The following is a 114,280-nucleotide window of genomic DNA, read 5'->3' on the forward strand; positions in this document are numbered from 1 at the left end:
AAATCAAGCCTCCATTTTTTGTATACTCAAGGAGCCGTCAAAACGACTGCGCCTTGAAACTTTGGGACAGGTGTGGCTTTCCTCACGATGTTTCCCGCCTCGGCTCCTCTGCGGCATCCGCCGCTGTCGCGCAAGCGGCTCAACACGCGGCTCAGCAAGCGGCTCAACACGCGGCTCTGCATGCGGCTCTGCATGTCGCTCAGCAAGCGGCTCAGCGGGCGTGTCAAGGCTCGGCGGCACGCGAAAGGCCGTGTGCGTCCCTAGTCTCCCAGCTCCACGCGGCATGCAGCGGCTCGGCGACTCTTCGCGCGCCGCAGCGCATTGAGGCGTCGGCAAATGCCCCAGCGCATGATGCGGCAAATGAAATGTTCCATGCGGCAGAAAAGACTCAACCATGCGGACCAGAATCCGCCCGTCATCGGTCGACGCTCCCGAATTTCCGGCAACCAGCAAATGAGTGAGGCAGCCGTGATGCGCGAATACCAATTGCACAAAGCCATTTCACGATAGAGCATACGAGCCTCGGGGCTGCAATCGGGCTCGGCGGCCAACTGCTGTTGCAGGCGCAGAGCATCGAGCCCGGGTGAGCCGTCGACGGCGTGCAAGAAGCGACCGTACTGCGCCGACGCTGAGCTGGCTCTCTCCAAGTATAACATCGTGACCGACTGCCGGAGCAACATCATCGGATGGCGGCGTCCGAGGCGCGAAAAGGCTATGTTGTCTTCGAACATTTTCACGCCGAGCGGAAAGAACTCGGGCTCATCCGCCATCAGGTCGCGCCTGACAACCAGCGACGAGCAGGGCAACACATGCCGGCTGCCGTCCACGTACCAGTTCACGGCCTGCAGGCGCCCCCGGGGAGCCGCCTCGCGATAGTCATCCTCGCACAGTCGCTCCGCTCTCACGCGGCGATACAGCGCACCGTACCAAAGGTATTCGGGGTGAGCCTCCAGCGCGGCTCGCGCCAGCTCCAGATGATTGGGCACCCAAGCGTCATCGCCGTCCAAGAAAGCCACCCAGCGTCCCCGAGCCTCGCGTATGCCGCGATTGCGGGCGGCACTGGCTCCGGCATTCTCCTGCCGGAACACACGCAGGCGCGGGTCGCTTTGCCGACTCAAAATCTCCGCCGTTTCATCGGGCGAACCGTCATCAATAACGACGATTTCAAAATCGGGCTCCGTTTGGCGATACAGGCTCTCGAGAGTCGTTTGAATATAGGGCGCCACCTTGTAAACGGGCATCACCACGCTGAAAAAAGGCTCCTGCATCTTAATAATCTTTATTTCATGAATTTCTCCGCCTGATTCTCCCCGCCGTATTGCAGCAGTCCCCCGACGATTCGGTCGCAGCCGCAGCTCTCATGTCGCGTGACCTGCACGCGCACTTCCTCGGGCAAAAATCCCCCGGGTACCAGCGGCAAACCATCGCCGGCGAGCACCGGCGCCACAACCTGCATCCATTCATCTACGAGGCGAGCTTCGAGAAAGCGCCTCAGCAGAGCTCCGCCGCACTCCAGCATCAACTGCACCACACCGCGCTCACGGTAAAGCTCATGCAGCAGAGCTGCCAAATCGTCGACCTGCTCGTACACCAGCGTGCGGGCCGCATGCGCGTCCGTGAAAACGCGGGCCGAGGCCGGCAAAGACGCTCGGTTGCGCGTCAGCACAACGCGCCAAGGCTGCTGCTTGACGGCCGGAACCGGAGAAATCGGGCAGCGGATCGTCAGGGAAGGATCATCGCTGCGCAGCGTTTGGCCGCCCACCAGAATCGCGTCGGAGTGCAGGCGCAGCTCATGCACCTCGCGCTGCGACTCGGGGCAGCTCACATAGCGGCTGTGCGGCCGCGCCAGACTCCCGTCCAGCGTGCAGGCCATCTTGGCCACCACCCAAGGGCGGCTGCGGCGCAGAGCCTGCATCCAGGGCCTCAGCAAAGCCTCGCAGGGCTCTTGAGCAAGGCCGGCGAGAACCTCGACGCCGGCGGCGCGCAGAAGCGCATCAGCGCGTCCGCGATGGCGTTCATCGGGATCGACCGCGCCGTAGACCACACGGGCGATGCCGGCCTCGAGAATCGCTTCGGTACAAGGCGGCGTGCGTCCGTAGCTGGAGCAGGGCTCCAAGGTCACGTACAGCGTCGCGCCGCGCAGTCGGTCCCCGAAGCCTCGGGCACGCGCATCCGCCAAGGCGCGGCGCTCGGCGTGAGCCTCGCCTGCCTTCTCGTGCCAACCCTCGCCGAGAATGCGTCCCTCGCGCACGACAAGAGCCCCGACGGGCGGGTTCGGACTCGTCGTGCCGAGTCCTCTCCGAGCGCAGAGCAGAGCCCTCTGCATCATGCTCAGATCCACTTGCCTCTGCTCCTCTGTACCGTCACACTGCCGCATGCCGCCTCATTTTACCCGCACCGCCCGATAAGTCAACTGCATTTCATCCTAGACCTCCGGCAAAGCGCCGACCAAAGCGCCGACCCATAAAGTACGCTCCTTCGACAAGGCACCGCGCAAAGCCCATTGTGAACAGCTCCTATGTGGAGAGAGAAGAAAGAGAGAATTTAAAATTCATCATCATCACCCCTGTGAATAAAGTGAATAAGCATTTGAATCGCTTGAAAATCAACATTTCAGCACACAAGCACACTTGTCGATAAATCGGTGAACAACGCCTCTCAAACGGTGAAGAAGACTTATTCACCATGTTACGCACAACTTATTCACAGCTTTATTAACTCTTTTCCCCTTCTCCGTCGCCGCAGTCGTGTTAAGGTCGCAAAACACAGTGCATCAACGATTTGTGTTGCTTTGAAGCCGACTCTTCATCTCCGACACATAGCGGCCGTCATCCTCCTCGGTGAAGAAGCGCTTGAAGAAGACAAAGGGCTCCATAACGGGTATTGCAACATTGTACAAAAGCGTCCCCGGCACATCGACAAAGACCAAATCCAGCTTGCTGAGCGCCTGCAAAGCCATCCCGGGCTTCGCGGGATTCCGCGTCGATTCAAAAGCGTGCAAAGAACGTTCGCCGTCCACCAAAGCGCGAACCGGCACCGCAACGGCGCCCGGCAGCGAAGTTTTGGCTTGATCCCTTCCGGCAATCAGCTCCTTCATGAGAACATCCATGCTGCTGTAGCCGTTTTCCCGGCGCAGAACATCCGCCGTCGAAGCGCTGAGCGGCAGGTAGAGATGACTCACTTTCTCTTCACTGTCAGCGCTTTGTAAAATACTGTAACTCGGTTCGCTCTTTTGCTCGGAGAAGAAAACCTTGTCTCTCAGAACGGGGTAGCGCTTTTCGAGGCGCCGCACATCGACCTTCACGTAGCTGCGCCCACCCTGCACGTAAAGAACGCGGGGCGGATCACAGACAATGCCCTCGTAGTCAGCACCCAGTTCCGTGACATTGCGCCGTGTTTGGAGCTGCGCGCAAGATGAGAGCATCAGGCAGGCGAGCGCGAAAGCGCTGAGCTTCAGAAGCGATTGCTTACTCATGAGAGAAATTCTACCATAGCCTGTGCGGAAGTCAAGATGTGCGTCAGGCTCGTGATGATGTTCTTCGGCTTCCGTGTTCCATGTGGAACAGTGATATCTCCCCTGCCCTCCCCTGCTCTCTCTTTCAGTGAGCGGACGATGCACTCTTCGTCGCTTGCGCCCGATGCTCGTTCAAGCCGGGCAGCAAGAGCGGCAGCTGGTAACGCCCCGTCCGGAGCAAGCGGCGCAACTCGGGCCGCCAGCCATCCGCCTGATCCGGGTAGACGGCCATGAGAGCCGCGTAGCGGGCCGCCTGACAGGTATTCAACAGGCGCTCGGCCAGCGGCAAAGCAGCAGGCCCTCTTTGGCGCAGCTCGTCGAGCGAAAGCTGATTCGTCATCGCTTCGAGCTCGCGCAGAGACTCTGCGGTGCTCGTGACGCTCTTATGGCGCACATCGAGCCGGATGCGGAGCGCCTTTTCCAGACAGTTTGCCGCCTGCACTAGGAAGCGGCTCTCCGCATTGTCGGCCGCCGTCGCCGGAGCCGCCGCCTCTCGAGCCGCCCGAATGAGCGAGAGATTGAGCCGCGCACCCGGCCGGAAAAGAACCCGCAGCGGAAGAAAGTGAGCCTCCCAGCGCAGAAGCAAATCAGCCGTGCGACCCCCGCCGGCAGGCAGAGGCAGCGCATTGAGACGACGACGCAGCGCGAGCGCCTCGCGATCGCGCCCGGCGGCACTGAGCTCGGCAGCCAAGCTCAACTGCATCATGAGGCAGAGCTCAAACTCCGTCTCCTGTTCGCGCTCGGGCATGTTCGGGTAGAGATGCTCGACCGCATCCTGCAACAAGCGCAGAGCCTCGCGGCCTCGCCCGAGACTCTGCAAAAGATGCGCCGCCATCAACTGAACCAGCGGATGCGAAGGAAAGGACGCCGCCAACAGCTCGGCATCCTCCGCGCGGCAGATCTCCCCGGCGTGATCCCCGGCCAATTGCAGCGCACAAAAAAGAGCCAGCGGATGCTGCGGAAAGAGGCGCCGCGCCTCTTCCAGACGCGCAGCGGCCGCCTCGCGATCCTGCTGCCCCGGGCGCTCATCCGCCAGCAAAATCTGATACCAGCACCACGCCGCCGCATCGCGGCGATAACGCGCCGCATAGGGAGCGTGAAGCTCGAGAGCCTGTTGCGCGTCCCCCTGCGCCAGCGCGAGGAGAAGACCCAGCATATGCTCCTCGGGCGGTGTCGTCATCACACCGGCCTGCATCAAAGCCTGCAAGCGGTCAGCCTGCTCAGAGGCTTCGGCCGGCGACAGGCGTTGCGTGCTCAGCAAACCCGCCAAGGCCGTCATCGCATCGGCATCGAGCGCGAGAGCCCGGCGAAAATACGCCTCAGCCCGCCCCTTGCAACCGAGCAGCAGCTCCTGAAGCCCCAGAGCATTCAGACGCTGAACCTCGGCGCTGCCCAGGGCCTGAGGCAAAACCAGAAAACAAGCCTCGGCCGCCGTACTCGCTGCGGAAGCCGCGGGAACTTCGGAAGCCCTCGCCTCGCTCGCCTCCTTCGCCTGCGCTCGGCGCGTCGGCAAGGCGGCACCGGGTGCCGCATCGGCGAGACAGGCCGCTGAGGCCAGCAGCAAGAGCGAACAGCGGGAAAAATCGGCAGTCAGGATCAAGGCCATCCCCCGCACTGTAACACCGCCGAGCCGTCGAGGTCAAGCCCGGACTCCGTCAGCGGGCAAAAGAAGCCCCGCGCAACACCGAAGCGCTGCGCGGGGGAAAGGCGCCGGACGTCCCCGGAGGGGCGCCTGATGAACGCGCGAACGGAACTCACATGCGCTCGGGCATCGTAATGCCGAAGAGACCCATGCCGCAGCGCAGCACCCGCGCCGTCAGCTCGCAGAGAGCCAGTCGACTCTCGCGCACCGCACCCTCGCTGCGCAGCACCGGGCAAGCCTCATAATAGCTGTGGAAAGCGCGAGCGAGATCATAGAGATAAGCCGCCAGCAGATTCGGGCGGCAGTCCTCGAGCGTCGCCGGCACCACCTCCGCAAAGCGCACCAGCAGACGCGCCAGATGAATCTCCGCCTCTTCGCTCAAAATCAACTCGGCCGGCGGGCAGAACTCCCCGTCGATCTTGCGGAAAATCGAACGCGTGCGCACGTAGCTGTTCTGGAGATAGGGAGCCGTGTCGCCCGTCAGCGCCAGCATCTTGTCCCAGTCGAAAATGTAGTCGCTCATGCGATTCTGCGACAACTCGGCAAACTTGATCGCGCCGATGCCCACCGCCTGCGCCACGGACGCCTTCTGCTCGGCCGGCATATCCGGGCTCTTCTCCTCAATCACCTTGGCCGCGCGAGCAACAGCCTCGTCAATCACATCCTGCAAACTCACCGTGTCGCCCGAACGCGTCTTGAAGGGGCGGCGATCCTTGCCGAGAATCGAGCCGAAGGCCACGAAGCGCAGATCCGCACCCTCGACACCGCGCATGCGCTCAATGTCGAAAATCTGGCGGAAATGCTTCTCCTGCGGAGCCCCGACCACGTACCAGATCGAATCCGCCTTGAAGTGAGCAAAGCGGTAATCCAGCGTCGCGAGATCCGTCGTCGCGTAGAGGAAGCCTCCGTCCGCCTTGCGAATGATCGCCGGCACCGGCACCCACTCGCCGTCCTTCTGCACCAGGAAGGGGTCATCCTGAGGCTTGTGGAAACCGTCCGAGAACACGCAAACCGCGCCGTCGCTCACGCGGGCAATGCCCTTGGCCAGCAAATCCTCGACCAGCGGACCGAGCGCATCATTGTAGGCGCTCTCGCCCAGCCAGTAGTCGAAGCGGATATCGAGCTGATCGTAAATCTTATTCAGTCCGCGCTTCGTCACCTCGATGCAGCGCTCCCAGATCGCGCGGTTCTCCGTGTCGCCGCCCTGCAACTTCACCAACTCCTCCTTGCAGAGAGCCAGCAGAGCCGGATCCTCCTTGCACTTGGCGTTCACCTGCTTGTATACATCCAGCAGGGCCTCGATCGGGTCGGCCTCCAGAGCCTCCTGATCCAGCAGGTTTTTCCAGCCCCAGAGAATCATCCCGAACTGCGTTCCCCAATCGCCGATATGATTGTCGGCAATCACGCGGTGCCCCATAAAGCGTGCGAGGCGCGCCAGCGTGTCACCGATAATCGTCGAGCGAATGTGACCCACGTGCATCGGCTTGGCCACATTCGGAGCCGAAAAGTCAATGACGATGGTCTTCGGCTCGGCAACCGTCGGTACACCCAGTCGCGGATCATCGAGCATCGCGTGCGTGCGGGCCGCGTAATAGCTCGGCTTGATGCGGAAGTTAATGAAGCCCGGGCCGGCAATCTCCGCCGTGGCTATTTCCGAATTACCGAGAGCCTCGATCACCTGAGTCGCCAAGGCGCGCGGATTCGTGCGAGCCTGCTTGGCGAGCATCATGGCGGCATTGCTTTGGTAGTCGCCGAAGCGCAGATCCTGAGAGGGCGTGACCGAAGCGCAGAAAGCTTCGGGCAGGGCGTCACCGAGCACCGCGGCCAGAGCCTGCGTGAGTTTGTCTGATAAGAGGGATGGAATCGTCATGTTCGTGCTCGCTCTTTATACACGCATCTGCGCTATTTGTCAAACATTCTCGCCTCATTGTTCCACGTGGAACACGGGCAGGCGCGGCGACTCGCAGGACGCGGAGCTGCGGGGGAGAGAAAGAGAGGAGTCGGAGAGACGTGGAGACCTCGGCACAAATCGGATCAGGAAGAGCCGATGAAAAACAATGAAGAAAGAGCTTGCGAAAATCAGGCCGCCGTGGTATACATAATGCAGCTGCCGTGTTCGTGACGCGTGGACATCAAGGCCCGGACCGTTGTAAACATACAAGGGGCTTCCGCCAGATGGATCACATGTTCCGTCCCTCAGAGGATACCTCAGAAGATCCAGGCTTCGCACCCACCTATACAGAAGGGAACGTGGCTCTTCTTCCACTGACGGCACGGCGGTGAACCTTTTGCAGATCAGCCGAACAGGCCGCGGTCAACCCGACCGCGGCCTGTTTTGCGTTGCGGCGCAGCACTTCGCTGAAGAGGTCAGCTCGTCTCGCTCTTGCTGCGCGCGGGCCAGGAGAAGCGAGGCGAGCGTTGCGGGCCTCAGGCATCCCGCGCCTCAAGAAAGGGGCGCCTCAGGCATCCGGCGTCTCGAGCCTTTGCAGCTCCGGCCATGAAGCGAGGATTTCATAATGCTCATCGTAGGGGCGTATGGTCTGAGGCAGGCGCCGCGCATGCTCGAGGAGGCGCGCCTTGAGCTTCTCCTCGGCAAAGAGGCGCAGGGTCTCCAAGCCGCAGCGTTGCACGCCCGGACAGTCGCGGTAGCAGCCGAGCAGGACCTGCTCGCGGCCGTCCGTTCCGCGGCGGCGCATCAGGCGCAGCGGCCAGAGGCGGCATTCCATCGGCCGCTCTTCGCGCGGCAATCGGCAGCCGCTGCGGCAATCGAGCAGGGGGCAGGGTGCGCTCTCGTCGGATGCCCTGCCTTCGAAGTTCAGCTCGAAGCTGACGGAGCCGTCGGGGCGTCGCCGGAGCGGAGGAGCCGGTTCGAGGCGGCGGTAGGCGTCGACGAGGGCGGGTTCGATAGCGGGTGTTTCCCACGCACTCTCGCGGTGAAAGTGGCAGCAGAGGCGGCACGCGGCGCAGTCTTCAGGGCTCAGGATGTCGGTCAGCATGGCGGTGAGATGTCGGGGGGCAGGGGAGTGAGAGAAGGGGGGAGTGTGAGGAGGACTGAAGAGGGTCGGGGAGGAAGGAGGGCAGCGAAGAGCGTCAGGCGTCTGTCTTGTCGCCGCCGGATGCTGCCGCTCCTTCTTCGCCGAGGTCCGGCGAGGCGCCGTTGATCGGGGAGGCGGAGCCGGCGCCGCTTGCAGGGTAAGCGCTCCACTTGACGAGCCGTTCGCAGGGGTGGTAGGACTGCTTGGCCTGCCGCAGGCCGGGTTCTCCGAGGTCCTCCTCACGGTTGATGAGCTCGGCTTCGGGAAGGCGCCGAGCCATTTCGCGGTTGATGAGCGCATAGGCGCCTCGGTAGTCGGGGTGGCATTTCTCGTAGTGGATGTCGGCCACCGTCGGGCTGATGAAACCCGCCAGCGCCATAGCGGCCGGCCGACCGTCGACGCGAAGCAGCACGCCGCGAAGGCCAAGTTCGCGGTAATCCTCGAGCGCGCAGGCGATGGCTCGCTGCTCGTGCAACAAGCCCTCCGCGGGCTGCCCGGCCGTCTGTTGCCCGGTCGCCAGCCAGGCGTGCGCCGGTTCGGCGAAATCCTCGCGGTTGTCGTCGCGAAGCTCCTCGAAGCTGATCTCGGCGTGCTCGCGCAGAAAGCGCGAGATATGGTTGCGCTTGGCGTGGTAGGCCGTGCCCGGCAATTCGGCGAGGTCGCTGCGGCGGTAGAGGTAGTCGCAGTCGGACTCCTTCCAAGAGTAGAGGAAGCGCCCGGGCATCAGTTTTTCGAGCAGCTCTTTTTGCTCGGCGGTGAGCAGGCAGAAGCTCAGCTCTCGTCCGTTGTCTTCCGCGTCTTGCTCCACGCGCGCCAGAGCGAGGCGGAGCGCGCCTTCATCGGGCGACGGCTCGAGGCTGAGGGGAAAGGTGTAGCCCTGCAGGCGCGTGCGCCCGTCGTAGCGGCGGTAGAGGAAGCCCTCGTCGATGGCGATGCGCGTGTTGTATTTTGCGCGCAGCAGGTAGACGTTGGCCCAAGCGAGGTCGCTGCCCCTTGCGCCGCAGGACGCGGTGATGCGGCGCAGCGGCGCAGCATCTTCGAGTCGGGGCTCGTGAAAGGGCAGGGAGGTCATAGTTCTGTTGTATCGCATGGGCTCGATTCTGTCAAGCTGTTTCCCGATTGTTCCACGTGGAACATCGGCGGGCTCCATCGCGTCAAAGCATACCAAGTATCATGACATGGATCGTGCTTGCAGAGGATTGACATGAGAAGCGCGAAGCTCTATCATATCTGACGCAGACGCCGACGGGGCGGAGCGCCGACGCAGATGAAGCAGTATTATTACAGAGACCTCGATGATGAGACGCGCGGGCCTGTCACGCTCGACCAACTCTCCGCCATGATGGTCGAGGGGCTGGTCGATCCGACGACGCTTGTCGCCGAGGCGGGCGGCAATACTTGGGTGGCCTTGGGCGGTTTGCTGAGCTTCGGGTTGAACCCCCATGAGTACATTCCGAATCGCATCATCGAGAATCAGGTTCTGTGTCCGAAATGCGGCGCGGCCTTGCCCATCGTCAACGGGAGTCCGAGCACGCGCTGCCTGAGCTGCGGTTTCAGGCTTGCGCCGAGCCACGGCGGTCTGATACCGAATTTCTTTTTCGTGCTGCGCAAGAGTTTTTGTCTGCGCGGACGGACGACGCGGCGCGAGTTTTTGTTTTTTCAAATTGTGTTTCTGGCGGTCTCGGCCTTGCTGGGTTACCTCAGTTACGTTTTTCTGAGTCTCGGCATTGAGTCTGCGGCGCGCGGCAATGAGGGTGACTGGCTGCTCTTCGGCGGTATTAGCCTCGGGGCTTTGGTGCTCTTTTGGCTGGTGGCGGCGCTGCCGCAGTTTTCGCTGACTGTTCGCCGCCTGCATGATGTGAATCGCGGCGCCGTTTGGGTATTCAGTCATGCGCTCACGAGTTTGTTTTTTGTGCTCAGCTTGGCGTATTTGGGGCTCTGTTTGCTCTTTTTAGTGGCGAAGGGGATGGAGAATCGCTCGTCACTCGTCGCATCCCACGCTTCGATGAAGCAGGGGCCGTATCATCTGAGTCTGACGCCTCCGGGCTGCTTTGAGACGCATGCTCACTACTGGTTTGACCACATTCGCTACCGGGAGCGGGCACAGTTTGCCAAGCGTCTGATGCAGGCTTTGGGCCCGCTGTATGACTTTGTGGATCGCACGAAGGGTTTGGAGTTTGACGTGACGAGCGAGCAGGCGCTGATAGGGAGCAAGGGAATCGAGATTATCAGCATGCTGGGTGAGTGGCGCAATGTGCCGCCCTACGGGATGAGGACGGCGATGATCGTGAATGTGTGCTGCATGGCGATGCTGCCCTTGCTCAGTCTAGCGCTGCTGGTGATGGTGGTTTCGGAGGGCCACCGGGGCGAGAATCGCTATGGCCCGGATTTGAATATCCCGCATCCCTGAGTGCGGGCCGCACGCTCGACGGGTGCGTTGGGGCATGCGGCATGTTGCAGAGAGTCATCATGAAGCCGATTTTTATTTTGGGGCCGACGGGCAGCGGCAAGACGGCGCTGGCGCTGGCGCTCGCGGAGCGCTTGGGCGCGGCGGAGATTGTGAGCGCTGACGCGTATCAGGTTTATCGCGGCATGGAGATTGTGACGGCGGCTCCGAGCGCGGAGGAGTTGGCGCGCGTGCCGCACCACCTCATCAGCTGTCTGGATCCCTCGGAGCCGAATGATGCGGCGACGCATGCGCGGCGGGCTCAGCGCTGCCTCGAAGAGATAGCGGCGCGCGGCAAGCGGGCGATTGTGACGGGGGGCTCGGGTCTGTACGTGCGCTTTATCTCGCACGGGATTTCTCCGGCTCCGCCGTCTGATCCGGCTCTGCGTGCCGAGCTGAGTGCGCTGCCGCTCGAGGAGCTGGTGCGCCGCCTGCGCGAGCTGGATCCGGAGGGGGCGGCGCTGACGCCCTTGGAGAATCCGCGCTACGTCTGCCGCAATCTCGAGATTGTGATTCTCGGCGGCAAGCCGCTGTCGTTTTGGCGACAAAACTGGGTGGACGCGCAGCCGGCGGGCCCGGGGTTTTGCGTGCAGCGCGAGACGGCGGAACTGGATGCGCGCTTGGCGCGGCGGGCTCGCGGGATGCTGGACGCGGGCGCTTTGGAGGAGCTGCGCGCGCTGGGGGATTTGCGATGCTTGTCGCAGACGGCGCAGAAGACGCTGGGGCTGTCGGAGCTGGCGGCCTTTCTCGCGGCGAGGGAACCGGAGTTGCGCGCGCAGCTGGAGCCCTGCCTCCCGGCCGACGCTGCGCGCGAGTTTCGCGATGAGGAGGAGCTGGCAGCGGCGCTGGCTCTGACGACGCGCCGCTACGCGAAGCGGCAGCGCACCTGGCTGCGGCGCGAGACTTGGCTGCACCCTCTGCCGCTGGATGAGCAATCCGATATGGCGGCGGTGGCGGATCGCCTGCCGGCGATGGTGGAGCCGGAGCTTGCCTGAGCAGTGCGACCCGCGCCGCCGCGATGCCTACTTTCTCTCTTCCCGATGAGGATGAGGGGCAGCGAGCGGCCGCGGTGTCGGTGCCCGATGACGGACGGCGTGCGGCCCGCCGCCAAAGGCGTCAGGGAAAAAGCAGGCGCCGGATGCGGTGGTGCATCCGGCGTCGGAGAGGGGAAGAGGCTGTGAGGCGAGGCAGGGGAGCGGCGAGGCGCTGACGAGTCTCTCGGGCTCTTGCGGGCTCATGCGGCTGCCTGCGGGCTCATGCGGCTGCCTGCGGGCTCATGCGGCTGCCTGCGGGCCTGGGCTCGGCACTGCCCGGGGGAGCTCAGCGCGAGGCGAAGAAATCGCGCAGCGATGAGACGTCGGATGCGGAAACGGCGTCCGCCCGGGCGATGGCCTCTTTCTGCGCTTCGGTGATGCGGGCGATGCCCTTGGAGGCGAGGGCGAGCATCTGCGCCATTTCATCGGCCGTGAAGACGGCTTCTTCGCCGCTGCCTTGCACTTCGACGTATTCGCCTTTTTCGGTCATGACGATGTTCATGTCGACCTCGGCGTCGCGGTCTTCGACGTAGCAGAGATCGAGAAGGGGGGTGCCGCTCAGCTTGCCGACGGAGACGGCCGAGACGAGCTGGCGAACGGGGTTGCGTTCGATTTCGCCCCGCGCGACCAGACGGTTCATGGCGATGACGAGGGCCACGGCGGCTCCCGTGATGCTGGCGGTGCGCGTGCCGCCGTCGGCTTGAAGGACGTCGCAGTCAATGCAGACGGTGCGCTCGCCGAGGGCTTCGAGGTCGGTCACGGCGCGCAGGGAGCGGCCGATGAGTCGCTGGATTTCGACGGAGCGGCCGTCTTGCTTGCCGAGGCTGTCGCGCTTTTTGCGGTCGAGAGTCGAGTAGGGCAGCATGGAGTACTCGGCGGTGAGCCAGCCGCCAGGGACGTGCTGGTTTTTCATCCAGCGGGGGACGTCGTTTTCGACGCTGACGGCGCAGATGACGCGCGTGTTGCCGAAGCAGCTCAGCACGGAGGCGGTGGCGTTGGGTGCGACGTTGAGGATGAATTCGAGGGGGCGCATTTCGTCGAGGGCGCGCTGGTTGGGGCGGTTCATGCCGGCACTGTAACACGTTCCGCCCGGACTTGCAAGCGCAAATGAAGCCGCGTTGTCTCTCCCATCGTTCGATGATTTGTTATTGAGTTATGATGCGACGCGGTGTTGACAGCTTCGCCTCGCTGTGGTAGAACGGGACTATGCAGCCGGTCGGTAGGGATCTGATGAGACAGTTTGTGTGGCTGGGCATCGCTATGGTGCCGCCGGCTCTCATTTTTTACTGGGTGGACAGCGCGTTTTTTGCGCCCGGGCGAATGCCGGTCTGTGTTCAGGAGAAGCTGCCCGAGGGGCGTGTTTGCCCGGATACCTTGCTGGCGATGAGGGATTCGGTCATTGTCTGGATCGATGCGCGCAGCGAGAGCGACTTCGAGGTGCGGCACATGGAGTTGCCCGAGAATAATATGTTTCCGATTCGTCCGGGCGAGCTGATGCAGGATCAGATGGATACGGCGATGAGCCGCCTGACGGAGATCGGCCCGAATGATGCCGTGGTGGTGTTTTGTACGGGCGGTTGCAGCACCGCTGAGGAGGTCGCTGCCGCGCTGCGCGAGACGGGCATTATCGAGGCGCCCGTCTACGTGCTGGAGGGCGGTTGGGATGCGATTAAGGACAACAAGAATCTGGTTCCCTGAGGGGGGGCGCTTTTCCGGGCGCTGCGTCTGTACGGCCCCTGCGTTGCTTGTACGCTGCTCCTGCGTGGCTCGTCTGCTGCCCCTGCGTGGCCCCTGCGGCGAAAGAATCGCCCTCACCCCGACAGCTGCGGGATGAGGGCTGATGATTTGTTCGCTTGCGCGGAGCTTAGGCTTCGGGTTCCTGAGGCGCGGGCGCGGCGGGCTGCTTCGCGGGCTGAGCGAGCACGAGGCGCAGCGGGGTGCTGGCGAGCACTTCGCCGTCGAGCGTGACGTCGATGCAGTAGTTGCCGGACTTCTCGAAGCGAAGGCCTTGGAAATTCATGATGAGGTTGCGGGTCAGGAAGCTGGCACCCTGCGGAAGGGCGACGGTCAGATCGCCGACGATGGGCATGCGTTCCTTGTCCAGCGGCGTGCCGTCTTCATCGACAATGGAGATGCCGAGCTTGTGGTTGCCGGCGTCCTCGGGCGTCAGGCAGAGGCGGAGAGCCAGAGAGCAGGCGGGGTGAATCACCGGGAACTGGTGAGCAAAAAGCGTATCAAAGGCGCCCTGAATGCAGAGCTTGCCCTGATAATCGGCGGCGTAGTCACAAAGGACTGCAACTTGAATATCCATGGTTCTGTGTAAGATAGAGTGATAGGTACCCGCAGTGCGGGCAATGCTTCGTCCTTTCTACCACATCTGCCGCGAAATGCAAGCTCAAAGTTGCGGAAAGTGCGGCATGCGTTGTTGAGGCGCAGCCGATTTGATTATTTGAGCACGCGGCCGATTTGCCGATTGGCGGCAATGAAAATCGGAATGGAGGAGACGATGATGCAGGCCAGCAGCGAGCAGCTGATGAGTTCGATTTCCGGCCTGATTTCAGCGAGGCTGAGCCCGTCGCTCTCAATCTTGAAAAACTGGCTGATGATGATGTGTTGCACGCGCAGGAACACGAGCAGGGCGGCTGCGAAGGCGCTGAGCACCAGCAGGGTGTTCTCGATGAGGTAGGCTCCGACCAGCATCAGGGGGTGGATGCCGAAGCTCTTCATGAGCGTGTAGACGTATTCGTTTTGCCGATACTCCATGCCGGCCAGCGCCGTCAGCAGGATGCCTACGATGACGGTGATGCCGGCGCAGAAGCCGAAGCGGCACTGCGCTTGGTTGCTCATGATGCGGTCGAGCCTCGCGATGATGGGGGCTGCCGAGATGATGTTGCCGTTGCCGCCTTCGAGCTTCATGTAGCGGTCGAGGAAGTGTTCGACGCGGGCGATGTCGGCGGCGCTCTTCAGATCGGGGATGATGACAATCATCGAGCTCATGCCGCCGTAGGAGGCGGCGTCCGGCATGCTGTCGGGCGGTACGATGACACCGCCGCCGGCAAGCAGGCGCAGCAGCGGGTGCTCATCCGGCAGGCAGCGCACCATGATGTCTCGCTGCACCGGCTCTCCGCCGATGTTGAAGGTGAGCGTGCAGGGGCCCGGCGGTACTTTGGGCTCTTGGGTGCCGGTGAGCAGCACGGGGCCGCCGTTCGGGCTGAGCAGGGGGGCAAACTGCGAGCTGCGGGAGAAGTCGTAGCTGTAGATGCCGCAGTTTCTGCGGTTGGGCAGCGTGGCGCTGCCTTGGCTGTTGATGCACCAGGAGTCGACGCCGAGTTTCTCGCGCATCTCGCGCCGCGAGGGCAGGGAGCAGGGGTGCTCGCGGTTGTGCACGAGGTTGGCGATGACGAGGTTGCCGCCCTGCTTGACGAGTTGCTCGTGCACGGTTTTGGTGATGATGACGTAGTTGCCCAAGAAGAACAGGGCACAGAGCGTCAGAAAAAAGACGACGAGAACGCGCGACAGCGGGCTGGAGATGCGCGTCAGCCAGCGATGCAGCGTGTCTTTAGCAAGATACAGGACTGTCAAAATCCAGGATATCATGGCCGAGGTCGAAGAGGCGGCTGTCGTGGGTGCTGATGATGCAGATGCGCTCGGCGGCATCCTGCATCACGAGTCGGCGGATGATGCGCGTGTTTTCATCGTCGAGCCCGGAGGTCGGTTCGTCGAGCAGCACGATGGGCGCATTTTTCATGAGGGTGCGGGCGAGGGCGGCGCGCTGCATTTGGCCGCCGGAGAGTTTGTCGGCGCGGCGCTTGCGGTATTCGCCGAGGCCGAGTTGCTCGATCAGGCTGCGGCAGCGCGGCTCCCATTCGCGGCGGGGGATCATGGCCATTTCGGCCGCGAGGTGCAGGTTGCGCTCGACGCTCATGAGCGGCAACAGATTGATGCCCTGGAACATGTAGGAGACCTCGCGCCGCCTGTACCGCCGGCTCGTGACGCGGCAGCCGCTCGGCGTGATGATGCGCCCGCTCTCGGGCTTCAGGTAGCCGGCCAGCAGCTTGAGCAGCGTCGTCTTGCCCGATCCCGAATAGCCTTTAAGGATGGTGATGCCCCGGGTGAAGCGGTAGTTGAAGTCATCGAAGACCGGCTGGCGGCGGTCGTACGAGAATCTCAGGTGCTCGCAGCGCAGTTCGGCCTCGCTGAGCTCATTCTGTCGGGCGGTCGGCGGCATGTCCGGTGGTCAGCGGCGGCGCAGAACGACTTCGCGCTCGGTGATGAGGATGATGCTGTAGTCGGGCATGGCTCGCTCGATGAGCTCTTCCCAGCTGTTGCACTGCTCGGCCTCAGGGTGTGTCGAGAGCTCGGTCTTGCTGACGCGCAGCGTCTCTTGTCCGGCGTCGTAGAACAGGCGTGCGCGCGCATTGCTGCCCAGCATGCGGAAAGCTTGCTCGTAGTCCTTCTCGGGCAGGCGGAAGTAATACACCAGCAAGTCGGAGCCGGACGGCGAGCGCTCGACGCGGCGGAAGCTGAAGTCGGCGGCCAGCTTGCGGTCGGCCGGCAGGCTGACTTCGGCCCTGAAAGCCTTTTCATCCAGCCCTGTCAGCTCGCTGCTGCTGATGGCAACGGTGATGTAAAAGGAGGAGTCGTCGCAGACCGTCGCGAAGCTCTGCACGTTGCCGCCCGTGTATTCGTAGGGTTTGTCGGGGTCATCGGGCAGGGTGACGTTGTATTGCAGGCGGCCGTCGAAGGGCATGCGGATGGTGAGCGGGTCATGCTTGCGGTCAAACTCGCTGTGTTTGCGGCGTTCGAGGCTCGAGAGCTCGCGGTTGAGCAGGGAGATGCGGTCGTCGATGTCCTTGAGGCTGTCGTGCGTGGGCTCCTCTTTGTTCTCGTCGAGGAGGTCGGTGGCGTATTTGCGCTCCTCTTTGTTCAGGTCGAGGTAGAAGCAGACGCGTTTGCGCTGCTGCTTCAGCTTGCGAATTTCATCGCGGTGGTTGAGCCGCTCGCGCTCGATGCTCAGCTCCAATTCCTCTTCGTCTTGCGCCGTCTCCTCTTTGTTGAGAATGGCGATGACGTCGCCCTTCTTGAGGTGAGAATCGTCCGCCGCGCGATCGGTCACCGTGCCGCGCTCGGGCAGGGTGACGAGCGCCACCTGTTCGGGCACGATTTTGGCGGGGAAGAGGCCGAGGTCGACCTCGTCGGCCGCCAGCGGAAAAGCGACCGCCGCAAGAAGGACCGCCGCTGATACTGTCGCCGAGCGAAGCATGATCGTGGTCACATCGGGAAGCCGAGGCCGCCCGTCACTTTGCGCATCTCGGCCTCGGCGAGGTCTTTGGCGCCGTTGAGTGCCTCTTGAACGGCTTTGAGCAGCAGGCTCTGGAGGAAGTCGGCGTCATCCGGGTCGATCACCGACGGGTCGATGCTCAGGGCGGTCACCATGCCGGTGCCGTTGGCGGTCACTTTGATCTTGCCGCCGGCGGCCTCAGCCGTGTAGCTCTTTTCGGCGAGTCGTGCCTGGGCGTTGGCCATGTTGGCTTGCATGGCCTGGGCTTGCTTCATGAGTTTTTGAAGGTTCATGGTGTGGTGATGGTGGGGGTTGCGGCGTTGTAGCTGCCGGGTGCGTGGGGAAAGCGGACGCGACGGGCGTCAGTTTTTGATGAGTCTGGCGTGAAATGCGTCGAGCGCTTTTTCGATGAGCGGGTCGTGATAAAACTCCTCCTCGCTCGGGCGCAGAGAGGGAGGGGCAGGGGGCGTCGTCGGCTCGGAGCCCTTCTTGGGTGCCGCCTTGGCTTTGGGGGCCGGCGGCGCATCGGGAGCCGGCTCCGGCTCGGGTTCCGGCTCCGGCTCGGGCAGGGGGATGGTGTCGTCTTTCTCGACGCGGATGCCGAAGCGGTGCCCGCAGAGAGGTTCGGCGATGTCGCAGAGCAGCTCTTGCACGTCTTCGCTCAGCAGCGCGTCGCGGCTGTCGGTGTCCTCCGGGTGTACGGCGATGATCAGCTGCCTGTCCTCTTCGCCGATGAAGAGCGTGTGGCCGATGGCTCCCGCTTTGAAGCGCGAGCGGTCGCGCGCCTCGCTGAGCACGCGTTCCCAGAGCTCGGGCGTCATCGGCGTCTCAGCTGCGGGCGGCGGAGCAAAATCCGCCTCGGGCATGTCGCCGAAGAGCGAGGGCCCCTGGTCGAAGAACGGCTCTTCGTCGTCAATCGGCTCGAGCCCCGCCGGCATGGGCGCATCGACGATCACCGGGCGTTCGGCGGACGGTGCCGCCGAGGGGAACAGAGAAGCCGTCGGTGCGCTTTCCGAAACGCCCGGCTCGGGCATCGACGGCGCGGGAGCCTCCTCAACAGGAGCGGGCGCGGGAGCCGAGGCAGGGGTAGGTGCGGGAGTCGCAGCGGCCGCGGGCGCAGGGGCCGCAGCGGGAGCAGGCGCAGGAGCCGCAGCGGGGGTAGCCGCGGGAGCCGCAACGGATGCGGGAGCTGCAACAGGAGCGGGCGGCAGGTCGCGGCTGAGCTCGGGCAGCAGCGTGGTGGCGATGGGCGTCTCGGGCAGGGGGGCACCGTTGAGGGCGCGGATGATGTCGCTGATGTTGGCCTCGGCCAGCGAATGCACCGCGCGGATGAGCCCCATTTCGAGGTGCAGGCGCTTGTTGGTGCTCCAGCGCATCTGCTCCTCGGCGGAAGAGAGCACCTCCATGAGGCGCACAATCTTGTCCGCCGGCGTGCGCGCCAGCAACTCGCCGAGCTTCGAGCGCCAAGGCTCGGGCAGACTCGCGGCGGCCGCCTCCTGCGGAGCCACCTTGCTGATGAGCAACTCGCGCACGGCACTCATGATCTCCGAGAGCAGCTGGCCCATATCGCGACCGGCCTCAGCCAGCTCGTGCACCAAGTGCAGCAGACTCGGCAGCTGGCGATCGAGAATGAAAGTCAGCGCCCGCGCCACCGTCTCGCGGCTCGTCACGCCGAAAATATCATTCACGTTCTGCCCCACAATGTGATTGCCGCAGAAGGACACCAACTGATCGAGCATCGACTGCGCGTCGCGCATGCCGCCCTCGGCCACGCGGGCAATCGAATAAGCGGCATCGGGCTCGAGCGTCACGCCCTCCTTGGCCGCGATCGCCACCAAGTGATTCGCGATGATCTCGTCGGGAATCGGGCGCAGATCAAAGCGCTGGCAGCGCGAGAGAATCGTCGGCAGAATCTTGTGCGGCTCCGTCGTCGCGAAAATGAACATCACGTGCGAGGGCGGCTCTTCGAGCGTCTTGAGCAGAGCGTTGAAGGACTCCTTGGTCAGCATGTGCACCTCGTCGATGTAGATGATGCGGTACTGGCCGCGCGCGGGCGCAAACTGCACGTTCTCGCGCAGGTCGCGGATGTTGTCGATACCGCGGTTGGAAGCGCCGTCAATCTCGAGCACATCGAGGCTGCGCCCCTCGGCAATCTCGACGCAGACGTCCTCATCGGGGTCGAAATCGACCCGGGGACCGCCCGTGCAGTTGAGAGCCTTGGCGAAAATGCGAGCCGTCGACGTCTTGCCCGTGCCGCGGGGACCGACAAAGAGGTAGGCGTGAGCCAGGCGCTTCTGCTCGATCGCGTTGCAGAGCGTGCGCACGACGTGATCCTGCCCCAATACGTCGCTGAAAGTGCGAGGGCGGTATTTTCTGGCAAAGACCTGATAACTCACAGGCGCATTCTACATGAAAGCCCCGCCCCCCGCAAGCAGAAAGTGCGTCCGCGCAGGGCGTGCCGAGCGCGGCCAATCAGAACTCAGCCAGGCGCATATCCCCCTTCTCGAGGTAGGCCGTGTGCATCTCGAAAGCCTTGCGGAGGCAGTGCGGCGTATGCCCCTTGGGCGTGAGGGCGAGGTAGCGGCGCAGCAGCGGGCGGTAATCGGGGTGAGCGCAGTTCTCGATGATGAGTTCGGCGCGTTCACGGGGCGAGCGGCCGCGCAAATCGGCCACGCCCTGCTCGGTCACCACGATGGCGACGTCGTGCTCCGTGTGGTCGGTGTGGCTCACCATCGGCACGATCGAAGAAATCGTGCCGCCCTTGGCCGTCGACGGGCACATGAAAATCGTGTAAGCCGCCGCGCGGGCAAAGTCGCCCGAGCCGCCGATGCCGTTCATGATGGTCGTGCCGAACAGATGGGACGAGTTCACATTGCCGAAAAGATCAACCTCGATCGCCGTATTCGTGCAAATCAGACCGATGTTGCGCGCCATCTCCGGGTTGTTCGTCACCTCCTGCGGGCGCAGCAGCAGCTTGTCCTTGTAAAAATCGAAATGGGCGTAAATCTCCTCCAGAACCTTGTCCGACACCGAAAGCGAGCAGCCGGAGGCGAACTTGCAGCGGCCCTGCCGCAGCAGCTCAATGGCCGAATCCTGAATCACCTCCGTATACATCTTGAAATCCGGAATCCCCTTGTTGCGCGCCAGCGCCGTCAGCACGGCATTGGCCACATTGCCCACGCCGCTCTGAATCGGCAAAAAGCCCTCGGGGATGCGGCCGAGGCGGTACTCCTCAGCCAAAAAGTTCGCGATGCGGTCGCCGATGATATCCGTCGCTCCCGTCGAAGGCTTGAACTCCGGGATGCCGTCGGGACGGTGCGTGTGAATCACCCCCGCGATCTTCGCCGGATCGACGCGCAGCGTCTTCGTGCCCACGTGCGAATCAGCCGCATAGACCGCAATCTCGCCGCGGTGGGGCGGGTCCTTCGGCACGTAAATATCGTGAATCTCGCGGATCTCGGGGCGGTGGTAGGTGTTGAGCTCCAAAATAATGCGATCGGCCAACATGCAGAAGGTCGGCGAATTGCCGCCGCTGGCCGTCAGCGTCAGCTCGCCCTCATCCGTCACGTCGCAGACCTCGATGATGGCCGTCGAGATGCGCGGCAGGTGGCCGTAGCGCATATCCTGCGCCATGAGCGACACGTGGCAGTCGATGTACTGCACCTCGCCCGCATTCACCGCTTGGCGCATCTCCTTGCTGGCCTGATAGGGCATGAAGCGCTCCACCGCGTGAGCCTCGGCCAGCACGCCGTCCACCAGATAGCTCGTGCTCGCCCCCGTCATCACCGTCAGGCGAAACGGGCGACCGGCTTCGTGCTCCGCCTGAGCGCGGCGCGCAATCGCCGTCGGCATCAACTTCGGCGCACCGGCATTCGTGAAGCCGCTCATCCCGATGCAATCACCGTGCTGAATCAAGGCAGCCGCCTCTTCCGGAGTGAGACTCTTGTAACGCATAGACGCAGGCAGAATAGCAGAATTCTTGAGTTAAGTCCAGCTTAATATGAACATCACCCCCTATCCGCAGGCGGGCAGCGGAGCGCCGGACGGCCGCCCGGCGGGTGCTTGGGCGGCCGTCCGGCGGGTGCTTGACGGGTGGCAGGGCAGCCGTCGGGAGGGTGGTAGGGCGGGTCGTCGGGCAACCGTTTGACGGGTCGCTGAGCGGGTGCTTGGGTGTCGGCTGACGGCTGCGAGCGGCGGCGGGCATCGCGAGGCGGTGCAGGGGATGAGTCTCTCTGATCGGCGGCGAAGCAGTCTTGATTTTTCCCGGTCAGCATATTTGACTTGATTTTTTCATCGGACTGTGGCATACATCTGCAAGTTTACACAGAACCATGCCCAAAGACACCTCCATCAAGAAGATTCTCGTCATCGGCTCGGGCCCCATCGTGATCGGCCAGGGCTGTGAGTTCGATTATTCCGGAAGTCAGGCCTGCAAAGCCCTGCGTGAGGAGGGTTACGAAGTTGTGCTCGTCAACTCCAATCCCGCCACCATCATGACGGATCCCGAGACGGCTCCCCGCACCTACATCGAGCCGATCACGCCGGAGTATGTCGAGAAAATCATCGCCCGCGAGAAGCCCGATGCCCTGCTGCCGACGCTGGGCGGCCAGACGGCTCTCAACTGCGCCATGGAGCTGCACCGCAAGGGCGTGCTCGCCCGCTACGGCGTCCGCATGATCGGCGCCAACGCCGATGCCATCGACAAGGGCGAAGACCGCCAGCGCTTCAAGGACGCCATGATCCGCATCGGGCTCGACGTGCCCGCCTCGGGCACCGCCCACAACATGACGGAGGCTTGGGAAGTGGCTCGCAACGTCATCGGCGGCTACCCGATGATCATCCGCCCGGCCTTCACGCTGGGCGGCACGGGCGGCGGCATCGCCTACAACAAAGCCGAGTTTGAGGAAATCGTGGCGCGCGGCCTCGATCTCTCTCCGGTGACCGAGGTGCTCATCGAAGAGTCGCTGCTGGGCTGGAAGGAGTTTGAGATGGAGGTGATGCGCGACCGCAAGGACAACTGCGTGGTGGTCTGCTCGATTGAAAACCTCGACCCCATGGGCGTGCACACCGGCGACTCCATCACCGTCGCACCCATTCAGACCCTCACCGATCGCGAATACCAGATCATGCGCGACGCCTCCTTCGCCGTCATCCGCGAAATCGGCGTCGAGACGGGTGGCAGCAACATTCAGTTCGCCCTCGACCCGAAGACCGGCCGCATGATCGTCATTGAGATGAACCCGCGCGTGAGCCGCTCCTCAGCCCTCGCCTCCAAGGCCACCGGCTTCCCGATCGCCAAGCTCGCCGCCAAACTCGCCGTCGGCTACACGCTCGACGAGCTCAAGAACGACATCACCCGCGAGACGCCCGCCTCCTTCGAGCCCTCGATCGACTACGTCGTCACGAAAGTGCCGCGCTTCACCTTCGAGAAGTTCAAGAAAGCCGACGAGCGCCTGACCACCTCGATGAAGTCGGTGGGAGAAGTCATGAGCATCGGCCGCACCTTCAAGGAGTCGCTCCAGAAGGCGCTCCGCTCGCTGGAGACCGGCCGCTGGGGCTTCGGCTTCGACGCCAAAGAGCCCAAGAACCCGACGCGCAACGAAATCTGCACCAAGCTCGCCGTGCCCAACGCCGAGCGCATCTTCTGGATTCAGACGGCATTCACCCACGGCTTCACGCTCGAAGAAGTGCAGGATCTCACCCAGATCGACCCCTGGTTCCTCGACCAGCTTCAGCAGCTCGCCGAGGCCGGCATGAAGCTCGCCGAGCTCGACCTGCGCGAGGCCAAGAAGCTGGGCTTCTCGGATCGCCAGATCGCTCTGGCTCGCGGCTGCAGCGAAGATGACGTGCGCGCCGAGCGCAAGGCCAAGGGCATCATCCCGACCTACCGCCTCGTCGACACCTGCGCGGCCGAGTTTGAAGCCTACACCCCCTACTACTACTCGACCTACGGCGACGAGAACGAAGCGCGCCCGAACGATCGCAAGAAGATCGTGATTCTCGGCGGAGGCCCGAACCGCATCGGCCAGGGCATCGAGTTCGACTACTGCTGCGTGCACGCCTCCTTCGCCCTCAAGGAGCTCGGCTACGAGACCATCATGGTCAACTCGAACCCCGAGACCGTTTCGACCGACTACGACACCTCGGACAAGCTCTACTTCGAGCCGCTGACGCTCGAGGACGTGCTCAACATCTGCGAGCAGGAGAAACCCGACGGCGTCATCGTGCAGTTCGGCGGCCAGACCCCGCTCAACCTCGCCGCCGCCCTGCAGGCGCACGGCGTGCCCATCATCGGCACCAGCCCGCGCTCGATCGAGCTGGCGGAAGACCGCAAATACTTCTCGGCCCTGCTGGATGAAATCGGCCTGAAACAGGCGGAAGCCGGCACCGCGACGAACGAGGAAGAGGCCGTGCAGGTCGCGCACCGCATCGGCTTCCCCGTGCTGGTGCGCCCGTCCTTCGTGCTCGGCGGCCGCGCCATGATGATCGTCTACGACGAGCAGGAGCTGCGCACCTACATGCGCGAAGCCGTCGACGCCTCGCCGGAGCGCCCCGTGCTCGTCGACCGCTTCCTGCAGCACGCGATGGAAATCGACGTCGACGTCATTGCCGACGGTGAAACCAGCGTCGTGGGCGCCATCATGCAGCACGTCGAACCCGCCGGCATTCACTCCGGCGACTCCGCCTGCATGATTCCGCCCAACCGCGTCTCGCCCGCGATGCACGCCGAAATGATGCGTGCCGCCAAAGAGCTCGCCGCGCGTCTCAACGTCAAGGGCCTCATGAACTGCCAGTTCGCCATCAAGGACGAGCAGCTCTACGTCATCGAAGTCAACCCGCGCGCCTCGCGCACCGTGCCCTTCGTCTCGAAGTCCATCGGCGTGCCGCTGGCCAAGCTCGCCGCCAAGGTCATGAGCGGCCTGACGCTCAAGCAGCTCGGCTTCACCAAAGAGGTCGTCCCGCCCTACTACACCGTCAAGGAAGCCGTCTTCCCCTGGAACCGCTTCCCGGGCATCGACGTCGTGCTCGGGCCGGAGATGCACTCGACGGGCGAAGTCATGGGCATTGATCGCGACCCGGAGATCGCCTACATGAAGAGCCAGATCTCGGCTTTCAACCCGCTGCCCGACAAGGGTCTCGTGTTCATCTCGGTCAACGACCGCGACAAGGAGATGGTCACGGAGATCGCGAGGGACATCGCCAGCGCCGGCTTCAGCATCTGCGCCACCAAGGGCACCATGCAGCACCTGCAGGCCCACGGCATCGGCTGCGAACGCGCCTACAAGGTGCTCGAAGGCCACCGCCCGCACATCGTCGACCGCATCAAAAACGGAGACATCGTCTTCGTCATCAACACCCCGGGCTCGCACGACGCGCGAGAGGACGAGGTGGCCATCCGCGCCGCCGCCGTCAACAACAACATCTCGTACTGCACCGACCTTTCGAGCGCGAAGGCCTGCGCCGCCGCCATCCTGCACAACAAGAACAAGGTGACGACGGTCTGCACCATCCAAGAATTCCACGCCACATCGGCCGCTGCGTCCTGCGGCTGACGCTGCGGCAGGGCTCGTCCTGCCGCGCGCGCCGCACAGGATTGGCACCGCGCCGCCGCCTGACAGGTTCAGGCGGCGGCGCCGTCGTTTCTCCGCGCGAGCGCCCGCAGGCACGCAGGCCGCAGTGAAGCCGCATGGGGCAGGGGGCTTGCGCGACTCTTTTGCCGCCTCCGCGCCCGATTCGGGAGAGAATCAGGAGCTGCGGCTTGACATGAAAAGCCGGATGCTTATAATACCCGCACTTTGTTTGTCCTGTCCAAGTGCTTTCGGCCCGTGCCGAGGCAGGGCGATGAGCTCAACAGCGCGATTTTCTCACCATGGCCTCTCCCTCCGTCCTACCCGATGCCTCCTACAGCACCAAAAACCGCATTGCCGCGGTGGACATCATGCGTATATTAGCGGCATTTGTCGTCATGTATGAGCATTTCATCAAGAGTGTTTTTTGGTTTCCGCACAAATGCGTCATGATGTCCATCGGGTTATGGGATGTGAGCAGTATTTTCTTTGTGCTTGCCGGCTTCTTTGCTTGCAGGCGCATTACCTGGCGCAAGGCGATCAACAATGCTTGGTGGTGTTTTGCGCCCTTCGTGTTGTGGAATCTCATCTATCTCGGGATCGACATCGTCGTCAACGGAGCTTACGTTGATTGGTCAAATCCGGCCCGCCTGTTCGGCGTCACCGGCATTCTGGCCCCGAGCGAATGGGGATGGGCCTCTTCTTCCGTTCCTGCCAACGGGCCGCTCTGGTTCATGAGAGATCTGGTATTGCTTTTCTTGTTATCACCCATACTTTGCAGGTATGCAACGTATCTGTTGCTGGCTATGGTGATGATCTCCCTCATGCCCGAAGCGGCGTACTGGTTTAGCCATGACTGCGGGGTCTTCTGTTCTCCCTACAGCCTGTCTCTGTTCTGCTTTGGTTGCTGGTTGGGAACGTTCGGCAAGGAGGAGCGGACGCGCATGTTGAAGTTTTATTCGCTGCCGCTCGTTGTGTTTTACATCATCTTGTGCATGGTCATCTTCTGGTATCGGGAGTATCTTCCCGCCATCACGAGAAAACCGCTGGTCGCTTCGATTATCGGCTTTGGTATTTTTTATCAGCTCTGCCGCATCATCGAAGTCCATCTGCCGCGCGTGGCCGATTTTGCGCTGCGCTATGCCCCGGTGACCTTCCTGACCTTCGCCACGCACATGATAGTTTACACCTCGCTGCCGGAGGTCCTGCGCCAATCCCTCATCTTCTGTCTCTGCCTGCCGCTGCTCATTTTTGCGGCGCTGGCGCTGCTCTTCACTTGGCTCAAGCCCGTGATGGTGCGCTCGGCGGCGGGGCGCTACCTGCTGCACCTCGTTGCCCACTACAAGGCTCGCCCCGACGACTTCGAGCAAGCATCCGGCGCCTCGGAACCCGCGGCCAAGCCGGGCATCTCAAAGCCGTAACACAAGTGTAACACAGCCGCTCTGCCCTCTCCGGCGTGCGCGGCGGATTGCGCCTCTCGACTGTCTGACACTCCGCCTGCGCCACGCCGTGCCGAATTTAACCCGGCTTGCGCTTTTAACCCCCTTTAAGCCCCGCTTGCGCTTTTAACCTCGGCTTGCGCTTGACAAAAGTGCCGCACTTTGTTACAAGCGCTCATCCCCGTTGCGGCCACTGTCGGCCTGACATCCGGACGGCGGGGAGCCAAGCGCAAGACGCCGCACACAGCCTGATTCACCCCCATCCTCGGCAGCATCATGAACAACCCGGTACCCATGCCCGACTTGTCCCACAGCACCAAAAACCGCATTGCCGCGGTGGACATCATGCGCATTCTGGCAGCCCTGGCGGTGATGTACGAACATCTGTACTTCTCGCTCGATTCACCCCTCATCGAAGAGCTGCGCTCCATTCCCGTTGAGATCTTCGGCCACATGAGCGGCATCTTCTTCGTGCTCGCAGGCTTCTTTGCCTGCCGGCGCATCAGCTGGCGCAAGGCGATCAACAACGCTTGGTGGTGCTTTGCGCCCTTTGTCCTCTGGAATCTCATCTTCATCGCCGTCGCTTGGTACAACGGCAACAGCTGCGTCATCGGCCACAGCCTTGCCGACCTCTTCGGCGTCACCCGCATCCTGCTGCCCGGCCTCTCTCTCGGCGATGCGCTCCCCTCGCACCCCGCCAACACGCCGCTGTGGTTCATGCGGGATCTCACGCTGCTCTTCCTGCTCTCGCCCCTGCTCTGCCGCGCCGCGAAGTATCTGGTGCCGCTCGCCGTCATGATGTCGCTGCTCCCCGTCTTTGAGCCCTACTTCCGCCCCGATTTCGAGGTCTTTTGTGCTCCCTACGCCATCACGCTCTTCTGCTTCGGCTGCTACTTGGGCTCCTTCGGCAAGGAAGCGCGTGCGCGCATGCTCAGCTTCAGCTCCCTGCCGCTGATTCTGCTCTACCTCGTCGTGACGGCCGTCGGTATCTATATCGGTTCGGAGTATTTGCCCCCGGAGGCGGCGGATCTCAAATCGAAACCCCTCATCGTGTCGCTCATCAGCTTCTGCATCTTCTACCAGCTCGCCCGCTACCTCGAACTGCGCCTCCCGGCGCTGGCTCGCTTCGCGCTGCTCTTTGCGCCCGTGACCTTCCTCACCTTCGCCACGCATGAAATCATCTACTGGTTCGGCGTGCCCGATTTGCTGGAGCAATCCGAGGTCTTTTTGCTCTGCCTGCCGCTGATTCTCTTCTCGCTGCTCGCCCTGCTCTTCGTCGGGCTGCGAAACCTTTGTGCCCCGCATGCTTGGGGGCGCTACCTGCTGCACCTCGTTGCCCACTACAAGGTGCGACCCGATGACCTCGGCATGCTCCCCCGACCGAGCGAAGCGCCCGGCGACGGCCTGCCCGTCGGCGCTGCCTGCCGCAGCCGCAGCAGCGCGGATTGAGGGAGCAGGCCGCCGCACCCGGCCGTTGCCGTCAGCCCGGCGGTGGCCCCTGAGGCGGCTCCCTCAGGCGGCTCAACCCCACTCTGAAGCGTCTCTTGAGGCGTACCCCTGCGGCGACCCGGCGGATGCGCCGGGAAGAAGCGCCGCCGCCCCGCGCCGTCCCGCGCGGGGCACCCGCCCCATCGGCTCGCGCGACCCTGTCCGCCCGCCCGGGGCGGCGTGATTCCGCCGCCGACTTTCGTCATCGCGGCGGTTGCGGCTTGCCAAAGCGGCGCAAGAGGACTATGCTGGCGGAGATGAAGCGTTTTCTTGCACTTGCACTAATCGTCTGCCTCTGCCTCGGGGCGCCGGCTCAAGCCTGGCAACAGGTCCATGAGAATGCACCCGAACCCGCGCGCGAATTCCGCGCCGCTTGGGTCGCCACCGTCTACAACCTCGACTGGCCCTCGCGCGCCGGACTTTCGGCGGCGCAGCAGAGGGCCGAACTGCTCAGCATCATCGAGCAGGCGCGCAAACTGCGGCTCAACGCCATCATCCTGCAAGTCCGCCCCAACGGCGACGCCCTTTACAACTCGCGCTACGAACCTTGGAGCGCCTGGCTCTCGGGCGCCGGCGTCAACCCCGGCTACGACCCGCTGGCCTTCGCCGTGGCTGAAGCGCACAAGCGCGGCATTGAAGTGCACGCCTGGTTTAACCCCTTCCGCGCGACCATCAGCGGGCGCCCCGTCGGGAAGGGCCACATCTCGCTCAAGCGGCGCGACCTGCTGCGCAAGGCCGGCAGCACCATGATTCTCGACCCCTCGTCCTCCGACGCCCGGCAGCACGTCCTGCGCGTCATCCTCGACGTCGTGCGCCGCTATGACATCGACGGCGTGCACCTCGACGACTACTTTTACCCCTACCCGCCCAACCACAACATCGCCGACGGCAAGACACCCGCCCAGCGCCGCGCCGCCATCAACAGCTTCGTCTCGACCCTCTACAGCGAAGTCAAAGACGCCAAACCCTGGGTGCGCGTCGGCATCAGCCCCTTCGGCATCTGGCAGCCCGGCTACCCGCGCGGCGTCGAAGCCCAAGTCAACGCCTACGAGCACCTCGCCTGCGACGCCCGTCTCTGGCTGCAAAAAGGCTGGGTCGACTACCTCTCGCCGCAGCTCTACTGGCGCATCTCGGGCAAGCAGAGCTTCACGGCGCTGATGCAGTGGTGGAGCAGCATCAACCCCGCCCGCCCCGTCTGGCCCGGCATCGCCTCCGTGCGCATCAAGAGCAAGGAGGACCCCGGCCGCACCGCTGCTGAAATCGGCGCACAGATCGCCGCCACGCGCAAACTGGCGCGGCAGAGCTCGGGCCAGCTCTTCTGGAGTTGGCGCTCTCTGGCCGGCAACCGCGGCGGCGTGCAGAGCGAGCTTGCGCGCTACTACACCGGCCTGGCCATACCGCCGGCCATGCCTTGGTGCGGCACGGCGCGCCCGGGTCGACCGTCCGTGGCGGCGCAGGACGCCCGCGGCGGCTGCCGCCTGAGCTGGCGCCCGGCTGACAGCAGCGCGCGCAAGTGGGTCATCCAGCTCGGCAGCCGCGGCCGCTGGTTCACTTACTGCGTGCTGCCCGGCAACGTCAAGAGCATCATGCTGCCGAGCGTCGTTTCCTCGCGCATCGACCGCATCGCCGTACGGCCCATGTCCGCCTGCGGCAACAGCGGCATCCCCGGCGTGCTCGCCCGCTGAAGCCGAAGCCCTCTCCAGCCCGCCCGAAGCGGCCGAAGGGCAGGGCCGCAGAGAAGCGCGGGCATCCGGCTCCGAGCGACAAGGACAGCCTCTCGGTAAAGACAGCCCCTCGGCACGAACAGCCCCTTGGTAAAGGCAGCCCCTCGGCGTCTCAGCGGCACCGAGGGGCTGTTCGTGTTGTCATCTGCCGTCTCCGGCTTGCGGGCACGAGCGGGACAGGGCTTCGCTCAGCCCTTCATACCGCTGATGCGGCCCTCGGCATCGACGCGGAAATCGCAGGCCGCCGGCTGCTTCGGCAAACCCGGCATACGCATGATATCGCCGCAGAGCGCCACGAGGAAACCCGCGCCGTTGGCAATCTCAAAATCGCGCACCGTCACCGTAAAGCCGCGCGGGCGCCCCATGAGCTTCGGGTTGTCCGAGAGCGAATTCTGCGTCTTGGCCATACAGACGGGCAGATGCGTCAGGCCGTTCTTCTCCAGCCGCGAGAGCGTCCTGAGCGCCTTGGGCGTCAGCACCACGTCATCGGCGCCGTACATGCAGCGCGCGATGCAGCGCATGCGCTCCTCGATGGGCATATCCAGCTCATAGAGGCAGCGGAAGGGCTCCGTCGGCTCCTCGAGACTCGCCAGCACCTCGCGCGCCAGCTCGCGAGAACCCTCGCCGCCGGCGCCGAACACATTGGCCACCGCGCAGCGCACACCCTGCTCGCGGCAGAACGCGCGCACCACGTCAAGCTCCTCCTCACTGTCGAAGGCCTCAAAGAGATTGATGGCCACCGTCACCGGGCGCCCGAAGAGGCGAGCCGCCTCGAGATGCGCCTCGAGATTCGGCAAACCGGCGCGCACCGCCTCCGGGTTCGCCGCAGCGAGATCCGCCGCCGCCACCCCGCCGTGCATCTTCAGCGCGCGGATCGTCGCGACAATCACCACCGCATCCGGCGCCAGACCGCTGCATCGGCACTTGATATCCAAAAACTTCTCCGCCCCCAAATCAAAGGCGAAGCCCGCCTCCGTCACCGCGTAATCGGCGCAGGCCAGCGCCATCTTCGTCGCGATAACCGAATTGCAACCGTGGGCGATATTGGCGAAAGGTCCGCCGTGCACAAAGGCCGGCACGCCCTCGAGGCTCTGCACGAGATTCGGGTTGATCGCCTCGCGCATGATGGCCAGCATCGCATCCGTCACGCCGAACTCGCGGGCGTAGACTGCCTCGTCATCGCGCGTGAAGCCCACCACGATATTGTCGAGGCGGCGGCGCAAATCCTCCGGATCCTCCGCCAAGCAGAAGCAGGCCATGATCTCAGAGGCCGGCGTGATATTGAATGCATCCTCGCGGGTGACTCCGTTGCGATCGAGCCCGATAATGATGTGGCGCAGCGAGCGATCATTCATATCCATCACGCGCTTCCAGGTCACCTTGTTCTGGTCGAGGCGCGTCGTGCCGTAAAACAGCGCATTGTCAATCACCGCCGCCAGCAGATTGTTCGCCGCCGTGATAGCCTGAAAATCACCGTTGAAACACAAATTGATGCTGTCGCCCGGCGTCAGACACGAGCGCCCGCCGCCCGACGCGCCGCCCTTGCGCCCGAAGACCGGACCCATCGACGGCTCGCGCAACGCGAGACACACGCTTTTGCCCTCAGCCTTCAGCCCCTGCGCCAAGCCGATCGACACCGTCGTCTTGCCCTCGCCGGCGGGCGTGGGCGTCAGCGCACTGACCAAAATCAAACGCCCCTTGAGCGGACGCTTGCGAAGAACCTTGAAACTCACCTTCGCCCTGTCGCGGCCGTAGGGAATCACATCCTGCTCATCCAGCCCGAGAGCTGCCGCCATCGTTGCGGTGAAACTGCGTACTGCCATGCGCCCCATGCTAGCACAGCCCGAGCCGCTTGGCAAACGCAAAGCGGCTCGGCCGTAGCCCGGCGTGACGCGTTTTTGAACTTGACAGAGGAAAAAACATTGTTATGATGGGCGACGTGCGGCGGCGTCGGCTCCTGCCCGCCTGCCTTCTTCGATACGACCACTCACCTCTCCATGGCCAAAACCGCCTCGACCTCCTTGATTTGCCGCGCCCTCATGCCCCTGCTGGGCAGTGTTCTGCTGCTCGGCTCCTGCAACCCGCCCCCGCCCGACTACCCGAGCACGAAGCTCGTGACGGAGCGGCGCAACACGCTCACCGACGACCTCATCGCCCTGTTGCCCGCCGATGAACAAAGCATCCCCGAGGCCCGCGCCGAGGCTCGCTGGCTGGCCGACACCGCCTACAAAGCCAGCGCCGGCATTGCTCGCGTCAACGACCTGTATCTTCCGGGGTGGATGGGCAACATCCTCGTCAACTGGGGCGTGAAAGAGCGCGGGCTCTGCTGGCACTACCAGCACGACCTCTTCCGCGAGTTGCGCCGCCGCCCGCTCCAATACTTCAAGCTCGGCTGCTGCGTGCGCGACCGCAGCGAAGGCTCCGAGCACAACTGCGTCTACATCGCCGCCAAGGGCAGCTTCTGGCCGGATGCCGTCATGCTCGATGCTTGGCGAAAAAACGGCCGCCTCACCGTCGACCATGCGAACACGCTCGATCTCACGCGCTGGAAGGACTTGCCCGAGACGACCGAACTGCTCACCTGGGCCTACCCCGAGGGGCACAAGGTGCCCACCGAATCTTGGCTGAGCGTGCGCATCAAGTACCAGAAGTACATGTACAACTTTGACCCGCGCGTCGTCTCGGCACCGCAGTACCTGCGCATGATTGAGAACATCCGGCGCGGGCAAATCGAGCACCCCGGCAAGCCGACCAATTACTGAACGCGCGCGCTCGGGCCGCACGAGCCGCACGAGCCGCACGAGCCGCTCGGAGCGCAAGGGCGCGGCGCGGCGCGGCGCGGTGAAAGCTGAGCCATGTCACTGATCCTCCCTCCTCTGTTGGCCTGCCTCTCGGTGCCGGCGAGTCTGGTGCCGCTGCAACAGCGAGTCGGCCCGCCCTCCGAACAATCACTTGAAAGCGACGAGAGCGTTGCCCGGCGCGAAGCCCTCGAAGCCGCCTTGCCGGCTCTGCTGCCGCCCGAAGAGCGCGAGCCGGAAGCCGCCCGCACCGAGGCCCGCCGACTGGCCGATACGGCCTTCCGCGCCTCGGCGGGCATCTCGCGCCTCAACGGCGTGTGCCTCTCCGGCTGGGCGGGCAATGTCCTCATCAACACCGGGCTGTATTCGCGCGGGCTCTGTTGGCACTATCAGCACGACCTCTTCCGCGAGCTTCGGCGCCTCAAACTCAGCTTTTATCGCCTCGGCTGCTGCGTGCGCGACAAGGGAAAATACAACGAGCACAACTGCGTCTACATTGCGGCAGCGGACACTCCGTGGCCACGGGCCGTCGTGCTTGACGCCCGGGCGCACAACGGGCGCCTCAGCTTCGAGCCCGATGCCCGCACCCTAGACGAAGAGCGCTGGCAGGATCAGCCGGAGCTCTGCAGCCTCTTGGGGGGAAGCTTTCCCGAAGAGCACGGCTACCCCTGCGAGTACTGGTTTTCCGTGCGAGGCCGAGACGGCGTTCAGGTTTCCTCTACCGATGAGAAGGCCGTCGGCAGCCGCCAGTACGAGCTCATGCAGAAGAACATCAAACGCGGGCGCCGCGAGCACCCCGGCAAGCTGACCAACTACTGAGGCGCTGCGCCGCCGCGCCGTGAAAAAGGAGTAAGGCGCGAATTTGGCTTGCCAAGAGCCGCTCGGTTTCTTAAAATCAGTACGTGCACCAGATTGTCTTCAATGATATCAGCGCGGCAGAAGTCTCTGCCATCCCCACCTTGGATCAGCTTGAGCTTATCTCGTCTTTCCAAGTTGACGAGAACACCCTCAGCCACATTACCGACGACGCACGCTTCGGCCTGGTCGAGCGCGACGGCCGCAAAATCTACCGATTCCGCTCCAAGGACTACCGCATCTATTTCACCGTGGAGGACGGCGACAAGGTCATCGTGCAGCGCGTCCTGCACGCCAATTCCCTCAAGGATTTCCTCTTCCGCTCGAGCATCGGCGGCTCCGAGGACCAGAAGCTCGGCGGTTCGCGTTCGTTCTGGAAGCTCATCGACGAAGGCGAGCACGCTCCGCGCCGCTGACGCTGCTCGGGCTGCGTGATTCTCCCCCTCCTTGTGAGTGATCGGCGCCGACGATGCGTACGGTGCGTGCGGGAGAAGGCGGAGCGGACGGGAGATGGCGAATCGAACGGAGCAGTCGGAGCGAAGGGAGAGAACCGGGCGGAAAAAAACCGAACGAAAAAACCGAACGAAAAAACCGAACGGAAAAACCGGGCGGCAAGATCGAACGGAAAAAAACCGGGCGGAGAAGAATCAGCGGAAAAGACATCGACGGAGAAAGGCGCATGGGCGGCATTCTGAGGCAGATGGCGGGCATTCCGGCGCGCGCGGCGGCCGTGGCGGGAGTCACGCTCGTGCAGCTGCTGCGCATGAGGATTTTTCTCGTCGTCGCGGCGCTGGCTCTGCTGATGCTGGGGCTGCAATTTCTGCCCTACCAAGAGGCCGTCTCCGTCGAGTACCAAGGCATCGACCAGCTGCAGCTGCTCAAGAGCACGGGGCTGGGTTGCATGCAGCTCTTCGGGCTCGTCTTCAGCGTCGCCGCCACCTCCCTGCTCATCCCGCGGGACAGCGAAGATCGCATCCTCTACACCATCCTCTGCAAGCCGGTGCCGCGCTTTGACTACCTGCTCGGCAAACTCGCGGGGGTGCTGCTGCTGCTCTTTCTCGTCTTTGCGCTGATGGACGGGCTGCTCTGCCTGCTCATCCACCTGCGCGAGGCTGCCTTCTGCGAGCGCATCAGCGCGGCGCTGACCGAGCGCGGCGCCGACCCGGCACAAATCAGCGACATCCTCGCCCGCGTGCACGAGGCCGCCGGCTACGGCGCCCTGCATCAGGGCATCATCGCCATGGCGCTGGGCACCGCCGTGCTCACCAGCCTCACCCTGCTCTTCTCCTGCTTCACCAGCGGCACCATCGTGAGCATGATTTTCGCCTTCGGAGCCTACTTCATCGGCTCCTTCCAGCAGCAGCTCTTCAGCCTCCTGCACGACGGCGGCACGGGCACGGGCCCTCTGCTGCGCTTGGCTCTCAACGCCTTGGTCGTCCTGCTGCCCGACTTCAGCATCTTCTGCCTCGGCGACGCCGCCGCGACGGGAAACGCCGCCGGCGCGGCGATGCTCGGACAGCTGGCCCTCATGGCCTGCGGCTACATGCTGCTGCATCTCTTCGTCGCCACCTGGATTTTCAACCGCAAAGAATTCTGACCCCGGCGGGCGGCGCGGCAAGACACCGCCGCTCCTGCCCGCTCCGCCCTTTCTGCCTTCATGGACTGGGAACTCATCCTCGCGCAAGCCCTCACGCTCGTCATCGTCTTTGACCCCCTCGGCAACGCCCCCTTCGTGCGCAGCCTGCTGCAGCAGGTGGAGCCCTCGCGGAGGCGTTTCGTGTTGTTGCGCGAGCTCTTCTTCGTGCTGCTGTTGCTGCTGGTCGTCTCCTGCGTCGGCAGCTACATCCTCGGCCTGCTGGGCATCAGCCTCAGTTCGCTGAACCTCACGGGCGGCATCATGCTCTTCCTCATCGCCATCGGGCTGGTCTTCCCCTCCGTCAACGTCATGGGCACGCACAGCGATGAGAGCGTGAGCTCCGAGCCCTTCATCGTGCCGCTCGTCGTGCCGCTCATCGTCGGGCCGGCGGCCATCTCCATCATCATGATGAAAGCCTCCATGTGCGTCACCGTCAACGACCACATCGAAGGCTTCATCTCGCTGGTGCTCGCCTGGCTGATCCAGAGCGTGATTCTCTACTTCTCGAACAGCATCCTCAACCGCATCGGCGACAAGGGCATCCTCTCGGTGACGCGCCTCATGGGCATGATCCTCGTGCTCATCGCCGTGCAAATGATTCTCAACGGCATCACCGATTACATCGAGCACCTCCGCGTGCCCGGTGCCGAACCCCTCGCCCCCGTGCCGACGGCCGCTCCCTTGCCCGATAACCCCGCAACCCCCGGCGCCGCATGAGTCCCGCACCCGACCGACCCGACTTTGCCGTCCCCTCGCCGGAGCTGCGGCCCGATGCGGCGGCCGAGACTGCCGTCCCCGCGCCGGAGAGCTGCCCTGTGGCGACCGAGCCCGCCCCGAGCGACACGGCCGCCTGCATGCGCCTCGCCCATCGCCTGATGCGCGGGAGGGGGCAAGCCCGCAACTACGAGCGCGCCGTCGAGCTCTTCGACGTCGCGGCGCGCGCGGGCGACACCGACGCGCTCTACCAGCTGGGCAAATGTTACCTCAAGGGCATCGGCTGCCTGCGCGACCCCGCCGGAGCCGTCGCCTGCTTCGAGCGAGCTGCCGAGCGCGGCCACGCCGCCGCCGCTCTGAAGCTCGGCGACTGCTTCGCCGAAGGACGCGGCGCGCCGCGCAGCAGCGAACTGGCCGCCTACTGGTACCGCCGCGCCGCCTACCTCGGCGAAAGCCGGGCGGGCGACGCCCTGCTGAAGCTCGGCCGCGCGCGTTGAAGCCGCTCGCGGCAAAGCCCTTCGGGCGCGGCCTCTCCCGCCCGAATAAAACTTGACAAGGGCAGGGTGCGCGAGTACGATTGCCGCGCCATGAAACTCATGCCCTGTCTTATTGCCCTTGTAAGCGGTGCCGCCGCCCTTTCGCTCAACTCCTGTCTGCTGGCCACGCAGGCCGCCGCCTCGGCCGGCAGCGCGGCTCTGGGAGAAATCGACCCCGCCCAGCTCTTTGAGAGCGACGCGCCGCGCAAGCTTTCGCGCGGGCAGGTCATCGAACTGAGCGGCAGCGAGCAAAACGAGGCCGACAGCAGCGTCAGCGCCTTCTCGCAGAGCATCACCTTCAACGGCAACATCGCCCAGACGCAGAACGGCGATCAGACCGTCCGCAGCACCTACAAGCGCTGCGATAAACAGCGCGCCACGCTCGAAGTGCTCACCATGCGCTACGGCAGGCGCGAGAGCAGCGCCGTCTATGAGCTCTATTTCGACGGCGCCGGCAAAGGCAGCTACACCATGAAGCGGCAGGATGCCTCCGGCAAGACGAGCGCCGCGGGCAGCGGCAGCTTCACCCTGCGCTGAGCCGCCGACCTGCCTGCGCCGCAACGCATGACTCCGGCTCTGCCCGACAACGCCACCGCGACCGCGTGACCCTCCGACAACTCATCACCGCTTGGCTGCAAAATCACATCCTCGGGGGCTGTACGAAGCTCGCCGTCGATGATGAGGCTCGCGCCCTGTTGCGCGGCTGGATGCTCGCCGAGCGCGGAGAAAAGCGGGGCGGCACCGCCGCTCGCGGCCGCGCGGAATCGCCACCGCCCGCCCCCGCCGCACAAGGGGAAGCGCAGGCGGGCGCACCCGGCACATTCGGCGCACCCGGAGCACCCGGCAGCGCCGCCACCCCGCCGCCTCCGGCAGCAGGCGGCGCCGTGCCGCCGGACGGCGCGATTGCCGCGCAGGCGCCGGACGACGAACTCACTCCCGCCGGGCTCCGTCGGCTCGCCATGCAAGACCCCGAGAGCCCGCCCGAGGTCGAGGAAGAGGACATCCCCTTCTTCCGCCCGGGCGGCAGCAGCGCCGAGGAGACTTGGGAGCTCACCGAGCGCCTCCTGCCCGTTTGGAAACCCCTGCAACAGCTCGGCACCCTGCGGCGCAAACCCGTCTTCGGCATCGGCAACCGCCGCGCGGACATCGTCTTCGTCGGCGATGCGCCGGGTTACGTCGACGAACAAAAGGGTGAACCCTTCGGCGGGGAAGCCGGTGAAAAACTCGACGGCATCCTGCGTGCCATGGGCCTGAGCCGCAGCGACGTCTACATCACCTACCTCGTCAAATTCCGCCCGGCCATGCCGCGGCAGACCATCAACACGCGCCCGCCCTCGACGCGTGAAATTCTCTATTCGCTCAGCGTCGTCGACCTCGAGCTCCGGCTCGTGCAGCCGAAAGTCATCGTGGCGCTGGGCGTCATTGCCGCGCGCGGGCTGTTGCAGCGCGGCAAACTGCCCTTGGCCGAATACCGAGAGCAGCCCGGCAGCTACCGAGGCATCCCCGTCATCGTCACGCACCACCCGAGTTACCTGCTGCGCACCGCCGACTTGGGCGAACGCCGCCACCTCTGGGAAGACATGCTGCGCGTCATGCAGATGGCGCAGCTGCCCATCAGCGACAAACAACGAGGATACTTTCTGCCCGCGCGGCGGGGGTGAAGCCCTCAGCCCTCCGGCTGCTGCGGAGGTTCCAATTGCTGCGACTCCGGCTGCTGCGACTCCGGCTGCTGCGAAGACTCCGGTCGCTTCTTGTAGCCGGTCAGCGGCACGCGCTTGCGCTTCTTGGTGAAGAAATCCGGATGCGCGGCAGCCCAAGCCTCGTAGAGATCGGGGCGGTTGGCTCGGGTGCGAGCCAGCGACTGCTCCAGCCTCCACTCGGCAATCGCGCGGTGATTGCCCGACAGGAAGACCGCCGGAACCTCCATACCGCGAAACACATTCGGCTTCGTGTAGGCCGGAGCCTCCAGCAAGCCGTCGGCGAAGGACTCATCCACCGAGCTGCGATCATCGCCGAGAGCGCCCGGCAGCAGGCGAGCCACCGCATCAATCACGACCACGGCGGCAATCGCCCCGTTGGTCAAAATATAATCGCCGATGGAGAGCTCGAGATCCACCAGCGTATCAATCACGCGCTGGTCGACCCCCTCGTAGTGGCCGCAGAGGATGATGTAGTGCGCGTCACCGCCCTCCATGCAGGGCGCGGCGAGCTCGCGGGCGACGGACTGGCGAAACACGCGCCCTTGGGGAGTCATCAGAATCACGCGCGTGTGCTCGCGGCGCAGTTGCTCAATGGCCTCAAAAATCGGCTCGCACTTCATCAGCATCCCCTGGCCGCCCCCGCAGAGGTAGTCATCGGTGCGGCGGTACTTATCGTGCGTCCAATCGCGCAGCTGGTGCGCGCGCACCGAAATCAAACCGTGATCGCTCGCCCGGCCCATAATGCTCTGCGAGAGCGGGCCGGTAATCATCTCGGGAAAAAGCGTCAAAACATCAATCTCAAGCATCAGCACCCTCCTTCGCCGTCATCAACAAGCTCATCATCAACCTCGCCCGGCCCGCGCACAGCTGCAGAGACCGCGCGCACGAGCCCACCCGCGCGCACCGCGCCGCGCATCGCCCCGCTCTCTGAAAGGGGTCGACGGCGGCGGTGCCGCGAGCGCAAGCATCAGGCGTTGGCGTTGTGGCGCAGCATACCCTCGATGTAAGCGTCGATGTTGCCGTCCATCACATCCTGGATATTGCCCGACTCCACACCCGTGCGAAGATCCTTCACCATCTGATAGGGCTGGAAGACGTAGGAGCGAATCTGGTTGCCCCAAGCAATATCGCCCTTCTCCGAGTACTGGCGGTCTGCCTCGGCGCGCTTGCGATCCTCCTCCAACTGAATGAGGCGCGCCTTGAGCATGCGCATAGCCTCCTCGCGGTTGCGGAGCTGCGAGCGCTGCGTCTGGCAGGCCACGATGATACCCGTGGGCAAGTGCGTCAGGCGCACGGCCGTCTCCACCTTGTTGACGTTCTGGCCGCCCTTGCCGCCCGAGCGGTAGGTGTCCATCTTCACATCGGCATCCTTCACCTCAATCTCGATATCGTCGGAAATATCGGGTGTCGCATCCAGCGAGCAGAACGACGTATGGCGCTTGCCGGCCGCATCAAAGGGACTCATGCGCACCAAGCGATGAATCCCGCGCTCATTCTTGAGGTAACCGTAGGCGTACTCACCCTCAATCTTGATGGTCACGGAGCGCACGCCGGCCTCATCGCCGTCGGTGCTCTCCATAATCTCGGTGGTGAAACCGTGGCGCTCGCAGTAGCGAAGATACATGCGCATGAGCATACTCGCCCAGTCGCAGGCCTCCGTACCGCCGGCGCCCGCGTGAATGGTGATGTAGCAACCGGCGCTGTCGTGCGGCCCGTTGAGCAGCGTGATGAGCTCAAACTCCTCGAGCTTCTTCACCCAAGCCTTGTACTCCGCATCGGCCTCGGGAGCCATCTCCGGCTCCTCGCGCGCCATCTCGATGGCGACGTCGACATCTTCAAGGCTCTTCTCCAGAGCGCGATACTGCTCCAAGCGGCGTTTGAGGGGGTTGATCTCATTCATCAGAGCGCGAGCCGCCGCCGGGTCATCCCAGAAATCGGGCGCGCTCATGCGCTCGTCGAGCTCGCGGACTTTCTTCTCAAGGCTTTCGAGGTCAAAGATAGCTCCCGAGCTCGGAAAGACGGCTGCGCATGGCGGCCGTGTCGAGCGCCGAGAGATCGATATTGGTCGTCTGGTTCTCCATACGGGAGAGGAGTATAGCGCCGGCGCGCCCCGCTGTCAACGTTATTTCGGTGCAGCGCACGGCGCCGTGCGTCTCGAGCCCCTCATCCCGTGCTCGTTCGGTGATTTTGTGCGGGTGGTGACGCCGTTTAGACTTCACGCGGGCGCAAAAAAACGCTATAGTTGCTGCGTGCCGATCTGTCCGAAATGTTTTGCCTCCATACACGTCGGAGCCTTGGATCAATGCCCTGCCTGCGGCTACAGTCTGCGGCGCGCGGATCGGCTCTTCGGGCGCGGGCGCGTCGAGTTTCCGCGCGTGCTCGACGCCGCCGGGGCTCTGACATGCGACCAGCGGCAAAACATGCTCGACTTCCTCGAGCGCATCGAGCGCAACATCAGCCCCGTCGCGCTCGGTATCTTCATCACGGACAAAGGGAGGCAGCAGGACTTCAGCTCGCTGGCCCACTGGATCCTCAACCACGCTCGCATTCACCAGCCCTCGTTCGGCAAGCGCGAGAAGATACACCCCGTTGAAAACGCCGAGATTCGCATGCGCGTGCCCGGCGAACCCGTCGGGCGCGAGCCCTCTCCCTTCCGGCAGATGCTGCGGGGCATCGGCAGCCTGTTTGCGGATCGCTTCAGCCCTCTGCCGCCGTCGGTGCGCCAGGAGTGGATGCTCTTGCTGGTGCTCGACGTGCAGCTTGAAGTCGCCTGCTTCAGCTGGGGCTACATGCTCGATCCCTACGTGGATCCCGACCGCATCAACACCTGCATCATCAAAGGGCAGCTGAGCTTCCGCGAGCGCGAGTTCGTCGTCGGCCTCAAGACCGTCATGCGCGCCGCCGTGAAGCAAATCGCGTCGCGCAGCCGCGGTATCACCCACAAGCTTCAGTGCAAATACGAGGCCTGGCCTCTGCTGCTCGGTGCCGGGCTGGCCTGTTGCCTCGCCGCCGAACCCGCGGCCGCCGCGCCCGCGCCTGCCCCCCGGACGCCGTCGTCGGCAGCGTCGGCGGGTGAAGACGTCGCCGTCGACCCGGAGAGTGAGGACGTGGCCGTCGATCCCGACAGCGAAGATATCGCCGTCGATCCCGACAGCGAAGACGTGGCCGTCGACCCCGACAGCGAGGATGTGGCGGTCGACCCCGACAGCGAAGACGTCGCTGTCGATCCCGACCTCGGTGAAAACACCCCCGCGCCCGATGCCTCCGCCTCACCGGGCGAGAAGGCGGCAACGGTAGATCCGCCCGCTGCCCCTCCGGCGGCTGCGGCGGGCGGCGATGACCTGCCGCCCGCATGGCGCGAAGAGGATTACCGCAGCCTCATGTCCGGCGAGCTGGCCGAGGGCTACACGACCCTGATTCCCGCGCGGCGCGTCGCCCCCGAGGCTCCGGAGCGCCGCCGACAGAGCGATGAGAGCGACCGCAGCGTGCCCGAGCGCTACGTGAGCGCCTACAACCGCCCCCCCGAGCACGGGCTCATTGACCCGCAGCAGCTCTTCAGCACCGTCGAGCAGGCCGACCTGCTCTACGTGCTCTCTCAAGTCAACACCCGGGCCAACTACCGCATCAACGTTGTCGTCTACAAGAGCGGGCAGAATCTCGGCCCGGGGCTCTCGGTCGCCAACCTCCTGCGAACCACCTCGCTGCCCTGCGAATACACCCTGTTGATCAGCTACCCGCTCGGCGCCCCCGCTGAGCTGGAGCTGGGCTTGCAGGAGTTGCGCGTCAGCGATGAAGAGAGACACCGCTGGCTGTTGGCCATGCGAGACGCGGCGGTGAACCGCGGCGGCGGTGTCGACGGGCTCATCGCCGCTATCCGCTCGCTGCAGCAATCCGTCGCGCCGATGGCTGCCGACCTCAAGCCCATCCGCGACGAACTCAACGAGAAGATGCCCATGATCGACCTGCCCATGAAGAACAAGGGCGAAGAAGAGCAGGCCGGAACCGGCAAGAAGTTCACCGCCTTTTTCACCGATGAGCAGAACCGCCCTCTGCTCATCACGCTCGGCTGTCTGGCGGCGGCCCTCGTCGTCACCGTGATGATCTACTGCCGGAGAAAGCGCCGCGGCGTGCTCATCGATTCGGAGCCCGACCGCCGTCTCGCCTCGCCCTACGGCGCGGGTGTCAGCCGCATCGTGCGCTACCTCCACGGCCGCGAGACTCCGCGAGAGACGCCTCCTTACTGAAGCGCCCGCCCGCTCTTGCCCGTCGGCGCTCCCGCTGTGGTGAAGCGCCCCGCGCCGATTCCGAAGGCGGTTCCCGACGCGTCGCTCTTGTCGTCGGCACCCCCGCGCCGCTCTTGCTGACAGCCTGCGCCCGGCGGCAGCAAAAATCCCCCCGTCGGCCTTGTGTTCCGGCGGGGGGATGAGCTCTTTTAGGTCTCGCTTTCGCTTCCGCAGCTCAGAGAGCCGCGGCGTCAGTGACGGTGGGGCGGCGGCAGGGGCTTGCCTTTGTGGGGCGGCGGCAGGGGCTTGCCCTTGTGGGGCGGCGGCAGGGGCTTGCCCTTGTGAGGCGGAGGTGCCGGCTTACCCTTGGGCGGAGGCGGAGGAAGCGGCCGGGCGTGGCGCCCGGGCGGCAGAATCCTGTAGCCGCGTGCGGCCGCATTGCGCTGGCACTTGCCGCACTCGGGCACGTAAAACTGATGCACCGGGCAGGAGCGGCTGCGAGCCGCCGCATTGCGCTGGCATTTGCCGCACTCGGGCACATAGAACTTATGCACGGGGCAGGAGTTGACGCCGGGGGGCGGCGGCAGGGGAGCCGCCTCGGCCGACGGGGCAAGCAGACTCGGAGCTGCGAGAGCCCCGGCCATCATCATCATCATCTTGAGGTAATGTTTCATCGTTTTGAATCGGGCTTGGTTGTTTCGTTGAACCCTTCGCTGGTGAGAACGCAGCTTCGTCTCGTATTCTACAGCTAAAAGTTCACAAAGTAAAACACTTTCTTTTCGTTATCTATCGCTGACTTTTTCCGTCCGAACAATAAGGACGCAAGCTCGCGGAGAGCTTGCGTCCCTTGCAGAGGATGTGACCTCGTCGAGCCGGAGGCGGCTCGTCTGTTTACTCAGGCCTGAGGAGCTTCGGGGGCCTGCGGAGCCTCAGGAGCCTCGGGGCGGGCACCACCCTGACGGCGCTCGGCGCGGCGCTCGGCACGCTCGGCCTTCATCGCCTCGCGCTCCTGATCATCGAGCTTGCCGTCGTCATTAGCGATCGAAATAGGCGGCGAGCTGCGCGAGCGCGCGGCTGCGGTGCGAAAGGCTGTTTTTCTCGGCGGCGGGCATGTCCGCGAAAGTCAGCTCATAGCCCTCGGGGATGAAAAGCGGGTCATAGCCGAAGCCGGCCGCGCCCGAAGGCGTGAGCGTGATGCGCCCCTCGACGCGACCCTCGAAGGCCGCCAGCTCGCGCCCGCCCTCCGAGAGGCTCATGGCGCAGACGAAACGCGCTGTGTACGGAGCCGCCTCGGGGCGCACCGCCAGCTCGTCGATCAGCTTGCGGTTGTTGGCGGCATCGTCGCCGTGCACCCCGGCGTAGCGCGCCGAATGAATGCCGGGAGCCCCGCCGAGCGCATCGACGCAGAGCCCCGAATCATCCGCCAGCACGAGACCCGGCAGACAGGACGAGATGCCGCAGGACTTCAGGCGGGCGTTCTCGGCGAAGCTCGATCCGTCTTCCTCAACCTCCGGCGCCTCGGGGAAGTCGGCCAGCGTCAGCACCTCGTAGCGCGGCGGCAGCATCGCCGCAATCTCCTGCGCCTTGTGGGCGTTGCGCGTGGCGATGATGAGGCGGATGCGTTCGGGGGCGTCAGGCATGGCGGCTTTCGGGGGTTTGGGGTTCGGCGCTGCCGGGTTCCTCATCGTGAATCCGCGACAGGGCGTGGTCCTTCTTCGGCATGTAGTGGCTCAGGTAGAGGCGCAGCACCACGAGGCTCAGAGCGACGGAGATGAGGTCGGAGACCGACTGCGAGAGCCAGATGCCGTCTTCGCCGAAGAGGCGCGGCAGGATAAACAGGCAGGGCAGCAGGCAGAGCAACTGGCGCGTCAGGCTCAGCAAGATACTCATAACGGGGCGCCCGATGGCTTGGAAGAAGTTACTGATGATGACCTGCACGCCCACCAGCGGGAAGAAGTACGAGAAGAGCACCACGCCCTTGGCTCCCAAGTCGATGAGCTTCGTGGCGTTGGCGTCCTGCTCCTTGGCGAAGAGCTCGAGGATTTCGCGCGGGAAGAGCTGAACGAGAGCGAAACCGATCGTCGAGATGACGAAGGCGGCAATGAGCGCGATGCGGAGCACGCGGCGAACGCGGGTAAATTTGCCCATGCCGAGGTTGTAGCCGGCAATGGGCTGCACGCCTTGGGCGATACCCAGCACAATCATGACGAAGAAGAAGAGCGTGCGGTTGACGGCGCCGAAGGCACCCACGCCCATATCGCCGTCGAACTCGAGAAAGAGGTGGTTGTAGACCACGGTGATGAGGCAGCCGCAGACGTTGAGCAGGCAGGGCGGCAGACCGACCGTGAGAATGCGGCGCACGATGCGCCCGTTGAGCTTGTAGATGCCGCGGCGGAAGTGCAGCAGGTTGCGGCTGTTGAAGTAGTGAAGCAGCACCCAGACGAGGCCGACGGCCTGCGCCGCAATCGTCGCCCAAGCGGCACCGGCGACTCCCATGTCAAAGACGCGCATGAAAATCGGTGCGGCCGCGAGGTTGACCACCATCGTGATGAGCAGGCTCATCATGGCTTTGCGCGGGTAGCCGCTGGCGCGCATCAGGTGGTTGAGGTTGAGGAAACAGGTGCTCACCGGGAAGCCCAGCATGATGACATACATGAAGTTGTAGGCCTCTTCCAGAGCCTCGCCCCGCGCTCCGAAAAAGGCGAGAATCTCATGCAGCCACGGCAGCGGTGCCCAGCCGACGAGCAGACCCGTGATGATGCCCAGCACCACGCAGTGCCCCAGCACGCGGAAGGCGCGCGGGTAGTCGTGCTGCCCGAGGGTAATGGATGCCGTCGCAGCCGTACCGAGGCCGACGAGCGTGCCGAAGGCAACCGTGAGGTTCATCACCGGGAAGATCAGTCCGAGAGCCGCCACGGCATAGGGGCTGCACCATTGACCGACGAAGATGGAGTCGATGATATTGTAGGCGGAAACGGCGGCAAGCCCGATAACTGCCGGCAGAGAATATTGCAGCAGCAGACGTCCGATGGGCTCCTTTTCGAGCTTTTTGAGCATCTGATCCTTGGCCATAGGCCCGGGAACATACCCCTCTTGTTTCAAATTGTCAAGTGTTGAGTCGCGCGAGGGTTCACTTCGCCGCGGGGGCGCTGCGGGGTGTTTTTCGGCTTGATACGCGCGGCCGTCTGTGGCAGCATAGGGCCATGAAGATGAGACCGGCCGATTGTCGCCTCTACGGCATTGCAGATACGGGCTATATGCGCCCTGATGAACTCGAGGGCAAGGTGGCGGCGCTTTTGGAGGGCGGCGTGCGCATCATCCAGCTTCGCGCCAAGAAGCAGAGCCGGGATGAGGTGCGGGATCTGGCGCGGCGCATGCAGCCGCTCTGCCGCGAGGCGGGCGCTCTTTTCGTGCTCAATGATTACCCGGATCTCGCCGCCGAGCTCGGAGCCGATGCCGTGCACGTCGGGCAGGATGCGGGCCCCCTCGCCGAGCTGCGCCGCATCGTCGGGCCGCAGATGATCATCGGTCGCTCGACGCACAGCCCGCAGCAGGCGCTGGCGGCTCGCGAGGAGGGGGCGGACTACATCGGCTTCGGCCCGCTCTTCCCGACGGGCACCAAGCCCGGGCGCGCGGCGATCGGCCTGCAGGATGTGGCGGCGGTGCAGCGCGAGTTGGGCGATTTTCCGATGTTCTGCATCGGCGGCATCAACGGCGATACGCTGCCGGCCGTGCTTGCCGCCGGAGCCCGCCGCGTGGTGATTGTCTCGTGGCTCTTGCAGCAGGCCGACATCGCGGGGGCTGCGCGGCAGGTCATCAAGCTGCTGGCATGAAGTCGCGCCGCGCGCTTTCACCCTCTTATGAATACGGAACATCGGGCAGATGAGACGGCCTCGCAGGCGGTGCAGCTTGTCGAGTCGCTGACGCAGTCCGTTGATTGGTCGCAGCTCTGGTCGGCGCCCGGCAACGCCGGCACGGCGTCGCTGTTGCTGCTCGTGTTCTGGTCGCTGCTGCGCTCGATTCGCAAGGCCATCGCCCTGCTTTTCATGATCTGCGTCATCTACCTGACCCTCCGCTTCGCCTTCGGCATCGATCTCGCGGAGTTGATATAGGCGCCGCCGCGAACCTGCGCCTGACGCAGCGGGCGGGAGACGCCGAGCGGGAGACGCCGGGCGGCGCGGGGATGAGTCTCGCTGTGCGCGGGACGGGGGGGAAGGGCGCGTCTCACGGGCATGCGGCTCGGGGAAGGGCGTCTCACGGCATGCGGCGCGGGGAGGCTCGTCTCGCCGCGTGCGGGGCGTCAAAGGGCGTCTCACGCGCATGCGGTGCCGGGATGAGCGTCTCACCGCGTGCCCGCCGCTGCGTGCCGCATGCCGCTGCCCGCCGAACGACGCTGCCCGCCGCATGAGAGCGGCCGCTCTTCGGTCGCGCCGCGCCTCAGGCTCGCTTCAGCCTTACTTCAGCCTCCGTTCGGCTCACTGCAAGTCTCTTCAGTCGAGCGGCGCTTCGTCGCGCGGGGGGCGATGCGAGGGCTCGGAGATGCGGATGACTTTCTCGCCGGGCTTGGCCATGTTGGCTCGGTCGCGGGCAATCTGCTCGAAGTATTCGGGATCCTGCATCCAGCGGTAGTGATCGCGGTGCATCTCCTCGTTCATTTTGGCCTCGTGAAGCTTCTCCTCCATGAACTGCCGCTCCCCGCGCAGTTCGTAGAGCTCATAGAGAGGTGATAAAACGATCATCGTACCCACGAAACTCGCGATCACCAGCACGATGACGGCAGCCACGCACACCAGCTGGCGCACACCGCGCGTGCGCTGAGCCGCAAGCATCTCGCGCTCCAGCAGATTGTAGCCACGGCGGCGGCGGAAGAATCGAAACATGAGCGTTCAGGCGGGTGTGGGGCAATCGAAAAAACGCATGCGAAACCGGCGGCAAAGGGGGAGGCGAGGGGCGAGACCCATCAGTTGGCGCCGCGCTCGGCAAAGGGAACGAAGCGGCCGCGCCGCGCCAGCAGCAGCGTGTGGAAGCGCAGCTGCTTGCCCTTCGATGAAGCCGGCACCGCCAGGCTGCTCAGCTCAAAGCCCGCCTTGCGCAGCGTGCCCTCAAGCCGCTTGTCGGGCTTGGCCAGCGTGATGGCCAGCAGGCTGCCGCCCTTGAGCGCGTTGAAAAGCGCCTGAGCATCGCCGAGACTCAGCACGCAGCGCGCGTGGCTGTGGCGCATGATGATGGCGTGCAGCGAGCCGGTGCGCTTGCGGCAGAGCTCAACGGCGCTCTGCGTCTCGACGCTCACGCGCTTGTCTTCCCAGAGCGGAGCGTTTTCACCGAAGCGGCGGTTCCAGTCGACAACGGCCGCCACCGGCTCGGCCACGATGAAGCGCGCTTTCTCCTTGGGCAGGCATTGCATCGCCTTGGCGAGGCCGTAGCCCAGCCCCAGCCCGGCAATCATGATGCAGGGTTGGCCGGCGCGGGTGATGGGCGAGACGGCCGTCTCGGCCAGCGAATCTTCGCTGCCGTGCGTGAACGAAGTCGCGCAGGGCATGCCGTCGTGCTGGAGCGTGAGCACGCCGTCGCGTTCCCAGAGCTCCCAGAGCGAGCCGTCGTCCGTTTGATATTCGCCCAGTTTGGTCAGCGGTTTCATGCCCCGCAGTATAGCAGCCGACACCGTGTTTGGCAAGCGCAAGATGCGCGGGTGCGGCGCCCTGCGGCGCGGCGCTCAGCTGCAGCGCCCCGGCTGCCCGCAGCACCCGGCGCGGCGCGACCCGGCCGCAGCCGCGTTCATTTGTCGGCGCCGGGAGCGTCGGCTTGCTCGGCGGAGGCGATCGACTTCTTCGGGCGCGTCAGAAACTTCATGAGCACGTAGAGCGCCGCCAGCATCAGCACCGCCAGCACAATGAGATGCGACTCGGCCTTCACCGCGCTGATGAGCTGCTCGGGGGAGGCGAGGATATTCGGATGCTCCTTGCCCACCTTGTCGCCGAACCAAGCCAGCACCGCACACCACATCGCCGAGCCCGTGATGGTCGCCGCGCTGAAGCTCAGAAAATTGACGCGCGCCAGACCCGCCGGCAGCGAGATGAGATGCCGGATGACCGGAAGGAAGCGCGAAAAGAAGATACCCGCCGTCGAATAGCGCTTCATGAAGAGCTCGGCACTCTCGACCTTGTGAGGCGGCATAAAGAAATACTTGCCGAAGCGGTAGATGAAGGGGCGCCCGATCAGCAGGGCGCAGAGATACATGATGACCGAGCCGACGTACGAACCGACGGTGCCGGCGATGACCACGCCCCAGAAACTCATCTGCGCATCCGGCTGCGCGGCCATGATGGCGGCGGGCGGCACAACCACCTCGCTCGGCACCGGCAGAATCGAGCTCTCCATGGCCATCAACAGGCCGACTCCCCAGTAGCCCCACTGCTCCACCCAGCTCATCCAGGTGACGATCAAATCGTGCAACATGCGGCTATTATGCAAATTTGAAGGGCTTTGTGAAGCGTTTTCTGCCGAAAAATGCGGCATGCGGACGGGGAAATCCGAACTTGCCAAGCCTTAGGCGCCGTGGTAACATGAGGACATGAAGTTTTACGTCATTGCCGGTGAAGCCAGCGGCGACAAACAGGGAGCCCTGCTCATCCGCGAGCTGCTGCGCCGCCGACCCGAGCTCGAGATCGTCGGCCTCGGCGGCCCGCTCATGCACGAGCTGGCGCCCGGCGTGCAGGACTGGGTTGAGCAGGCCGCCGTCATCGGTATCGTCGAGGTGCTGCGGCACGCGCGTTTCTTCCTGCGCCGCCTCGATGAGATGACGCAGCGCATCGTCGCCGATGAGCCCGATGCCCTCATCCTCATCGACTACCCGGGCTTTAACCAGCGCCTCGCCGAGCGCGTGCATCGGCTCTCGCCGCGCACGAAAATCGCCTACTTCATCGCCCCCATGGTCTGGGCTTGGCACCGCAGCCGCGTGCCGAAGCTCGCCCGCATCCTCGACCTCATGCTCTGCACCTTCCCCTTTGAGAAGCCGATTTTCGAGGACGCCGGCCTGCGCACCGAGTTCGTCGGCCATCCGCTGGTGGACGACATTCTGGCCCACCGCCGCCTCGGCGTGCGCGAGAAAAACCTCATCGGTCTGTTTCCCGGGTCGCGGCGCCGCGAAATCGAGCGGCATTTCCCCGTCTTCCTCGAGGTCGTGAAGGCCGCGCAGACGCTCCACCCGGAGTGGCGCTTCGAGACCTCGGCGAGCTCGCCGAAGATGGAGGCGCTCATGAAGAGCATGCTCGCCGAGGCCGGCGTGAATCCCGCCCTCGTCAACGTGAAGCTCGGCAGCTACCACGACCTGATGGATCGCGCCGAGGCCGCGCTCGTGACTTCGGGCACGGCGACGCTGGAGGCGGCTCTGCACGAGCTGCCCTTCGCGCTCGTCTACAAGGTGGCTTGGGGCACCTACATGATCGGTCGCCTCATCCTGACCATCCGCTTCATCGGCATCGTCAACATCCTCGTCGATCGCCCCGTGGTGCGCGAGTTCATTCAGCACGAGTTCAATGCCCCCGCCTGCCTCGCCGAGTTGGAGCGCCTGATGCAGCCCGAGGCTCGCTCTGCCGTGCTGCGCGAGATGCAGGCCTCCGTCGCGACCTTGGGCTACGGCGGTGCCGCCGCCAAGGCCGCGGAAGCCGTGCTGGCGATGATGAGCCCCGACTTCCGCCCGATCACGCCGCGCTGGCTGCCCGAGCCGAACGGCGCGTCCGACTGATCAAACGGCGCGGCGCGTCAGGCTGAACGACGCGTCAAACCAAACGGCTCGACGAACGGCGCGGCGCATCGAATCAAGCGGCGCGCTGAACGGGGCGGTGCAACGAGCGGCGCGGCCGTTGAGTTCAGCGCGTCTGTTCAATTCAGCGCAGCTGCGGCTTGAGCCTTGCACACGCAGAGCTCGGTGCGGGTGCCGCGCAGCGTGCGGCGGATGAAATCGTTGATCTGCTCGGGCGTGACGGCGCGCAGCAGTTCGGGCACGCGCTCGCTGTAATCCGCCCCCAATCCCAGCAGCGTATCGAGAGCCATCGCCGACCCGAGGCGCCCGGCCGATTGCAGCGAGAGCAGGCGCGACGAGAGCAGCGTGGCTCGCGAGCGCTCCAGATCCGCCTCCGGCATCCCCTCATCCGCGAGGCGCTCCAGACAACGGAGCAGAGCCTCGCGCGCTTCGGGCAGCTGCTGCTGCGAGGTGCCGCAGTAGAAGATGAGACAGCCCGCGTCAATGCCCGCCAGCGAAGTGGCCGCGGCGTAGTAGGCCAGCCCGCGCTTCTCGCGTATCTCTGAAAAGATGGGGCCGGCCATGTCTCGGCACCATTCCTCAAAGAGCAACTGAAGGGGCAGGTCGGGCGAGGCGGCCGGCAGCCCCGGCACCGCCAGTGCGAGCACCGCCTGCTCCTTGTCGCTGGTGAGGCAGTGGCGCCCGGCGCGCTGCTGCGGCGTCGGCACGCGGCGCGCCGGCTGCCCGGCGGGCATGGCGGCAAAAAGGCGTTCAAGCTCCGGGCGCACGGCGGCGGCGTCGACATCGCCGCTGAGGCAGAGCACGGCGTTGCGCCCGCAGACCAGCGCCGCATGCTGCGCCGCCAGAGCCTCGCGCGTCAGGCCGCGCACACTCTGCACCGTGCCGTCGGGGTGGTGGCCGTACGAAGCTTCGCCGAAGCAGGCCTCGCGGATGCGCCGGAGAGCGAGCGTGGCCGGCTCTTTTTCCGCATCCTCGATATCGGCCTCCATGGCTTCTTTCTCCGTCGCGACGGCCTCTTCGGGCAGCGTGGGGTGCAGCACGACGTCGGCCAGCAGCTCGAGGAAGACGGGCAGATCCTGCGCGAGGCTGTGCACCGAGAAACTCAGGCTGTTGTTGCCGGCTTGGCTGCTGATGAGCCCGCCGATGTTTTCAACCGCGTCGGCGATCTCGCCCGCGCTGCGGCTCGTCGTGCCCTTGAGCATGCACTCCGAGAGCAGAGCGTTGATGCCCGCGTTCTCCGCCGTCTCCGTCCCGCAGCCCGCGCCGAAAACGATGGTCGCCCAGCTCAGCGGCACGCGCCGATCGGCATGAATCACCACCCGCAGGCCGTTGGCCAGCTCAAAGAGCTCGGGGCCGCTCGGCGACAGAGCGGCGGGCGACTCCTCCTCGGGCGGCAGGGTGCCCGTCGGGTCGACGGTGACTTCGCAGAGGCGCTCGGGCGTGAGGTAGCGCGCGGCGACCTCGGCGAGCTCCTCGGGGCGCACGCGCTGCAGGGCGGCGGCCCATTCCTCCGCGCTGTTCGGGTTGCGCGTGAAGTGCCAAGAGGCGGCCAGAGCGGCGGCGCAGCCCTGCACCGTCGAGAGCCCGCGCAGGCGGGCGGCCTGCTGCTGGCGCAGGGCGCGGCGGCAGCCTTCGTCAAAGGAGCGCTGCGGCAGTTCGGCGATGCAGGCCAGCAGCTCGTCGCGCAGTTGCTCGCGCTTTTCGCGCTCGACATCGGCTTCAATCACGAGAGCGCCCTCGCCGTCGCGCGACGGGATGACGGTGGCGTCGAGGTCGTAGGCCAGCCCGAGCTCATCGTGAAAGCGGCGGTAAAACCAAGCGGCGCGCCCTTGGCCGAGCACGGAGGCAAGCAGCGTGAGCGCGGCGGCATCGGGGTGTGTCGAGGGCGGAATGCGCCAAGCGAGCATCAGCGTCGAGGTCGGCTGGTCGAACTCGCGGCGCGTCACGCGCGGCCCCCACTGGCGGGGCTCTTCGGGGCGGGGCAGCACGGGCAGGGGCCGCGCCGGCAGGTCGCGCATCTCTTCGTCGACTGCCGCAAAGAAGGCGGCGGCATCGAGGTCGCCCGCCGCGCAGATGAAGACCTTGCCGGGCACGTAGCGGCTGCGGTGGTAGTTGACCATGTCCTCGTAGCTCAGCGCGTCGAAGAGCTCGGGCTCACCGATGACGGGCAGGCGGCGCGGGTGCGCCGTGAACAGCGTGCCGATGAGGGCGCGGTAGGCGGCATCCTGCGGGTCGTCGCGATACATGGCCATCTCGCGGCGGATGACTTCGCGCTCGCGCTCGAACTCCTCGCGCGGGAAGCTCGGGTGAAAGACCAGCTGCGTGAGCAAATGCAAAAACTCCCGCCAGTGCTCCGACGGGCCGTCGATGTGGTAGACGGTGCGGTCGCTGCTCGTGTAGGCGTTCCACAGGCCGCCGAGAGCGGGTACGCGCTCGTTGAGTTCGCGCCCGCTGAGCTCCTCCGTGCCCTTGAACACCATGTGCTCCAAGAGGTGCGAGATGCCCGAGCCCTCGTGCTCGGCCTCGCCGGCAGAACCCGCCTGCACCCAGAACTGTATCGAGATGACGGGGTGGGCGGATGAGGGGCTGAGCAGGGCCGTGCAGCCGTTGACGCAGTGATGAAGCCGATGGAGCATGGGGCGAGTATGCCACAGCCCGGCTCCGGGTGCAAGCGCAAAGCCCGCCGCGCCCAGGCTCGTCTCCCCACGCCTCCGCCCGCGACGCGAAGCCTTCGCCCGCGTCTCGTCATTTCATCTGCGTTACAGAGACGCAGCGGCTGCCCGCGCCTCAGCGCAGGCTCGAGCGCTGTTGCTCATCGGCGCGGCTCAGGCGGCTCTGCGTCACGTAGGTGTTGAGGCCGGAAGAGACGCTGCCGAGCAGCGAGCTGAACGCCCCCGTCTTCGCCTGAGCGGCGCGGTTGCGGAGATCCTGCGTGTTGTAGGCGCTCTGCGCGCGCAGGCTGTTGACCTGCTGCAGCTGCTCGTTGGTGCTGTTGGCAATCGAATCGCTCAGGCGCGTCGCCAGATCGCGCTCCCTCACCGTCACGCTGCCCTGCGATGCCAGCCCCGAGGCTGCGGCATCGGCGCGTGCCTGCCCCATTTCGGCTTGGGCGTTGCGCGCGGCGCGGCGCTGATTTTCCAGAGCCGTATCCTGCATGGCCGAGGCCTGTTGCTCATCGAGGCGGCTCTGAAGATCGGCCGCCTGTTGCAACTGCTTGCCCTGTCGATACTGAGCGGCCGCCTGCATCACCCCGGGCAGAGCCGAGGCGGCCGTGAGAATAGCTGTTGAGAATCCCATGCAAGGCAGCTTGCCACGAGAAGCCTCCCTGCGTCAAGCCCGCCGCCTGCCGGGCTCATCATGCCCGGCAGCGGGCGCCTGCCCTTTCCCTCAGCCGCGGGCCGCAAACATCTTTTCGACGTATTTGGCAATCATGTCCACCTCGACGTCGACGACGGTGCCGGGCGCGTAGCCGTGCATGACGGTGCGCTGCCACGTGTGCGGCGTGATCCAGAACTCCAGCGTGTCATCACCGATGATGTTGGCGATGGTCAGAGACACGCCGTCGATGGCGATGCTGCCCTTGTCGATGGTGTATTTCATCGACTCTCGCGGGATGCGCACGCGCACCATGTGATCCTGCCCGACGGGCTCGATGCTCACGACCTCGCCCGTCGTATCCACGTGCCCCATGACGAAGTGCCCGCCGAAGCGGCCTGCGCCGCCCATGGCGCGCTCGAGGTTGCAGATGCTGCCGGGCTTGAGCTGCCCCAGCGAGGTGACGCGCATCGTCTGCGTGAGCAGATCGAACTCGACGCGCTTGCCCTCGATGCGGTCCACCGTCAGGCAGCAGCCGTTGATGGCCACGGAGTCGCCGAGAGCCAGTTCCGAGGCGAAGGGAATCTCTATCGCGCAGCGCGCACCTCCGGCCACGGGCGTCAGGCTGACGACGGTGCCGGTGCATTCAACAAGTCCGGTAAACATAGTGTGTCTTTCGTGTGTGCCCGAGCGGGGCGCCCTTGTTGTGCGGCGGGCGCCGCCGGCTCGGGTCTTGATTCAAGCGAGCCTCGATGCGAGGGGGTCTCGATGCGAGAGAGTTTCGATGCGAGAGAATCTTTATTCGAAGTAGATGAAGTTGAAGAGCAGGAACATGATGAGCGTGGGCAGGAAGGCCCACAGGAAGAGCTTCAGCGCGCTGATGCCCTTGAAGTATTTGCCCAGAATCGCCTGCCCGGCCGGGTTGGGCGCATTGGCAATCACCGTCAGACCGCCGCCCGTCACGGCACCGGCCACGATGGCGTAGCGGATGTGCTCCTCCAGCCCGGGCACCGTGCTGGCGAGGAAGGTCACCGACGCGTTGTCGTTGAAGGCCGTCAGCACGCTGGCCAGACCCATCGTCGCCTCGGGGCCCAGCTCGGAGAGCTTCTGGAGCACGGGCTGCATCCACCAGCCCTGCACGCCGCCGAGGATGAGCAGGCCGGCGAGGAAGAAGGCCACCAGCAGCGGCACCTTGATGGAGAAGGCGTTCTGGTACTGCGGCGTCGCCATGGTGAAGCCGAGGAAGAACATGAAGCCGCCGATGAAGATGGCGGGGTGGTGCGAGAACACTACCGTCCACACCAAGAAGAGGATGGAGACAATGTAGACCCAGGTGGGGATGACATCCTGCCGATCCTCCCATGAGGTGGGCACCGAGCTGTCGAAGCTGTTGTTGATGCGCTGCACCTCGGCGAGGCGGGCGAACTCCTTGCGGAAGATGAAGAAGTAGATGATGTTGGAGATGAAGATGCCCAGAATGGCCTTCCAGCCGAACTCCAGGGACATGTGGGCCATGTCCCAATTCCACTTGCCCGCCACCATCACGATGGGCGGCGCGGCGAAGTGCGTCAGGGTGCCGCCGACGGAGACGTTGACGAAGAGCAGAGCGATGGTCGCGTAGCAGAGCGAGCTGCTGGGCTTGAGCTGGTAGATCTTTTTCGAGAGCAGGATGGCGGCGAGCGTCATGGCTGCCGGCTCGGTGATGAACGAACCGAGCAGCGGCGCGATGCAGAGCACGGAGAGCCACCAAGCGGCCGGCGAGCCGTTGCCCAGCGAGGCGCCCAGCTTGAGGGTGTTTTCAGCGAGGCGGTAGATGGGGCGCGACGAGGCGATGACCATGATGACGGCGACGAAGAGAGGCTCGGTGAAGCTGGTGTCGTGGTCGATGTAGCGCAGGAAATCCTCCATCGAGTAGTAGTGCGCGCAGACAAAGACGAAGGGGATGATCCACAGGCCGAAGACCACTTCGACCTCGCCGAGGAAGTGGCAGACCGTCGCTCCCAGCGAGACGGGCATGCGCTGCTCGGGGTGCAGGATGCGGAAGCGCTGGGCGCGCAGCTTGTTCTTGTAGCGCTGCTCCAAGCGGTGCGCCATGCGCTGGAAGAAGGGCGAGAGGAAGGTGTGGATGATGGCGCAGAAGAAGATGATGGTAGAGGCAAGGTTGAAGGGATCGACGTCGACGCGGTGGCAGAGTTTCTCCCAGAGCCCCATGCCCTCTTCGGCGTGGGCGTAGAGCTTGAGCGGAATCGGGAAGCGGCTGTACTGGGCGTCCTTGCCCGTGTAGTGGTGCGTCCAGGCCGGGGTGGCGCTGTTCGGGTTGAGGTTGAGGCACTCCTCGCCGCAGTCGGGGCAGACCTTGCCGTGCAGGGGCGGTTCGACGCTGACTTTCATCGCGGCGTGTTCGAGTGCCGTGTGGCCGTCGTAGGCGTGGTGGGGCTGGGAGACGTAGTCTTTGAGGTCCTCGTAGGACATGGAGACGGCCGCGGCCAGCAGGGCCTTGCGTGCATTGTCCGGCAGGTTCAGCGAGCGAATGAGGTCGACTTTGAGGGCGAATTCCGCTTCGAGAGCTCGGAGCCGCTGCTCGTCAACCATGCCGCCGGAAGCCGCTGCGGGTGCGGTATCGGGAGCCGTGCCGCTCGCCTCGCCGGGAGCTGCGGCCGCTGCGGCGGGCGGGGTATCGAGGGGCTCTCCCGCCGGATCCGAGAGGCTTGCGGGGGGAGTGGCGGGCGTCGTTGGCTCGATGATCGGCGTGCCGGAGGGTTCTTGCGCCATAGCCGTTCCGAACAGGAAGGCGATGCCCAGTAGCAGGGGGTGCAGCAGTGTCGTCCTCATCATGGTAAAACTTAATTCGCGGCTAAGATAGCATATCGTTTTCCAAAAAGCGAGAGAAAAAGGCGCAACCGGAAGCAAGAAGGGCGGGAAATGCCCGCGGAGCCGCCGCGGCGCATGCCGTGAAACGCCGCGCTGCGGGCACGTTTCAGGCTTGACCTGTGCCGCCGCGCTCGGTAGCATGGTTGCCATGGATCCGATACTCGTTGTAATGGCTCCTCAGTTCGAGGAGATTGAATTGACGGCCCCGGTGGATATCCTGCGCCGTCTGGGTGTGCCCGTGACGCTGGCCGGCCTCGAGGGGCTTGAGGTGCGCGGTGCCCACGATGTGGTGATGAAGGCGGACATGCTGCTGGTTGATGCCGATACGGCGCAGTTCAGCGGCATTCTGCTGCCGGGCGGTCCGGCTTCGTGGACGCTCAGCAAGAGTCCCGCCGTTCTCAGCCGCGTGCGCGAGATGCACGCGGCCGGCAAGCTCGTGGCCGCCATCTGCGCGGCGCCGCTGGCTCTTGAGGCTGCCGGGGTGATCTCCGGTCGCCGCGTGACCTGCTGGCCGGGCGTGGCCGGCGAGCTCAAGAGTGCTGCGGCCGTCACCGGAGCGGTGACGGAGACCGACGGCAACATCGTGACCGGGCGCGGCCCGGCCGCTTCGCTCGAGTTCGGTTTTGCCGTGGCCGGCAAGTTCGTGCCGGGCGACAAGATCAGCGCCGAGCGCGAGGGCATGTGCATGGTCGACTGAGACTTTGCCGCCTCCGCCAACGCACACCCGGCGAGTCGCCTCCCGTTCAGGCGGCTCGCCGGGTCTTTGTTCGGCGGGTCTTTGTGTATCCGGCCGTCCGGCTTTTCGGCGTGTTTCGGGAGCCCGCGGCGGCACCGCGCCTTCGGGGCGCTGCGGCTGCCGGGCACCGCGCCTTCGGCGGCGGGTCTCAACCCTGCCGGGGAGGGCTTGGGGGGGCGGGGCTCGCCGCAAGCGAGACGGAGGGTTCGCCGGGATACCCAACGGCGCGCGCCCATCCCGATGTTGCCGGGCCGGGCACGAAGCTGCGCTGCCGACTCTTCGCCGGGCGCGGTCGACGCTCAGACGAGAAGGTAGATGATGATGGCGATGATGCCCGCGATGAACAGCAGCACCACGGGAAGATTCGACTCGGCCTTCGGCGGAGGCGCGACGGGCAGCTTCTCGCTGCCTCCGGCGGGCACCCGCAGTGACGGCGCTGCCGAGACCGGAGGTGCATCGGGTGAAGCGGCCGCCGGCTCGGTTCGACGCGCCGCCGCGGCAGGCATCGCGGGCGCGGCAAGGGTGCCGCTGCCGGCTTTCGGCGGCAGGCCGGCGGGGCGCAGCTTGCTGCCCGCCGCGGCATGGGCCGCGGCTCCGGCCGGGCGCAGACTCGCGCCTCCGGGGCGGGTCGAAACGTGAGGCGCCCCGGCGACTCGGAGGTTGTGAGCTCCGGCGGCGGGCCGGCGTCCGCGCAGCGCCTTCATGCTCACGACCGTCTGCTTGCGCTTGCTTTTTTGCAGCTGCGCGATGCTGATGGCCGAGTGGGCGTAGGCGCGCGTGGCGGCGTCGGGCGCCGTGCTGCTCAGCAGCTGCGGGCCGCTCTGGCGGTGCGCGTAGGCCTTGCTCCAGATCTGAGCCGAGGGGAAGCGGTCGGCCTCGTTGACCGACATGGCCTTGTCGATGCTGTTGAGCAGGGCTGCCGAGTAGAGCTCCTTGAGCTTCAGATTGCTCGAGAGACGGGGAGTGCGATCCGTCTGCGCCCGCTCATTGGCCGGCTCGGGAACGCGCCCCGTGATGATGTTGTAAAAGAGCGTCGCGAGCATGTAGATATCCGACCAAGGGCCGATCGAAGCTCGGTAGCCCGGGTAGAGCTCCACGGGCGTGAAGCCCGGGCTGACCTGCACGGCGTGGTGCTGGTTGACGCGCGTGCGCACGGCGCCGAAGTCGATGAGGTAAATGCCGCCGTTCTCGTCGATGATGATATTGGCCGGCTTGACGTCGCAGTGGAAGAAGCCCGACGCGTGCACGCGGTCGAGAATGCCGAGCACCCCCGTCAGCACCGCCTCGAGCAGCGAGGCCGGGAAAGGCTGCCCGGCCATGCGGTAGCTCTCCGCCCAGCAGTGCAGATCAGCCCCCCGCACCTCCGTCATGGCGAGGTAATAGGTGCCGTTGTCGCGGAAGGCGTCGAGGTACTGCGGGATGCCCGTCACGCCGTTTTGCGTGAGGGTGCGCAGAGCCGTCACCTCTTGCTCCATGCCGGCGAGCGCCGTCTCAAACTGCCCGGCCGCACGCTCGTCGATCGCTTCGATGCTGCCGTCCTCGAGGCGCTGCACCATGCCTTCCGGGGCGCATTCCTTGAGCGCGACTTCTTCGCCCGTCAGGCCGTCGACGGCGCGGTAGATGATGGAGAAACCGCCCGTGTTGATGATGTCGGTGAGCGTGAAGCGCTCGTTGAGAAGCGTTCCGATCGGCAGTGAACTCTGAGTGGCGAAAGAGGCAGCGTCCATAACTCACCGATGCTAGCACCAATGAGGGAGCTTGAGAAGAAAAAAATGCCCCGTCGGCTCTGAAAAATGCCGCCCGTCGCCGAGCCGTCCGCGCGGGCAGCGAGCCCTCAATCGTCGAGCCCGGGCGCCGGCGGCAAATCCGCGTCTTCGGCCAGCTCGACGAGGCGCAGGCGGCCGAGGCTTTCGGTGCGCCGCCCCGGCAGGTAGCAGTGGCTGAGGTAGGCCGGGGTGAGTCGGCGGGGACGGCGGCGGTAGTAGCGCAGGATTTCGGAGCTGCCCTCCAGACAGAGGGCGTAGCGGGGGCGCCGCTTCAGTCTCTCGGGCACGAAGGACTCGCAGCGCACGGTGCTGCGCTCGTCGGGTATGCCCAGCACCGCGCAGCAGCTGCGCCACTCCGCTCCGTGGCCGCCGCAGCCGAGGTATTGCCAGCAGAGAGCATGCGCCAGCTCGTGGAGCAGCGTGCGGCGAATCAGCTCGCGGTCGCGCTCCAGAAAATGCTCGGCAAAGTAGCGCGAGAGGCTCACGCGCCGCTTCACCGGGTTGCAGCAGCCGAGGCGCTTCACGGCGCGATCCCAAGCAAAGCCCCAGCCCGGCAGCGGCAGAGCCGCGAGGCTGGCATGCGCGCAGGCCTCCAGCTCATCGAGGCTCCGCCAGTTCGCCTCGACGGGCGGGGCACTCAGCGGCGGCAGCAGCAGCTCCGGCGGCAAAGCTCGCCCTCGGCGCCTTCGATGGCGTGAAAAACCCATGTGTGACTCCTATCCCGACGGGAGGAGGCGCTCGGATCGGCCGACGCCGCAACGCGAAGCGTCACAGCCCGCAGCGTCACCGTTTGCGCCGCAGACAGCAGCCGCGCCGCCGCCTGTTCCGCCGCAGAGCGAAGTGTCATAGCCCGCGCCGCCGCAGCGCCACGGCTTGCGCCGCAGCTTCGCTTCAGACCAAATCGCCGCCGCTTGCATGGCCTCCGTGCGCGCCGCAGCGCCGCTGCAACGCGAAGCGACATAGCCCGCGCCGCTGCAGCGCCGCAACTTGCGACGCCGCAGCCCGAGCCTTCTCCGCCCGCAGCCCTGCTTTACTTGCCGGCTGCCGCCTTCTCCTCGAGCTTCACGCGCACCTTGTCCTCGATCTCGGCGTAGAGCTCCGCGTTGTTGCGCAGGGCATCCTTGGCGGCATCGCGGCCCTGAGCGAGCTGAGAGCCGTTGTAGCTGAACCACGAACCGCGCTTCTGGATGATGTCGAACTCCATCGCCAGATCAATGAGACTGCCGACCGAGGAGATACCCTCGTTGTACATAATATCAAACTCGCACTCGGTGAAGGGCGGAGCCACCTTGTTTTTGACAACCTTGAGCTTCGTGCGGTTGCCCGAAACCGTGCCGTCCGTCCCCTTGATCTGGCCGATGCGGCGGATATCGCAGCGCACCGAGGCGTAGAATTTCAGAGCGCGGCCGCCGGGCGTCGTCTCCGGATTGCCGAACATCACGCCGATCTTCTCGCGAATCTGATTGGTGAAAATGCAAATCGTGCGCGCCTTCGCAATGAGCGACGTGAGCTTGCGCAGCGCCGCACTCATCAGGCGCGCCTGAGCGCCCACCGTGCTGTCGCCGATCTCGCCCTCGAGCTCTTGGCGGGTGACGAGAGCCGCCACCGAGTCCACCACAATAACGTCAATCGCGTTCGAGCGCACCAGCGCCTCGCAAATTTGCAGCGCTTCTTCACCGCTGCCGGGCTGCGAGACCAGCAGATCATCGAGATTCACCCCCAGCTTCGCCGCGTAGGACGGGTCGAGCGCGTGCTCCACATCGATGAAGGCCGCCAAACCGCCCGACTTCTGCGCCTGCGCGATAACAGTGAGCGTGAGCGTCGTCTTACCCGAAGACTCCGGGCCGAACACCTCGACAATGCGCCCGCGCGGGAAGCCGCCGACGCCCAGTGCGCGGTCGATGAGGAGGTTGCCGGTGGGGATGACCTCCACCTCCATCTTCTTCTGGTCGCCGAGGCGCATGATGGCGTTCTCGCCGAAGTCTTTCTGGATCTGCAACATGGCGGCATCGAGCGCGCGCTGGCGCTGAGCCTGCTGCTTCTCCTGTTCCGGGGTCAGTTCCTTACTCATATCGGGCATGAGCTTACCCTCAGACCCCCCTCAACGCAAGCTCAAACTGCGTCGGCAAGGGAAAAGTTGAACCGCCGCGCGGCGCTGTCACGATGCGGACTTGACCTTCACCGAAATTGTGGCACAATAGGCCGACCAACCGATCACTTACATGTTAACAACGCTCAAGTCTCTAATCGACTCCCCGGCCTTTTACCTGACGGTCGGCCTGCTGCTGCTGGCCCTCTTCGCTTGGTACATGGCGGCGGAAAATGACAGGACGAAGCGCAACGCCGGCACCTTCTTCATCGTCGGTCTCTCTGCCTTCTCGCTTCTTTCCCTCTTCGTCAACGGCATGCAGTACGGCATCGACATCAAGGGCGGTGTCGAGCTGACGCTCGAGGTGCAGGACAAACTCAACGAGACGACCAACAAGCTCGAGGAGCCGACGCCCGAGGACATGCAGCAGGCTTGCGACATCCTCGACGAGCGCCTCAATGCCACCGGCACGAGCGAGGTGCAGATCCTCTGGTCGGGCAACAAGATTCTCATCCAGATCCCGCAGCAGGACAAGGACCCCGTGCGCAACGAGGAGAAGATCGACGCGATGGTCAAGACCCTCACCAAGATGGCCAAGCTCGAGCTGCTCTCCGTCTATCGCAACTCGGACGAAGTGATCAGCCACCCCGAGACGCAGGCCGAATGCGAGCGCTACGAGAGGGACTGGCGCGAGTACTCCCGCCGCCTCGCCGCCGGCGAGATCAAGCTGCGCGAGCCGATGCTGCCCTCCATCCCCGATGCGATCGGCGCCGGTCTCGAGGACTACATGATTCTGCCCAACCCGCGCGTCGACGACAAGACGGGTGAGCCGCTGCTCGACGGCGACGGCCACCAGATCATCGACTTCGTCGTTGTCGAGCGCCCCTACGCCGCCGCCAAGCGCAACGTCTACGTGACGGGCAAGGACGTGGTCAGCGCCCGCCCCGACGGCGTGCAGCGCGGCACCGTCAACGTGACGCTGAGCCGCGAAGGCGCCCGCCGCATGGGTGATTTGACGGGCGCGATGGAGATCGGCCGCGATCGGTTGGCCGTCGTGCTCAACAATCAGGTCAAATGTGCGCCGACGGTGCAGGCCGTCCTGCACAAGGATTTCGTCATCACCGGCCTCAATGCCAAGGGTGAGCCCGAGGACGTGTCGCGCGCTCTCGCCAACCCCCTCTCCAGCGACCTGAAGGTCGAAGGCCGCAAGGACGTCTCGGCCCAGCTGGGCCAGAGCGCCCTTGATCAGGGCATGTACGCCGGCATCGTCGGCATGATCGGCATCTTCTTCTTCTGCTACTGGTACTACCGCACTGCGGGTATCGTCGCGATGGTCGGTCTGGCCATCAACGGCCTCATTCTGCTGGGCCTCATGAGCCTCTTCGGCTTCGTGCTGACGCTGCCGGGCATCGCCGGTATCGTGCTGACGCTGGGCGTGGCCGTCGACGCCAACGTGCTCATCTACGAGCGCATGCGCGAGGAGCGAGACAAGGGCCGCCCCTTCATCGTCTGCCTGCGCACGGCCTACGACAAAGCCTTCTCGGCCATTTTTGACTCCAACCTCACCTCGCTCATCACCGCGCTGATTCTCTTCTGGATGGCCAGCGGCTCGATCAAGGGCTTCGCGGTGACCACCAGCGTGGGTATCATCACCTCGCTCATCGGTGCCGTCGTGGTGACGCGCGTGTTCTTCTTCTGGGCCGAGCACACGGGCCTGCTGCGCGAGTTCAAGTTCAGCAAGGCGCCTCTGGCCGGCAAGAGCTTTGACTTTATGCGCCTCGGCAAGCCCGCCTTCATCCTCTCGACCGTGGCGATTCTCGCCAGCGTCGCCTACGGCATCTTCGTGCGCGGCGAGGATGCGCTGGGCATCGACTTCACGGGCGGCGCGAGCATCACCTACGTGCTGCCGTCCGACACGCAGGTCGACTACGACAAAGTCGAAGCTGCCGTCTTGGGGATGACCCTCTCCAAAGTGCCCACCGTGCAGGAATTCCAAAACAGCGGCATGGATCGCAACATCAAGATTCGCTGCGCGAACAAGCAGGAAGCCGCCGACATCATCGCCGAGCTCGAAGCCTCGGTGCCGCACATGAAAGAGCTGCCGGAGGGCTCCGCCTCCGTCGAGGAAGTGAGCGCCTCGCTCGGTTCGGCCTTCTTCAAGACGGCGCTCTGGGCCATGCTGGCGGGCCTGCTGGGCATCTCGCTCTACCTGGCACTGCGCTTCGAATGGTCCTTCGCCTTCGGTGCGCTGGTATCGACGGCGCACGACCTCATCGGCATCATCGCTCTGGTGGTGCTGCTGGGCACCGAGCTGAACATCATCCACATCGGCGCCTTCCTGACGGTGATGGGCTACTCGATCAACGACACCATCGTGATCTATGACCGCATCCGCGAGCGCCTCCAGACGGCGGATCCCAAGGAGAAACTCGTCGACATCATGAACGAGGCCATCAACTCCACCCTGTCGCGAACCCTGCTCACCTCGCTCTCGACCGTCGCCGCCCTCATCGCCCTGCTCGCACTCGGCGGCCCGTCGATGCGCGACTTCTCGCTGACGATGCTGCTGGGTATCTTCATCGGCACCTACTCCTCCATCTACATCGCCACCCCCGTGGTGCTCTGGGTCTCGCGCAAGCATGACCTGCGCGCCGAAGTGCAGGGCGAGCGCGATGCCGCCGCCTCCTGAGACGCCGCCGCCTTCTGCCGCCGCCCGCCCGTCGGTGCGGCGGCACCCCGACACCCGTGAGCCGTCGCTCCGCCAAGCTCCTGCTGCTGCTCTGCGCCCTCGCCTTCGCGGCGGCGCTGTGGGGCGCGGCGGACTGCGGAGCCCGGCTCGCGCCGCTCGACCCCTCGGATGCCGAGGCCACCCACCTGCGGCGCCTGATCTATTTTCACTTCGCCCTCTCGCAGCTTGCCGTGCTGGGGGCCGTGTTGATTTTTTACGCCCGCCATGCGCGATGGAAGCGCTATTACCTGCTGGTGAGCTACAATGAAAAGGGCATGCCGCTCAACCCGCCCGGCATCCGCATGCCCGCCGAGCGCGTCTACCGCTGCAACCTCCACGCGCTCGACGCCGCCGAACTGCCGCCCGACGACGCCCCGGTGCTCGTCTACCCCATGATGATGCTCTCCGGCAAATCGAGCGGCGATCGGCTCGAAGCCGCCCTCGGCGACGCCTTCCGCCGCGCCGGGCGCAAGCCCGACCTCTACTACCAGCCCGTGCTCGGCGCCTCCCCTTGGCTGGCTCGCGCCGCCGCCGAGCTCCTGCGCCCCCTGCTCGACGAGCAGAGCGCCGTGCTCGTCGTCGCGCACGACTCCGCCCTGCCCGAGCTGCCGCCCGAGCCCGCCCTCTTCTGCCGCCGCCTGCGCCGGCAGCTGCCGGGCGTCGAGATTGCGCTGGGCTACACGCGCCAGCAACCGACCGCGCACGAAAGGCTCGCGCAGCTGCACGGCTCGCGCGTCCTGCTGCTCCCCTTCCTGCTCACCGAGGGCTACCACGCCGCCTGCGACCTGCCCGGCAGCGAGCAGGCGGCCGCCTGCGGCAAGAGCCTGCTGCGCCTCCCCGTCATCGCCGAACTGCTGCAACGCGACCTCAGCCCCGCTGCCCGCCGCAGCCGCCGCCCCGCCCCCCGCGCATGAAACTCGCCCTCAAAGTCACCCCCGGCGCCCGCCGCAGCGAATGCCTCGGCTGGGAAGAGGATTACCCCGGCATCGGCCGCGTCCTGCGCCTGCGCATCGCCGCCCCGCCCGTCGAGGGCAAAGCCAACAAGGCGCTCGTCGACTACCTCGCGCAGCAACTCAAACTGCCGCGCGGCAGCGTTTCGCTGCAACACGGCAGCAGCAGCCGCATCAAACTCATCGAACTGCCGGACGGCACCGACCTCAGCCCCCTCGGCTAAAGCCGCTCAGCCTCCCCTTGCCGCGGCGACCCGCTTCCCCCTCGCGCCGCTGCCCGCTTCCCCCGCGAGCGCGGCGCGACCGCCGCCTCAGCAAACATATTGCCCGGAGGCAGTGAAGCGGACGCGCGGCGTATCGGAGAGCATAATCTCCCGGATCTGCTGCGGCGTCAGCCCGCACCAGATGCGCATCTTGCGACAAAATGACGATGTCGTCAAAAAACCCACATGCGCCGCAATGGTACGAATGGGCAGATCCGGATCCGAGAGCAGGGCAATGGAGAGATCGAAGCGGCGGTGTTCGAGGTAGCTGCCGAGCGGCACACCGAAAAAATCCCGATAAGCGGAATTGAGATAATTGGGCGTCAAGCCCAGCCTCGTCGCCAGCTCCTTGACGCGCAGGGCATAATTCTCCTGCTGCGCCAGCAAAGCCTGCAAGTCGGCAAAGAGCGGGGGCAGGGGAGCCGCCGTTTGTCGGTAGAGGCGGGCGCAGTCCGCAATCTGCTCCTTGAGTTGGCCGGCCGCTGCGGCTACGTCGCGTTCCAGCCAGCTGCGCAGAAGTTCACTATACCGCTGTTTCCAGTGCTCCGGCATGCCGAACACCGTGTTGTGCAGGCAGGCTCGTTCAGTCGCATCGGCGTCATCAAACACCATGCAACACAGCAGCGCATCCGGTGACTCGCGGATCAGATAGCGCGTCTGAAAGGGAAAATACGTGAAACTCAAACCCTGCGAGAGGCTGAGAGGGCAGCCGTCCAACAGCACATCCAGACTTCCGCGCAACACCGTGACGAGCCCCGAACGCCCGTGAATCTCGTAGTACCGGCCGAAGCGTGATCGCCGGGCATCCTGCCGCGTAATCCAAAGACCGGAGACAGAGGCGGCACCTCCCGAGGGTGCTGCAAACGCACTGCAGTCGAGCGCATCGCCCTCTTCGCAAAGTCGAGACAAGTATGGCTCCAAATCATCCGGCATACGTCCACAGTGTACCCAAAGAGGCGCTGCTGCGTCAACCCCAAAGCGAATCAGCACCTTCTTCGCACCGTATGCAAAAGCAACGGTAACTCTTTTTTTAGTGGAAAAAAGCCGCCCATCCGTTATAATGAACGAAAGCGGGCAGCAATCTGCCCGCCTCAGTACATCACAACCAAACAGAAAATCCATCCGTCTATGATCAAGCACATCGTCATGGGGTTGGTCAGCGCAACGGCGCTGACGACCGTCTCGTTGGCTCAAGATGCCCTCAAGGAAGCAACCTTGACACACCAGAAGAATATTTCTGTTGCAAACACCGCAGCGGTTCCTCCGCGTCCCGCAGGCTCCATTTACATGGGCGGTTTCCGCGCCCCGGCTATCGAATGCGTGCGTGTTGCGGTCATCGGCCTCGGCGAGCGCGGCCTGCCTCAGACGGAACACTTTGCGGCGATTCCCAACTGCGAGGTCGTCGGCGTGTGCGACATTTACAGCGATGCGACGGATGAAGCCGCCGACTTCATCGAAAGCAAGACCGGCAAACGACCGAAGGAATACCACGGCGACCCCAAGGCCTACCTGAAGATGCTGCGCGAGCTGCGCCCCGATGCCGTCATCATCAATACCCCGTGGGAGACCCACGCCCAGATGGCCATTGATGCAATGGAGAACGGCGCACACGCCTTCGTGGAAGTGCCCTTGGCGTTGACGCTTGAAGATCTCTGGCGCGTCGTCGACACCTCCGAGCGCACGAAGCGCCACTGCATGATGCTCGAAAACGTCAACTACGGCCGCGACGAACTCATGTTCCTCAACATGGTGCGCCAAGGCCTGATCGGCGAGCTGCTGCACGGCGAGGCCGCCTACATCCACGAGCTGAGGATGCAGATGAAGAGTGAGGATCGCGGCTGCGGCTCGTGGCGCACCTACCACTACGCCGGCCGCAACGGCAACCTCTACCCCACCCATGGCCTCGGCCCCGTGGCGCAGTACATGAACATTGCCCGAACCGACGATACCTTTGACCGCATCGTCTCCTTCGGCAGCCCCGCGCTCGGCCGCGCCGCCTACGCCAAAAAGAACTTCCCCGAGGAACACAAGTGGAACCAAATGGAATACCGCTGCGCCGACATCAGCACCTCCATCATCAAAACCAAAGCCGGCCGCACCATCCTCGTGCAGTGGGACGAGACCAGCCCCCGACCCTACGATCGCAAAAACCTGATTCAGGGCACGGAGGGCACATTGGCCGGCTTCCCGACGCGCGTCGCCGGTGAGCGCATCGGTTATAGCGCCATTGAATCAAAGGCGGCTGAGGAAGGCCAGCCCGGCGGCAAGGAAATCGCCGATCTCGGCGGCTACCACCGCTGGTACGAAGGCAAGGAAGCCGTTGCAGAACTGTACCGCCAGTACGACCACCCGCTCTACAAGCGCCTGGGCGAAGCTGCCGAGAAGAACGGCGGCCACGGCGGCATGGACTACATCATGCTCTACCGCGTCATCGAGTGCCTGCACAAGGGCGAACCGATGGATCAGAACGTGTATGAAGGCGCCCTCTGGTCCGCCGTCGGCCCGCTCTCGGAGAAGTCCGTCAACGAAGGCGGCGCTCCGCAGGTCTTCCCCGACTTCACGCGCGGCGACTGGAAGACCACCGCACCGCTGCCCATCGTTGAGTAAACCGACGTTCCCACTCCGCCGTCCCCTCTCCGCCTGCCCGCCTCCCCCTCGGCCACAGACGGCCCTGCGCGGGAGAGAGCAGGGCGGGAGCGGGACAGCTGCAGCACAGGCGCCCCGCGCGAGCCGCCGCCACAGCCCGGCTTGCGCGGGGCGCCATACTTGTCCTCGGGCCGAGACCTCCGCCCGAGAGACTCCGAGAAGCGCCCGAGAGACTCAGATAGACTCCGAGAAGCGCACGAGAGGCGCCGAGGGATTTCGGGCTTGATTCTTCTGCGTCTTTTCTTTACAATACCCGCGCTTCCATGTACGTCTCGTCCCTGCGCCACAACCTGTTGACAGCGGTGCTGATACTGGCCGCCGCCCTCCCCCTCGAAGCCCAGTCGGGCTACACGACCGGGCGGCGCAGCTCGGCTACCGGGCAGACGCGCGAACGAACCGCTCGCGAGATGGTCAACGATCCTGACCAGCTCTACCTGACCGCTTACCGCCTCTGCCGCGAATCCGAAGACCTGGCCGCGAAGAAAAGCTACAACAAAGCCTTGGAAAAAGGCCGGCAGGCCGAGAAAGTCCTCGCCCGCATCGTGCGCGATCACCCCGAATGGAGGCCGAACCTCGTCGCCGCCCGCCGCAAACTGCTGGCCGACAACATGGAGCTCTACCGAGCCCGCTCCCGCGAAGCACGCGTCCCGACCGGGCGCGAACCCGGAAGCCTCGTCTCGATGGACGTCCCCGCCGCCGATCGCCCCCCCACCATGATCGGCAGCGATTACCGCCCCATTGAACTGCCCGATTACGAAGCCTCCGACAAGCGCCTCTACAACGCCTTGGCTCGCGCCCAAGAAGAGTGCCGGCGCATGGCCGTTGCCTACAAAGACCTCAGCGCGAAGTACGATGACCTCCAAAAGCGTCTCAACACGAGCGAAGTCGAGGGGCAAATGTACAAGAGCCGCTACGACGAACTCCAGAAGCAGATTGCTTCGGAGCGCGCCGCGGGCAACCGCGTCGTCGACTCCCTCTCGCGGCAACTCGCCGAGATGGAAGCCCGCTACCGCGCCTCGGAGCAGGCCCGCCTCGAAGCCGAAGCCCGCGTTCAGGAACTCGAACAGGAACTCGAGGACACCCGCGCCGAACTCGCCCGCGTGACGCAGGAGCGCGACGAACTCCGCGCCGAGAACGAACAACTCCGCGCCATCGTCGAACTCAACAGCCCTGAAAAAACCAAAGCCCTCCTCGACCAGAACCTGACCCTCGCCGAGCAGCTCAAACAAGCCGAGCAGCGCGTCCGCGACCTCGAAGCCCAAGTCGGCAGCTCGCAGGATCAGAACACCGTGCTGGATCGCCAGCTCGCCGCCGCCCGTGCCGAAGCCGACCGCATACGCGACGACATGAGCGCCCTCTACGAAGAAAACATGGGCTACCGCCGCCGCGTGTCCGAACTCACCGAGCGCCTCAACGCCATCGAGGCCGACCTCGATGCTCAAGAGAAAAAGCCCTTGGTCGATCCGGCCCTCGCCGAAGAAAACCGCCTCTTGCGCGAAGTCATCGCCAAACAGCGCCGCACCCTCACCATGCAGACCGAGGGGCTCAAGCTGCTCACCGACACCTACCGCAAGATGAAAGAGCAGTCGCCCGAAGTCGTCGAAGCCATGCAGAAGCTCGAAGACGAGAGCAACCCCGACCTGTCCGATGCCGACCGCCGCCTCCTCGAAGCCATCCGCGACAACCGCCCCGGCGTCCAAGCCGTGCGCGAAGGCCTGCAAGTCGAGACCCTCGCCGACCTGGCCGCCAAAGCCTTCTCCAAGGGGCGCTACACCGCCGCGGAGCAAATGTACCGCACCCTCTGCGAACTGCAGCCCGACCACGTCGCCGGGCTGGTGAACCTCGGCACCATCCTGCTCTACCGCAACAAGTGCGAGGAATCCGTCAGCTATCTGGAGAAAGCCACGCGGCTCGCGCCTGACCTGCCCATCGGCTACTTCCAAGCCGGCGTCGCCCTCTACCGCCTCGACCGCCTTGACGAAGCGGGCCAAATGTTCCGCCGCACCATCGAGCTCGACCCCGCCAACGCCGAAGCCTTCTTTTACCTCGCCAACATCGAAGGCGTCACCGCCAACTGCGAAATTGCCCTCAAATACTACGCCGCTGCCGTCAAACTGCGCCCGCAGCTGGGCGACGCCCACTACAACATGGCGCGTCTCTACGCCGAACTCAACCGCATCCCCGACGCCGCACGCGCCTACGACCGAGCCGTCCGCAACGGCGCCATGCCCGACCCCGAGTTTGAAAACTTCCTGCGCGCCCACCCGGACACCCGGAAACAGCCCGGCGACGACCTCATCGCCTCCGTCGAACCCCGCGACGAAGCCGCACGCCTGCGCGCCGACGACCCCGAATTCAGCCGCCTGCTCGAAGAAAACAGCCGCGCCGCCGACCTGACCGCCGACCTGCCTGCTGACGCCACCGCCCCCGCTGATGCCACCACCCCCGCCGACGGCACGGCAGGCACCCCCGCCGGAGCGGCAGAAAGCGGCAGCAGCTCGAACCTGCGCGGCTACGAACCCTCCTCCGCCGGAGCCGGGCATGAAGTCGACGCCTCGCGCTTCCGCACCAAAACCAAAACCGTCCGCGTCAACGGCCGCAAGCGCACCATCAAACTGCGCCACAAACTGCCCGAGCCCAAGCTCCTGCGCGACACGCGCACCGGCGAATACATCGACCCCAAAGAGCTCCAAAAGAAACAGAAAAACAAATAAGCCGCGTCGAAGCGCCGCAGCAACCCCCCGAAGCCGACATGGCAGATGAAGTCAAGAGCCGCATCTACTTCGGCAGCGACGAAGGCGCCGCTGCCGCCGCTGCCGCGCAAGAATTCGCGCGCCTCGGCGGAGACGGCGACGGCTGGGGCAACGAAACCATCGACGGCAGCGCCGCCACCGCGGACGAAGCCGTCGAAATCCTGAGCCGCACCATGTCCGGCCTGCAGATGATGAACATGTTCGGCGGGCGCAAAGTCATCTGGCTCAAAGGCGCCAACTTCCTCGCCGACAGCCCGCAGGGCGCGCGCAGCGAAAGCGTGCAGCAAGCCCTCGAAGACCTCGCCGACTGCCTCGGCAACCTGCCTGCCGACACCTACTTCATCCTCAGCGCGGCGGAAATCGACAAGCGCCGCAGCTACTTCCGCAAACTCGGCAGCGTCGCCGAATGCTGCGAATACACCCGCATCGACATCAGCAAACCCGGCTGGGAATCCGAACTGGCCACCCTCACCGTCCGCCTCGCCAAAGAGCGCGGCCTGAGCTTCGAGAGCGAAGCGCTCGACCTCTTCGTGCACCGCGTCAGCGAAAACTCGCGCCAGATCGCCAACGAACTCGACAAACTCGACGTCTACCTCGGCACCGAGCGGCGTCGCGTCTCGCGCACCGACGTCGAACTCATGGTCGCCGTCTCGCGCACCGGCGTCATCTTTGAAATCTCCCGCGCCATTGAAAGCGGCGACTGCCGACGCGCCGTCCACCTCGTCAACGAGCAACTCAACCGCGGCGAGCAGCCCGTCGCCATCATGCGCGCCGCCATCGTCCCGACCGTCCGCAACCGCTTCACCGCCCGCCTCCTCATCGACAGCTACAAACTGCCCGCCGACAACTACCGCCGCTTCGAAGCCGCCCTCGCCCAACTCCCCCCCGAAGCCCGCCGCCTGCTCCCCCTCAAAAAGGACGGCAGCCCCAACGCCTTTGCCCTCTTCGGCGCCGCACGCAGCTGCGGCAAACTCAAACTCAGCAAAGCCCGCCGCGACCTCATCGCCTGCGCCCGAGCCGACCGCGCCCTCGTCTCCACCGGGCTCGACGGCCGCGACCTGCTGCTCAAACTCATCGCCATGCTGACCGCCTGACATGCCCTTCACCCACCAGCGCAGCTTTGACGTCATCGTCATCGGCGGCGGGCACGCCGGCATCGAAGCCGCCCTCGCCGTCTCCCGCCTCGGCGGCAGCGTCGCCCTCGTCACCCAGAACCTCGACACCATCGGGCAGATGAGCTGCAACCCCGCCATCGGCGGCCTCGCCAAAGGCCACATGGTCTGCGAAATCGACGCCCTCGGCGGCGCCATGGGCCTCAATACAGACGCCACCGCCATCCAATTCCGCACCCTCAACGCCTCGAAAGGCCCCAGCGTCCGCGCCCCCCGCGCCCAGTGCGACAAACTCGCCTACCGCGCCCGCATGAAATGGGTGCTCGAAACCGCCCCCGGCCTCCAGCTCTTCCAAGGCGAAGCTATCGACATCGCCACCGATCGGGGCCGCGTCACCGGCATCTGCACCTCGTGGGGGCAGCGCATCGAAGGCCGCGCCGTCGTCCTCTGCAGCGGCACCTTCATGCGCGGCCTGCTGCACGTCGGCATGGACCACCTCCCCGGCGGGCGCCTCGGCTGTGCGCCCAGCAGCATCTCCGCCTGCCTCGCCCGACTCGGCTTCCCCCTCAGCCGCTTCAAAACCGGCACCTCGCCGCGCGTCAAAGGCAGCACCATCGACTTCGCCGCCTGCGGCCTGCAACCCGGCGACGAGCCCCCGCCCCTCTTCAGCCGCCGCTCCCGGCGCTGCCTGCACCGCAGCACCGAGCCCCACTGCACCCTCAACCCCTGGGGAGACGCCGACTTCGAGCTGCGGCAACTCCCCTGCGCCATCACCTACACCCACCAAGGCACCCACGACATCATCCGCGCCAACCTCCGCTACAGCCCCCTCTACGGCGGCGTCATCGAAGGCACCGGCCCGCGCTACTGCCCCAGCATCGAAGACAAAGTCGTGCGCTTCGCGGACAAAGACCGCCACCAAATCTTCATCGAACCCGAAGGGCGCAGCACCGACGAATACTACCTCAACGGCCTCTCCTCTAGCCTCCCCTACTTCGTGCAGGAAGCCATCGTGCACAGCATCCCCGGGCTAGAAAAAGCCGAACTCATCCGCCCCGCCTACGCCGTCGAGTACGACTACGTCCCGCCGACCGAACTCCTGCCCACGCTGGAAACCAAGTGCATCGGCGGTCTCTACTTCGCCGGCCAGATCAACGGCACCAGCGGCTATGAAGAAGCCGCGGGGCAGGGCCTCATCGCCGGCGTCAACGCCCTGCTCCAACAGCGCGGCGAAGAAGCCCTCATCCTGCGGCGCGACCAAGCCTACATCGGCGTCATGATCGACGACCTCGTCACCCGCGGCACCGACGAACCCTACCGCATGTTCACCAGCCGCGCCGAAATGCGCCTGCTGCTGCGGCAGGACAACGCCGACCTGCGCCTCACCCCCCTCGCCGCCCGCCTCGGCCTCGTCGACGACGAAAGCGCCGCCGCTGCCTCCGCCCGCCGGCGCGCCATCGACGCCGGCCTCGCCCTCGCCGCCGAGCGGCGCATCGACGGCATGAGCCTCGAACACTGGCTGCGCCGCCCCGGCAACGACTGGCGGCAACTCCCCCCCGAGCTGCGGCGCGACATCCCCGAAGACATCCGGGAGCCCGTCAGCATCGAAATCACGCATGCCGGCTACATCGAACGCATGCGCGTTCAAGCCGAGCGCCTCAAGCGGCAGGAAGACCGCCGCATCCCCGAAGAACTCGACTACGCCGCCATCCCGGCCATGAAAACCGAAGCCCGCCAGCGCCTCAGCAAAGTGCGCCCCGCCACCATCGGGCAAGCCGCACGCATCCCCGGCATCACCCCGGCGGACCTCGCCCTGCTGCTCGTGCACATCAAAGCCCGCGCCGGAGAAAGCAAAGCCCCCCGCGGCAAACGCGCCGCCGCCGACCCGCCCGCCGGCACGGCTTCGCCTGCCGCCGCCGCAGAAACCGACTCAACCCCACCCCACCCGGCATGAACCTCCTCAAAAACCTCGCCGCCCTCGCCATCCGCAAACAAGTCACCGGAGCCCTGCGCGCCCACTGCCCCGAGCCCCTGCGCGACGCCCTTGAAACCCTGCTGGCCGACGACCAAGCCGTCACCGCCATCCGGAACCACATCGCCTCCAAGCTCAAAGACCCCGCCGCCATCACCGCCGACTCCCTGCTCCGGCTCGAGCTCCCCGACACCGCCCGCCGCCTGCTCAGTGACAACGACGAACTGCTCCGCTACCTCGTCGACACCGCCCGCAGCCGCCTCGGCGCCTGACCCCCCCCGCGGCCGAAAGCCCGTACCCTGCGGCCGAGAACCCGGAGCATGAAAAACGCCTCGCGCAGGTGATTTTCATTGACAAAGAGAGCAAAAGCGAGTATCCTGCGCGTCCCCGCTGATGCTGCATTACCGACAACGGAAGGCTGGGGGCGAAAGCGCAGCACCTTCCACAACCCGCGCCTCCTGCCTCAAGGTCGCGCACAACACACACACATACAATGATCGACGAACTCATCACCAAGATGGTGGAAGCCGGCGTGCACTTCGGTCACCAGACCCGCAAGTGGCACCCCAACATGAAGAAGTACATCCTCACCCAGAAGAACGGCATCCACATCATCAACCTCGAAGAGACCGAAAAATGCTTGGACGCCGCCTGCGCCTTCCTCAGCGAGCTGGCCGCCAAGAACAAGAAGATCCTCTTCGTCGGCTGCAAGCGCCAAGCGCAGGAAGCCGTCCGTGAAGCTGCCGAAGCCACGGGCCAGTACTACGTCAACTTCCGTTGGCTGGGCGGCATGCTCACCAACATGGCCACCATCAAGAAGAGCATCGCCCGCCTCGACTACCTCGAGAACCTCGACAAGCAGCCCGAGTACAAATCCATGTCGAAGAAAGAGCTTGCCGCCCTCGCCCGCGAGCGCGAGAAGCTCCTGCGCAACCTTCAGGGCATCCGCAACATGGGCGGCGCTCCCGACGTCATGATCGCCATCGGCGCTGACCATGAGGACATCGCCATCCGCGAAGCGCACATCCTCGGCATCCCCGTCATCGTCCTCACCGACTCGAACGCCGACCCCGACAGCGTCGACTTCCCGATCCCCGGCAACGACGACGCCGTGCGCTCCATCCGCCTCATCCTCTCCGTGCTCGTCGACGCCATCAACAAAGCCCGCGTCGCCGCCTGAACTCGGAGCACAACCTCCCAAGACCACAACACCACAGACAATGGCTGAAATCACCGCTGCAATGGTCAAAGAGCTGCGCGTCCGCACCGACGCCGGCATGATGGACTGCAAGAAAGCCCTCGTCGAATGCGACGGCAACATGGACGAAGCCGTCAAATACCTCCGCGAAAAAGGCATCGCCAAAGCCGCCAAGAAGGCTGACCGCGAAGCCAAGGAAGGCGTCGTCGCCACCGTCGTCGAGGGCAATGACGGCATCATCTACGAAATCAACTGCGAGACCGACTTCTGCTCCAAGGGCGACAAATTCAAGACCCTCGTTGCCGAAATCGGCGCCGCCCTCAAAGCCTCGGCCGCGCAGAGCCTCGAAGAGGCCCTCAACGTCGCCATCGGCGGCACCACGGTTGAGAAATACATCGCCGAGCAGTGCGCCGTCATCGGCGAGAACATGAAGTTCCGCAAATACGGCCGCTTCACCCGCCAGGGCGAAGGCTGCGTCATCTCCTACATCCACATGGGCGGCAAAGTCGGCGTCCTTCTCGAAGTCACCTGCGAGAAGCCCGAGACCGCTGCCTCCGAGGCCTTCCGGACCATGTGCAAAGACATCACCCTGCACATCGCCGCCTGCGCCCCGAAGAGCGTTGACTCCTCCTCGCTCGACCCCGCCTTCGTCGCCGAAGAGCAAGAGATCGCCAAGGCCCAGCTCATCGCCGAAGGCAAGCCCGAGGCCCTGCTCGCCAAGATCCTGCCCGGCAAGCTCAAAGCCCTCTACAAGCAGAGCTGCCTCATGGATCAGGAGTTCGTCAAAGACGGCTCCATGAGCGTGCGCCAGCTCGTCGAAAAGACCGGCAAGGAACTCGGCGACAAGATCACCGTCGTCGCCTTCGAGCGCTTCCAGCTCGGCGCCTGACGCCCCTGAGCCCGGAAACCGGCCCGGCACAACAGCAACGACAAATTCGGCGCCCCGCCGCAACCCGGCGGGGCGCCTTGCCGTACCCGCGCAGCGCCTTGTTGCACCCGCGCACCGCCCGCCGCGCAGCGCTTCGGCAAAGCATGGAGCAAAGTCGGCGAGAAGCATTTTTACAACTCGCAAGCCCTGAAGAATACCGTCATCAGCAGGGCCGAGCAAAAAGCCCGCAAGAAAAGCCTTCCGCAAGCGGCTCGGCCTCACCGAGCCGCTTTTTTCATGGGCAGCTCAGAGCCCGGGCGCAGCGTCCGCACCTCCCCGTGAGCCGCAGACAGCGACAAACAAAGCGCCGGAGACAAAGCGAAAGGCCGAAACGCAGGCGAGAAGCGGCAGACCCTCCCCCGCCCCTTGCCAACCGTTAGTAAATCCCCGGCGTCAACAGGGGAATAAATCTATCAGAAAAAGAGAAACTCGCGGAACAACAAATTTTTCTTGACATCCACCAAACAAACAAGTAGCTTAAATGGCGTTCAGAAATTCTTTCTGTACAACGATTAAAGAAACCATCTACACCAACATATCAACGAAACATGAAACTTCGCTTACCGGCTCCTCTCTATCGAGACCTGATAAACGGAATTCGCGCCTTCGCCCTCGCCTGTTGCATCCCGGCCGTCTCAGCTCAGGAAGAGCTCGAGACTGTCACGGTTGAAGAGGGGACGAATATGACCATCACCGGCAACAGTGATGTGGAAGACAAACACTTCATTGTCAACGGCACCTTGAATACGGAGCTGACAGGATACTCGCTCTACCGCTGCGACGTTACCGTCAATCAAACGGGACAGTGGATAAACACCAAGAGCTTTCTGTCCTATGACCTCATCAACATTGACATCATTGGCGGCAGTGCTTCTTCCGCTGCCGAGATGGGTGCCAAGCTGTACGCCACCGCCCCTCCCTCAGGTGACGATCCCGTCTCCCAAATGAACATCAACATCTCCGATCAGGGCTCCTTCACCAACAAGGCCGATCTGACGGCTCATTATGCCGCTGTGTTGACCATCAATCTCAACAACGCTTCTTTTGTCAATGAATATCAGATGTTGGCACAGGAATACGGAAAAATAACCGTCAACGTTAACGAAGGCGGCCATTTTAAAAATAACTACGTAAGCTGGGGAGGAAATGGCGTGCTTGAAATAAATGTTAGCGGGGGGGGGTGGTCGATAATGATGGAGATATAGCTTCTGTATTTCCGAGAGAGGTCGGCTTGCCGAGTCTTGAAATCAACATATCAGACGGCGGCAGGCTGAACAACTACCAAGACATCTATTCGTTCATCAGCATGGACGATGCCACCGACGGGCGCATTACCGTCAGCACCGGAGGTGAATTGAGCAATTTAGGCGGAATAGCGGCCCTTCAGCAGAGCGGAATGGGCAGCTCGTTTGAGGTTGTTGTAGACGGCGGTAGCTTCATCAACAGCAATGAAAAGGGCGGTGGGCTCGTGTACGCGAACAACTATTCAACACTCGCCGTGAATGTCAAGAGCGGTGAGTTTGTCAACCGAGGCGGCAACCTGTATCACGGCTCGACTCAATCGAAGATGGAGGTCAACGTCGAAGGCGGCACCTTCAGCAACGAAGCGACGGAGGGCAATGCCGACGTCGTTGTGGGTGAGAAGGGAACCATGACGGGCTATGGCGAGTTCGGCAGCAACGATGTCTTCGGTTACCTTGTCGTGGGCAGCGGTGAGACCGGGCTCAACAACGCCTCCCTCAAGCACCAGTATTACAGCGGGAACTTCACGCTGAGGAGCGGCTCGCAGCTCTATTTTTACATCGAAGACCGCGATAACTACTCGCAGATTTTCGTCGGGGGAACAGTTACCGGCGAGGAGCCCCTCGTTGAGGATCAGCCGGGCACCATCCGCGCGGCGGTGGACGTGACCAGCGAGATGATGGCCAAGTCCGTTGCAGACGGCGATGCCTTCATGAACCCGAGCTACATTGTGCAGGTGGATGCCGAGGGCAATGAGACCAACGTCAGCGCCGAGCTCGGCATTGAGTACTACGGCGTCGGCCCCTACGTGGACAAGTATTATTACGTCGACCCGCTGACGGGCTCCCTGCTGCCCTACACCGGAGCGCTCGAAGAAGCCGCGGTGAGCGGCAGCGCCAACCTCATCGACACGCTCTGGAGCAGCACGGGAACCCTGCGCGACTTCGCCCTCACGGCGCGCAACCAGCTCTTCCTGCCCTGCTACAACGCTGAGCGCGCGCAGGACGCCAAGGCCGCTTCCGGAACCGGGCTGTGCGTGTGGCAGCCCGTGCACTGCCGCCGCCTCAACGTCTGGGCGGCCGGCCTCGGCAGCTTCATCAACATGGGCGGCGTCTCCTCCTTCCGCTACAGCGGCGGCGGCTATGCCGTCGGTGCCGATGCCCCGATCGGCGATTACTGGCGTGCCGGCGCGGCCTTCGGCCAGAGCTTCGGCGACTTCACCGCGAAGCGCACGGGTAACAAGGTCGACCAGATGGGTCTCATGTTCGCCCTCTACGCCGGCTTTGAAAAGCCGATCAACGAGAAGCGCAGCCACCGAGCCTCGGCCTACTTCGGCTACGGCGTGGTGGACAACGACGCCCGCACCAACCTGCTCGGAGCCGAGTCCGGCTCGGCCGGCTGGGATGACGACGCCTACACCTTCGGGCTCGAATACGCCATGGACTTCCGCGTGAAGGACAACTGGACGCTCTCGCCCTTCGTCGGTATCGAGTACGTCTACGGCTCGCAGAGTATCTTTGCGGAGAGCTTCAGCGGCGGCATGGTGAGGCGCTACGACGGCGCGACAATGCAGTACTGGCGCATCCCGGTGGGCGCCACCCTGCGCCACCACTGCGCGGTGGGTGAGCAGCAGTATCTGGTCTCGGAGCTGACGCTGGGCTACGTCGGCGACGTGAGCCGCCGCAACCCGCACGCTCAGCTGAACATCGAAGGGCGCGACTTCCGCATCGAGGGCTCGAACCCCGCTCGCAATGCGCTGATGCTCAAGGCGGGCACGAACTGGCTCATCAATGAGCACTGGACGGTGGGCGCGCAGTACAATCTGGAGGCTCGCAGCCGCCAGACCTCGCAGTCCGTCAACGGCTACGTGCGCTACACCTTCTGAAGAAAGCCGCTTGCATGCCGAGCTTCGTGCCCGGCTCCGACGCCCCGCCGCTCGCTCGGCGGGGCGTCTTCGCTTTTCGCATTGACGTGTGCGGGGGGCAGGGGATATGATGGGGGTATGAGTGCGATGAGAGGGATGCTGCCGCTGTTGTGGGCGCTGTCGGCTGCGGCCGGGGCGGGGGAGGCTGCGCCGGGAGCCGGGGCGGCAGGGGTGCCGAGCGAGCCGTCCGCGGGGACGGCGCAGAGGGTGTCTGCCGATGAGTTGGAGCTGCTGCGCGATATGGCATCGAAGGGCAGCGGTGAGGCGATGTGCCGCTTGGGTATGTGTTACTTGCAGGGGCAGGGGGTGGCTCGCGATGTGCAGGAGGCGCTGCGCTGGTTTCGGCGCTCTGCCGAGGCGGAGGATGCTCTCGGTCGCTACAATTTGGCTCTGTGTTATGCTCAGGGTATCGGGGTGCGGCGGAGTTGGAAGGAGGCGGTGCGCTATTTTCGTCCGGCGGCCGAGCAGCAGTTGCCCGAGGCTCAGTACAATCTGGCTCGCTGCTACGAGAACGGTCTCGGCGTGAAGCGCAGTGCGAAGCTCGCGCGGAAGTGGTATGCGCGCGCGGCGGCTCAGGGGCACGAGGCGGCGGCTCGCCGTTTGCGGCGTGCGGAGGGCGCGTTTTGAGCGTGATCGGCGCGGTGCGGTGGTGTATAAGGAGGAGCGGTCGCCTGCGGGCTTGCTCCGTTTGCGCCGGATGTATTCTAGCTGAGATGAAGACGAGGATTTTGTTTTGTTGGGCCGCGGTTGCTTGTTGCGCCTCGGTGTGTGCCGATGAGTCAGCTGCCGATCGCCGCGCCGAGGGGCAGCGTTTGATTCGCGCCGGGCAGGCGGAGGAGGCTGTTGCGTGTTTTGCGCCGGCCGCGCAGCAGGGTGATGCTGTCGCGCAGCGCTGCTACGGTATTTGTCTGCTCAAGGGTATCGGGCTGCCGCAGGATGTTGCTGCGGGGATAGGCTGGTTGGAGAAGGCGGCGGCGCAGGGGAATGCGGAGGCGCGTGCGGCGCCGGAGCGGCTCGCGCGTTTGCAGAGCGAGGCTCGGCAGGGCGAGGCGGATGAGGATGAGGACGGCGAGGCGGCGGATGGCGAGGATTGAGCCCGCCTGAGCTGTGCGGAGCAGGAGGCGGGGCGGCGCCGGGCTGAGGCGCGAGGCTCAGGCGAGGGCGAGGGCGCAGATCCACCCGCGCTGCGGGCCGTGGTCGATGCGGATGTCTCGGTAGCCGGCGGCGCGGAGGAGCTCGGTGAGTTGCTCGCCGTTGTAGACGCGCATGCCGGGTATTTTCTCCGGCCAGAGTTCATCGCCGGGGCGGCTGCCGTCTGCCTCATGGCAGATGAGCAGCGGGCTGCCCGGGCGCAGGACGCGCCGAATTTCGCGCAGTCCGGCGACGGGGTCGGGCCAGAAGTAGAGGGTTTCAAAGGCGCTGGCTTGGTCGAAGGCGGCGTCGGCAAAGGGCAGGGAGCAGACGTCGGCCTGAAGGACGCGGCAGCGCCCCGCGGCGACGGCGGCGGCGTTGGTGCGGCGCGAGAGCTCGACGCTGACGTCGGAGTAGTCGATGCCGACGGCGCTTCCCTGCGGGCAGAGCTCGAGCAGGGCGGCGAGGTTGGCTCCGCCGCCGCAGCCGACGTCGAGGGTGCAGGCGTCGGGCGCGGGGCGGAGGTGCGAGAAGCCCCAGGCGGCGAGCCCGGCGTGGCTGTTGTTCATGCGTAGGAGGATGGCTTCACCGTCGCTGCCGACGGGTTTGGCTGCGTTGAGCAGAAAGGGGTCGGTTTCCATAGGCCGTGTGGGGCAGCGAGTGGCGCCGCCGCAGGCAAGATTGTAGAATGGCTGCGGCGCGGGGTCAAGGCGCGAATGCGCCCGCAGGTGCAATTTGCCGCTCGGCGGCTGCTTCTCCGCGCTTGACAGGGAGCCGCGGCTTCGCTATAGTCGCGGCATGAAGCATGGAGCATGGGCGATGGTGGCTGCTTTGTTGCTGTTTCTGGTGGGTTGCAGTATACAGGCTGCGGCCGGGCGAGGCAGCTTGGCGGGCGATTTGGTTATTCTGGATATCGGGCATTACGTCGGTGCCGAGGGGGCTGTGATGCCGTCGGCCATCGACGGCAAGCGGTTTTCGGAGACGGCGTTTTGGTACCGCTATTGCTATGATGTGAAGCGGGAGGTCGAGCGAGCGGGCTACCGCTGCGTGGTGACGAACCGAGGTTTTGCGCCGACCTCTGAGCCGTTGGCGAGCGAGGCACGCCGGGCCGGGGTGGTGCACCTGCGGCGTCCCGATCGCGGCGGGCAGCGCCGCCCTTCGCATTATCATCCTGATCGCGTGGGCTCGGGTATAGTGAGCGCGGACTACGCGATTTATCGCCGCGCGGCCTGCGTGGTTTTCCTGCACCACAACAGCTCGTCGTCGGGCTGGGTGACGGGTGCTTCGCCCAGTCTCATCATCTGCAACCGCTACAACGGCCGCGGGCTCGCTCAGGCGCTTGCCTCGGTGATGGACAGAGAGATTCTCGACCACGGGATGCCCAACGGCGGCCGCAAGTGCCGCGTTCAGGCTCGCTACGTCGATGCCGATCGCTCGGCGGCTTGGATGAATGCACTGGATGATTCGGGTATCCCGGCTGCTGTGATCGAGGTGGCCTACCTCAACAACCGCGGGCACGCCGCCTTCCTTGTGAACGATGCGAATGCCCGCCGCTATGCGCGAGCAGTCGGCAAGGGTATCGTGAACTTTATGAGCGCGGGCGGCAATGCCCGCCCGCATGTCCGTGCCGATGAGAACAAGCCCGATGAGGGCTCTTTCGGCTATGCGGCTGAGTCGCGCCGGTTGAACGTGCCCGGCGCCAAGCGCCTCGTTCACTGAGAGGCGCCGGGGCGCGGGTGGCGTCGCGGCGGTCGCGGCGCTTTGCCGCATGCCGTTGCCGTTTGGCGACGGAGCGCGCGGCGTTGCCGCGTTGCCGCGTTGCCGCGCTGCCGCGGGTGCCGTGCGCGATTTTGCGGCGCGGGCGGCCTCAGAGCTGAGCGGCGTAGCTGATGACCTCATCGCCCGACTTGCCGTCGAGCAGCTCGGCACTGCGGCGGATGGCGGTGACGGTGTCAGCGCCCTCGCTCTCGAGCTTGCAGCGCAGCTTCGTCCAAGCTTCATTGAAGGCAGTGCGCTTGTCGACGGGGAGAGCGGCTTCGACCTTGGCGAAGGTGTCGGGGTCGTTCTTGTCGATGGCGGAGGCACTTGCGGCGGCGGCTTCGGTCTTGTCGGCAGAGTCGCCGCAGCCGGTGAGGTTGAGGGTGCAGGCAAGGGCGGCGGCGATGGTGATGAGCGTGTGTTTCATGTGTTTGCTGTTTGTAATCAGGTGTCCGGCGCCGCCCGGCGAGCCGCTGTGCGCTGCTCCCCGGGCTTCGGGACGGCTTCAGTATAGGGGGCGCCGCGGGGGTGGTCAAGCTTTGTTCGGCATTGTGGCTGAATCGCCTGAGAGGGCGGCCGCAGCGGGCTTTTTCGCCGCGCGGGGGCGGCTTGGATGTTGCGTTTTCGCCGCTTAGCTGCGCGGAGGCGGGTGCCGATGCCCCCCAAGACGACAAAGGGGAGGAGTCCGGCCGGACTCCTCCCCCTGTTTGTTTCAAAGAGATGCGGGTGTTTTAGAGGGAATTCGCGTATTCGATGACTTCGTCGACGGTCTTGCCTTTGATAGCCTCCAGAAGCTTCTCTTCGCTTCCCGTCGTGAGAGCCAACTTAAAGATGGCGGCTTTCAACTGCGACTTTTTGTTTTCATCGGTGATGCCGTTGAGGATTTCCTCATTGTTCTTCGGGTCGTCGCTGAACGTGGGTTCTCCGCAGGAGCTGAGACCGAGGGCGCAACCGGCGGCGAGGCAGAGCATGATGAGTTTGTTTTTCATGGTGTGTTGTTTTGTCGGTGTTGTTTGCACGCTGAGGGAGTATTCGTTCCCCCGAGGGAGTCTCTGTTCCGCATGGGAATAAGGGGAGCATGCAGTGTTGTTAGTATAGGCTGTTGCGGCGGGGGCGTCAAGAGGATTCCGCCGCGCGGAGTTTTTTTCAGGAGGGCGCGGAGGCGGGGTGTCTTCTCTTTCTTTTCGCGGGTGCTTCTGTCGGCGGGCTTGACACTCATTGCTGCCGCAGGTATGATGCAGTCGGGTGCGACGGTGCCCCGAGTATTGATTTTATGAAGACGTACAAGATTGCTGTGCTGGCGGGCGACGGTATCGGCCCGGAGGTGATGGACGAGGCGCTGCGCGTGCTCGACGTGCTGGAGTCGCGTTTCGGTTTTGCGACGGAGCGACGCGCCTGTTACGTGGGCGGCGCCGCGATTGATCACTGCGGCAAGGCGCTGCCGGCCGAGACGCTCGCGGCCTGCGAGGCGGCTGATGCGATTCTGTTCGGTTCGGTCGGCGGCCCGAAGTGGGATGTGCTGCCGCCGGATGAGCGCCCGGAGCGCGGGGCTCTGCTGCCGCTGCGCAAGCATTTCGGTCTGTATGCGAATCTGCGTCCGGGTATCTGCCTGCCGGAGTTGGTGGATGCGTCTCCGATCAAGAACAGCTTGATTCCCGGCGGGTTTGATATTCTCTGCGTGCGCGAGTTGACGGGCGGTATGTATTTCGGCGAGCCGAAGTTTTACGGTGAGCGAGACGGTGAGACGGTGGCGCTCGATACGCTTGTCTACAAGAAGAGCGAGGTGGAGCGCATTGCTCGCGTGGCTTTTGAGGCGGCTCGCGGCCGCCGGGGCAAGTTGTGCAGTGTGGATAAGGCGAATGTGCTGACCTCCTCGGTGATGTGGCGCGAGGTGATGAATGCGGTGGCGCAGGAGTATCCCGATGTGGCGCTCAGCCACATGTACGTGGACAATGCGGCGATGCAGCTGGTGCGCAACCCGCAGCAGTTTGATGTGATCGTGACGGAGAATACCTTCGGCGATATTCTCACCGATGAGATGGCCATGATTTGCGGCTCGCTCGGCATGCTGCCCAGCGCGTCGCTCGCGCAGAACAGTGAGAGTTTCTTCGGGCTCTACGAGCCTTCCGGCGGTTCGGCTCCGGATATTGCGGGGCAGGGAATCGCTAACCCCATTGCGCAGATTCTCTCGATGGGGATGCTGCTGCGCTATACCTGCCGCGAGACGGCGGCGGCCGATGCGCTGGAGGCGGCCGTGCGCCGCGTGATTGCCGCGGGCTACCGCACGGGCGATCTCGCGACGGGGGCGCCCGGCGAGCAGCGCGTGGGGACGCGCGGCATGGGTGAGGCGATTGTGGCGGCTCTCTGAGGGGGGGGCTCGCGCTGAGCGCTGAGGCTTTCGACCCGCAGGCTGTGGCCTGCGGGTCTTTTTTCTGCGGGGAAATGTCTGAGGATAAGCCGATTCGGAGCTGAACGGACGGCGGCGTGCGGAGAAAAAGCTTGAGCTTGAGGGGGCCGATCTGCTAGTATGGGGTCGGTATGAAGATTTCTCTCTACGCGACGATGCTCGGCCTTGTGGCGGGCGGCGTGGTCATGGCTGATCAGAAGCCCAATATTATTTTGGTGCTGGTGGACGACATGGGCTGGGGCGACACAAGTGTGAATGCGTCTTCGGTCAAGCCGGACAAGGGCAAGAAGAAGGCGCCGGAGATTGAGACGCCGAACATGGAGAAGATGGCGCGCGGCGGCGTTCAGCTGCGCCGCCACTACACGGCGGCTCCGGTCTGTGCTCCCGCGCGCGCTTCGCTTTTCTCGGGCACGCACCAAGGGCATACGGAGGTGGTGCGCAACAACAGTTTTGACGCGGCGCTGGAGGATTCGCACACGCTGGCCAGCGTGCTGAAGGCTGCCGGGTATGATACGGCGCTGATCGGCAAGTGGGGTATCGGCGGCGGCAAGGAGGGCGGCGGTACGCCGACGACGGCGGCGGCTTGGCCGACGAAGCGCGGCTTTGATTATTTCTTCGGCTACCACAATCACATTGCGGGGCATCGCCACTACCCGAAGGAGGAGAGCAATGTGGATCCGGATATGAACTGCAATGCCGTCTGGGACGGTGAGACCTGCATCACGGATTCGCTGGATAATTGCTACAGCACGGATCTTTTCACCGCGCGCGCCAAGAAGTGGATTGTTGACCAGCAGAAGGCGAACCCCGATCGCCCCTTCTTCCTGGCGCTGACGCTGATTGCGCCGCACGCGCGTCTGGCGGTGCCCTGCTGCCCCTACCCGAAGGGCGGCGGCCTCAAGGGCGGTGTGCAGTGGCTGGGCAAACCCGGCCGGATGATTAACACGGCTAAGGGGAACTGGGACAGCTACATCGAGCCGGCCTACAAGCCGGAGCGCCTCGCGCCCTACGCCAAGGGGCGCTTCCCGAATAACCCGAACATTGTTCAGTCGGCTTCGCGCCACGCGACGATGGTGACGCGCATCGATGATGCTTTGGGTGATCTGATGCAGCTTTGCCGCGATCTCAAGATTAACGATCATACTTTCATTGTCTTCACCAGCGACAACGGGCCTCACAATGAGCCCGGTGCGGTGTCTCCCGTTGCGGGGCATCCGGCTCCGGCGCAGAATCCGGCTTTCTTCCGCAGCTATGGCCACTTTGACGGCATCAAGCGCGATGTTTGGGAGGGCGGTCTGCGCGTGCCCTGCTTGGTCTGGGCTCCGGGTATTGTGAAGGCGGGCAAGGTGAGCAAGCGGCCGAGCCAGTTTCACGACTGGATGGCGACCTTCGCCGATCTGGCGGGTGTGCCCAAGCCGATGCGCTGCGACGGTGTTTCTCTGCTGCCGATGCTCAAGGGGCGCGACGCTGAGCAGAAGGACGGCGTGGTGTACAGCGAGTACAATATCAATGCCAAGATGGATTTTTACGATGACTATGCGGCCAACAAGCGCAACCGCACCCGCGGCGAGCAGCAGGTCATTGTGTTCCGCGACGCGAAGGGCCGCTTCCTCAAGGCGCTGCGCACCAATGTGAAGACGGGTGAGGAGGATTTTGAGATTTACGATGTGGAGGCTGATCCGCATGAGTCGAAGAATCTGGCCGATGAGTATGCGGACATGCAGGAGAAGCTTCGCACGGCGGCGCTCTACAACCGCCGCGCCTACGATTACGTGCGCGATGCTCAGGCGGGCAAGCGCCGAAATCCCTGCAGCGGCACGCGCTGCTACGACGGTATCAAGGTGCCGGCCAACAGTGATCTGCCCGAGCTTCAGCCGGGTCTGACGATGCGCCGCGTGCAGGCTGAGTGCCCCTGGGTGCCCGAGTTTGATACGCTGCCGCAGGCGGCTGCGGCCAAGGCGGAGTTGGTGGCGAATCCCTCGGCCGTCGAGCTGCCCGCGGGCTCGATTACGGAGTTCCGCGGCTACATCGATGTGCCCGCCGACGGCGACCACTGGCACTTCACGCTGCAGCTCGACAAGGTGCCGGGCAGCAAGGCTTATGTGAAGATGCACAACTTCCAGCTCATCGATGCGGATGCCAACTACGAGCCCGGTACGAAGGCGACGGAGTCGGCCGCAGCCAACGCTGATGAGGCGGTGGCCGGGCGCACGGGCGTGAAGGGTGTGCCGCTCAAGGCGGGTCTGCACGAGGTGACGATTGTGGTGGTGCAGGGGCCGTCGGCTCCGGGCAAGATGAAGCTTGAGTGGTTCCGCGGTCAGCAGGCGCCGGTCGCCGTGCCCGCCGATGCTTTCCGCACGGCGAAGTGAGCGGGCTGACGCGCGGTCAACGAACGTCAAGGCTCGGTTCAGGAGCAGAGAGGAGGAGGCGATGCAGGAGATGAGCCCGGGGATGAGCTACCGCCGCTGCGGGCGCAGCGGTGTGTTGCTGCCGGAGCTGTCGCTGGGGCTTTGGCATAATTTCGGCGCGGCGGATGATCGATCCGCCTGCCGGGATATGCTGGCTCGGGCGCTCGAGCTGGGTGTCTGCCACTTTGATCTCGGCGACAACTACGGGCCGCCTCCCGGGGCGGCCGAGGCTCGCTTCGGCGAGCTGCTGGCGAGCGATTTTGCCGCGCACCGCGACGAGATGTTCGTTTCGACGAAGGCGGGGCACGCGATGTGGCCCGGCCCGTACGGCGACTGGGGCTCGCGCAAGCATTTGCTGGCCGGGCTCGACCAAAGTCTTCGCCGCATGCGCCTCGATTACGTCGATGTCTTTTACTCGCACCGCCCCGATCCGGAGACGCCGATTGAGGAGACGGTCGGTGCACTGGTGCAGGCGGTGCGCAGCGGCAAGGCTCTCTACGTCGGCCTCTCGAAGTATCCGCCGGCGCTTTTTGAGCGCGCCTGTGAGCTGTTGGCGGAGGAGAAGGTGCCCTGCCTGATGCACCAGTATCGCTACAATTTGCTCGATCGCAGCTGTGAGGCCGGCATGCTGCCGGCCACGCGTCGGCGGCAGGTGGGCAGCGTTGTCTTTTCTCCGCTGGCTCAGGGGGTGCTCTCGGGCAAATACCGAGGCGGGGTGCTGCCGGCGGATTCGCGGGCCGTGCGCGCGGATTCACCCTTCCTCAATGCAGCTCGGGTGGCCGAGACGGCTGAGCGCACGGAGCGCTTGGCGCGCGTGGCCGATGAGGCCGGTATTCCGCTGCCCCAGCTGGCGATTCGCTGGTTGCTCGCGCAGCCCGGCATCACCAGCGTCATCATCGGCGCACGCCGCGTCAGCCAGTTGGAGCAATGCGCGGCGGCAGCCGGTCAAGCACCGCTGCCCGACGATCTCCTGCGCGCTTTGGATGAGGCGAGCGGCGCTGCCTGAGGGCTCTCCCGCTTTTCAAGGGCCTCGAGCGTTTGTCTCGCGGTCGCAAGCAAGGCCCGCCGCTCCCGGATTCGGAGCGGCGGGCCTTGTCGTTGTAGCGCAGCGCAAAGGCCGCGAGGAGGGCAGGCAGCTCGCGCGGGACAGGCGCGAGGGGAGAGCCGAGAAAACCTAAAAGGCGCAGCTGCGGGGGCAGCTGCGCCTGAAAAATCACTTGCGGAGTCGGCCGAGCCTCGGAAGCCGAGGCCGCGCGGCCGCTGCGGGCAAAAGCATCAGTTAGCCGGAATCTCGCCGTCGGGGTAGATGAGCTCCTTGGGAGCCGGAACGATGCTCTTGACCGTCATCTTCACCTGCTCGCCGCCGATTTCAATCGGAATGCGGAGCGTATCGCCCACCTTGTGGCCGATGAGCTTGCCGCCCAGCTTCGAACTGTACGAAATCACGCGCTGCTCGGGCACCGAATCCCAAGCGCCGAGAATCGTGTAGGTCACCTCCAGCCCCTTGTCAGAGACAAAGGTCACCTGCGTACCCATGCCCGTCTCCTCGCAGCTGACGTCGCGGAAGTCGGTCGGCGTCGCCTGAGCCAGCAGGCGCGAGAGCTCCTCGGAGCGGCGCATGAGCACCTGGCGCGTCGCCTTGGCATCCTGATAACCGCCGTTCTCGCGCAGGTCGCCCTCGGCGCGGGTGATCTCAAGATCGTGTTTGTTTTTGGGAATGCGAACGTTGACGATATCCTCGTACTCCGCCTTGCGGGCCGCATACGAGCGCAGCGAGACGTAGAGCGTCTGCTTCTCCTTGTGCGTCGTGCGGGTGAGCACCACCTGCTGCAGCGAGGGATGAACCTTCATCATGTTGGCCAGCAGCAGATTGCGATCGAGATCCGGCAGCACCGACGAATCGTAGAGCGCCTTCGCGAAGGGGCGAGCATCCAGCTCGGAGATACCGCGCACGAGGTCGGGCGCGAGCTCCTTGTCCTCCACCAGCAGGTTGCGAAGGCGCAGAGCGCGGTTGGGACCGCCCTCGGAGCTGTCGCGCTCAATCGCGCTGATGATCGCCGCACCGAGAGCCATCTTCGTCTTGTTGACCACCTCGGCCGCATCGCCGTCGCGCTCCTTGCAGAGCCAAATCAGCACGTCGGGGCTCAGGCTCTGGCGCTGAATACCGTTGATGATATCCGAGAACAACTGCTCCTTGGCGCCCTTGCCGATGATGAACTTGGCCGCCGGCTGCGTCACCTTCGGGCCGCCGAAGAGGAAGATATTGGTCGTGTAGGCCAGCCAGCTGTCGGGCAGAGCCTCGGGCAGAGCCTCGTAGACCAGATTCTGGCGCGCCGTCGAGAGCTCGCCGATATAGCCGACAATCTCCTCGGAGGTAATGCCGCTGAGGCGCTGAGCGAGCGTGGTGAGCTCGCCGACGCCCTCGGCCTTGAGAGCCTGCGCGAGCTGAGCCTTCTTGGCCTCGTCCTTGCCGGCGACGCTCTCGATGATCTGATCGCGGATGATGATGAGCTCCAGCACGTGCTGCGGCTCATTGTGCGAGTGCGTGATGTCATTCTCCATCTCGCCGATCAGCTTCGCGGTGATCTCAAACTGACCGTTGAGCACATCATCGAGGTGCGCCTGATCCAGAATGCGCACGCAGGCCTCCAGCGAGCGCCCGGACTGGCTGTCGTAGTCATCGAGCAGAGCCTCGGCCGCGGAAGCCGCCTCGCGCAGCACGATGGGCTCGCCGCGGCGCGTCGGCATGCGGAAACAGGGATCGTCGCGCATCGCCGCGCGAGCCTTCTCCCACCAAGACTTCCAGTTCGCCGCCGGAATCACGCGGTCGATCAAAAACTTCTCCAGATCCTCCGGCTGCATCGGCAGCACCTCATCGATGCCCTCGCGCAGCGAGAAATTGTGCGTCAGCACCTCGCGGATGAAGTCGAGCATCTGCTCCTTGCTCTCCGCACGCTTGCGGCACTCCTCGGCGTTATCGTAGCATGCGATCAGGAAGTGCGACTCGGGAATCGGCGTGAGCTGGTTGAACGCCAACTTGAGCCCCATCACGTAACCCTTCTGCTTCTCGAAGTCAATCTTGACTTTCTGCTGCGGCAGAGACCAAGCAATCACTTTGCCCACGCCTCGGTCGGGATGCATCACATATTTTCCGGGAGAAAACTTGTCCAACCTCGTGGCGAAGTCAACCGGAATTTTGCCTGTCTTCACAAATTTTTCTAGATCGGCATGCATACGTGAAATCATATTATCACAGGATGCGTCAAGGTCAACCCCCGAATAGCCCTTTTTTTCTTTTTTTGGGAGCCTAAAAGCTTGTGTTGACGTCGGCGGTCGGCCAAGTGTCCGGGCGGTGGAAGTCGGGCTCGCCGTCGCTTGAGTCGGCCGTCGTCAGGAAGATCTGCTCGGGGGTGTTGAGGATGGCGGTTGCGACGAGGCGGCAGCGGCACGGGTCGATGCCGAGGCGCTTGAGTTCGCTGAGGGGGAGGTGCGCCTCGCAGCTCCAGCCTTCCGCGCTGCATTGCCCGGCGGCGCTGACGCCGGAGGGAGGCGGCTCTGCCGCCGCCTGCCGCGCGGCGTCGAAGGCGCAGGCCCACCAAGCGCCGTTGGGGCAGAGGTTGAACTCGAGGTAGCGGCCGCCCTCGGCGGCGGCGATGAAGAACTCGGCGGTGTCGTAGCGCCAGAGTTCCGGCTGAAAGCGACCGGGCTGTGCGTCCGGGTGAATCCGGGCGGGGGCTTGACGCGAGGCTTTGAAAATCAATTCATCGCGGCTGAGGGCAAAGCTGTAGGCGAGCGGCGGGGCGACGGGGGCGCCGTACCAGTCCTTTTCGATGAGCTGCGGGCTTGTCCGGGAGGGGTCTTGAATGATGCTTGTCATGCTCTGCAGCATATCAGCCCGGATGCCGATCTGCAAGCCCAATTCTCGCGCTGTGCGGATGCGGCGCGGATCCTGCGGGCCGCTGCTCCTGCGCCGAGGCTCGCGCTCAGATGAGCTGCACGGCGCGGTAACCGAGCAGGGGGGCGGCAAGGCGCGCGGACGGGGTAGTCAGGGCGTCGTTGTAGGCTGCGGCGCAGGCGTTGTAGCTGCGGGTGCACCGCGCCTGCCCGCTCATGGCGAGGCAGAGCTCGGCGCAGTGTTCGACGAGCTCATCGCGGGCGCTCAGCTGCGGGTTGTTGCGAAAGGCGTTGATGGTGTCGTTGAGCGTTTGCTCCAGCTGCCTCTCGCTTTGCCGGAGCTCAAGGCCCTGCGCGTCATCGCCGCTGCCTTCGAGGCGTCGATCCGAGGCATCGGCAAGCTGCTCGAGCTCTCTGCCCGCCGGGACGCCTTCCGGCAGCGCTTGCCGGAGAGCCTGCACGAAGTTTCGCAGCGCCGCGTTGCGCCGGCGCGTGCGCCGAACCCAGTCAGACCAGCTCTGCGACAGCTCGCCATGCAGATGTTCAAGGCGGTGCAGCACGGTGAGAAGCCAGCCTAAAACGGCGGTGAGCAGACCGAGTGAAATGAGCCACTGCATCGCTCTATTCTGCCTCGGCGCGCGCCGCGCCGCAAGCTAACTCGCTAACCGTTGCGGCCGCCCGCCCGCGCCCGAGACGCCCGCGTTGCCCGCCCGCGCCCTCCGTGCCCGCACAGCCCGCGCGCCGCCTCACTTGCCGCGCAGCAGGTGGTGGAAACGCCGCCAGTAATAGCCGAAGCCGAGGCCGCTGCCGCCGGCCATAATGCTGCGCATGCGCTTGCGCTCCTTGGGCTTGAGGCAGCCCAGATCGCGATCGCTCACGCCGGCTGCACGCAGAATCTCCGCCGCTCGGCGGGCGCAGTCGCGCTGTGTGGCGTGGCGCGCCATCGAGCGAATGCGCTTGAGAGAATGAGACGCAAAACCGACAAGCAATTCGCGCATCATCGGGCTCATGCCGTGCGACCGGTAGCTGGCCGCGAGGGCGGCGAGCGCCTCGACCATTCCCGTGACCTTCTCGGCGATGCGAAGCTTGCTGACGGACTTGTCGTTGTCTTCGTAAATGTAGCCCGTGGACGGGTGAAGGACGACGCGGCGGCAGTGAGCATCCGCAATCAAATTGAAACAACTGTCCTCGCCGTAGCTGACGCCCATCGGGAAGCGCGCCTCGGCGCGCTCGAGAACCTCGCGGCGGTAGAGGCGCCCGCAGGTGTTGGGCGTGAGGTTCAGCAGCGTCGCGGCATCAACCTCCGCGCAGCGCTCGTCGGCGACGAGGGGCTTCCTCACCGGCTCGCAGCCCGGCAAGCTGCGCGTCAGCCGCGTCACGACAAGATCGGCGCCGTGCGCCTCAATGGCCTGCAACAGCTCCCTCAGGTAGCCGGGCTCAATGCGATCATCGGCATCGACAAAGGTCACGAAATCGCCGCGCAGCTCAGCCAAGCCGCTGTTGCGCGCCGCAGCCTGGCCGCCGTTCTCGCGGCTGATGATGCGCAGGCGCGGGTCGGCAGCAGCCAGTGCCGCGAGCTTCTCGCCCGAGCCGTCGGTCGAGCCGTCATCAATGCAGATGAGCTCCAGATTCAGATCCTTTTCGGCCAGCACACTGCCGACACTCGTTTCGAGGCGGTCGACGCAGTTCCAGACCGGCATAATGACGCTGAGCTGAGGGGAAGAGAGAGAGTCCATATGACTCCGTGCATTGTAGGCAATCGGAGCCGCCTGAGTCAAGCAAAATGATGAGAAAGGTGTTGCGGCAGAGAGCTCGAGAGCCGCGTGCCCGCGCCTTGCCCCGCCGCGAGGCGCAGGCGAAAACACGGGACAAAAAACCGCCGCCCTGCTGAGGCAGAGCGGCGGTCGATGAGAATTGCTTGAGCCCGTGCGATCAGGCGTTCTCGCCGGCGGCGGGAGCAGCGGGAGCCTCCTCGGCGGTGGAACCCGTGCCGGTCGTGGTAGCGGGCACCACGGGAGCCGAGAGCTGGGGCAGGTCGATGATCTCGATGAGAGCCATCGGCGCGCTGTCCGTCTTGCGCTGGCCGAGCTTCACGATGCGGGTGTAGCCGCCCTGACGATCCTTCACCGCTTCAGCCACGACGCTGAAGAGCTTGGCGACCACCTTGGGCTGGGGCAGCGTGGCGAGAGCCTGACGGCGAGCGTGCAGGCTGCCGTTCTTGCCGAGCGTGATGAGCTTCTCGACGTAGGGACGCAGGGCCTTGGCCTTGGCGAGGGTGGTGGTGATGCGACCGTTGCTGATCAGGCTGCAGGCCTGGTTGGCAAGCAGGGATTTGCGATGAGAGGCCGTGCGCTGAAGCTTGGCCTTTTTAACTCCGTGTCTCATTGTATCAGTATGGGATTATGTGGTTTAATGAAAAATAGGGGGGAGGTGAGCCCGGGGGATTTTACTCGAGCTCGTCGTCGTCGCCGTAGGCGTCGATATTGTGTGTGATGAGCGCCTGAAGATCGGTAGCGCGAGCCTCGTCGTTGATGTCGCGCAGGCGCGTCGAGGGCGACGCAGCCGGAGCCGCCAGCAGCTTCGGATCGAACTGCATGCCCAGCGTCAGGCCGTACTGCACGAGCTTGTCCTTGATCTCGTTGAGCGACTTCTTGCCGAAGTTGCGGTACTTGAGCATCTCGCTCTCCGTCTTCATCGCCAGCTGGCCGACCGTCGTGATGTTGGCGTTGTTGAGGCAGTTGGCGGCACGCACCGACAGCTCGATCTCGTTGACGCTCATATTGAGCAGCTTGCGGAGCTGAGCCGTGTTCGCATCGGTATCCGAACGCGGGCCGTGCGGAATATCAACGCGCGTGCCGTCCACCTTCACGAAGACGTCGAGGTAGTGGCGCATGATGCTGGCGGCCTGAAGCATGGCGTCGTCGGGGCTCACGCGACCGTCCGTCCAGATATCGAGCACGAGCTTGTCGAACTCCGTCATCTGACCCACGCGGGCATTGTCGACCGCGTACTTCACACGCGTCACCGGCGAGAAAATAGAGTCGATCGGAATGACGCCGATCGGGCGATCCTTGTCATTGTTGTCATCGGCCGTGTGGAAGCCGCGACCCACGTTGACCTCGAAATCGCAGTCAAAGATGGTGCTCTGGTCGAGGTGGCAGATCACCTGATCCTTGTTCACCACGGAGTACATGTGATCCTCCTGAATATCGCCGGCTGTCACGACACCCTGCTTGGTGACGCGCAGCGAGAGCGTGCGGGGCTCCTTGCCGTAGTGCTTGAACTTGACCTTCTTGAGGTTGAGGATGATCTCCGTCACATCCTCGACGACGCCGGGCAGCGAGGTGAACTCGTGCTGGGCACCGGCGATGCGAACGCTCGTGATGGCAGCGCCCTCGAGCGAGCTGAGCAGAACACGACGCAGGGAGTTGCCCAGCGTGTGGCCGAAGCCCGTCTCGATCGGCTCGGCGATGAAAGTCACGTGGTTGGGATCCTCCGGATCCTCGATGCGGCGGAGGGTGTCGGGAATCTCGAAATAGGCCAGCTGAATGACCTTCTGCTCTTCGTTGGTGTTATCAGACATATGATGGTGATGGCGCGGTCGGGTTTCCCCTCATGCGAGCTCTGCTTCCGCGGAAATGAAGGACCTACGACCGATTTTGGTAAACTCGCGCGGGGCGAGGATACGAGATTTTTGACGCCGATGCAAGCCTTTTGTGCCGCAATTGCATGATTTTGTTCCGGAATCGCCTGAAATCGGGGGATGTGCGGGCTGCATGATGCTCGCACACGCCGAGTGCGCTGCAGAGAGCCCGGCCTGCCTCATCGCCGAGGCTGCGTCACGAGACGCGAGGTCCGAAGGAGAGGCCCAGCAGGCGGTAGCGGCGGCGCTTGCTGCGCTTGACAAGTGAGAAGATCGGTATTCCCATGAAGCGGAACTGCGTGCTGGTTTCTTTGTCGCGGTAAAACAGGCATCGCAGATGATACCACAGAGGATTCATGATTCTCAGTACGGTATCATGCTCGGCGAAGAGTTGATCGAGCTTGTGGCGGCGGAGAAAGTCAACCGTTTTCCCTTTGCCGTCCCTGATGAGGTCTTTCGGCAGCCTCTGCATCATTATCGGAAGTTGGTGGAGCCAATGAGAAATGACCGGACGGAAGCGCTCCGTGAGACCGTGGCGTTCGTAAAAGTCGAGCACAACGCCCATGCTGGTCAAGCGGTCGATGACTTTGGGCGTTTTGTGCTTGAGGCTCTGCCCCATGATGGAGCTTTCGCGCAGAACGTAGTGATAGTAGCGTTTGGGCGTCAGGCGGATGTTTCTGCAGATGCTTGAATACATGCGCGTGAAACTGAAGTCTTCATACCAGATGCCGTGCGGGTAGCGAAGCTGAAAGCGCTCGATGAGTTCGCGGCGGTAGATTTTATTCCAAGCCGTATCATTGAGCTTGGCCACAAGTTGAGGGGTCGCTGCGAGGGTTTGTTCGTCGGGCAGGGTAAAATAGCGCTGCATTGTATTACCCCAGTCGAGATCGTTGGCCTCGACCTGAACGCCGAAGCAGATGAGATCCGTTTGCTCCGTCATGCGGGGAAGAAGCTCGGCGTAGGTCTCGGGGTCGATGTAGTCGTCCGAATCCACCGTGGTGATCAGTTCGGCTCGGCAAAGATCCAGCCCCGCATTTCTCGCGGCGGAGAGTCCTCCGTTGGCTTGGTGAATGACGCGGATGCGCGGGTCGCGCGCGGCGTATTCTTCGAGGATGTCGGCGGAGTGATCGGTCGAGCCGTCGTTGACGCAGATGATTTCGATGTCGCGCAGCGTCTGCTTGCAGATGCTGTCCAGGCAGCGGCGCAGCCATGGCTCGACGTTGTAGACGGGGACGATGACGCTGAGTTGAGGGACGGAGGGATCTGGCATGGCGACGGAGGGCTCGGGGAGGGGTATTCTGTCTGCTGCGGAAGTGGCGGCCGGGGTATATCTCTGAGCTTAGAGCTCGCAGATGTCGGGCAGGTTGCGGTATTTGCCGCGCGCGTCCATGCCGTAGCCGACGAGGTAGCGCTCGCCGCAGTGCAGGGCGGCGAAGTCGGCGTGTTCGCAGTGTTCGCGGGGGATGTCTTTTTCGACGGCGACGGCGGTGAGGACTTCGTGGGCGCCGCGGCGGCGCAGGGTTTCGCAGACGTGGTGGAGCGTGTGCCCGCTGTCCAGAACGTCGTCGAGTACCAGCACGCGCTTGCCTCGGCAGTCCGGCGGCGGGGTGAGCCAGCGCACTTCTCCGCTGCTTTCAAGCTGGTTGCCGTAGCTGGAGACGCGCGCGGTTTCCAGCAGGTAGTTGGGAGGCAGCAGGCGCAGCAGGTCGGCGGCAAACCAGAGCGCGCCGTTGAGCAGGGCCAGAGCGATGATGGGGTGCTCGTCGCCCATGCGCGCGACGATGCGGTCGGCCGTCAGTTCGACGGCGGCTTTGATGCGTTCGGGGGTGTAGAGTTGGCGGAAGCTGAGGGGGGTGTTGCTCATGTGAGTTTGCGGCGGGTGACGAGGTAGACTTTGTCGCCGTGGCGCACTTTGGTCTCGACGCGGACGAGGGCGTGCGCGCCTTTCGGCACGGTGCCGACGGTGCGGGTGATGCCGTTTTCGTCGTCCGCTCGCACTTCCGGAACGATGAGGCGGACGATGCCGGTGGTGGGGCCGGTGATTTCAATTTTGTCTCCGGCGGAGAGGGCATCGGCTTCGAGGCGTATTTCGGCGACTTGCGGGGTGGCGTACCAGCGCATGACGCGGCCGAGGTGGCAGCGTTGTTCGAGGGCCAAGCTGTTGGAGCAGCCGCTCCAGGTGCTCCACTCTTCGCCGAGATAGTAGCCGCCGTGCCAGAATTGGCGGTTGAAGACTTGTTGCAGCGCGGCTTCCCACGCGGCGACGCGCTCGGGGCTCCACTGCCCGGCCCTGCAGGCGTTGACGGCTTCTTTGTAGACGCGCGTGACGGTGGAGACGTAGGCTTCGCTGCGGCCGCGCCCTTCGAGTTTGAAGATGGAGATGCCGGCGTCGACGAGCTGGTCGATGACGCGGATGGTGCAGATGTCTTTGGGGGACATGATGTATTGGTTATCAATGTCCATCTCAAAGCCGGTCTCGGTGTCGATGACGCGGTATTTGCGGCGGCAGAGCTGGTAGCATTGCCCGCGGTTGGCGCTGCGGTTGTAGGCGGCGAGGCTCATGCCGCATTTGCCCGAGATGCCGATGCAGAGGGCGCCGTGGGCGAAGATTTCGATGCGGACGCGCTGCCCGCTCGGGCCGCAGATGTTTTCGCGCTCGATGCCGTCGATGATGTGTTTGATCTGGCTGAGTTTGAGTTCTCGCGCCAGCACCATGACGTCGGCCATTGCGGCGTAGTGTCGCACGGCTTCGAGGTTGCAGACGTTGGCCTGTACGGAGATGTGCACTTCCAAACCGAGGCGGCGCGCGCAGCTGATGACGGCCGGATCGGCGGCGATGACGGCGTCGATGCCGGCTTCTTTCGCGCGCTCCAGCAGCTCTTGCATGCCCTCGAGTTCTTCATCGTAGACGATGATGTTGCAGGTGAGGTAGGCTTTGGCGCCGCAGGCGTGGCAGAGGCGTGCGACTTTCGGCAGGTCGCCGACCTGAAAGTTGACGGTGCTGCGAGCCCTCATGTTGTAGTTGCCGACGCCGAAGTAGACGCTGTCGGCACCGGCGCGCAGGGCGGCGGCGAGCGATTCGTACGATCCGGCCGGAGCCATGATTTCGAGGGGCTGCATGGACGTTATGGTAACTTTTTTGCGCGGCGGCGTCAAGCTTGCTCTGCGACTGCCGCCGGGCTCATGGCTGCGCTCTTGGCCCGCTGCGGAGAAAAAAATCCCCCGGCAGCATGGGCTGCCGGGGGAGGGGGGAAGTCGGAGCAGGAGGGTCTGTTGATCAGAAGCTCCAGCGGAAGGCCGAGGTGAACTCCCAGCCGTTGTAGACGTCTGTGCCCTCGGTGCGCGCGGTGATGTACTCGGCGCCGATCATGAGTTTGAGGGCATCCGGGTTTTTCGCGCTGAAGAAGAAGTTGGCGCCGATGTAGAAGGCGTTGGCGTGCTCGCAGCGCAGCGGAGCCGTGGTCTGCGTGCAGATGTAGCGATCGGCCGACAGCGGTACGACGGTGCCGCCCTTCCCGTGGTACTCAAGGCTGCTGAGCGCCGTGTAGCGGAAGACGAGTTCGACGTGCGGCGTGACGAGATACGAGGGTTGGATCTGCAGGCCGTAGCAGTTGCTGCCGCCTTCGGCGTCAACGACGTCGTAGAAGGCAACGGCGTTGGCCATGAAGGTGAAGCGATCGCGGTTGTAGAGGTAGCCCACCGAGATGCTGTCCTGCACGCCGGGGCCGTAGTAGTTGGCGCCCTGTTCGCTGTGGCCGTCGTAGCTGTTGTCGAAGTCGTGCATGTACTGGAAGACGAGCTCGTGAGAACTGTCTGCCGTCTCGATGAAGCGGTAGCGCGCACCGACGATGGCGAAGAACTTGTCCTCCCAGCCGAACTCGCCCTTCAGGCCGCGGCCGTCGCGATAGACGTCGCTGTGCGTCATGCTCTTGACGCCGCTGGCGCGGTCGTTGGCCAGCAGCTGGACGTAGAAGCTGAGGTCCTTGCGCGGGGCGTAGGTGACGTCGATGCCCCAGTTGGAGTCAAGGCCGTTGAACTGGCCGATGAGCGAGCGCTCCACGCATTTGATTTTCGAGCTCGCCTCGGTGTAGTCCATCGTGAAGAGGGGCTTGAGTTTGCCCACTTTCACGCTGAGGCCCTCGACGCCGGGGATCTCCTGCTGGATGTAGAGGTCGAAGAAGTCGGCGTAGCTGTAGTTTTTGCGGGTGCGGCCGCCGGCATAGGTCTCGCGCATGGGAAGGCCGCCGATGCGCGCCCAGGTGTGGAACAGCGTGCCGGTGTTGAGTTTGATGTTGAGCCCGACCCAGGAGCGGCGGAACTCTTGGTTGACGGGGCTTGCGCCGGGCTTGAGGTGGTGGCTGTTGCTGCCGTTGGGTTGCACGACGGCAATCTGGTACTGCTCCATCCAGCTGAGCTTGACTTCCTGCACTAAGGAGGATTTGTCCTCAGCCTTGTAGAGGCGCAGGGCGTCTTTGATGGCGTCGACGGTGCTGTCGGCGAATTCGTCGAAGCTGCCGGCGGGAGCAGTTGTGACGGAGATGTCGGTATCGGCCTGCCGGGGTTGGTAGAAGGCGACACTGTCTTTAGCGGCGCTGACTCCGGAGAGCAGGAGGGCCGTCGCTGCGATTCCCTGAGCGATGTGTTTCATGGTCTCGGATATTGTGTTAGCGAAGCTTGGCGAAGAGCGTGGCGTTGTCGAGGATGCTCATGTAGGGCTTGTAGTCGATGCCGGTCTCGAGGATGAAGAGGGTGAGCAGGCGCTTGACGGTTTGCAGCAGGTGCTCGGGCTGCCAGGGCTTCTCGACGTAGTTGTCGATGCCGCCTTCGTTGATGGCGTTGATGGTGTCGGCGTGGGTGGCTTGACCCGTCAGCAGAATCTTGCGCGTCTTGCTGAAGCGGCCGTCGGAGGTGATTTTGCGCAGCAGGTCGGTGCCCTGTTCGCCGGGCATGACTTGATCCGAGATGATGACGGCAACGTAGTCGCCGTTTTCGTCGATGTGCTCGATGAGCTCCATGCATTCGGCCGCGCTCGATGCTTCTTCGAGGCGCACGAGATCGCCGAGGGGGCGGAGGTCCCTCATGACGGAATCCAGCACTTCCTGCTGGTCATCAATGCAAATAATGTTAATCGTTTCCATGGACTTGGGTGGTGGGGATTGAAATGGTGAATGTGGTGAGTGTATCGTTGCTTTGCACCTCGATGGTGCCGTTGTAGCTGTCGACCAGGCGCCGCACGATGGAGAGGCCCAGGCCGAGGCCGAAGTCCAGCCCGAGTTTCTTGGTCGTGAAACTCGGCTGGAAGATTTTTTCGCGAATCTCCTCGGGGATGGCGGGGCCATTGTTGGAGATGGAGACGCAGACGTAGTCCTCGGGCAGCAGCTTGAGGCCGTCGGCGTGCAGGCGGCCGGTGGCGACGCGGATGGTCGGGTTCGGGGTTTGCCCCTGGCTCATGGCGTCGCAGGCGTTGTTGAGGATGTTGGTCCAGATTTGCACCAGCTCGGTGATGTCGGCCGTCAGCGGCGGGAGTTCCTGCAGATCCGTCTCGATGTTGACGTGTTTGAGCTTGTTGGTCAGCAGGTTCATGGCGTCGCGCACCGACTGCACGACGTCGACGCCGGGTTGGCGGGTCGAGTTGCCGCCGCCCAGCAGTTTGACGGCCCGCACGATGCCCGTCGCGTGGCGCGAGGCCATTTGCATGTCGCGCAGGTCGTGCCCCAGCTCCCAGAAGCGGTAGTTGTTGCGGACGTGCGCGACGAACTCGGGGCCGAGCTTGACGAGGGCTCGGGTGTCGGGGACGATGTGCGCGAGGACTTTGGCCGCGACCTGCGGCAGGTTCAGCTCGCGCTCGTATTTGCGCGAGCGGGCGCGGATGGTGGCCGGGTCGACGTAGTCGCCGTCTTCGTAGCCGTAGCGGAAGAGGCGCGAGTTGAGCTTGCTCTCTTCTTCGAGCCAGTTGCTGAGGTTTTCGGCGACAAAGTCCGTGCGCCGGGTGATGACGCCGACGGCGTTGTTGAGCTCGTGGGCGATGCCGGCGGAGAGTTGGCCGAGCGTGGCGGCCATTTCCTGCCGCTGGATGAGGCGCACGGCTTCCTGCTTTTCGGCGGCGCGGTCGAAGATGCGTCGGTTGCGCTCGGCGAGCTCGTGGATGAGCACCGGGATGAACTGGTGCTCGAAGGAGCCGTACTGCTCTTCGTCGACGGCTTGCTGCGTGTTGTCGATGTAGGCGAGGCGGCAGTCCTCCAGAGCGATGATGTCGTTGGAGATGTGGAAGACGCCCGAGAAGAAGCTCTGCACGCCGATGTAGCTGCCGACTCCGGCGCGGAAGACTTCGTGCTTGCGCACGCTGCCTTCGCCGGGCAGCTCGCAGCCCTCCATGCGATCGTCGTGGCGCATGGCGACGACGGAGCCTTCGAGAATCAGATAGAGCCTGTAGCACTCTTCACCCTGTTCGAGGATGGTCTCGCCGGCTTTGCACTCGATGCAGTTGCCGGGGTCGTTGAAGTAGACCCGGTTCAGGCGCTCGAGCGCTTCGCTGTTTGATTGGGGAAGGGGGTGCATGGCGGCGGAGAAGGCGGTGTAGCCGAGGGGCCGGCGTTGGGAAAGGGGGAAGGGGGGAGGGCGGGGGAAGTTGGGAGAGGGAGGAGAGGGAGGAGAGGGATTGCCGAGCGGCTTGGAGGTAGCCGGTGGGGTGTCGGCTTGGGGGTAGCTTGCGGAGGCGGGAGGGGGAGCGGAGAGAGAGGGAATTCGGGGGCGGGTTTGCTGCCGGGCTCCTGCGTCGGCGCTAGGCCGGGCAGGAGCCGCAGCACCTCAGCTCATCAGGAGGCGGTGCCAAAGAAGCCGATCGAGCCGAGGAAGATCATCAGAGCAATCGAGAGAATCACGCCGATGATGCAGAGAATCGTGCCGGTGATGGCCATGCCCTTCGACTCAACGAGCCCCGTGGCATAGGCGAGCGCATTCGGCGGGGTGGAAATCGGCAGCGCCATACCCAGCGACGAGGCGAAGGCCACGGCGCAGAGCAGGCCGATGGCGCCGGCGGGCTCCATGCTGCCGCCGCTCATCATGCTGCCGGCGACGGCACCCATGATGGGCATGAGCAGCGAGGCGGTAGCCGTGTGGCTCATGAAGGTGGCCATGAAGAGGCAGATGAAGCTGGCGCCGATGAGCAGCAGGTTGGAGTCCCAAGAGGCGAAGGGAATCGCGTTGATGAGCGTGCTGGCGAGGTTGGTATCCTGCAGGGCGAGGCCGAGGGCGAAACCGCCGGCCACCAGCCAGAGCGTCTCCCAGCTCATTTGGCGCAGGTCGTCCTTGGTGATCACCTGCGTGACGGCAAAGACGGCGATGGGTACGATGGCGATGGTGTTGCTGTCCAGCCCGATTTGGTCGCCGATCACCCAGAGAATCACCGTGATGGCGAAGGTCGCGTACACAATGATGGCCTTGGGCGTCTTGAGGAACTTGCCGCCCATCTTCAGCTCAATCTCTTTCTGCTGGATCGGGAAGAGCTTCACGAGCAGCAGCCAGGCGATGAATACCATCACGATGACGAAGGGAATGCCGAAGCACATCCACTTGCCGAAGGTCACGTTGAGCCCCATGTCCTGCATGGCCTTGAGGGCAATGGCGTTGGGCGGCGTGCCGATGGGCGTGCCGATACCGCCGATGTTAGCGGCAATGGGGATGCAGAGGGCGAAGGCCGCGCGGCCGCGGTCATTCGGCGAGAAGAGGGCGAGCACGGGCGAGAGAATGGCCAGCATCATGGCGGCGGTTGCCGTGTTGCTCATGAACATGGAGAAGAGAGCCGTGACGCACATCAGACCGAGCATGACGTACTTCGGATCCTTGCCGAAGGGCTTGAGCAGCACCTTGGCCAAGTTGATGTCGAGGCGGAACTTCGTGGCGGCGGCCGCGAGGAAGAAGCCGCCGAGGAAGAGGATGATGATCGGGTCGGCGAAGGTGGCCATCGTGCTCTTCTGCTGCATCGTGTTGGTCACTTCGACGCTCTTGATTTTGGCCGAGACGGCGTCGGTGTAGAGCTTGTCCGCCGCGGCGGTCATCTGCCGGGCAATGGCGTTCATGCGCTCTGCCTCTGCGGTGAGCGCGGCGACCTTATCCTGCTGAGCGGCGGCAGCTGCCGGGTCGGCGGGAGTCGCGGCGGGCTGAGCGGCGAGCTCGGCGAGAGCCTTCTGCGCCTTGGCTGCGCGAGTCATGGCGCGCTCGGCGCTCTCATGCGTCTGCTGCGTGAGCGTCAGGCGCACCTCTTCGGCGTCGAGCTTGGCCTTTTTCGTGAGTCGGGACTTGACGTTTTGCTTGAGGGTGGCGATGGCTTCCTGATCACCGCCGGCGCAGACCTCATCAATGATGGCGTTGACGGCAGCGGCATCGTAGCGGTCGGGCTTGAAAATCGGGAAGGCCTTGTTGGAGAGGCAGAGCAGCGACAGGGCGATGACGAGTACCGACGTCGACCAGATCGGAATCGGCTCGAGAATCCACATCAGAGCCGCCATCACGAAAAGTGCAATGACACCCGTCTGTAGGAGGTTGAGATCCAGCCCCATCGACTGGAAGGGAATGGCGAACATACTGGCGCTGATTAGCAGAACAACCAGTATTTTGATGAAGTTCTTTTTGACGCTGTTCATAGTGGTGTATAAGTCCCTGGCCGCGGGCCTCGCCCTTCTCTTTTTCCGCGCGTGCAGAGTCCTGCCCGGCGGGCGGAGAGTTGAGAGAGAGACGGCAGCTGAGCTACCTTACAACAGGGCAGGGTAAAAGGCAAGCGTAAATTTGTCTGACAGAGAGCCTGCGTGCTCTTTGTATCCGACTTTGTATCAAAAAGTGACCATTCTCGGGCGGCGAAGGGCCCGGAAGGGCGGGGGAGACGGGGGCTCAGGCGGAGGGGGAGGGCCGCAGATGGTCGCGCAGGAAGTTTAAGCCGCGCTGCTGTTCGCTGTGCAGCAGCGCGTTGATGTGCTCCCAATCCATGGGCTGCCGCAGCAGGTCGAGGGCTTGGCTCGCGTCTCCGTCGACGAGGAGGCGATCCCGGAGGCCGAAGGTGTCAAACAGCGTGTCGAAGCGGGCCGAGCCTCGAGCCGCATTGCCGAGACACAGGAAGGGTTTGTTGAAGATCAGCGAGAAGACGCAGCCGTGAAAGGAATCGGTGACGACGGCTTCGCAGTCTCTCATGTAGCGCAGCCACTGCGGCACGGATTTGAAGATGAGGTCATCGCGATGCCCGGTCTGCGCTGTGGGCATGAGCGGCTGGCCGTAGAGCTTCAGGCCCTCGGCCGCGGCTCGGGCTACGCGGCGGGAGGATTCGGAGGCGTCGAGGATGTAGGTTGCCAGATAGGGCTTGGGGGGAAGGACGGTTTTTTCCGACTCGATGAGCCTGTCGTAGGCTTTGGCATCGACGACGAGCGTGGGATCGGGCATGCGCACGGCGTCGACGCCCCAGGCTTCTTGGGCCGCGGCGATTCCCGAGTTCTCGCGAACGGAGACGGCTTTGAATTGGCGCAGCAGCTCGGCGGCGGGCTGCCGCATCAGTTCGCTGCCCTCCCAGTGCTCACAGCCGAAGGAGGCGGCGTAGGCAATGCTGGCGGCGCGTTGTTCATCGTCGGCGAAGTCGAGCAGGTAGTGCAGGACGTGGTATTCGTTCCGCAGGTAGCGGCGCCGCCAGACCTGATCACTGCCGACGATGAAGCAGCTGCACGAGGCGATGGCCTGCCTATCCTCCGTCGAGATGACGGGCGGCAGGTGCCGGTTGGCAAAGCGTTTGAAGAGGTGGGCCGCGATGCCGTCGTTCTTGTGCAGAAGCGCTTGCCCTTGCGGGGCTCGCAGCTTGATGAGCGCCTTTTTGAGCCGGAGCAGAAGGGAGGCGGCGCGCCCCGGGCGAAGCAAGCGATGGCGCATGTAGAGACCGATGAGGAGCGAGAGGGGCATTCCCTTGTCGGGATCCATGCCGTAATATCCCTCGAAGGGGCTGCGAACGAGCAGGGGCTCAAGCCCGAGGCTGCGGCAGATCTCGCAGGTGGCGAAGGCCTGAAGAGCGCCGCCGTAGTTGTCTTTCAGATAAAAAGTGACGATGCCGACGCGCTTGGCGGCGCGCTGCGGGTGCTGGCTGGTGAGGGAACGGGTCATGCGGCTGCGGACGGGGCGAGTATAGCGCGGAGCGCGCCCGCGCGCAAGTTCAAAGGCGAGTAGAGGCAAAGACGCGGGCGATGTAGCGGAGGGATGTAGCGGAGGCGATGTAGCGGAGGCGATGTAGCGGAGGAGGCGCCGCCGAGCGGCGGAGATACGCCGCTGATACGATGCTTGCGGGGCTCGCACCCATCAGAACGAGCCCCGCTTGCGGCGCTTGATACGCCTTATCGGACTGTTGACTGCGCCTTATTTGAAGATGACTTCATACACCCATTTGCCGGGCTGCTTCGGCGCCGTGAGTCGGAGGGAGCGGCTGCCTTGCGGCAGGGTGAAGGAGCGGAAGCCGTGGCGGGTCGTTCCGGCCTCGGCGCCCTCGATGCTGCATGCGGCGTTGCCGGCAACGATGGCGCGGGTGGCTCCCTCGGGAACGGCCAGAGTGACATCAAGGCCGTTTTCGGCACTGTAGGCCGTGGTGAAGTCGGTGTCCGTCAGGGAGTCCGCCTGCTCGTCGGGGTTGGCCGGCGGGACGTCCATCTTGAAGGTCGTCAACTTGATTTCCTGCGCGGCCCGGCCGGTGTTGGTCAGGCGCATGGACTTGATTTTCTTGTCGGGCAGATCGCCGCGGTTGCAGCAGTACTTCGTGTTGCCGCCCTCCATGTGGAAGCGCGGCTTGACCTTGCTGCCGTCCTCGAGGATGAGCTCGACCGTGCCCCACTTGGCGATGTCGGCGTTCTCAACGTTGATCTCAAGCCAGGTCGACCGGAGCGGCGAGGAGGCCTCGAGCTCGATGTACTGCCCGGGTTCGCAGCGGAAAACCTCCATGATGCGGTTGATGCCCACCATCTTCGCGTCGCGGAAGGTCGAGAGATTCTCGTGGCCGGGAATGTTCGACTTCGCCGTCGCCGGCAGGCTGCGATTGACGCTGAACTCGCAGATCGTCAACCAGTTCGGATTGGCCTTCGTCACGCGGTAACGAATCAGGCGCGCGCGGATCGGCGCGTCGGAGAAGTCCCTGACGACGGCGGCACCCTGCGTCGGGCTGCCGATGGGAAGCCACGTCTCGCCGTCCGTGCTGTACTCCAGCTGCCCCTCGGCAATGAAGTCTTTGGCGCGCGGACCGCCCATGAGGAGGTTGATGTTGCGGATGAGCGTGGGCTGCTTGAAGTCGTAGCCGTACCAGTGCCCTTTCTGCTGGTAACAATCCGATGACCAGAAGCTGCCGGGGTTGCCGTCAGTCAGTTTGTCGGTGTCTCGCTCGGCGTTGCCGCCGTTGCAGATGAAGAGCGGGCGCAGGGACTGCGTCGGCCTGCCCGACAGATCGGCGTACACCTGCAGCCCGACGTGGTCGGTCAGGGCATTGAGCGTCGGCGTCACCTCGAGCATGCCCACTTCGACGTTGCGAACCTCCTCTACGCCGGAGGGGCGCCAGTCGCGGCGGGCGACGGTGCGGTTCTCGACCATCGGCTCAACCGCCTTCATCAGCAGGGCAGCGCGCGCCTGCGGGCTCTTCGCCTGCATCGCGAGCATCAGGTAGCTGCCGGCCTTGCCCGTGTTGGTGAACTTGGCGATCCAAGGGCTGATTTCGGCGCGCAGCTCCTCGAGATCATCGGCCTTTTGCAGCAGGTCGCCGGCCTTGTAGATGCGCAGAAACTCCCTCTTCACCGGGCGGATTTGCTCGTCGGTCACCTCCCCCGACGCCAACGCTTGGCGGAAATCCTTGAAAGCGGCGCCGACGTCCACGGACTCCTCACGATACAGGCCGTGCGTGTTGGGCAGAAGGTAGGAGTTGTGGTCGCAGAAGACCTGCATGGCCCGGTGCGAGCTCGGGTAGAGGCGGGTGATGCCCTCCTTCCATGTGGCCACCGAGTCGTAGTCTTCGATGTTCCAAGTGTAGTCGGCCACGCCGTAGAGGCCCACCTTGCTGGCCTCGGCCAGCTCCATCGGGTTGGCCGTGAAGCCCGTCATCTCCTGCTTCATCTGCGGATCCTGATCGAGGCCGTAGGCGCGGCCCATCGACAGGCGGGCGCGCTTGAAGTCGTTGCAGGGCCAGTTCCACCAGATGAAGGTCGGGCGCCCGAGGTGCTCGTGCACCCATTTTTGGCCCTCGAGGGTGATGTCATGCACGACGGTATTGCCCGTCCACATCACGTGGATGCCCTTCTTGAGCTTGGAGCCCAGCGTCCCGAGGAAGCCCGGGTTCGTCCAGCCGCGGTTGTAGCCCGTGGGGCACATGATGAGCTCCTGATTGACGTCTTTGTGCTTGCGGATGAAGTGCTCGAGCAGGTAGTTGCAGAGCTCGGCCTGGCGGTTCGGCTGGCCGATTTCACCGCTGGAGTCATCCACCAGCACGCCGAAGTCGCGCACGCCTAAATCGTACATCCGCTCGAGTTTCCGGCAGAGGGCGTCGAGCTGTTTTTTACCGCCGCGGTCGTTCCAGTTCACCGTGTTGGCCGGGTGGATGGCCCAGACGAAGCGCACGTGATTCTTCTTGGCCAGCTTGACCAAGCGGCGAATCTCGGCAGCCTCTCGCTCGGGGTAGGGGTTGTAGCAGCCCTGGCCGTGGTGGTAGGGGTCGTCCTTCGGGCCGAAGATGTAGATGTTCATTTTGTTGCGGCCGTAGAACTCAAACTGAGCCTTGCGCGCCTCAAAGCTCCACGGGGCGCCGTAATAGCCCTCGACCACGCCGCGGAAGGCCAGATCGGGCCAGTCGCAGATCTCGCCCACCGGAAGCTCGCCGAGCCGGGCCACCTCTTTGATGTTTTGATCCGGGAAGGGGTCGCGCTGCGCGTTGCGCGCACCCTCGACGCCGCGCAGCAACTGCGAGAGCGTCTGCTTCGCGTAGTAGACGCCGGTTTTGTCATTGGCGTAGACGGTCAGCTTGCCGGGTTTGATCACCAGCGCGTAGGCTCCCTCTTTGTCGGCGGGAATCTTCGCCCAGACGCCTTTCTTGCTGCCTGCTTTGCGCAGCAGCACCTTGACGTCTTTTACCTGCGTCCATTCATCCTGCAATCGGCACTCCTGCGGAGTCGGGATGACGCCGCAGTCAGCAGCTTGGGCCACGGCACCCGCGAGGGGCAGGGCGAACAACAGAGCGGATATGTAGCTTGCTTTGATCATATGAGGCTGAGTATGAGGGGTAAAACATCGCGAATGTCGGACAGGCGGAAATCGGGCTTTTCCGCAAGACAGGCCTCGCGGCACGAGTCGGAGTCCGGTGCCCACGCGGCATTGAGAATGCGAACCCCGGCGGCATGTGCCAAGGTGATGTCGCTCGGAGCGTCGCCCACGTAGAGGAGCTCAGCGGGCGATATGCCGAAGAAATCGGCACCCTCGCGCAGGCGCTGCGCTTTCACGTTGGAGAAGGGGGAGCCGAAGCCAAACCATTCAAAGCCGGCTTCGTCCAGCCCGAAGGCGGTGAAGGTCGGGCGAGCGGTGCAGGCTTCTTTGCCGGTTACAATGCCGAGGCGAAGTCCGCTTTGGCGAAGCCCGGCGAGCATCTCCGCCACGCCGTCGAAGGGCGCGGGAGCCATCTGCGGCAGCAGGCGGCAATAAACCTGCACGAAGTGCCCGATGGGCAGCTCGGCATCGTCGGGGTGCATGCCGAGCAGCGCACCGAGAACGCCGCGGTCGGAGAGGCCGAAGTGGGACACAACCTCCTCAGCCGAGGGGCGTTGCCCGCGCAACTCGTACACCGTCGTGCGATAGGCTTCCACGCAGAGCGGAAGCGTATCGCCCAGCGTGCCATCGACATCAAAGAGAACGGCTTTGAGCATAGGAATCAGTACTCTGCGAGAGCATAGCGCAGGGGTATGGATGCTGTCAAGCTCGGAGTGCGTGTGCACTGCCATGTATGACGCCGACTCGCGCGGATTGCGCTGCGGTTTTCGTGTCTCTCCGGCAGATGCGGATGCCGGTTGAGGCCAGCGGCCGGGAGCGCGGCTTCTGCTCGCCCCGGTTCACTACGGGCACCGGGGCTTCGCCAGCGCTGAGTGCCTCACTCGGCCGAGGTCGGGTAGTTGGTCTTGCGAATTTCTCGCTTTTCGTCGAGGATGCGGCGGTCATCCCAGCCGCCGCCGAGTGCGGAGCATAGTTTAGCGAGGGTTTTGCGTATCTGCTGACGGGTGGAGATGATGTTGAGCTCTGAGCTCAGCCAAGCGCGTTCGGCGGTTGCGACGTTGAGGAAGTCGGTGTTGCCGGTTTGGTGCAGGCGCTCTGAAATCTCGGCGGCGCGTTTATTGGCACGGGCGGCTTCGACATACTGCGGCAGTTGGTTGGTGAGCCGAGCGTAATCGATGAGGCATTCTTCGACCTCGGCGAAGGCTTCCAACACGGTCTTGCGATAGGCCTGTGCCGAGGCATAGCTGCTGAGCTTGGCTTGGGTGACGTTTTCATTGAGGGCCGTGCGGTTGAAGATGGTGGTGCCCAGCGAGCCGACGAGGCTCCAGCCGGCGCTGCGGAAGAAGTCGGCGAAGTCGCTGCCCGCACCGGCGCTGGTGCTGCCCGTCAGCGAGATGTTCGGGAAGAGCGCGGCAACCTGTACCCCGATGTTGGCGACATCGGCATGCAGGTCGTACTCGGCGCGGATGATATCCGGGCGGCGGCGCAGCAGGTCGGAGGGCAGCCCGGTGGGCACGCGCGGAATGCGGTTGTAGACGGCGGGCGAGGGCATGGTCAGGCTGATTTTGTCAACCGTCGTGCCGAGGTAGGTCGCCAGCGTGTTTTCACAGATGCTGATCTGCGCTTTGAGTCCGGGAATCCGGGCGCGGGTTTCAGCGATAGTCGCCGATGATTGTTCGAGGGCAAGGCCGGCATCGAGCCCGTTTTGTGCGCGGACTTGGGTGCGCCGATGCGTGCGCTCTTGGAAAACGAGCTGCTCTTCGGCAACGCGCAGACTTTCCTTGGCGGAAATCCAGTCGAAGTAGGTGCCGGCAACGCTGCTGGCAAGGGCTACCCTGCTGGCGGCGGCGGCGGCATAGTCCGAGTGCAGCATGGCGACGGCGCTCTCAATGCTGCGGCGCGTGCCGCCCCAGACGTCCGGCGACCAAGAGGCCGACAGAGAGCCGTCCCAACTGCCGTGCGAGGTCGAGGTGTTGAAGCTGCCGCTGTTGCGCCCGCCGAAGCTGACACTGCCCTCGGGCAGCAGGCGCGAACGCATGCTGCGCAGGTTGGATTCGGCGTTGAGGATGGTCAGCATGGCCGTGATCTGATCCGGGTTGTTGCGCAGAGCCGTGGCAATGAGGCCGTCGAGCTGCGGATCGCCGAAGGCTTTCCACCACTGCGTCAGCGAGGCTTCGTTGCTGGCGGGGGGCAGAGCGTTGACCCAAGTGACGGGCAGATCGACGTTTTGGACGCCTTTGTAGTCGGGGCCTACAAGGCAGGAGCAGGCAAACAGGGCGGACAGAGCACTGAGGGTGAGAAGGCGTTTCATGGATGCGGGAGAATGCGGAAGTTCGGAAATGCGGGATGCGGTTTTATTCGTGGTGCAGCGCGTCGATGGGATCGAGCTTCGAGCCTTTATAGGCCGGGTACCAGCCGAAGATGATGCCGATGATGGCCGAGACGCTGACGGCCAGCAGCATGGCCGTGGGCGAGGATTCGACGGGCAGCCCCGTCTTGGCGGCGACGACCAGCGAGATGGTGCGCCCCAGCGCGATGCCCAGAATGCCGCCGGTGATGCAGAGCAGCACGGCCTCGAGCAGGAATTGCCACATGATGTCCACCGGGCGGGCGCCGACGGCCATGCGGAGGCCGATTTCTTTGGTGCGCTCGGTGACCGAGACCATCATGATGTTCATGATGCCCACGCCGCCGACGACCAGCGAAATCATGGCCACGGCGATGAGCAGCGTGCTCATGGTGTCGGCCGTCGAGGTCACCATCTTGGTGAACTGAGCGCGGTCGCGCAGCGTGAAGTCGTCCAGAACGCCGGGCTCAAGGCGGTGCTGGCGGCGCAGGACGGCGGCCATGTCATCCATCGTTTGGCTGATGGTGGTGACGTCTTTCACCTTCACGCTGATGAAGTCGACGGTGAGGGTGCGCAGGGGGTGCGGTGCGTTGGTGAAGGGCTGCAGGTCGCTGCCCGGGTAAAAGTCCACGGCGCTCGTGGAGAAGGTGTCCGTGGACGAGACGCTGCTGCGGTTGGCGGCGCCGCCCGCGGTGATGGTGGCTTCGTTGGAGGCGCCTTTGAGGCGCGTGCGGACGCTCGACCAGGGCAGGATGATGCAGTCGTCCTTGTCGTTGCCGCCCATGTCCGCGCCCTTCGTGGCGAGCACGCCGATGACGGTGAACATCACGTCTTTGATGCGGATGTCTTTGCCGATGGGATCTTCACCTTCAAAGAGCTCGCGGGCAATGGTGCTGCCGATGAGGCAGACGCGCGAGGAGTTGGTGACGTGCTCCTTGGTGAAGGGGCTGCCCGAGTCAACCTCCCAGCCCTCGATATCCAGATAGTTCTCGTTGCCGCCGACGATGGAGTTGGGGCTCCAGTTCTTGTTGCCGACGATGACTTGGGCGTTGGCACGCACGACGGGAGTCGCCGTCTCTACGGTGTCGCCGCACTCTTTCACGATGGCGTCGGCGTCTTCGGCGTAGATGGAGGCGCGGGTGTTCATGCCGCCGCTGACGCCGGCGGTGCGCGTCGAGGCGCTGAAGACGTTGATGACGTCGGCGCCCAGCCCGGCCATTTGGTCGGCAATTTGTTTCTTCGAGCCGTTGCCGATCTCCATGATGGCGACGACGGCGGCAATGCCGATGACGATGCCCAGCACGGTGAGCATGGCGCGCATCGGGTTGCGGATGAGCGCGTTGATGCAGGTGAGCAGAAGCGGGCCGAACTTCATTTCTTCAGGGTGGCTGAGAGTTCTTCGGAGACGCCTTCGAGGATGAGGCCGTCGCTCATGTTGATGGCGCGGTCGGTGAAGGCCGCCGTCTTGGGATCGTGCGTGACGATGATGACGGTGATGCCTTGGCGGCGGTTGAGGTCGCGAAACATGTTCATGACTTCCACCGAGGTGGTCGAGTCGAGGTTGCCCGTCGGCTCGTCCGCCAGGAGGATACCCGGGTTGTTGATCAGCGAGCGTGCAATGGCCACGCGCTGCTGCTGGCCGCCCGAGAGCTGAGCCGGCGTGTGGTGCATGCGGTCTTCGAGGCCGACGAGACGAATGAGCTCAAGGGCACGCTTGCGGATCTCCGCACTCGGCAGCGCCGGGTGATGGTAGGCCGCCGGCATCATGACGTTTTCGATAGCCGAGGTGCGCGGCAGCAGGTTGAAGTTTTGGAAGACGAAGCCGATGCGGTTGTTGCGCAGGCGGGCGCGCTCGTTGGCGTTGAGTCCGGCCACGTTGCGGCCGTCGATCCAGTACTCGCCGCCGCTGGGGTGGTCGAGGCAGCCCAGAATGTTCATCAGGGTGGATTTGCCCGAGCCCGAGGCACCGGTCAGCGAGACGAACTCGCCGTCCTCGATCTTGAGCGAGATGCCCTTGAGCACGGGCAGGTCAATCTCGCCGAGGTGGTAGACCTTGGTGATGTTTTTGAGTTCAATCACGTGTGTGGATGAAAAAGTGAGGGTGTTCGATACGATCGCCGGGTGCAGCGCAGCCGCTGCGCCCGGACTTCTCGTGCCCGAGAGGGGCCGATCTTAGTTGGGGGGCGGGCCGCCCGGGCCGCGGTCTCCCTTGGTATCCTAGCCGCGTTTGGCCTCAGCTCAGCCGGTGCCGCGCGGACGTCGCTCGGGGCGCTTGGGGCCGAAGAGGTTGGTCTGTCCTTTGGCGCTCTCTCCGTCGGCGGCGGGGGCATTCTTGGAGATGCCCGTCACAATCTCGGCCTGTTCATCGAGCGTTTCGCCGGGCAGGGGGCGGACGATGCTGCGGGCACCGTCGCTCTCGCCCCGCAGCACGCGCACCGGCACCAGCTTGCCGTCGGCCTGCTTCTGCCAGATGAGCGCCGGCTTCATCGCCATGGCCGGACGCTCCGGCTGCGCCTCGGTCGCGGCGCTCGCCGGGGTTTCGTCGCCCTCCTCAGCAGGCTGCCCGCCTTGCGCGGCGGGCGGCTCGTCGCCTTCCGCCGCGGGCTTCGGACCGCGCGGAGCGGGGCCGGCCTTGAGTCGGGCAGCGGCGGCGGGATCAATCATGTCTTCGGAAGGAGTGAAGCTGAAGGCGGCGTCGCTGAGCATGAGCGCATCCTTCTCCTCATACACAATGAAGTTGGCGTTGGCGCTCATGTAGGGCAGCAGTTCGCGGTCGGGGTTTTCGATATCGACCTCGACGATGTAAGTCACCACGTTGGAGCTCATCGTGGCGTTGGGGCGAATCTTGTTGACCTTGCCCACGAAGTCGCGGCCGGGCATGGCGTCAACCGTGTAGCGCACCTCCTGACCGGGCTTGATTTTGGCGATATCCGCCTCGTTCACGCTCGTCCAGATCTGCATGTGGCGCAGGTCGCGGGCCACCAAAAAGAGGGTCGTGGCGCTCATGTTGCTCACCACCGTCTGCCCGACGTTGACCTGACGCACCACGATGGTGCCGTCGACCGGGGTGGTGATGCGCGTGTAGTCGCGGTTGCGCAGCTCGCTCTTCAGCTGGGCTTCGGCGCTCAGCAGCTGGGCTTCGGCGTTCTGTCGCTGAGCCTCGGCCGTCTCGAGCTGGGCCATCGCCGCTTCGAGATTGGCGGCAGCCGTCTCTTTGGCATTGACGTACTGATCGTACTCCATCTGCGAGAGCGCGTCGCCGACGCCGAGCTTCCGGGCGCGATCATAATCGCGCTGCGCCCGATTGAGGTTTGATTGGCACTGCGAGATGTTGGCCTTGGCGGACGAGACGGCAGCATCGGCCGAGGCAATCTGAGCCTTGGCCTGAGCCACGCTGGCCTCGGCACGCTGAATGTCAAGCTCGACGATGGTGTCGTCGATGCGGGCCAGCAACTGCCCCGCCTTCACCTCGCTGCCGTAGTCGACTCGATTGCCGGCCAGATCCGTGCCGAACTCCTTGATTTCGCCCGTCACCTGAGCACCGACGTCGACGAGCTCCTGCGGTTCGAGCGTGCCGGTGGCCTGCACCTTGTTGGTGTAGGTGCCGCGCACGAGGCGCGTCGTCTTGAACTGCACGCCGGCCGAGCCGTCCTCATCCGTCATCAGCCAGATGCCGACGCCTGCGGCGCAGACGGCTCCGGCTATTCCCCACTTGTAGATTGCTTTCATCTTGCAAAAATGAAAACGCCAATTTTTCGTGTAATCTACACCGTCGGCGCAATTTTCGGAGTCTGCCCGTCAGACTCCGCTCGGGCGAATTCTAGCTTTTGGTGAGGGAGCTGTCAAGCCCTCCGCTTGCCATACCGCCGCCTCCGCGCGGCCGCGAAGCGCCCACGCCGCGCGCAAACGGCCGCCGACGAACGCGGACTGTCATCGCCGCGCCAATAGCCGTCGACGAACGCGAACTGTCACCGATGCGCGGACTGCCGACGCAGCCCCGCCCCATGCAGCCCTGCCGACGCAGATGCAGTTCCCCGCCGACGCAGACGCAGTTCCCCGCCGACCGACGCAGCTCCCGCTGCCGCGCCGCCTTGCGGGGGAGAGCCTCAGTGGCGCTCGCGGCCCTCCGACCAACCCTCGGTGCTCTGGCGGCGCTCGCGAGCCTGCTGCTCGTACTGAGCTTCTTCGGCGCTGCGCGCCTCCTCCTCCGCCTGAGCCTGCAGCTCAGCCTCCTCTTCGGGCGTCAGCGGCTTCTGACCGTCCACGGCGATATCCTCGCGCTCCTTGGCCAGCTCCTCCTTCATGCTGCCGGCAATGCTCTCGAAGAACACCTTGACAATCGTACCCGCCGACGCGCCGCCGCCGATGCGCTGGTGCGGCTTACCCTCGTAGAGCGCCGCATAGGCGTAGCGCGGGTTATCCGCCGGCAAAAAGCCCGCGAACCAAGCCAGACGGCAGTCATCGGAGGGACGCCCCCACTGAGCCGTTCCCGTCTTGCCGGCATTCTGCACGTAGCTCAGCTTGGCGCGGCGCCCCGTTCCGCCGGCCACCACCTCCGTCATGCCGCGGCGCACGGTCGCGAAGGCGCGCGCCATGTCCCGGAGGTTCGACTGCTCCGTCGGCGTGAACTGGTAGACAACGTTGCCGTCGGCATCGAGCACTTGGCGGATGAGCTGCAACTTCGGCAGATACTGCCCGTTGGCGATGCCCGAAATCGCGTGCGCCACCTGAAGAGGCGTGGCCAGCAGCGGCCCCTGACCGATGGCCATGTTCGCCTCGTCGCCCGACATGAAGCCGCGCCCGTAGTTGCGGTGCATCCAAGCTTCATCGGGAACGATGCCGGCCTTGTCCGGCAGCGGAATACCCGTCGTCTTGCCGTAGCCGAGGCGGCGCGCCATTTCACAGAGGCGGTGAGCGCCGATGTGCGGCGTGAGCACGGCGGCCGTCAGATACATGAAGGGGTTGTTCGAGGTCACGAGAGCCGTCACGCAGTTGATCGAGCCCGAGAAATGGCTGTGGTTGCGGAACTCGTGCCCGCCGATGCGCACGCTGTAGGGGCAGTTGATGTAGGTGTCCTCCGTGATGATGTGGTGGCGCAGGGCGGCGGCGACCGTCACCGTCTTGAAGGTCGAGGCGGGCGGGTAGACACCGGCGAAGGCTCGCGACACCAGCGGGTTGCTGGCGTCATTGCGCAGCGCGTCGTAGTCCTCCTGCGAGATGGACGGGATAAAGGCGTTGGGGTCGAAGTTCGGGGTGGACGCCAGCACGAGAATCTCGCCCGTGTGCACATCCACCATCACGAAGGCGCCTCGGCCGAGCGTGTTTTCGCGCAGCGCCTTCTCGGCTGCCTTCTGCCACTCCATATTCAAGGTCGTGACGACCGTGCCGCCGGGCTTCGGGCGGGTTTGCAGCTCGTCGAGAATCTTGCGCCCGGACTCATCAAACATGAGACGCCAGATGCCGGGCCGCCCCGTCAGCTGCTTGTTGAAGCGCTGCTCGAGCCCCGAGCGCCCCTCCTGCCTCTGGAAGATGGGGTCATTGTGGTTGATC

93 protein-coding genes and 1 pseudogene (1 of these 94 cut by a window edge) are annotated in these 114,280 nt (G+C 64.4%); 38 read left to right on the forward strand and 56 right to left on the reverse strand.

Annotated features, from left to right (window positions below; all coding sequences use genetic code 11):
- Window positions 1-260: 260 nt before the first annotated feature.
- The 7 genes from AC6UAL_RS01740 to AC6UAL_RS01770 all read right to left on the reverse strand — a co-directional run bounded on the left by AC6UAL_RS01740 (window position 261) and on the right by AC6UAL_RS01770 (window position 9,263).
- Entirely contained in the window at window positions 261-1,268 is a 1,008-nt protein-coding gene (locus AC6UAL_RS01740; RefSeq protein WP_500681630.1) for a glycosyltransferase family 2 protein, read from the reverse strand.
- 11 nt (window positions 1,269-1,279) lie between these two features.
- Window positions 1,280-2,377 (reverse strand): bifunctional diaminohydroxyphosphoribosylaminopyrimidine deaminase/5-amino-6-(5-phosphoribosylamino)uracil reductase RibD, encoded by a 1,098-nt coding sequence (gene ribD, locus AC6UAL_RS01745; protein WP_500681631.1) that lies wholly within the window; start codon window positions 2,375-2,377, stop codon window positions 1,280-1,282.
- A 396-nt stretch (window positions 2,378-2,773) separates the two neighbouring features.
- Window positions 2,774-3,475: a hypothetical protein gene (locus AC6UAL_RS01750; protein WP_500681632.1), complete on the reverse strand. Its 702-nt coding sequence runs from the start codon at window positions 3,473-3,475 to the stop codon at window positions 2,774-2,776.
- Between the two features lie 124 nt (window positions 3,476-3,599).
- On the reverse strand, window positions 3,600-5,120 hold the full coding sequence (locus tag AC6UAL_RS01755) for a hypothetical protein (RefSeq protein WP_500681633.1): 1,521 nt from the start codon (window positions 5,118-5,120) through the stop codon (window positions 3,600-3,602).
- Between the two features lie 148 nt (window positions 5,121-5,268).
- On the reverse strand, window positions 5,269-7,026 hold the full coding sequence (gene argS / locus AC6UAL_RS01760; RefSeq protein WP_500681634.1) for an arginine--tRNA ligase: 1,758 nt from the start codon (window positions 7,024-7,026) through the stop codon (window positions 5,269-5,271).
- Between the two features lie 589 nt (window positions 7,027-7,615).
- Window positions 7,616-8,152 (reverse strand): hypothetical protein, encoded by a 537-nt coding sequence (locus AC6UAL_RS01765; protein WP_500681635.1) that lies wholly within the window; start codon window positions 8,150-8,152, stop codon window positions 7,616-7,618.
- Between the two features lie 94 nt (window positions 8,153-8,246).
- Window positions 8,247-9,263 carry a DUF2156 domain-containing protein gene (locus tag AC6UAL_RS01770; RefSeq protein WP_500681636.1) on the reverse strand — a complete coding sequence of 339 codons (1,017 nt, stop codon included), beginning with the start codon at window positions 9,261-9,263 and terminating at the stop codon, window positions 8,247-8,249.
- A gap of 195 nt (window positions 9,264-9,458) precedes the next feature.
- Between AC6UAL_RS01770 and AC6UAL_RS01775 the strand changes: the two genes are divergently transcribed.
- Window positions 9,459-10,601, forward strand: a complete 1,143-nt coding sequence (locus AC6UAL_RS01775) for a DUF805 domain-containing protein (protein ID WP_500681637.1) — start codon at window positions 9,459-9,461, stop codon at window positions 10,599-10,601.
- 59 nt (window positions 10,602-10,660) lie between these two features.
- Window positions 10,661-11,632: a tRNA (adenosine(37)-N6)-dimethylallyltransferase MiaA gene (gene miaA / locus AC6UAL_RS01780; RefSeq protein WP_500681638.1), complete on the forward strand. Its 972-nt coding sequence runs from the start codon at window positions 10,661-10,663 to the stop codon at window positions 11,630-11,632.
- 325 nt (window positions 11,633-11,957) lie between these two features.
- On the opposite strand, the gene rph is transcribed toward miaA, so the two are convergent.
- Entirely contained in the window at window positions 11,958-12,737 is a 780-nt protein-coding gene (gene rph / locus AC6UAL_RS01785; RefSeq protein ID WP_500681639.1) for a ribonuclease PH, read from the reverse strand.
- 164 nt (window positions 12,738-12,901) lie between these two features.
- Here rph and AC6UAL_RS01790 point away from each other — a divergent pair, with 164 nt between their 5' ends.
- Window positions 12,902-13,369, forward strand: coding sequence for a rhodanese-like domain-containing protein (locus AC6UAL_RS01790; protein WP_500681640.1), 468 nt, complete (start codon window positions 12,902-12,904; stop codon window positions 13,367-13,369).
- A gap of 166 nt (window positions 13,370-13,535) precedes the next feature.
- On the opposite strand, the gene AC6UAL_RS01795 is transcribed toward AC6UAL_RS01790, so the two are convergent.
- The 7 genes from AC6UAL_RS01795 to AC6UAL_RS01825 all read right to left on the reverse strand — a co-directional run bounded on the left by AC6UAL_RS01795 (window position 13,536) and on the right by AC6UAL_RS01825 (window position 20,906).
- Window positions 13,536-13,982 carry a DUF6941 family protein gene (locus tag AC6UAL_RS01795; protein WP_500681641.1) on the reverse strand — a complete coding sequence of 149 codons (447 nt, stop codon included), beginning with the start codon at window positions 13,980-13,982 and terminating at the stop codon, window positions 13,536-13,538.
- A gap of 134 nt (window positions 13,983-14,116) precedes the next feature.
- Entirely contained in the window at window positions 14,117-15,268 is a 1,152-nt protein-coding gene (locus AC6UAL_RS01800) for an ABC transporter permease family protein (protein ID WP_500681642.1), read from the reverse strand.
- Window positions 15,231-15,899 carry an ATP-binding cassette domain-containing protein gene (locus AC6UAL_RS01805; RefSeq protein ID WP_500681643.1) on the reverse strand — a complete coding sequence of 223 codons (669 nt, stop codon included), beginning with the start codon at window positions 15,897-15,899 and terminating at the stop codon, window positions 15,231-15,233. The genes AC6UAL_RS01800 and AC6UAL_RS01805 overlap by 38 nt, the downstream gene beginning before the upstream one ends.
- A 9-nt stretch (window positions 15,900-15,908) precedes the next feature.
- Window positions 15,909-16,946, reverse strand: coding sequence for an efflux RND transporter periplasmic adaptor subunit (locus tag AC6UAL_RS01810; RefSeq protein WP_500681644.1), 1,038 nt, complete (start codon window positions 16,944-16,946; stop codon window positions 15,909-15,911).
- Window positions 16,943-17,245, reverse strand: a complete 303-nt coding sequence (locus tag AC6UAL_RS01815; protein ID WP_500681645.1) for a YbaB/EbfC family nucleoid-associated protein — start codon at window positions 17,243-17,245, stop codon at window positions 16,943-16,945. The genes AC6UAL_RS01810 and AC6UAL_RS01815 overlap by 4 nt, the downstream gene beginning before the upstream one ends.
- 69 nt (window positions 17,246-17,314) lie before the next feature.
- Window positions 17,315-19,348 carry a DNA polymerase III subunit gamma/tau gene (gene dnaX, locus AC6UAL_RS01820; RefSeq protein WP_500681646.1) on the reverse strand — a complete coding sequence of 678 codons (2,034 nt, stop codon included), beginning with the start codon at window positions 19,346-19,348 and terminating at the stop codon, window positions 17,315-17,317.
- 76 nt (window positions 19,349-19,424) lie between these two features.
- On the reverse strand, window positions 19,425-20,906 hold the full coding sequence (locus AC6UAL_RS01825) for a butyryl-CoA:acetate CoA transferase (RefSeq protein ID WP_500681647.1): 1,482 nt from the start codon (window positions 20,904-20,906) through the stop codon (window positions 19,425-19,427).
- A gap of 377 nt (window positions 20,907-21,283) precedes the next feature.
- Between AC6UAL_RS01825 and carB the strand changes: the two genes are divergently transcribed.
- The 4 genes from carB to AC6UAL_RS01845 all read left to right on the forward strand — a co-directional run bounded on the left by carB (window position 21,284) and on the right by AC6UAL_RS01845 (window position 29,132).
- Window positions 21,284-24,505: a carbamoyl-phosphate synthase large subunit gene (gene carB / locus AC6UAL_RS01830; protein ID WP_500681648.1), complete on the forward strand. Its 3,222-nt coding sequence runs from the start codon at window positions 21,284-21,286 to the stop codon at window positions 24,503-24,505.
- A gap of 317 nt (window positions 24,506-24,822) precedes the next feature.
- Window positions 24,823-25,941 carry an acyltransferase family protein gene (locus tag AC6UAL_RS01835; RefSeq protein WP_500681649.1) on the forward strand — a complete coding sequence of 373 codons (1,119 nt, stop codon included), beginning with the start codon at window positions 24,823-24,825 and terminating at the stop codon, window positions 25,939-25,941.
- A 294-nt stretch (window positions 25,942-26,235) separates the two neighbouring features.
- Complete coding sequence (locus AC6UAL_RS01840) at window positions 26,236-27,408, forward strand: acyltransferase family protein (protein WP_500681650.1); 1,173 nt, start codon at window positions 26,236-26,238, stop codon at window positions 27,406-27,408.
- 296 nt (window positions 27,409-27,704) lie between these two features.
- Window positions 27,705-29,132, forward strand: a complete 1,428-nt coding sequence (locus AC6UAL_RS01845; protein WP_500681651.1) for a glycoside hydrolase family 10-like protein — start codon at window positions 27,705-27,707, stop codon at window positions 29,130-29,132.
- Between the two features lie 227 nt (window positions 29,133-29,359).
- Here the strand turns inward: AC6UAL_RS01845 and AC6UAL_RS01850 are convergent, their stop codons facing one another.
- Complete coding sequence (locus AC6UAL_RS01850; RefSeq protein ID WP_500681652.1) at window positions 29,360-30,994, reverse strand: formate--tetrahydrofolate ligase; 1,635 nt, start codon at window positions 30,992-30,994, stop codon at window positions 29,360-29,362.
- A 174-nt stretch (window positions 30,995-31,168) separates the two neighbouring features.
- Between AC6UAL_RS01850 and AC6UAL_RS01855 the strand changes: the two genes are divergently transcribed.
- From AC6UAL_RS01855 to AC6UAL_RS01890, 8 genes are all read left to right on the forward strand, one after another.
- On the forward strand, window positions 31,169-31,933 hold the full coding sequence (locus AC6UAL_RS01855) for a hypothetical protein (RefSeq protein ID WP_500681653.1): 765 nt from the start codon (window positions 31,169-31,171) through the stop codon (window positions 31,931-31,933).
- A gap of 93 nt (window positions 31,934-32,026) precedes the next feature.
- Window positions 32,027-32,788 carry a hypothetical protein gene (locus AC6UAL_RS01860; protein WP_500681654.1) on the forward strand — a complete coding sequence of 254 codons (762 nt, stop codon included), beginning with the start codon at window positions 32,027-32,029 and terminating at the stop codon, window positions 32,786-32,788.
- Window positions 32,789-32,871: 83 nt separating this feature from the next.
- Window positions 32,872-33,240, forward strand: coding sequence for a type II toxin-antitoxin system RelE/ParE family toxin (locus tag AC6UAL_RS01865; RefSeq protein ID WP_500681655.1), 369 nt, complete (start codon window positions 32,872-32,874; stop codon window positions 33,238-33,240).
- Between the two features lie 263 nt (window positions 33,241-33,503).
- Window positions 33,504-34,421, forward strand: a complete 918-nt coding sequence (locus tag AC6UAL_RS01870) for a hypothetical protein (RefSeq protein ID WP_500681656.1) — start codon at window positions 33,504-33,506, stop codon at window positions 34,419-34,421.
- A 60-nt stretch (window positions 34,422-34,481) separates the two neighbouring features.
- Window positions 34,482-35,177: a MarC family protein gene (locus AC6UAL_RS01875; RefSeq protein ID WP_500681657.1), complete on the forward strand. Its 696-nt coding sequence runs from the start codon at window positions 34,482-34,484 to the stop codon at window positions 35,175-35,177.
- The gene (locus AC6UAL_RS01880) at window positions 35,174-35,671 is read left to right on the forward strand and encodes a tetratricopeptide repeat protein (RefSeq protein WP_500681658.1); all 498 of its coding nucleotides are present in this window, start codon (window positions 35,174-35,176) and stop codon (window positions 35,669-35,671) included. The genes AC6UAL_RS01875 and AC6UAL_RS01880 overlap by 4 nt, the downstream gene beginning before the upstream one ends.
- Before the next feature lie 90 nt (window positions 35,672-35,761).
- Window positions 35,762-36,247: a hypothetical protein gene (locus tag AC6UAL_RS01885; protein ID WP_500681659.1), complete on the forward strand. Its 486-nt coding sequence runs from the start codon at window positions 35,762-35,764 to the stop codon at window positions 36,245-36,247.
- 65 nt (window positions 36,248-36,312) lie between these two features.
- Window positions 36,313-37,371, forward strand: coding sequence for a uracil-DNA glycosylase (locus tag AC6UAL_RS01890; RefSeq protein ID WP_500681660.1), 1,059 nt, complete (start codon window positions 36,313-36,315; stop codon window positions 37,369-37,371).
- Window positions 37,372-37,505: 134 nt separating this feature from the next.
- Here the strand turns inward: AC6UAL_RS01890 and trmD are convergent.
- A pseudogene (gene trmD, locus AC6UAL_RS01895) lies at window positions 37,506-38,216 on the reverse strand (tRNA (guanosine(37)-N1)-methyltransferase TrmD); the annotation flags it as partial.
- 161 nt (window positions 38,217-38,377) lie between these two features.
- Window positions 38,378-39,491, reverse strand: a protein-coding gene (gene prfB, locus AC6UAL_RS01900) for a peptide chain release factor 2 (protein ID WP_500681661.1) whose coding sequence is annotated in 2 segments (ribosomal slippage) — window positions 38,378-39,403 and window positions 39,405-39,491 — 1,113 coding nt in all. Because the reading frame shifts where the segments join, the coding sequence is not laid out codon by codon here.
- Between the two features lie 168 nt (window positions 39,492-39,659).
- Between prfB and AC6UAL_RS01905 the strand changes: the two genes are divergently transcribed.
- Window positions 39,660-41,654, forward strand: a complete 1,995-nt coding sequence (locus AC6UAL_RS01905; protein ID WP_500681662.1) for a hypothetical protein — start codon at window positions 39,660-39,662, stop codon at window positions 41,652-41,654.
- Window positions 41,655-41,884: 230 nt separating this feature from the next.
- On the opposite strand, the gene AC6UAL_RS01910 is transcribed toward AC6UAL_RS01905, so the two are convergent.
- The 3 genes from AC6UAL_RS01910 to AC6UAL_RS01920 all read right to left on the reverse strand — a co-directional run bounded on the left by AC6UAL_RS01910 (window position 41,885) and on the right by AC6UAL_RS01920 (window position 44,705).
- Entirely contained in the window at window positions 41,885-42,307 is a 423-nt protein-coding gene (locus AC6UAL_RS01910; protein WP_500681663.1) for a hypothetical protein, read from the reverse strand.
- Between the two features lie 360 nt (window positions 42,308-42,667).
- Window positions 42,668-43,273 carry an RdgB/HAM1 family non-canonical purine NTP pyrophosphatase gene (gene rdgB / locus AC6UAL_RS01915; protein WP_500681664.1) on the reverse strand — a complete coding sequence of 202 codons (606 nt, stop codon included), beginning with the start codon at window positions 43,271-43,273 and terminating at the stop codon, window positions 42,668-42,670.
- Complete coding sequence (locus tag AC6UAL_RS01920) at window positions 43,266-44,705, reverse strand: MATE family efflux transporter (protein ID WP_500681665.1); 1,440 nt, start codon at window positions 44,703-44,705, stop codon at window positions 43,266-43,268. Before AC6UAL_RS01920 ends, rdgB begins: the two co-directional genes overlap by 8 nt.
- A gap of 131 nt (window positions 44,706-44,836) precedes the next feature.
- On the opposite strand from AC6UAL_RS01920, the gene thiE reads away from it, so the two are divergent.
- Both thiE and AC6UAL_RS01930 read left to right on the forward strand, forming a co-directional pair.
- Window positions 44,837-45,466 carry a thiamine phosphate synthase gene (gene thiE / locus AC6UAL_RS01925; RefSeq protein ID WP_500681666.1) on the forward strand — a complete coding sequence of 210 codons (630 nt, stop codon included), beginning with the start codon at window positions 44,837-44,839 and terminating at the stop codon, window positions 45,464-45,466.
- 27 nt (window positions 45,467-45,493) lie between these two features.
- On the forward strand, window positions 45,494-45,745 hold the full coding sequence (locus tag AC6UAL_RS01930; protein ID WP_500681667.1) for a hypothetical protein: 252 nt from the start codon (window positions 45,494-45,496) through the stop codon (window positions 45,743-45,745).
- Window positions 45,746-46,123: 378 nt separating this feature from the next.
- Here the strand turns inward: AC6UAL_RS01930 and AC6UAL_RS01935 are convergent, their stop codons facing one another.
- From AC6UAL_RS01935 to AC6UAL_RS01945, 3 genes are all read right to left on the reverse strand, one after another.
- Window positions 46,124-46,513 (reverse strand): FtsB family cell division protein, encoded by a 390-nt coding sequence (locus AC6UAL_RS01935; RefSeq protein ID WP_500681668.1) that lies wholly within the window; start codon window positions 46,511-46,513, stop codon window positions 46,124-46,126.
- An 80-nt stretch (window positions 46,514-46,593) separates the two neighbouring features.
- Complete coding sequence (locus AC6UAL_RS01940; RefSeq protein ID WP_500681669.1) at window positions 46,594-47,271, reverse strand: hypothetical protein; 678 nt, start codon at window positions 47,269-47,271, stop codon at window positions 46,594-46,596.
- A gap of 137 nt (window positions 47,272-47,408) precedes the next feature.
- Window positions 47,409-48,089 carry a DedA family protein gene (locus AC6UAL_RS01945; protein ID WP_500681670.1) on the reverse strand — a complete coding sequence of 227 codons (681 nt, stop codon included), beginning with the start codon at window positions 48,087-48,089 and terminating at the stop codon, window positions 47,409-47,411.
- A 115-nt stretch (window positions 48,090-48,204) separates the two neighbouring features.
- Here AC6UAL_RS01945 and lpxB point away from each other — a divergent pair, with 115 nt between their 5' ends.
- A complete protein-coding gene (gene lpxB / locus AC6UAL_RS01950; RefSeq protein WP_500681671.1) occupies window positions 48,205-49,377 on the forward strand; it encodes a lipid-A-disaccharide synthase in 1,173 nt (390 codons plus the stop codon).
- Between the two features lie 137 nt (window positions 49,378-49,514).
- Here lpxB and AC6UAL_RS01955 read toward each other — a convergent pair whose 3' ends face one another.
- The 4 genes from AC6UAL_RS01955 to AC6UAL_RS01970 all read right to left on the reverse strand — a co-directional run bounded on the left by AC6UAL_RS01955 (window position 49,515) and on the right by AC6UAL_RS01970 (window position 55,545).
- The gene (locus tag AC6UAL_RS01955; RefSeq protein WP_500681672.1) at window positions 49,515-52,031 is read right to left on the reverse strand and encodes a M16 family metallopeptidase; all 2,517 of its coding nucleotides are present in this window, start codon (window positions 52,029-52,031) and stop codon (window positions 49,515-49,517) included.
- Window positions 52,032-52,182: 151 nt separating this feature from the next.
- Entirely contained in the window at window positions 52,183-52,692 is a 510-nt protein-coding gene (locus tag AC6UAL_RS01960; RefSeq protein WP_500681673.1) for a hypothetical protein, read from the reverse strand.
- A 90-nt stretch (window positions 52,693-52,782) separates the two neighbouring features.
- Entirely contained in the window at window positions 52,783-53,376 is a 594-nt protein-coding gene (locus tag AC6UAL_RS01965) for a riboflavin synthase (RefSeq protein WP_500681674.1), read from the reverse strand.
- Between the two features lie 132 nt (window positions 53,377-53,508).
- Window positions 53,509-55,545, reverse strand: a complete 2,037-nt coding sequence (locus tag AC6UAL_RS01970) for a putative Na+/H+ antiporter (RefSeq protein ID WP_500681675.1) — start codon at window positions 55,543-55,545, stop codon at window positions 53,509-53,511.
- A 184-nt stretch (window positions 55,546-55,729) separates the two neighbouring features.
- Here AC6UAL_RS01970 and AC6UAL_RS01975 point away from each other — a divergent pair, with 184 nt between their 5' ends.
- Window positions 55,730-56,278, forward strand: coding sequence for a DJ-1 family glyoxalase III (locus tag AC6UAL_RS01975; RefSeq protein ID WP_500681676.1), 549 nt, complete (start codon window positions 55,730-55,732; stop codon window positions 56,276-56,278).
- 338 nt (window positions 56,279-56,616) lie between these two features.
- On the opposite strand, the gene AC6UAL_RS01980 is transcribed toward AC6UAL_RS01975, so the two are convergent.
- The 3 genes from AC6UAL_RS01980 to recA all read right to left on the reverse strand — a co-directional run bounded on the left by AC6UAL_RS01980 (window position 56,617) and on the right by recA (window position 60,154).
- Window positions 56,617-58,044, reverse strand: coding sequence for a serine/threonine protein kinase (locus AC6UAL_RS01980; RefSeq protein WP_500681677.1), 1,428 nt, complete (start codon window positions 58,042-58,044; stop codon window positions 56,617-56,619).
- A 107-nt stretch (window positions 58,045-58,151) separates the two neighbouring features.
- Window positions 58,152-58,790, reverse strand: coding sequence for a SprT-like domain-containing protein (locus tag AC6UAL_RS01985; protein WP_500681678.1), 639 nt, complete (start codon window positions 58,788-58,790; stop codon window positions 58,152-58,154).
- A 323-nt stretch (window positions 58,791-59,113) separates the two neighbouring features.
- A complete protein-coding gene (recA, locus tag AC6UAL_RS01990) occupies window positions 59,114-60,154 on the reverse strand; it encodes a recombinase RecA (RefSeq protein WP_500681679.1) in 1,041 nt (346 codons plus the stop codon).
- 151 nt (window positions 60,155-60,305) lie between these two features.
- On the opposite strand from recA, the gene secD reads away from it, so the two are divergent.
- The 3 genes from secD to AC6UAL_RS02005 are packed head-to-tail and all read left to right on the forward strand — an operon-like array spanning window position 60,306 to window position 64,074.
- The gene (gene secD / locus AC6UAL_RS01995; protein WP_500681680.1) at window positions 60,306-62,861 is read left to right on the forward strand and encodes a protein translocase subunit SecD; all 2,556 of its coding nucleotides are present in this window, start codon (window positions 60,306-60,308) and stop codon (window positions 62,859-62,861) included.
- Window positions 62,862-62,917: 56 nt separating this feature from the next.
- Entirely contained in the window at window positions 62,918-63,814 is an 897-nt protein-coding gene (locus AC6UAL_RS02000) for a sirohydrochlorin chelatase (protein ID WP_500681681.1), read from the forward strand.
- A complete protein-coding gene (locus AC6UAL_RS02005; protein ID WP_500681682.1) occupies window positions 63,811-64,074 on the forward strand; it encodes a DUF167 domain-containing protein in 264 nt (87 codons plus the stop codon). Before AC6UAL_RS02000 ends, AC6UAL_RS02005 begins: the two co-directional genes overlap by 4 nt.
- 87 nt (window positions 64,075-64,161) lie before the next feature.
- On the opposite strand, the gene AC6UAL_RS02010 is transcribed toward AC6UAL_RS02005, so the two are convergent.
- Window positions 64,162-65,235 (reverse strand): helix-turn-helix domain-containing protein, encoded by a 1,074-nt coding sequence (locus tag AC6UAL_RS02010; RefSeq protein ID WP_500681683.1) that lies wholly within the window; start codon window positions 65,233-65,235, stop codon window positions 64,162-64,164.
- Window positions 65,236-65,241: 6 nt separating this feature from the next.
- Here AC6UAL_RS02010 and AC6UAL_RS02015 point away from each other — a divergent pair, with 6 nt between their 5' ends.
- The 11 genes from AC6UAL_RS02015 to AC6UAL_RS02065 all read left to right on the forward strand — a co-directional run bounded on the left by AC6UAL_RS02015 (window position 65,242) and on the right by AC6UAL_RS02065 (window position 78,982).
- Entirely contained in the window at window positions 65,242-66,720 is a 1,479-nt protein-coding gene (locus AC6UAL_RS02015) for a Gfo/Idh/MocA family protein (RefSeq protein ID WP_500681684.1), read from the forward strand.
- Between the two features lie 302 nt (window positions 66,721-67,022).
- Window positions 67,023-69,473: a tetratricopeptide repeat protein gene (locus AC6UAL_RS02020; RefSeq protein WP_500681685.1), complete on the forward strand. Its 2,451-nt coding sequence runs from the start codon at window positions 67,023-67,025 to the stop codon at window positions 69,471-69,473.
- Between the two features lie 38 nt (window positions 69,474-69,511).
- Window positions 69,512-70,606 carry a DNA polymerase III subunit delta gene (gene holA / locus AC6UAL_RS02025; RefSeq protein ID WP_500681686.1) on the forward strand — a complete coding sequence of 365 codons (1,095 nt, stop codon included), beginning with the start codon at window positions 69,512-69,514 and terminating at the stop codon, window positions 70,604-70,606.
- Between the two features lies 1 nt (window position 70,607).
- The gene (gene mnmG / locus AC6UAL_RS02030) at window positions 70,608-72,578 is read left to right on the forward strand and encodes a tRNA uridine-5-carboxymethylaminomethyl(34) synthesis enzyme MnmG (protein ID WP_500681687.1); all 1,971 of its coding nucleotides are present in this window, start codon (window positions 70,608-70,610) and stop codon (window positions 72,576-72,578) included.
- Entirely contained in the window at window positions 72,575-72,868 is a 294-nt protein-coding gene (locus tag AC6UAL_RS02035) for a hypothetical protein (protein WP_500681688.1), read from the forward strand. Before mnmG ends, AC6UAL_RS02035 begins: the two co-directional genes overlap by 4 nt.
- A 221-nt stretch (window positions 72,869-73,089) precedes the next feature.
- Window positions 73,090-73,776, forward strand: a complete 687-nt coding sequence (gene rpsB, locus AC6UAL_RS02040; protein WP_500681689.1) for a 30S ribosomal protein S2 — start codon at window positions 73,090-73,092, stop codon at window positions 73,774-73,776.
- Between the two features lie 40 nt (window positions 73,777-73,816).
- Window positions 73,817-74,683, forward strand: a complete 867-nt coding sequence (gene tsf, locus AC6UAL_RS02045; protein ID WP_500681690.1) for a translation elongation factor Ts — start codon at window positions 73,817-73,819, stop codon at window positions 74,681-74,683.
- A gap of 587 nt (window positions 74,684-75,270) precedes the next feature.
- Window positions 75,271-75,927: a hypothetical protein gene (locus AC6UAL_RS02050; RefSeq protein ID WP_500681691.1), complete on the forward strand. Its 657-nt coding sequence runs from the start codon at window positions 75,271-75,273 to the stop codon at window positions 75,925-75,927.
- A 26-nt stretch (window positions 75,928-75,953) separates the two neighbouring features.
- On the forward strand, window positions 75,954-77,849 hold the full coding sequence (locus tag AC6UAL_RS02055; RefSeq protein WP_500681692.1) for an autotransporter family protein: 1,896 nt from the start codon (window positions 75,954-75,956) through the stop codon (window positions 77,847-77,849).
- Between the two features lie 117 nt (window positions 77,850-77,966).
- A complete protein-coding gene (locus AC6UAL_RS02060) occupies window positions 77,967-78,515 on the forward strand; it encodes a tetratricopeptide repeat protein (RefSeq protein WP_500681693.1) in 549 nt (182 codons plus the stop codon).
- A gap of 86 nt (window positions 78,516-78,601) precedes the next feature.
- A complete protein-coding gene (locus tag AC6UAL_RS02065) occupies window positions 78,602-78,982 on the forward strand; it encodes a hypothetical protein (RefSeq protein ID WP_500681694.1) in 381 nt (126 codons plus the stop codon).
- Window positions 78,983-79,039: 57 nt separating this feature from the next.
- Here the strand turns inward: AC6UAL_RS02065 and AC6UAL_RS02070 are convergent, their stop codons facing one another.
- On the reverse strand, window positions 79,040-79,660 hold the full coding sequence (locus AC6UAL_RS02070) for a class I SAM-dependent methyltransferase (RefSeq protein ID WP_500681695.1): 621 nt from the start codon (window positions 79,658-79,660) through the stop codon (window positions 79,040-79,042).
- 157 nt (window positions 79,661-79,817) lie between these two features.
- On the opposite strand from AC6UAL_RS02070, the gene AC6UAL_RS02075 reads away from it, so the two are divergent.
- A complete protein-coding gene (locus AC6UAL_RS02075) occupies window positions 79,818-80,738 on the forward strand; it encodes an N-acetylmuramoyl-L-alanine amidase (RefSeq protein WP_500681696.1) in 921 nt (306 codons plus the stop codon).
- Window positions 80,739-80,886: 148 nt separating this feature from the next.
- On the opposite strand, the gene AC6UAL_RS02080 is transcribed toward AC6UAL_RS02075, so the two are convergent.
- Window positions 80,887-81,204: a hypothetical protein gene (locus AC6UAL_RS02080; RefSeq protein WP_500681697.1), complete on the reverse strand. Its 318-nt coding sequence runs from the start codon at window positions 81,202-81,204 to the stop codon at window positions 80,887-80,889.
- A gap of 304 nt (window positions 81,205-81,508) precedes the next feature.
- Entirely contained in the window at window positions 81,509-81,766 is a 258-nt protein-coding gene (locus AC6UAL_RS02085; RefSeq protein WP_500681698.1) for a hypothetical protein, read from the reverse strand.
- Between the two features lie 284 nt (window positions 81,767-82,050).
- Here AC6UAL_RS02085 and leuB point away from each other — a divergent pair, with 284 nt between their 5' ends.
- The 3 genes from leuB to AC6UAL_RS02100 all read left to right on the forward strand — a co-directional run bounded on the left by leuB (window position 82,051) and on the right by AC6UAL_RS02100 (window position 86,598).
- On the forward strand, window positions 82,051-83,145 hold the full coding sequence (gene leuB / locus AC6UAL_RS02090; RefSeq protein WP_500681699.1) for a 3-isopropylmalate dehydrogenase: 1,095 nt from the start codon (window positions 82,051-82,053) through the stop codon (window positions 83,143-83,145).
- 170 nt (window positions 83,146-83,315) lie between these two features.
- A complete protein-coding gene (locus tag AC6UAL_RS02095) occupies window positions 83,316-85,553 on the forward strand; it encodes a sulfatase-like hydrolase/transferase (protein ID WP_500681700.1) in 2,238 nt (745 codons plus the stop codon).
- 61 nt (window positions 85,554-85,614) lie between these two features.
- Entirely contained in the window at window positions 85,615-86,598 is a 984-nt protein-coding gene (locus AC6UAL_RS02100; RefSeq protein WP_500681701.1) for an aldo/keto reductase, read from the forward strand.
- Between the two features lie 269 nt (window positions 86,599-86,867).
- Here the strand turns inward: AC6UAL_RS02100 and AC6UAL_RS02105 are convergent, their stop codons facing one another.
- From AC6UAL_RS02105 to AC6UAL_RS02205, 21 genes are all read right to left on the reverse strand, one after another.
- On the reverse strand, window positions 86,868-88,733 hold the full coding sequence (locus tag AC6UAL_RS02105; RefSeq protein WP_500681723.1) for a GreA/GreB family elongation factor: 1,866 nt from the start codon (window positions 88,731-88,733) through the stop codon (window positions 86,868-86,870).
- A gap of 166 nt (window positions 88,734-88,899) precedes the next feature.
- Window positions 88,900-89,469, reverse strand: coding sequence for a DOMON domain-containing protein (locus AC6UAL_RS02110; RefSeq protein WP_500681702.1), 570 nt, complete (start codon window positions 89,467-89,469; stop codon window positions 88,900-88,902).
- A gap of 106 nt (window positions 89,470-89,575) precedes the next feature.
- Window positions 89,576-90,103 carry a hypothetical protein gene (locus AC6UAL_RS02115; protein WP_500681703.1) on the reverse strand — a complete coding sequence of 176 codons (528 nt, stop codon included), beginning with the start codon at window positions 90,101-90,103 and terminating at the stop codon, window positions 89,576-89,578.
- A 129-nt stretch (window positions 90,104-90,232) separates the two neighbouring features.
- Window positions 90,233-91,222: a glycosyltransferase family 2 protein gene (locus AC6UAL_RS02120; RefSeq protein WP_500681704.1), complete on the reverse strand. Its 990-nt coding sequence runs from the start codon at window positions 91,220-91,222 to the stop codon at window positions 90,233-90,235.
- A gap of 196 nt (window positions 91,223-91,418) precedes the next feature.
- A complete protein-coding gene (rplQ, locus tag AC6UAL_RS02125) occupies window positions 91,419-91,871 on the reverse strand; it encodes a 50S ribosomal protein L17 (RefSeq protein WP_500681705.1) in 453 nt (150 codons plus the stop codon).
- Between the two features lie 61 nt (window positions 91,872-91,932).
- The gene (locus tag AC6UAL_RS02130) at window positions 91,933-93,069 is read right to left on the reverse strand and encodes a DNA-directed RNA polymerase subunit alpha (protein ID WP_500681706.1); all 1,137 of its coding nucleotides are present in this window, start codon (window positions 93,067-93,069) and stop codon (window positions 91,933-91,935) included.
- A 256-nt stretch (window positions 93,070-93,325) separates the two neighbouring features.
- The gene (locus tag AC6UAL_RS02135; protein ID WP_500681707.1) at window positions 93,326-94,399 is read right to left on the reverse strand and encodes a glycosyltransferase family 2 protein; all 1,074 of its coding nucleotides are present in this window, start codon (window positions 94,397-94,399) and stop codon (window positions 93,326-93,328) included.
- 69 nt (window positions 94,400-94,468) lie between these two features.
- Window positions 94,469-94,993, reverse strand: a complete 525-nt coding sequence (locus AC6UAL_RS02140) for a phosphoribosyltransferase (RefSeq protein WP_500681708.1) — start codon at window positions 94,991-94,993, stop codon at window positions 94,469-94,471.
- On the reverse strand, window positions 94,990-96,249 hold the full coding sequence (locus AC6UAL_RS02145; RefSeq protein ID WP_500681709.1) for a peptidase U32 family protein: 1,260 nt from the start codon (window positions 96,247-96,249) through the stop codon (window positions 94,990-94,992). Before AC6UAL_RS02145 ends, AC6UAL_RS02140 begins: the two co-directional genes overlap by 4 nt.
- A gap of 157 nt (window positions 96,250-96,406) precedes the next feature.
- Window positions 96,407-97,777, reverse strand: a complete 1,371-nt coding sequence (locus AC6UAL_RS02150) for a hypothetical protein (protein WP_500681710.1) — start codon at window positions 97,775-97,777, stop codon at window positions 96,407-96,409.
- Window positions 97,778-97,793: 16 nt separating this feature from the next.
- Window positions 97,794-98,267: a response regulator gene (locus tag AC6UAL_RS02155; RefSeq protein WP_500681711.1), complete on the reverse strand. Its 474-nt coding sequence runs from the start codon at window positions 98,265-98,267 to the stop codon at window positions 97,794-97,796.
- Window positions 98,254-99,687: an ATP-binding protein gene (locus AC6UAL_RS02160; protein WP_500681712.1), complete on the reverse strand. Its 1,434-nt coding sequence runs from the start codon at window positions 99,685-99,687 to the stop codon at window positions 98,254-98,256. Before AC6UAL_RS02160 ends, AC6UAL_RS02155 begins: the two co-directional genes overlap by 14 nt.
- A gap of 257 nt (window positions 99,688-99,944) precedes the next feature.
- Window positions 99,945-101,771, reverse strand: coding sequence for an SLC13 family permease (locus tag AC6UAL_RS02165; protein WP_500681713.1), 1,827 nt, complete (start codon window positions 101,769-101,771; stop codon window positions 99,945-99,947).
- Window positions 101,772-102,015: 244 nt separating this feature from the next.
- Entirely contained in the window at window positions 102,016-103,263 is a 1,248-nt protein-coding gene (locus AC6UAL_RS02170) for a polysaccharide pyruvyl transferase family protein (protein WP_500681714.1), read from the reverse strand.
- Between the two features lie 249 nt (window positions 103,264-103,512).
- Entirely contained in the window at window positions 103,513-106,383 is a 2,871-nt protein-coding gene (locus AC6UAL_RS02175) for a beta-N-acetylglucosaminidase domain-containing protein (RefSeq protein ID WP_500681715.1), read from the reverse strand.
- On the reverse strand, window positions 106,380-107,039 hold the full coding sequence (locus tag AC6UAL_RS02180; protein ID WP_500681716.1) for an HAD family hydrolase: 660 nt from the start codon (window positions 107,037-107,039) through the stop codon (window positions 106,380-106,382). The genes AC6UAL_RS02175 and AC6UAL_RS02180 overlap by 4 nt, the downstream gene beginning before the upstream one ends.
- A 221-nt stretch (window positions 107,040-107,260) precedes the next feature.
- The gene (locus tag AC6UAL_RS02185; protein ID WP_500681717.1) at window positions 107,261-108,694 is read right to left on the reverse strand and encodes an efflux transporter outer membrane subunit; all 1,434 of its coding nucleotides are present in this window, start codon (window positions 108,692-108,694) and stop codon (window positions 107,261-107,263) included.
- Between the two features lie 43 nt (window positions 108,695-108,737).
- Entirely contained in the window at window positions 108,738-110,105 is a 1,368-nt protein-coding gene (locus tag AC6UAL_RS02190) for an ABC transporter permease (protein WP_500681718.1), read from the reverse strand.
- Window positions 110,102-110,809, reverse strand: coding sequence for an ABC transporter ATP-binding protein (locus AC6UAL_RS02195; RefSeq protein WP_500681719.1), 708 nt, complete (start codon window positions 110,807-110,809; stop codon window positions 110,102-110,104). The genes AC6UAL_RS02190 and AC6UAL_RS02195 overlap by 4 nt, the downstream gene beginning before the upstream one ends.
- Before the next feature lie 159 nt (window positions 110,810-110,968).
- Window positions 110,969-112,459, reverse strand: coding sequence for an efflux RND transporter periplasmic adaptor subunit (locus AC6UAL_RS02200; protein ID WP_500681720.1), 1,491 nt, complete (start codon window positions 112,457-112,459; stop codon window positions 110,969-110,971).
- A 377-nt stretch (window positions 112,460-112,836) separates the two neighbouring features.
- Window positions 112,837-114,280 carry the 3' portion of a penicillin-binding transpeptidase domain-containing protein gene (locus AC6UAL_RS02205; protein WP_500681721.1) on the reverse strand. The gene runs 860 nt beyond the window's last position, so only the last 1,444 of its 2,304 coding nucleotides appear in the window; its start codon lies off the right edge, out of view — the gene reads right to left on this strand; it ends in the stop codon at window positions 112,837-112,839.

Origin of the sequence: Candidatus Parakkermansia intestinigallinarum (genome assembly GCF_944389695.1) — a bacterium.
Classification (GTDB): domain Bacteria; phylum Verrucomicrobiota; class Verrucomicrobiia; order Verrucomicrobiales; family Akkermansiaceae; genus Akkermansia; species Akkermansia intestinigallinarum.

Excerpts from the sequence above, each read along its gene's own strand:
- AC6UAL_RS01740 (WP_500681630.1), bottom strand. The coding sequence starts at position 1,268 with ATGCAGGAGCCTTTTTTCAGCGTGGTGATGCCCGTTTACAAGGTGGCG.
- ribD (WP_500681631.1), bottom strand. The coding sequence starts at position 2,377 with ATGCGGCAGTGTGACGGTACAGAGGAGCAGAGGCAAGTGGATCTGAGC.
- AC6UAL_RS01750 (WP_500681632.1), bottom strand. The coding sequence starts at position 3,475 with ATGAGTAAGCAATCGCTTCTGAAGCTCAGCGCTTTCGCGCTCGCCTGC.
- AC6UAL_RS01755 (WP_500681633.1), bottom strand. The coding sequence starts at position 5,120 with ATGGCCTTGATCCTGACTGCCGATTTTTCCCGCTGTTCGCTCTTGCTG.
- argS (WP_500681634.1), bottom strand. The coding sequence starts at position 7,026 with ATGACGATTCCATCCCTCTTATCAGACAAACTCACGCAGGCTCTGGCC.
- AC6UAL_RS01765 (WP_500681635.1), bottom strand. The coding sequence starts at position 8,152 with ATGCTGACCGACATCCTGAGCCCTGAAGACTGCGCCGCGTGCCGCCTC.
- AC6UAL_RS01770 (WP_500681636.1), bottom strand. The coding sequence starts at position 9,263 with ATGACCTCCCTGCCCTTTCACGAGCCCCGACTCGAAGATGCTGCGCCG.
- AC6UAL_RS01775 (WP_500681637.1), top strand. The coding sequence starts at position 9,459 with ATGAAGCAGTATTATTACAGAGACCTCGATGATGAGACGCGCGGGCCT.
- miaA (WP_500681638.1), top strand. The coding sequence starts at position 10,661 with ATGAAGCCGATTTTTATTTTGGGGCCGACGGGCAGCGGCAAGACGGCG.
- rph (WP_500681639.1), bottom strand. The coding sequence starts at position 12,737 with ATGAACCGCCCCAACCAGCGCGCCCTCGACGAAATGCGCCCCCTCGAA.
- AC6UAL_RS01790 (WP_500681640.1), top strand. The coding sequence starts at position 12,902 with ATGAGACAGTTTGTGTGGCTGGGCATCGCTATGGTGCCGCCGGCTCTC.
- AC6UAL_RS01795 (WP_500681641.1), bottom strand. The coding sequence starts at position 13,982 with ATGGATATTCAAGTTGCAGTCCTTTGTGACTACGCCGCCGATTATCAG.
- AC6UAL_RS01800 (WP_500681642.1), bottom strand. The coding sequence starts at position 15,268 with ATGATATCCTGGATTTTGACAGTCCTGTATCTTGCTAAAGACACGCTG.
- AC6UAL_RS01805 (WP_500681643.1), bottom strand. The coding sequence starts at position 15,899 with ATGCCGCCGACCGCCCGACAGAATGAGCTCAGCGAGGCCGAACTGCGC.
- AC6UAL_RS01815 (WP_500681645.1), bottom strand. The coding sequence starts at position 17,245 with ATGAACCTTCAAAAACTCATGAAGCAAGCCCAGGCCATGCAAGCCAAC.
- AC6UAL_RS01825 (WP_500681647.1), bottom strand. The coding sequence starts at position 20,906 with ATGCGTTACAAGAGTCTCACTCCGGAAGAGGCGGCTGCCTTGATTCAG.
- carB (WP_500681648.1), top strand. The coding sequence starts at position 21,284 with ATGCCCAAAGACACCTCCATCAAGAAGATTCTCGTCATCGGCTCGGGC.
- AC6UAL_RS01835 (WP_500681649.1), top strand. The coding sequence starts at position 24,823 with ATGGCCTCTCCCTCCGTCCTACCCGATGCCTCCTACAGCACCAAAAAC.
- AC6UAL_RS01840 (WP_500681650.1), top strand. The coding sequence starts at position 26,236 with ATGAACAACCCGGTACCCATGCCCGACTTGTCCCACAGCACCAAAAAC.
- AC6UAL_RS01845 (WP_500681651.1), top strand. The coding sequence starts at position 27,705 with ATGAAGCGTTTTCTTGCACTTGCACTAATCGTCTGCCTCTGCCTCGGG.
- AC6UAL_RS01850 (WP_500681652.1), bottom strand. The coding sequence starts at position 30,994 with ATGGCAGTACGCAGTTTCACCGCAACGATGGCGGCAGCTCTCGGGCTG.
- AC6UAL_RS01855 (WP_500681653.1), top strand. The coding sequence starts at position 31,169 with ATGGCCAAAACCGCCTCGACCTCCTTGATTTGCCGCGCCCTCATGCCC.
- AC6UAL_RS01860 (WP_500681654.1), top strand. The coding sequence starts at position 32,027 with ATGTCACTGATCCTCCCTCCTCTGTTGGCCTGCCTCTCGGTGCCGGCG.
- AC6UAL_RS01870 (WP_500681656.1), top strand. The coding sequence starts at position 33,504 with ATGGGCGGCATTCTGAGGCAGATGGCGGGCATTCCGGCGCGCGCGGCG.
- AC6UAL_RS01875 (WP_500681657.1), top strand. The coding sequence starts at position 34,482 with ATGGACTGGGAACTCATCCTCGCGCAAGCCCTCACGCTCGTCATCGTC.
- AC6UAL_RS01880 (WP_500681658.1), top strand. The coding sequence starts at position 35,174 with ATGAGTCCCGCACCCGACCGACCCGACTTTGCCGTCCCCTCGCCGGAG.
- AC6UAL_RS01885 (WP_500681659.1), top strand. The coding sequence starts at position 35,762 with ATGAAACTCATGCCCTGTCTTATTGCCCTTGTAAGCGGTGCCGCCGCC.
- AC6UAL_RS01910 (WP_500681663.1), bottom strand. The coding sequence starts at position 42,307 with ATGAAACATTACCTCAAGATGATGATGATGATGGCCGGGGCTCTCGCA.
- rdgB (WP_500681664.1), bottom strand. The coding sequence starts at position 43,273 with ATGCCTGACGCCCCCGAACGCATCCGCCTCATCATCGCCACGCGCAAC.
- AC6UAL_RS01920 (WP_500681665.1), bottom strand. The coding sequence starts at position 44,705 with ATGGCCAAGGATCAGATGCTCAAAAAGCTCGAAAAGGAGCCCATCGGA.
- thiE (WP_500681666.1), top strand. The coding sequence starts at position 44,837 with ATGAAGATGAGACCGGCCGATTGTCGCCTCTACGGCATTGCAGATACG.
- AC6UAL_RS01930 (WP_500681667.1), top strand. The coding sequence starts at position 45,494 with ATGAATACGGAACATCGGGCAGATGAGACGGCCTCGCAGGCGGTGCAG.
- AC6UAL_RS01935 (WP_500681668.1), bottom strand. The coding sequence starts at position 46,513 with ATGTTTCGATTCTTCCGCCGCCGCCGTGGCTACAATCTGCTGGAGCGC.
- AC6UAL_RS01940 (WP_500681669.1), bottom strand. The coding sequence starts at position 47,271 with ATGAAACCGCTGACCAAACTGGGCGAATATCAAACGGACGACGGCTCG.
- AC6UAL_RS01945 (WP_500681670.1), bottom strand. The coding sequence starts at position 48,089 with ATGTTGCACGATTTGATCGTCACCTGGATGAGCTGGGTGGAGCAGTGG.
- lpxB (WP_500681671.1), top strand. The coding sequence starts at position 48,205 with ATGAAGTTTTACGTCATTGCCGGTGAAGCCAGCGGCGACAAACAGGGA.
- AC6UAL_RS01955 (WP_500681672.1), bottom strand. The coding sequence starts at position 52,031 with ATGCTCCATCGGCTTCATCACTGCGTCAACGGCTGCACGGCCCTGCTC.
- AC6UAL_RS01960 (WP_500681673.1), bottom strand. The coding sequence starts at position 52,692 with ATGGGATTCTCAACAGCTATTCTCACGGCCGCCTCGGCTCTGCCCGGG.
- AC6UAL_RS01965 (WP_500681674.1), bottom strand. The coding sequence starts at position 53,376 with ATGTTTACCGGACTTGTTGAATGCACCGGCACCGTCGTCAGCCTGACG.
- AC6UAL_RS01970 (WP_500681675.1), bottom strand. The coding sequence starts at position 55,545 with ATGATGAGGACGACACTGCTGCACCCCCTGCTACTGGGCATCGCCTTC.
- AC6UAL_RS01975 (WP_500681676.1), top strand. The coding sequence starts at position 55,730 with ATGGATCCGATACTCGTTGTAATGGCTCCTCAGTTCGAGGAGATTGAA.
- AC6UAL_RS01980 (WP_500681677.1), bottom strand. The coding sequence starts at position 58,044 with ATGGACGCTGCCTCTTTCGCCACTCAGAGTTCACTGCCGATCGGAACG.
- AC6UAL_RS01985 (WP_500681678.1), bottom strand. The coding sequence starts at position 58,790 with ATGGGTTTTTCACGCCATCGAAGGCGCCGAGGGCGAGCTTTGCCGCCG.
- recA (WP_500681679.1), bottom strand. The coding sequence starts at position 60,154 with ATGAGTAAGGAACTGACCCCGGAACAGGAGAAGCAGCAGGCTCAGCGC.
- secD (WP_500681680.1), top strand. The coding sequence starts at position 60,306 with ATGTTAACAACGCTCAAGTCTCTAATCGACTCCCCGGCCTTTTACCTG.
- AC6UAL_RS02005 (WP_500681682.1), top strand. The coding sequence starts at position 63,811 with ATGAAACTCGCCCTCAAAGTCACCCCCGGCGCCCGCCGCAGCGAATGC.
- AC6UAL_RS02010 (WP_500681683.1), bottom strand. The coding sequence starts at position 65,235 with ATGGATTTTCTGTTTGGTTGTGATGTACTGAGGCGGGCAGATTGCTGC.
- AC6UAL_RS02015 (WP_500681684.1), top strand. The coding sequence starts at position 65,242 with ATGATCAAGCACATCGTCATGGGGTTGGTCAGCGCAACGGCGCTGACG.
- AC6UAL_RS02020 (WP_500681685.1), top strand. The coding sequence starts at position 67,023 with ATGTACGTCTCGTCCCTGCGCCACAACCTGTTGACAGCGGTGCTGATA.
- holA (WP_500681686.1), top strand. The coding sequence starts at position 69,512 with ATGGCAGATGAAGTCAAGAGCCGCATCTACTTCGGCAGCGACGAAGGC.
- mnmG (WP_500681687.1), top strand. The coding sequence starts at position 70,608 with ATGCCCTTCACCCACCAGCGCAGCTTTGACGTCATCGTCATCGGCGGC.
- AC6UAL_RS02035 (WP_500681688.1), top strand. The coding sequence starts at position 72,575 with ATGAACCTCCTCAAAAACCTCGCCGCCCTCGCCATCCGCAAACAAGTC.
- rpsB (WP_500681689.1), top strand. The coding sequence starts at position 73,090 with ATGATCGACGAACTCATCACCAAGATGGTGGAAGCCGGCGTGCACTTC.
- tsf (WP_500681690.1), top strand. The coding sequence starts at position 73,817 with ATGGCTGAAATCACCGCTGCAATGGTCAAAGAGCTGCGCGTCCGCACC.
- AC6UAL_RS02050 (WP_500681691.1), top strand. The coding sequence starts at position 75,271 with ATGAAACTTCGCTTACCGGCTCCTCTCTATCGAGACCTGATAAACGGA.
- AC6UAL_RS02060 (WP_500681693.1), top strand. The coding sequence starts at position 77,967 with ATGAGTGCGATGAGAGGGATGCTGCCGCTGTTGTGGGCGCTGTCGGCT.
- AC6UAL_RS02065 (WP_500681694.1), top strand. The coding sequence starts at position 78,602 with ATGAAGACGAGGATTTTGTTTTGTTGGGCCGCGGTTGCTTGTTGCGCC.
- AC6UAL_RS02070 (WP_500681695.1), bottom strand. The coding sequence starts at position 79,660 with ATGGAAACCGACCCCTTTCTGCTCAACGCAGCCAAACCCGTCGGCAGC.
- AC6UAL_RS02075 (WP_500681696.1), top strand. The coding sequence starts at position 79,818 with ATGAAGCATGGAGCATGGGCGATGGTGGCTGCTTTGTTGCTGTTTCTG.
- AC6UAL_RS02080 (WP_500681697.1), bottom strand. The coding sequence starts at position 81,204 with ATGAAACACACGCTCATCACCATCGCCGCCGCCCTTGCCTGCACCCTC.
- AC6UAL_RS02085 (WP_500681698.1), bottom strand. The coding sequence starts at position 81,766 with ATGAAAAACAAACTCATCATGCTCTGCCTCGCCGCCGGTTGCGCCCTC.
- leuB (WP_500681699.1), top strand. The coding sequence starts at position 82,051 with ATGAAGACGTACAAGATTGCTGTGCTGGCGGGCGACGGTATCGGCCCG.
- AC6UAL_RS02095 (WP_500681700.1), top strand. The coding sequence starts at position 83,316 with ATGAAGATTTCTCTCTACGCGACGATGCTCGGCCTTGTGGCGGGCGGC.
- AC6UAL_RS02100 (WP_500681701.1), top strand. The coding sequence starts at position 85,615 with ATGCAGGAGATGAGCCCGGGGATGAGCTACCGCCGCTGCGGGCGCAGC.
- AC6UAL_RS02105 (WP_500681723.1), bottom strand. The coding sequence starts at position 88,733 with ATGCATCCCGACCGAGGCGTGGGCAAAGTGATTGCTTGGTCTCTGCCG.
- AC6UAL_RS02110 (WP_500681702.1), bottom strand. The coding sequence starts at position 89,469 with ATGACAAGCATCATTCAAGACCCCTCCCGGACAAGCCCGCAGCTCATC.
- AC6UAL_RS02115 (WP_500681703.1), bottom strand. The coding sequence starts at position 90,103 with ATGCAGTGGCTCATTTCACTCGGTCTGCTCACCGCCGTTTTAGGCTGG.
- AC6UAL_RS02120 (WP_500681704.1), bottom strand. The coding sequence starts at position 91,222 with ATGGACTCTCTCTCTTCCCCTCAGCTCAGCGTCATTATGCCGGTCTGG.
- rplQ (WP_500681705.1), bottom strand. The coding sequence starts at position 91,871 with ATGAGACACGGAGTTAAAAAGGCCAAGCTTCAGCGCACGGCCTCTCAT.
- AC6UAL_RS02130 (WP_500681706.1), bottom strand. The coding sequence starts at position 93,069 with ATGTCTGATAACACCAACGAAGAGCAGAAGGTCATTCAGCTGGCCTAT.
- AC6UAL_RS02135 (WP_500681707.1), bottom strand. The coding sequence starts at position 94,399 with ATGCCAGATCCCTCCGTCCCTCAACTCAGCGTCATCGTCCCCGTCTAC.
- AC6UAL_RS02140 (WP_500681708.1), bottom strand. The coding sequence starts at position 94,993 with ATGAGCAACACCCCCCTCAGCTTCCGCCAACTCTACACCCCCGAACGC.
- AC6UAL_RS02145 (WP_500681709.1), bottom strand. The coding sequence starts at position 96,249 with ATGCAGCCCCTCGAAATCATGGCTCCGGCCGGATCGTACGAATCGCTC.
- AC6UAL_RS02150 (WP_500681710.1), bottom strand. The coding sequence starts at position 97,777 with ATGAAACACATCGCTCAGGGAATCGCAGCGACGGCCCTCCTGCTCTCC.
- AC6UAL_RS02155 (WP_500681711.1), bottom strand. The coding sequence starts at position 98,267 with ATGGAAACGATTAACATTATTTGCATTGATGACCAGCAGGAAGTGCTG.
- AC6UAL_RS02160 (WP_500681712.1), bottom strand. The coding sequence starts at position 99,687 with ATGCACCCCCTTCCCCAATCAAACAGCGAAGCGCTCGAGCGCCTGAAC.
- AC6UAL_RS02165 (WP_500681713.1), bottom strand. The coding sequence starts at position 101,771 with ATGAACAGCGTCAAAAAGAACTTCATCAAAATACTGGTTGTTCTGCTA.
- AC6UAL_RS02170 (WP_500681714.1), bottom strand. The coding sequence starts at position 103,263 with ATGACCCGTTCCCTCACCAGCCAGCACCCGCAGCGCGCCGCCAAGCGC.
- AC6UAL_RS02175 (WP_500681715.1), bottom strand. The coding sequence starts at position 106,383 with ATGATCAAAGCAAGCTACATATCCGCTCTGTTGTTCGCCCTGCCCCTC.
- AC6UAL_RS02180 (WP_500681716.1), bottom strand. The coding sequence starts at position 107,039 with ATGCTCAAAGCCGTTCTCTTTGATGTCGATGGCACGCTGGGCGATACG.
- AC6UAL_RS02185 (WP_500681717.1), bottom strand. The coding sequence starts at position 108,694 with ATGAAACGCCTTCTCACCCTCAGTGCTCTGTCCGCCCTGTTTGCCTGC.
- AC6UAL_RS02190 (WP_500681718.1), bottom strand. The coding sequence starts at position 110,105 with ATGAAGTTCGGCCCGCTTCTGCTCACCTGCATCAACGCGCTCATCCGC.
- AC6UAL_RS02200 (WP_500681720.1), bottom strand. The coding sequence starts at position 112,459 with ATGAAAGCAATCTACAAGTGGGGAATAGCCGGAGCCGTCTGCGCCGCA.